The organism is Glutamicibacter uratoxydans, assembly GCF_050753455.1.
In the GTDB taxonomy this organism is placed as follows: Bacteria; Actinomycetota; Actinomycetes; order Actinomycetales; family Micrococcaceae; genus Glutamicibacter; species Glutamicibacter uratoxydans_A.
On the sequence record NZ_CP192736.1, the window covers coordinates 3,150,367 to 3,265,709 of the forward strand.

The window sequence follows — 115,343 nt, forward strand, 5'->3', positions numbered from 1 at the left end:
ATACTAGGAGCCCCATCCGTAACGGTTCATGCGCGGATGTCTATGCCCTAAATTCCGTAGCTTCTGGGTGCTCGTACCTAAGGAGGAGAAAGCTGAGTGAACACTACATGCAGCTTGCCCACGTCCAAGGCAGCTGTCACGATGGCCACGAAACCACAACGATAGGAGCATTGTTATGACCGATCTATCGAACAAGAAGGTTCTCGTTCTGGTCTCGAATCGGGGAGTGGAACAAGATGAGCTCAAAAGCCCCGTGGATGAGTTGCGACAGGCTGGCGCACAGGTCACCGTTGCCGCACCAGATTCCGGGGAAGTTGAATCCTTGGTCGGCGACTGGGATCTTGGTGAGAAGTTTCCGGTCGATGAGGTTCTGGCGAACGTCTCGGCGGACGAGTACGACCTCTTATTGTTACCGGGCGGGACGTTGAACGCCGACAATTTACGCCTAGATGTCGCTGCCCTAAGCGTGACGAAGAATTTTGCATCCGGAGGTAAACCTATTGCCTCGATCTGTCATGGACCGTGGATGCTGGTGGAATCGGGCCTGACCCAGGGAAAAACCTTGACCAGCTACCAGTCCATCAAAACCGACGTCATCAATGCCGGTGGAACGTGGAAGGATACTGCGGTATCTCGATGTGATGCTCAGGGGTGGGTGCTGATCACCTCGCGTAATCCGGGTGATCTCAATGAGTTCAATCAGGCTATTATCGACGAGCTCTCCGCCTAATAGGCGGTAGCCCCTCGCGCGATGTGACGTGGGGTTCCACTCTCAAATAATCCGAGGCAGTGCATGATGAGCATGCCTGGGAAGGAATAGTCCCCGAAGCCGTTGCTTCCCGGACCGAAAATATCAATGGTCGCATTGGGCCAGTGGAATTCTCCGCGCCGGCCCAATGCGACCCATTTCAGCGAGCTGTTAAAGCTCCACGATTTCAAATTCCATTAGGTCAGCGTCGGTGGCTACCGGCTTCTTCGCGTCCGACCCCGCATGCGCCGCATCCGAACGTTGCGCACGCCAGTTTTCAAAGTCTTCCCGGGACGCCCACTGGGTGAAGACGAAATAACGCTCCTCGCCGGCGACCGGACGCAAAAGTTTGAATCCTTCGAAACCTGGCGAGCTATCCACCGAGTGTTTGCGGGCCGCGAAACGCTTTTCCAATTCCGGGCCAGCCTGTGCCGGAACCTTCAGCGCGTTGATGACAACAATAGACATGTCGTTCCTTTCCATCCCCGGCATCATCCGAGACACCGATCACTTTGTCTTCAGCCTACAACGGCACAGCGCGCTTCACCGTGACGCCGTCATGACCGACCAACGTTTTTAGAAGTGTTCTTTCTGACCTACCCTGCCGTTTTCCTAAAAGTTTTGACTACCCCTAGCCGTATGGAAGATTCAATGTTGAACTGTTCCCATGGCTACATACAACATTGGTTATTTTGTTGGGTCCCTGTCCAGTACGTCCATTAACCGCACGCTTTCCCGTGCGCTGATCAAGCTGGCGCCAGACACCCTGAGCTTCAATGAGATCCCCATCAAGGATCTTCCGCTGTACAGTCAGGATTACGACGAGAGCTACCCTGCCGAAGGCACGGCCCTGAAGCAAAGCATCGAGGCCTCCGATGGACTACTGATCATTTCGCCGGAATACAACCGTTCCATTCCCGGCGCCCTGAAGAACGCCATTGACTGGGCCTCGCGTCCTTGGGGAACTAACTCCTTCGCGCGCAAACCCACCGGTTTGATCGGTGCCTCTCCCGGAGCAATTGGCACGGCAGTCATGCAATCCAATATGCGCAGTGTGCTCAGCTTCCTCGACGCACCACAGTTGAACTCTCCCGAGGCTTATTTAAGTTTCAACCCTGAAACCTTCAGCGACGACGGAACCATCAACGACGACTCCACGCGTGAATTCTTGCAGCACTACATGGATGAATACGTTGCTTTTGTGCAGCGTGTGCTGGACGCAAACGCTGCCGGCCACATTGGTGACCCCAACTCACCGGCCAAGTAAGCTCACGCATGCCACGAGGCTTCAAAGAGCACTGAGGAATCTTCCCAGCAGATCCGCAGTGCTCTTTTTTGCTTTGGTGGCCGCTCGCAGCGGTCGCCGGTATTTCACGCGGTCTTAGGCTTCACCGCGACGCAGCAGTTTGCCCTGTGGCGTGCGGAAATCCACCTCTGTCCCGCCGACGATCGCAGATCGCACCACGCCTTCCAGGCGTTTACCCTGGTAGGGCGAAATCGGGTTCTTGTGATGCAACGTGGTCACGTCCACCACGAAGGAGTCCTCCGGTGCGAAAACCGCGAAGTCGGCATCGTTTCCTAGCGCGATGGCTCCCTTGTTTGTTAAGCCAGCCAAACCGCCCGGCCGGGACGACATCCAGTCAATAACTTGTTCCAGGCCGATGCCGCGCTGCTTGGCCTCCGACCAGATCAACGGTAGACCTAGCTGAAGTGACGCAACTCCACCCCAGGCCACACCGAAGTCCCCATTGTCCACGTCCTTCAGGTCAATGGTGGAGGGTGAGTGGTCCGACACGATGCAGTCGATCACGCCTTCTTCCAATCCCTTCCACAGCAGTTCCCGATTCGATGCTTCACGGATGGGCGGGCAGCATTTAAAGGCGGTCGCTCCATTCGGGATTTCCTCGGCCAGAAGCGTCAAATAGTGCGGGCAGGTCTCGACGGTGATTTTCACCCCCTCGGCTTTCGCCGTTTTGATCATCGCCAGAGCATCCGAACTGGACAGGTGCAGGATGTGGGCGCGTGCCCCGGTCCACCGGGCCCGCTCGATCACCTGGGCAATGGCCACATTTTCTGCACCGCGGGGTCGTGACTTGAGGAACCGCTTGTATTGATCACCCTGCGCCGCCGGGGCACGTTCCACGGCCTGAGAATCTTCGGCATGCACAATCATCAACGAGTCGAACCGCTGAAGTTCGACCATGTCCTCTTCCATTTCCTCCACGCTCAGTGAAGGAAATTCGTCCACCCCCGAATGCAGCAGGAAGCATTTGAAACCAAAGACGCCGGCGTCATGCAGTGTGCGTAGATCCTTTTTATTTCCCGGGATCGCACCACCCCAGAAACCAATATTGACAAAGGCCTTGGTGCTGGCTGCGGCTCGTTTGATCTCAAGCGCGTCAAGGTTCACCGTGGGTGGGATGGAGTTCAAGGGCATATCGATGATGGTGGTCACTCCCCCGGCAGCCGCTGCCTTAGTCGCAGATTCGAACCCCTCCCACTCGGTTCGTCCCGGCTCGTTGACGTGTACGTGGGTGTCGACCAGGCCCGGGATCAGGACCTCGTCGGCGCCGATCTCAACGATGCGAGCGGCATCGAGATTGTTGCCTAAGGGTTCGATCGCCACAATTTTTCCATCCTTGACGCCGACCTCGCGCGCGGAAATTCCTGCGGTTGTCAGGACGCGCTGACCGCGCAGCACGAGGTCAAAGTGGGTGGTCGCGTTTTTACCGACTCTGCTCGCTGCTTCTGTGCTCATGGTTTGTACGATCCCTTGGTAGTGCGTTGAGTATTATTCGGTCGGTGCCGCTCAGTGGTGGTGCGCGGTATTCGCCGTGTGTTCTGCGAGGATGAAGTCTGCCAGGTGTTCCGCGGCCGCGGCGACCAGCTGGTGTGAGCGGGTCATGGCTTCGGCCGGATCCTTGACCAAATCCACCAGGGCGATGGTGTGCCTGATTCCCGCACCGCGTAGTTCATGCTCGTTCAAGGTGGTGCGCCCACAGACCGCATAGACCGGCACACCATGGGCGAAGGCCATTTCAGATACGCCGATCGGGGTTTTACCCTCAAGAGATTGCTGATCGAGGCTGCCTTCACCGGTAATCACGGCATCGGCCCCCTCCAGGGCCCGGGCAAGCCCGGTCAATTCCAACACCACGTCAATACCGCGGCGCCGTTCGGCACCAAGCAGTGCGATCGCGGCAAACCCCATCCCGCCGGCCGCACCGGCCCCCGGGGTATTACGGCTTCTGGTACCGAGCTGCTGTTCCAACAGATCCGCAAAGTGTTCCAGTGCGGCATCAAGACGCTGCACGTCCTGCGGGCTGGCACCCTTTTGGGGACCGAAAATTTTCGCGGCGCCCCGTGCACCGGTCAGCGGGTTATCTACGTCTGCGGCCAACACCATGGATGCCTGACGCAATGCCGGGTTAATATTTCTTAGATCAATGTGCTCCAGCTCGGCCAATGCTGCGCCACCACCTGGTAGCTCCATACCGTGCCGGTCAGTAAGGCTCACCCCCAAGGCCTGGAGCATTCCTGCCCCGGCATCGGTGGTGGCCGAACCTCCCACACCAAGGATGATCTGGCGGGCACCGGTGGCTAACGCGTGGGTGATCAGTTCACCGGTACCGTAACTGGTGGCGGTCAACGGTTCCATCCGTTGTTCGGGCAACTGTTCCAATCCGGAGGCCGCCGCCATTTCGATCACGGCTTGTTCCCCGTGCAGCGCGTAACTAGCTTCAATGCGTTGTCCGGTCGGTCCGGTCACTTCTACTTGCTGGGCGGAATATCCGCTGGCCAGGGCCGCCTGTACCGTGCCTTCCCCACCGTCGGCTACCGGTATCGTCAGAATCTGCCCATCAGGGATGACTCGTTGCAGCCCGCGAGTCAAGGCCGCGGCAACCTCGGCACCGGTGAGGGTGCCCTTGAACTTATCGGAGGCGATTACGATCTTCATTCCGCCACCACCTTTCACTCGGTCCGGCACGGCCATCATTTCTGATTTCAGTATGTTTGGAGCCGAAGCCGGATGGTGCCTGCGGTCACATTCTTTATGTGACCATTGTGCACACATCCGGCCTGGCGATGTAGCGCCATGGGTGTGATGACGGGCCTAGCGGATGTTCAGTGCTGCGGCACCCAGCGGCACCAGCGCGGTCGGGGCATCGGCGGCATCCAGTGCAAGATCCTCGAATTCATTCACGGCATTCAGTTGCCCACCCATGGCGACATTGGTGACCTTTTCTAGGATCACTTCCACCACCACCGGAACCCGGTGCTCCTGGGCCAAGCGGTTGGCTTGAGCGAAACCATGGGCCAGCTCTTCGGGGTCTTCAATGCGCACGGCCTTGCGTCCCAATCCCTCGGCGACCTTCACATGGTCCACCCCGTAGCCTTTGGTTTCCGGAGAGTTGATGTTATCGAAGCCCAAGGAGACGTGATAATCCATGTCAAAGGGTAGCTGTGACTGACGAATCAAACCCAGGTACGAGTTATTGACCACCACATGGATGTACGGGAGGTTGAACTGTGCCCCCACGGCCAGCTCTTCGAGCATGAATTGGAAGTCGTAATCCCCCGAGAGCGCCACCACATTTTCGCCCGGCTTACCGCGCACCACGCCCAAGGCGGCCGGACCGGTCCAGCCCAACGGCCCGGCCTGCCCGGCATTAATCCAGCGGCGTGGCCCGTACACGTGCAGCAGTTGTGCCCCGGCGATCTGGCTCAGTCCAATGGTGGAAACGTAGGTGGTGTCGCGGCCGAAGGCGGCATTCATTTCCTGATAGACCCGCTGTGGCTTGATCGGCATATCGTCAAAGTTGGTTTTGCGGTGCCCGGTTGATTTCCGGGCCGTGGCCGAATCCGCCCAGTGCGAGTAGTCGGGCAGGGTGCCGGCTGCCTTGCGTTCGCGCGCAACCTCTAAGATTGCGTCAATGGCGGCGCCGGCGTCCGAAACAATCCCCAGGTCCGGACTAAATACCCGGCCGATTTGGGTGGGCTCGACGTCAACGTGAATAAATCTGCGGTTCCCGCGGTAGGTTTCCAACCCACCGGTGTGGCGGTTGGCCCAACGATTCCCGAGGCCAAGAACCACGTCGGCTTCTAAGAAGGTGGCGTTACCGTACTTCGTGTGGGTCTGGATGCCCACCATGCCCGATTGCAGCCGGTGATCATCGGGGATCGCACCCCACCCCATCAAGGTCGGGGATCGCTCCCCACCCCATCAAGGTCGGGGACACCGGAATGTTTAATTCCTCGGCGAGTTCGACGAGCTTTTCGCTGGCGTTGGCGTTAATGACCCCGCCTCCGGCGATGATGATCGGCTTGCTCCCGGAGCTGATCAGATCCAGCGCTTTTTCGGCTTGGATCCGGCTGGCCCGCGGGTTCTGTACCGGCAGCGGCTCGTAGGTATCAATGTCAAAGTCGATTTCTGCCAATTGGACGTTGATGGGCAGATCGATCAGTGCCGGGCCGGGACGGTTTGAACGCATCACCTGGAAAGCCTTGGCGAAGGTGCCCGGGACCAAGCCCGGTTCCAGCACCGTCACCGCATATTTGGTCACCGGCTTGGCAATGGACTCAATATCTACCGCCTGAAAGTCCTCCTTGTGCAGCACATTCGTGGGGGCTTGGCCGGTAATGCACAGGATTGGGATGGAATCGGCGATCGCGGCATAGAGGCCGGTGATCATGTCGGTGCCGGCCGGGCCGGAGGTTCCCGGGCATAAACCAATCTTGCCGGTGGCTCGTGAATATCCGTCCGCGGCGTGGGAGGCAGCTTCCACATGACGGTGCAGCGTGTGTCTGATCCCGCCGTCTGCCTTCATGGCGGAGTACAACGGGTAATGGCCGCCCCGGGCAGCCCGAAGGCCTCAACAGCGCCCTCCTTGTGCAGGATTTGAACGATGGCGTCGACGGCGCGCATTTTAGGCATGGGAATCACACATCCTCTGATGGGGTATTCGGCCGTGCAACGGCATTACGAATACTGTTCTGGAAAAAGGAACCTGCGGCGGGTCCGTGCACGAGGGATACGAGGCAATCACGGGGCCCGTGGAGTTTACGGCTCATCACACCTTTTCCGGGCCATGCCAGAGCACGTGGGTTCCGACAAGGTGGCAGCTAGCCCGTGGGCCAGGATCCAGGAGAAATTCAGCGAATCACTGGCCTCGCGTACTTTGCGGTACCCCTAGCATGTATCGGCTTGTCCACTGGGCCGCCGGCGTTCCGCTGCTGCGGCCCACCGCAGGAGTTTTGTGTCGGTGGCGTTACTGGCCTTTACCGCTGAGGCGTTCTACACCGCGGAAGAGTCCTGAATGATCGAGGTCGCCGTCACCACTGGCGACGGTGGACCCAACAAGTTGGGCAACGAGGGCACCCAGCGGCAAGTTTACGTTTGCTTCATGAGCTGCACTGGTGACGATACCCATGTCTTTGTGGTGAAGGGACAACCGGAATCCGGGCGCAAATTCTCGGTCAAGGATCTTTTGACCCTTTTGCTCCAGAACCTTGGAACCGGCCAGTCCGCCACCGAGTACCGTCAGCGCCGCATCGGTATCCACCCCGTAGGCTTCGAGAAATACTACAGCCTCGGAAAGAGCTTGGATATTAGCGGCCACAATCAGCTGGTTGGCAGCCTTGACGGTTTGTCCGGAGCCCGCGGGGCCGACCAAAACGATGGTTTGACCTACCGCTTCGAGCACCGGGCGGGCGGCCTCAAAATCGGTGGGTTCGCCCCCGACCATAATTGAGAGCGTCGCATTGATGGCACCTTGTTCGCCTCCCGAAACGGGGGCATCCAACGGGCGGATTCCCGCCTCACGTGCCAGCCGGGCCAGACGAACCGAGACATCTGGGCGAATTGATGAATTATCGATCCAGATGGCCCCGGGCTTGGCATGGGCAAAAACTCCGCCGTCCCCGTTCACGATGGCTTCGACGTCCGGGGAGTCGGGCACCATGGTAATGATGATGTCAGCGTCCTGGACGGCTTCGGCCACGGTGTTGGCGCTGTTGCCTCCCGCGGCGACCAGCCGTTCACCCTTATCGGGGCTGCGGTTATAGCCGGTGAATTGAAAACCGGCGTTGAGAAGATTCTTGGCCATGGGAAGACCCATAATGCCCAATCCTATGAAGGCGACGTTCTGCGACATGATGGTTACTCCAACGTTGAGGTGTGATTTGTAGCGGGAGTGAAGCTCTAGACGTGAGTCGGCGAAGTGTTCAGCCAGTTGAAAGCGGTGGTGATGTCCTGCCTATATTCCAGGGATACCTTTCCGCGGTAACCTAGTTCCCGGCTGCGATCGATCCATTGCAGCAGCGGAAGCTGCCCGGTACCCGGTGCCCCACGGCCCGGATTATCAGCGATTTGGATATGCCCAAAATCTTTCGCGTGGGCTTCGATGAGCGCCGGCACATCATCATTGTTGACCGCCAAGTGGTAAAAGTCGGCGAGCAGGGCGATATTGTTTCCGCCCGCCGCCTTGACCCGGTCAACCACCGCTAACGCATCAGCGGCGGTTTTCAGCGGGTAGGCATTCGCACCCGAGACCGACTCGATGAGGACGGTGCCATTGACACGGGCCACTGCCGCGGTGGCCGCTAAGAGGTTCTGCAGCGCTAGTTCATCTTGTTCGGCGGCGGTGTAGCCCGCCATACGGTTGCCATAGAGGGCATTGAACGATTGGCATCCGGTGGCCTCAGCGATGGCGGCAACTACGTTTGCATTGTCGGTGAACTCCGAGCAGCGTCCCTTCCAGGAGACGATGCCGCGGTCCCCCGCGGGCATGTCGCCGGCGAAGAAGTTCAGTCCGTCAAGTTGCACCCCCGCATCATGCAGCGAAGTAACGAAGGAATCCACCTGCCTATCCGCGGGAACAGCGTCGACAAAGGGCCACCAGAATTCCACACTGTCAAAACCGGCAGCCTTGGCGGCCGCGGCCCGTTCAAGGATGGGTAGTTCGGTGAAAAGGATTGAGCAGTTCACGGTGTAAGTCATGGTGGATCTACCTTCACAAGCTAGGCATAAATTCCGTTTCGTGGAATTTATATTTTGCTTTATGAAAACTTTAGGAGGAGAGGTGCGTCACTGTCAAGGGCAAAATAGTGAAACTACCGGACCCCATCCCGCAATTGCCGGACGGCATACACCGACAGCTCGCCGATTGGGCCACATAGCTAAAATTCCGACACCGGTAAGCCGCACATGGAAAGTGCGAAATTAAAGCCCGACCCCGCTGCGATTATTGCCAGACTTTCGACTCGCACGGCATCGCCAGATTCGTCAGAACGCACCGAATCTAGTGCGACCAAAATGGCGCAGTGGCGCCCCGAGTCCGTAATGCTGATCAACGGCTCCCGATCGTTCGGGCTGCGAAGCGCCCCCACTCCACTGGAGGGCAACCACCCAAAGCCCTTTCCAGTTTTCCAATATGGTGTTGTTCGGCACGATCTAAGGAACATTGGCCATCTATCCGATTCTCCCGCTGTTGCAGATGGAAACCCTCCGGGAATTCGGCATGGCAATGACGATGCCGGCGCCCTATGCTAGGCCATCACGCCTGGCCCTACCCCGCTTTCACTGCCGAGCTACCCCCACCCGAATGAGGCATACGGCCACATCATTGACCTTCCAAAAGCTCTTCGAGCTTTGACGCGGGGCCGCTCCGCTCATCACCGCACTCATGACGCGCAGGGCCAATCGCAAACTGTGGCTGAGCGAAGCATGCCGGGCCGTGATGCTGGGCGCTGCGGCAACCACCATCGGGGCGACTCGTGAAGGCCGAAGCCTGGAGCTCAACGACATCGACTGACGCTTTTCGGCAGCCAACCGCCTAGCAATATCGTGAACCCGGTATCCTCTGCAGCAGTCGGTGAGTTGAACCCGAACTAGACAGAGGTAGGATTCACACCTCTGCGCATCGGGCAAGCTCATGCGTGTGGGAGCACAAAGGGGTTCGGGCATGATCTGGGTGACCGGTCAATCCGCAGCCAAGCTGCTCCGCAACAAGCAATGAGCGCAATGACCCCGCTCGGCCCTCCCGCGTCATCCAACACCGGACAGTGGTTATGGGCGGGAGCCATAGGTTCTTTGAGGTCCAGGAGGGAATAGCCTTCAGTACCGTCACTACCCGCGAAATTGGAAACATGGCATGCTCAACATCCTCATCGGGGAAGTCCAGAACACGGTAAATGAGCATGAATAAATCTAGCGACACGGCCCTGCTGTGAATCCGCCATGGCCTGTTTCAGATCTTCGTGCGAGGCGCTGGAATCACAGGTTGACAGCCACATCGAATACACTGATGAGCCAACCGAATACGCTCAAGTAGAACCGTGTGGAGCAGGCGAGGTCCAGAACCAAGGGTTCCGGCGCGGAGATGGCGAGATTTTTCGGATACAGTTCACCGAAGATCATTTGGGCAATTATGCCGAAGACGGCACCATCACCAACGAATCCACCCGCGGATTCCTACAGTATTACATGGACGAGTACGCAGGCTTCGTTCAGCGCGTATTGGATGCTCACGCCGCCGGCCATAGCGGCAACCAAGCCCAGCGTTAGGTTTCAGCACTCTTAGCTGTTGACCTTCGAGCGATAGAGCGCGGCGAACAGTTCGCTGACCTTTACCTCAGGGGAGACCGAACGCAACAGCTCCAGCGCAGCGCGGGCGCTGTCGGCCCCCAATGGTGCGGCGGTCACCAAGAACTTCTCATTAACCTCAGCGATGCTCAGCGGACGGGAGAAAGAGCCTTTGGCATCATCCACTCGTGCCTGCACCCGCTTCCCGGCGTCGGTGACTACCTCTATCCACGCGTAGCGTCCCTCCATCCCGGAAGACAGATCTCCATTGGATACGTCTTCTTCCACGTCGATCAACCCCATCAGCTCTCGGGTGAATGGATCGTGCACCGCCTTATCTTGGAAGTGCGCTGGTCGCGGGATTCCGTGAGCTAGGGCCGACGCAATGACATAGGGCAAACTAAACTTCGCCTCGAGTCCCGAAGTGGGGTCGTCATAAATCAGCGCGGTGCGCGTACCCAGCGGCACAACCACGTTAATTTTCTGGATTTTCTCACTAGAATCCAGCGCGTCGTAGACTTCGAGGGCCGCATCCACCGCATAGTGCGAGCCACGGCAGCAGGGGTAGAGCTTCAAACCCAATGAGTCGAGGCCATCTTGTGCTGCCTGAACGGCAACGTGGAGTGGTTCGCTGTAACTGTCCGGCCAGCTTCCATCTCCATAAACCTTCACGGCACCCAATTTTCCTTCCAGCGCAACTGGCGAGGCGAGGATACCGACTTCGGCCATAAATGCCGCTTCGATCCCGGCTCGCGCAGCTAAGCCAGCATGAATGGGCTTCAGTGGGGTACCAAAGTTAGCACGAATGCCTACCGACATGGAGGCGGCAGCGGAGATCGCAGTCGCAATTTGGTCAGCCTTCAGCCCCAGAGTAGCCGCGGCGGCCGCGGCAGCACCAATGACCCCACAGGTTGACGTCGAGTGCCAGCCCACCGAGTAATGTTGTGGGCCAAAGATTTTACTGGCGGCGTTCATGACACCCACGCCAACCACATATCCGTTGAGGACCGAGGAGAACTGCAGCTCTCGCTCTTGGGCGATAGCGATAATCACCGGAACGATCACGGTACTGGCATGCCCATGGATGTCATAGTGCACATCATCAAAATCCATCAAGTGTCCGGCGGTGGCGTTGGCCAGCGCCGCCTTGGTGACCGAGGCATTCTCGTCGGTCCCCCAAATCTTGGCCTGACCGGCCTCTTGCGGATACGCGGCAGATATATAGGCCTGAATTTCAGCGAACTCCGGTGCACGGGAACCGGAAATTGCGACACCGATGGTGTCGATCAGTGAGTTCAGGACGCGCGTGCGCTGATCCTCAGTGAGATCTTCCCACCGAACCCCCGCACTCCACTGCCCCAATAGCTTGGCCAACCCACTCATTCGGACTCCCTTGAATTAACTTGCGCCCATCGGTATACAGATGCATGGAAGTCATGCTAGCGTTCATATCCAAGACAGGCAAGTGCGCTAAATCACGATTTTCTACTGAAGATTTCGATCCGTATTTGTATCAGCTTGTAATAGGAGTACCGAGTTTCGGCAGTGTTTGTCGATCACTTCGGCTACATGAGAGGGAACATCTTGAAGGTCAAGAATCTAATGCTGGTCGGCATTGCCAGCTTGTCACTCGCACTGGCGGGATGTGGGTCGGGCAATGAGTCGCCGACAACATCTGGCACGTCAAGCGGAGAGTTGGCCGAGGGGGTCTATATCACCGACTCCGGGGCTCAGGCACTAGCCTTGGGTGACCCGGTCAGGGGTGGCGCATTGACTGTGGGGCACTTTGCTCCCGTCGAATCCTTGGACCCGACGACTTCAGTGGGTAGCGGGGCCGCGGTGATGCGCGCCATTTTCGATGTTCTCTTCGTGTACGATGCCAATGGCGATGTTGTTCCGGAGCTGGCCGAGTCGATCGAAACCACCGATGGTGGCAAGACCTGGATCATGAAGCTACCAGCAGCCGTTAAGTTCACCGATGGCACCGACTTCAACGCACAGGCTATTGTCGCCCACCTCGAGAATCTGGCTGCGGAGGGTTCAATGTCCCGCGCTGCTGGTGACGTGCGTCAGATTGAATCCATGAACACCCCGGATGATCTTACGCTGGAGATGGTGCTCAAGGAACCAAACATGACCTTCCCGAAGGTCTTTGTCTGGGGCATTCCCGGCGGGCCGTCAATGATCCCTTCTCCGACGGCAGTGAAGGAACTCGGCGACTCCTTTGGCGCCAAACCTGTAGGTGCTGGCCCGTTCAAGGTGAAGTCCTTCCAATCCGGCGGAGATGTGGTTCTGGAACGCAATCCGGATTACTACATGGATGAATATCCATACTTGGATGAATTGACGTTCAAGAACACCACGGACTCCCAAGCACGTCTTGCGGCGGCTCAGGCCGGGGACATTGACATGGGATCCTCCAAAGCCGCCACGGATATGGTGCAGGCAGAAGCGGCTGGTCTAACAGCTCTCTACCAGCCAGATGGCAGCTACTACAATCTGCTGTACAACCTGGCTGAAGAGCCATTCGATGATGTCCGCTTTCGTACCGCGGTCATTCATGCACTCGATCTGAACGCCTTGAATGAGGCGGTCTTTGACGGCCTCCATACCCCGATGCAGGGCATGGTTCCAACATCAAACCCCCACTTCGTGGAAACGGACTGGCCAACCTTTGATGTGGAAGCGGCAAAGAAGCTAGTCACGGAGTACGAGGCTGACGGAGGCAAGGCCGAGTTCACCGTGACTACCACCAGTCCGCCGGAGTTCCAGAAGCAGGCTGCAGTCATGCAGCAGATGCTCCAGGACGCTGGCATCACCATGAATATCAATGTTGCTGATCAGCCAACCATGGTGACCGAAGCCTTGGCCGGAAAATTCCAGGCCCAGCACCGCTACGTGGACGTTCGTGAAGAATTCGACCAGTTGTTGCGCACCGGTTACCACAGCAACTCCACCGGTAACTTCAGCCAGGTGGGCAACCCTGACTTAGATGTCCTATTGGACGAGTTAAAGACTCAGGAAGGTCAGGACCGCAAGTCTGAGATCTACGCTGACATTCAGGAAGTATTGGCCGAATGGGTGCCAATCACTCCGCTGGTTGCCCACAGCGACGGTTGGTACGTCGGTGACGAGGTTGGCGGGTTTCCAGGTGTTCGCGTCGGCGTTTCCGAACCAGATTGGCGTCAAATCTGGAAGAAAGAGTCCTAGGGGGAGCACGGTCGGGTAGCGCCCGGCGAGATATCTGAAGTTGTGCAGTGGCCGGGTGATCCGTTTGGATCACCCGGCCACTTTTGTTTGTCTTCAAATTCGATTCCATCCCTTGGATCGAGATCTGGGCGAAGTCGGCACTGGAAAGAGGTGTCTACCGGCCGGGGCGTGGCCGCAGAGACACCATCCGCTGCAGAACGCCGGGAGGTCTGATCTGCGCCCTAAAAAGTTCACCACGATGTCCCGCAGTCATGAAACCGGGAGTTTGGACCCGGGAATGCACTACCGCCTATTCTGGCGCTCCCCCAGATCGCATTCCACCGCTTGGTTGCTCTGGCCAGCTCTCACGGCATTGTCACCACCAGTGACGCGGCTCGTGATTCAATTGTCGAATCGAACTGCGACGTCAGCGTGTACTGCATTCCGCGAAGCTCCTCGGCCTCTGGACAGTACTGAACGCTCGCGGCGGCCACCACCGGCATATCCTCGAATCATTAAATCCCTAGCACAGAGAACTGCCGTCAGGACCTGTAGACGATCTTGACGGCAGTTCTCGAAATGTTCCCTTCACCGAAGGGTTATATAATTTTTAGCGGCGCGCCTTAGTCCTCGATCGGGTGGTGGCAAGCAACCTGATGGTCATCACCGATGATCTTCAGCTCCGGCATCTCGTCCTTGCAGATTTGAGTTGCGGCCGGGCATCGTGATGCGAACGGACACCCGGTGCCGTCATACTTCACCTGTCCAGAGTCGCTTTGAACCGGCTTTAGCTTTCGTTGCTCACCGGGCTTCGGCACCGAGTCCAGCAGCAGGTTCGTGTAATGATGTCGCGGACGGCTGTACAGCTCGGTGGATGGCGCCACCTCACACATCCGGCCCAGATACATCACTGCAACACGGTCACTAATATTGGCTACTACCGCTAGGTCATGGGAGATAAAGACCATGGACAGGCTGTACTCTTCCTTCATCTCTTCGAGTAGGTTGAGTACCTGTGCCTGCACCGAAACGTCCAGTGCGGACACGGGCTCGTCACAGATCATAACTTCGGGCTCTTGAGCGATCGAGCGTGCGATCGAGATCCGCTGGCACTGACCACCGGAGAGCTGGTGTGGGCGCCGGCTGGCCATCTGACGGTCCACACCCACCGACTGCAGAATCTCCAGAGCACGTTCCTTAGGATTCTTATGCCCTATCAACGTCAGCGAATCCATAACGATTTCTTGCGCGGTGCGGCGCGGATTCAGCGAAGCGATCGGATCCTGGAAGATCATCTGCAGGCGGTTACGTACCCCGCGAAGCTCCTTCTGGCTCAGCTTGCTCAGATCCAAATCACCTAGCATCACCTCACCTTGAGTTGGCCTCGGAAGCTGAATCAGCGACTTTCCGGTGGTCGATTTTCCACACCCCGATTCACCAACCAACCCCAACGTCTCGCCGCGGCGCACGAAAAGATCCACTCCGTGCACCGCACGGAATGGCTTCTTGCCTCGCACCGGGTAGTCAACAATGATCCCCTTGGCATCCAACACGATGTCGTCGGCTGCCTGAACCCCTTCTTTAACAGAGACATTCACCGAACTATTCGTACTCATTAGCGAACTCCTGTCGAATCTGAAGAATTAGCCGGATGGGACCCAGCAGAAAGATCCACGGCATCCGCTGCGTAGAGGTCGTGGTGACACGCGACCACGCGCTTGTCGCCACGCGCAAGCAGCAAGGGGCGCTCATGTCGGCAGATCTCGGTGGCCAGCGGGCAACGGTTGGCAAAGGAACAGCCTGGCGGCAGATCCACCAGCTGCGGCGGGCTACCGGGAATGGTCTGCAGCACCGTATGCGGTGGCGTGTCCATGCTCGGGCGAGCTTCTTCCAACAGCTTGGTGTACGGATGCTCGGGGTGATTAAAGATCTCCTCGGCAGGACCGGATTCGACGATACGTCCGGCGTACATCACCGACACATGATCACAACGCTCGGCGATCAATGACAGGTCGTGAGAGACCAGCAAAATCGCCAGATTGCGTTCTTTGCGTAACCGGTCGAACAAGTCCAAAATCTGTGCCTGAACGGTCACGTCAAGTGCTGTGGTTGGTTCATCGGCAATTAACAGTTCTGGGTCACATGCCAGCGCGATCGCGATCATGACACGTTGTCGCTGACCACCGGACATCTCGTGAGGGAAGGAACGCAGACGCTCGGCCGGATGCGGGATACCGACCTGTCCGAGCAATTCTTCGGCCCGGACCAGGGCAGCCTTCTTTGAAATACCAAAATGACGAATCATCGGCAGCGCCAACTGCATCCCGATTCGCATCACGGGGTTCAGGGCAGTCATCGGATCCTGGAACACCATGGACACGTGTTTGCCACGGATACTTTCGCGCATTTGGTCTTCATTCAGGTCCATGATTTCGCGGCCCTTGAATTTGATTGAACCGGTGCGGGTAACCATCCGCTGGCGTGGCAATAGATCCATGACCGCTCGGGAAGTCACCGACTTGCCTGAGCCTGATTCACCGACTAGTCCGTGAACCTTGCCGGCTTCGAGTTTCAACCCCACACCGTTGATGACCTCGGCGATCCCATTGCCGGTATCAAAGTGGATGTTGAGGTCTTCAATTTCAAGTAGCGGGGATGAATCTGCGGTGTTTTCCCGAACCTCTGGTGAAGTGCTCATTACAGCGCGGCCTCCTTAATGTCGAAGCGCTTGCTAAAGAATTCGGCCAGGAAGTTCAATGCGAGCAAAGTGATGAACATTGTTGCTGCCGGCAACAGGACGATATGTGGCAAGGTCGAGAGTTCGGCTCGGCCGGTACCCATCATCGATCCCCAGCTCGCGGCCGGAGGTGGAACACCCAGACCGAGGAAGCTCAGGGAAGCCTCAGCCACGATAGCCACCGCAATCATGACGGTTGCGTAGGCAATGATCGGAACGATCACGTTAGGCAGAATTTCACGGAACAGAATCCGCAAGCTGCTAGCCCCCATACTGCGAGCAGCCACCACAAAGTCACGGTTGACGAAGGTCAGAGTTGCCGAACGCGCCACACGCGCAAGAGCAGGTGAGGCCACAATGCCGATACCGATAATGATGGTCCACAGGCCCGGGCCCATAAAAACACTCAAGGCAATCAGCGCGACGATGGAGGGGAAGGCCAGCATGATGTCCAGCGCGCCGCTAATCACACGGTTAACCCAGCCACCAAAGAAGCCAGCGCAAATACCCAAGGTCGAGCCGATGATTACGGCAACGAGGATGGCGCCGATACCGGCGGTCAACGAGACCTGCGCACCAACAATCAATCGCGAGAGCATGTCACGCCCGATTTCATCGGTACCCAGAATATGTCCCGGGCTAAAGGGTAGTGCACCGATCGCAGCGTAATCACTTCGAGCAGGATCAGGTAGTGGCAACAGTGGGAAGAGGATGATCGATCCGAAGAGGATGACCAACCAAGCAACGGATAATGTTAGTGCCAGTGGGCGGCGTTTGGCCTTGCGCTTGCGGCTTGCCTTGGTGACTGCGAGTTGTGCCGGCTGCGAGGCGGGTGGGAGATTTTTTATATCGGTGCTCATGCTTCAACCCTCGGGTCAAGAATTGTGTAGAAAATATCCACGAGAAAGTTCGCCACAACGTAGGCCGCTGCCACAAACAAGATCACACCTTGGACCAATACGTAGTCGCGGTTGTTAATCGCAGCGTAGAGCAAGGTTCCAATGCCTGGAAGACCACTGATCAGTTCGATAATGATCGTTCCGCCGATCAATGTACCGATATTGATACCAACCACGGTGACCAAGGTCGGCAGCGATGGCTTCAACGCGTAGCGGAAGAGCACGGTGCGTGACTTCAGCCCCTGTGAGCGGGCTACAAGAATAAAGTCTTCCTGAAGAACACGAATCATTTCGTTTCGGAGCACACGCATATACAGCGGGATCAGACCAGCCGATAACGCGAGTGTCGGGATTATCAGCGACTTGATATTTTCCCAAAGCCCCTCGTTCATCGGCACGAAACCAATCGCCGGCAACCAGCCGAGCATAACGGAAAAAATCACAATACTTACCAGCGCAACCACAAAGTTCGGGATCGATTGCAGGCCGAAGGCAAAAACTGCGGTGACTTTGTCAAACATGGCGTCACGGCGCTTAGCAGCGGCGATGGCCAGGGGGATGGCAATGGCTAACGAAACGACTTCGGCCATGAGTAGCAACTGCAAGGTGACCGGCAGTCGCTCGGCGATCGCTTCGGTCACAGCCTGGCCGGTACGGAAGGACATCCCCAGATCCCCCTGCAATGCATTTCCAAACCAGCCAAAAAATCGCACTAGTAGCGGTTGATCTAACCCCAGTTGTTTTCGAATCTCCTCGACGGCATCCTCTGTCGGGTTAGCGCTCGAGGCGACAATTACTTCGGCGGTATCGCCAGGCAGCAGGTCAAGGAGCAAATATACTAGAAAGCTCACCCCAAATAGCACGGCTATTAAATGAGCAAACCGTATGCCTGCGAGACGTAATCTGGACACTAAATTCTCCATGGTGACTTGTTTGATTGAAGTACCCGCTACTTGCCACGTAACAACAGGCACCGTCCGCATAACCATATGTGCTGTCAGTCACATGCGCAGTAGGCATGTTCCAGAACTTGGAACGATCACTACAAATATTTTTACTTTCGACCTTTACCCCCACCACTGACCCAACTCAAGAATCCGCAGTGGGTGTCCGTTGACGAGGTCAACACGTCGCCGAGGCGCAGCGACGTTTGGACTATCCGAGCACATATAGATTGAACTCGGCTCCGCTATTCCATCTGGCGCGAGAATCAGGGGAAACTACCCGCCTAACGGGCGCCGGAATAGCTTTTGGCGTCAATTGCGGCGCGGCTCGACCGAGATGGAGCCCACCCCGAGTGAGGCTCACCACCCGGAGGTAGCGTTCCACGCATTGGTCCGTTCTGAAAATCCTGTAACAGTTGTTCCAGCTTTCGGAACAGCAATATTTGTTTCTGCGCAGAAAAATTGAATACTGTGATCAGCCTTACATCGAAGGGTGGTCCCTCCAGCAGGGATTTAGTCCAGCTCTGCGTGGCAGTAAATATCCATGTGGAACCTCGACTCAAAATTTATTCACAGGCAAACTCACAGGCAAGAGGAGCAGCTCCATGAGCGTTACCGAACTAGAGCATTCGACATCTTTGGAATCAGCAGCAGGAATCACCGCCCGCCCAAAGGTGCGCAGCTTGGGCTACGTCGTCGTTGAAGCAACGAATCTGGACGCTTGGGTTGCCTTCGCTTCTGACCTTCTGGGGCTGCAGCTGTCGGTACGCACCGATGACCGCCTAGAGTTCCGCATGGATGAGAAGGAATACCGCCTGATCATCAACAAGGGTGAAACCGACGGCGCTCGCGTCATCGGTTGGGAAGTTAGCGGTCCAAAGGATCTGGCGCAGCTCTCCCAGATTTTGACCGAGGCCGGCTACGAGGTCACCCAAATGAATGCGGAAGAAGTGCGCGAACGTCGCGTCACTGCCGGCGCCCGTTTCGATGACCCGGACAAGCTCCTCACACTGGAACTGCACTACGGACTACGCGAAGCCACTGACCGTCTCGTCACGCCTCATGGCAACCGGTTCATCACAGGACGTGGCGGTCTGGGTCACGTATTCCAGGCTGTGAAAAACTGGGACGCCTACAACACCCTGTACTTCGACTTGCTGGGCTTCTCTCTGAGCGACCACATTGAAGGTGGCCCAAATGGGGAAATTGACCTGACCTTCCTGCACTGCAACGAGCGCCACCACTCCTACGCCTTCGCCGAACTGCCAAATGTTGGCTCAGCCGTGGGACACCTGATGTTCGAAGTCGACGAACTCGATGTCGTGGGACGTGCTTGGGAAAAGGTGCTGGAAGAAGACGCCGCACCAATCCTGTCGACTCTCGGTAAGCACACCAACGACAAGATGATCAGCTTCTACGTTCGTAGCCCATCGAACTTCGGTATCGAATACGGTACCGGCGGAATCGTCATTGACGAGAAGACCTGGACACCAACTCGCTACTCAGCAGCCCACTACTGGGGGCACAACCGCAAGACCCCTGTCGATCCAACCGACGCAGCGGACAACTCGTAACTCTTTGCCACAATGGAGAATGACATGACTGAAGTACTGCCGCAGACTGAAGCTTCCGCCGCAGATAATGTGCTGGAACGCGTCGAGGCCCTCGCCGAGTACTTTGCCGAAAATGGTCGAGCGAATGAAAACTTGGGAAAGCTCACCGCCGATGTTGCTTCGACCCTGAAGGACACCGGCATTGTCCGGATGCTACAGCCGAAGAAGTACGGGGGCATGGAAACGCACCCGGTTGATTTCATGAAGGCTGTTTTAACCGCTGGAAGCGCCGATTCGGCCACTGGTTGGGTTGCTGGAGTGGTGGGTGTGCATCCACACGAACTGGCGCAGGCCGACGATCGACTACAGCAAGAACTGTGGAAGGAAGATCCAGATACCTGGGTCGCCTCACCTTATGCCCCAATGGGTGTCGGCACCCCGGTTGACGGTGGATTCCGTTTCACCGGTCACTGGAAGTTCTCCTCGGGCACCGACCACTGCCAGTGGGTCATGATTGGCGGTTTTGTCGCGAATCCGGACGGCACACCAAACCGCAATGACGTTCGTCATTTCTGTCTGCCACGCAAGGACTACGAAATCGTCCATGATTCGTGGGACGTGCTGGGCTTGCGCGGAACGGGCTCGAAGGATCTGCTGGTCAAGGATGTTTTCGTACCTGATTACCGGGTAATCAGCACCGAGGAAATCACCGCCGGTACTGCTGGCCGTGCTTTGGGTCTAGAAAATCCGTTGTACAGCATCCCACGTGGTGTGATGTTCGCTGGCGCCATCACCACCGCAACCTTAGCCATCGCCGAGGGCGCACTGGCGGCTTCGATCGCGTTTACCCGTGAACGCACCGGCATCACCGGGGCCGCAACAAAGTCCGATCCATACCAGCTCGGTTCTTTGGGTGCGGCCGCAGCCGACATTCAGGCATCGGTCAATCACGTTTTGGATGATTTCTCCCGGGTGTACGACATTGCCGCCGCTGGCAAGGTTGTTTCGACCGAAACCAAGATCGAAGTCCGCCGCAATCAGGTGCGCGCTACCCACCGCGCACTAGCGGCAGTTGATGAGCTATTCCTGCACTCCGGCGGCGCATCCTTGCACTTAGACCAGCCACTGCAGCGCTTCTGGCGGGATATGCACGCCGCGATGAACCACATCGTTAACGTGGCCGAGCCTTGGTACAACACCTGGTCTCGCTCGGCGTTCGGCATGGAAATTCCGCCGAACATCAAGCTCTAATTCGTTCAACTTTTTCTCGAGAAAGAAAGCAGGAGTAGTGACTTCACAAACTAACGAAAAATCCCTGCAGGTAACCCCACAAAGCCAGTACATCGAGCTGGCCGACGGATCCAAGGCTCATTACATGGTGGCCGGACCGGAAGGTGGTGATCCTGTAGTTCTTCTGCATGGTGGCCTTCCAGGCTCCTCCGGCACCGCCGGCTGGCGTTTCATGATGCCGGCACTGGCCAAGGAAGGGTTCCGCGTCTACGCTCCAGACCGCCCAGGTTTCGGCAAATCAGACACCGGCGCCCAATACCGTCCGGTGCGTGGTCATATGAGCTGGGTAGACTTCCTTAAGCAGTTTGCCGATGCGCTGAAACTAGAAAAATTCAACCTCGGCGGCAACTCACAGGGCGCGCAGAGCGCAGCTTACTTTGCGATTACCTACCCAGAGCGCGTCACCAACTTGGCCATGATCGCTACCTCGGGTTTCAACAGCGCCCTAGGCATCCCAGCCGACGCATTGGCCCCCGGTATTCCGTTCCCGCGCTGGGAAGGCACTGCCGAGTCGATGCGCGAAATGATGGGCAGCATCATCCACCGCGGTGAGGCCGTAACCGATGATGTCATCGAATTGCGCACCGCGGCCGCCGAGATTCAGCGTGATTCTTTCACAGCTGCCTCTAAGTGGAACCGTGCCGCCGCTACTGATCCAAATCTTGCTCAACTGTTGGATCTGCGCGGACGCTTGGACGCACTGACCATCCCAATGATTTACCTGTACGGTCGTCAGGATGTGCTTGGACCTGTGGAAAACGCATACCTGCAGGAAGAGAAACTTCCCAACGTACAGTTCTTCTACCCCGACGACTGCGGTCACCAGGGTCAGACCGACCAGCCGGAAATGTTCAATCAGGTCTTCACCGAATTCTTCACCAACGGGAAGGTTTCGGAAAAGACCGCTCAATGGGCCGGGGTGTCTGACCGCCGCCCAGTGAACACCGATATCATCTCGGACTAGTTTAGAGCAAAGAATTGGGGAGAATGTCTATGGGCATTCTCCCCACTTTTTTGTTTCCCTTTGTACTTCACTTTGCCCGGTTACCACCCCTGAGCAGGAAGAATGGTGATATTTCGACAAAGTTTCAGTGGATCTCAGATCCCGGGCTGGTCCAGTGGCTACCCCCCTAACGGCCGAGACCTTTGGTGAGGTTCCAGCGCTCGTTCCTCGTGACTCTAAAATGTATGCACGGATATTTCATCCGGTTGAACGAGATCGTCCAAGAGCAACAAAGTCTTGGCAGGACCTGGATGAAGAAACATATTTCAATGACATCAGTGATATTGAAGCCGCTCTTGTAACCGACTGGACTAGCTGGGCCAACGTCGCGGCAGCATGCGGCACCACCATGCATGCCGAGGCACAGTATCCGCGGCTAGTCCGCCGGGACTAAGGGGACACCAACGGGATGATGGCCGCTGATGAGTGGCGTTACGGCACGCCCTAAGAGGACGGCTTCGACTCCAGCGCCTTGGCCGTAGCCGCCAGAGTTTTGGCTCAGCACACCACCACTCCATCCGCAGGCGTCACGGCCATCTGGTTTGGCTGGGGTGGTATGCTCAGCTCGGCAGGAGCCACACAGCTGATGATGGAACCTGTCCTGGGTATGCTAGTACGCTACACCGATACTCCAGTTCAAGGAACTACCATGCGGTCATTTCTTCGGCGGCTTGACGCGGCCATCGGGTGGAAGTTATCCGGAATCCGTTGGGGTTCCGCCGCCTTCCTCGCAACAGCAATCGATAACGCCGTACTTGGATCGGGGCTGCGGCCCCCACAAGGTGGCCCGCGGAAAGCACTTCGGGCTCTCTTGAGGACGAACTCAACGGTGTCGGCGGATGAGGCGGCCATCGCTTCAATCTAGCGCACATCGGCGGCCGAACGAGAGACCGAGCCTCCCTTGCCCAGGTTCTTCAGGTGAATGACGACTGCCTCTGCATTAAAGTCGGTCGCGTCGGTGAACTTCACCCCGGTAGGTAGCTTCATCACCCAGGTTTTGCCATCATCCCTGCTCTCGAGGGACTTGGCCAGCCCCGGCACGACCTCACGCTTTTCACTGTAGACGAAGAGCGTGCCATAGATAGCACGCATCACGACACTGCCACTGGTTGCCGAGGAGCTCGGGTCCAAAGATTCGATCGGGGCCATCAAACCCACCGACAGTGATCCACCGGAAACCGAGGTGCCGCGCGAAAAGGTTTGCGCTCCAACCTCGGTGACATCAACGCCTGGCCGAAGCGACACACTTCCGACGGAGGTTCCACCGTAACCGGTCCGCCTTCTGCGGGAGTACTCGCGCAGGAGGCTAGGAGCAACGAGGAAACTGCAAGGAAAGATAGAGCGCTTTTATGTGGCGCATACTTGGCCTTACATAAGGCGAACAAGAGAACCTTCGGATATTGCTTAGATCACACTTTCGCGAAACCTGGCGCGCAAGTGCAGCATTTTGTTTCGTTCCAAGAACCAACTAGACATCTACCGTGATTTTGCACCCTACTCGACCACTGAAATTTTCCGCTTTAAAGCAGAAAAACCACTGACCTTCCGAATTCCGGAAGATCAGTGGCTTATCCATGCCCCACTTAAGGGCTTACAGCCTCAACCCTAGGTGGTTACGATCTACGACAGGTACGCTGAACGAGGCTTACTTGCCACCATCAACGGCCCAGACCAGACGCCAGTCTGGGTCAAAGGTGCCCACGCGAGCGCCTGGGAAGCCGCCAACCTTTTCGCCGGCGTACCAGCCGTTCTTGTGGGCCAACAGTGGTGCGATTGGCATCCAGCTATTGAGTTCCTTCTGCAGGTCGCTGAACAGCTGTTCGCGGTTGGATTGACCAGCCTCGGTCTTCAGCTCATCGAAGATGCTGTCAATCTGTGGCAGACCAGCCTTGCCGTTATTACCGGTGGACTTGGAATGATATAGGTTGCGCAAGCCCTGGTCGACTTCTTCACGGACTTCGGTGTAACGGTGCTGTGCCTGGTAATTACCGGATAGCGCTTCGGTTACCATGGTTGGCTGGTCCGAGACATTGATGGTCATCTCGATACCGGCATCACTGAGCATCTGCTGAATCACTGCGGCCTGCTTCTGGAATTCTGGCGGGCTGGTGGTGGTCAGGCTGAATGCAGCGGTGCCGCCGTCGGCCTTGTACTCCTCAACCAGCTTCTTGGCGGCCTCGGGGTCAAAGCCTGGCCAGCCGGTTTCCTCGAAGAACGGGTTGGCCTCCGGGAAAAGACCGGTCATGGTGCTATGCGTTCCACCGAAGGTTGCCTGGTTCAGGCCATCTAGGTCAATAGCCTGAATGACAGCCTGGCGGAAACGAATGTCGTCAAACGGTTCCTTGGTCAAATTGAACAGCAGGTTATAGTAGGTCGAATCTGGCTGGTAGAGCGAGACCAGCCCGCCATTGGAGGCTTCAGCCAAGTCAGTACCGGACTGGGTGCGCCCTAGGTCGATATCCTTGGCGATAGCCGCTGACAGACGCGACTGGGAGTCGGTAGCACTCACGAAGACGATTTCGTCAAGCAGTGGCTGCCCGTCAATATGGTAGTCAGGGTTACGCTCCAGAGTGATGTTGCCACCGGACTGGAAGGACTTCACCTTGAATGGACCAACACCAACCGGAGCGGTAGCAAACTTATCGCCCAGCTTCTCCACCGCGGTGGGTGAAGGAATCATCGAAGGACCACCAGGGAAGCCCCAGACGAAAATCTTTGGGAAGGTCATATTTGGGCTGCTCAGCACGAACTCAACAGTGTCAGCGGAAGGTGCGCTCATGGTTTCGATCTGGCGCACATCGGCGGCAGCACGGGAAACCGAGCCCTCCTTGGCTAGGTTCGTCAGGTGCGTCACCACGGCATCGGCATTGAAGTCAGTACCGTCGGTGAACTTCACACCGGTAGGCAGCTTCATAACCCAGGTCTTACCACCGTCGGCGGTCTCTAGGGATTCGGCAAGGTCTGGGATAACTTCGCCCTTTTCGTTGTAGACGAAGAGGGAGTCGAAGATTGCACGCATGACCGTGCCACCACTGGCCACGGAGGTGGTTGGATCCAGCGACTCGATCGGAGCGATTAACCCCACCGAGAGCGAACCGCCAGCAACAGGGGTACCACGGCTCAACGTCTGCGCGCCAACTGCGGTGACTTCAACACCGGGCGGAAGGGCTTCGCTGGCTCCGACTCCGCCCGAGGCGGTGGTGTCTCCCCCAGTCGAGACGCCGCCACAGGATGCTAGGAGCAATGAGGAGACAGCCAGAAGCGACAGAACTCTCTTTCGATAGCGCATATCAAGCCTTTCAAAACATAGATACGGGGATCATCTTAAGGTTGTGTAGAACACACTCTGGCGAAAATCGCCTAAGAAAGATAGACCGATGTTCCGTCTTGCAGAACATGAAATCGCTCTCACAGAATTTGCTATTTTCCCATTCTTCGTACTCACGCTGTGCAAGCCCATTAAAGTCGGCTAGTCGCCGATTCCTGGATATCAGGAATCGGCGACTAGCCGACCTATTGATTGATTCGCTTTCTCAGCGCAAAGCCGCCTGGACGATTCGCTGATTTCGCTCTATTGACTCTTACTTGCCACCGTCAACCGCCCAAAGCAAACGCCAGTCTGGATCTGCAATACCAATGCGTGCACCCGGGAAACCACCCACGTCTTCGCCAACATACCAACCATTCTTATGGGCCAATAGTGGGGCGATTGGCATCCACTCGGTCAATTCCTTCTGCAAATCGCTGTATAGCTGCTCGCGGTTAACCTGGCCCTCAGCGGTCTTCAGCTCATCAAAGATGGCGTCGATCTCCGGGGTGCCAGCCTTACCGTTATTGCCCGTGGACTTTGAGTGGTAGAGGTTGCGCAGCGACTGATCAACCTCTTCGCGTACTTCGGTGAATCGATGCTGTGCTTGGTAGTTTCCGGATAGCGCCTCGGTAACCATGGTCGGCTGATCCGAAACGTTGATGGTCACATCAATTCCCACATCTCCAAGCATCTGTTGCATGACCGCAGCCTGCTTCTGGAATTCCGGAGGGCTGGTGGTGGTCAGACTAAAGGACGGGGTACCGCCGCCAGCCTTGTATTCTTCAACCAGCGCCTTGGCTGCTTCCGGATCGAAGGCCGGCCAGTTCGTATCCTCATAGAACGGGTTGGACTTCGGGAACATTCCATCCATGGTGGCGTGCGTTCCATTGAAGACCGCGTCGTTCAGACCATCGAGGTCAATAGCTTGGATAACCGCTTGACGGAACCCTGGATCGTCAAACGGCTCCTTGGTCAGGTTGAACAGCAGGTTATAGTAGGTCGCATCCGGTTGGCCCAAAGCCACCAATCCGCCGTTGGCGGCCTCTCTTAGGTCGGTGCCGGACTGAGTTAACCCCATATCTATGTCTCCGGCAATTGCCGCCGACAAGCGCGACTGTGAGTCAGTGGCGCTGACAAAAACCAATTCGTCCAGCAACGGCTGGCCTCCGATACGGTAATCGGGGTTGCGTTCCAGAACGATGTTGCCACCAGATTGGAAAGACTTCACCTTGAATGGACCAACACCTACCGGCGCGGTCGCGAATTTGTCGCCCAGCTCCTTCACTGCAGTAGGGGAAGGAATCAACGATGGACCACCTGGCACGCCCCAGACAAAAATCTTTGGGAAGATCATATTCGGGCTCTGGAGCACCAGCTCGATAGTGGTCTCATCCACGGCGGTCATCTTTTCAATCTGACGCACATCGGCAGCCGCGCGGGAAATCGAGCCCTCCTTAGCGAGATTATTCAGGTGAATCACCACAGCTTCGGCATTGAAGTCGGTACCATCAGTGAATTTCACACCGGACGGGAGCTTCATGATCCAAGTTTTACCCTCATCAGTGGTCTCGAGGGACTCAGCCAACTCGGGAACAACTTCGCCCTTGTCGTCATAGACAAAAAGAGAATCAAAAATGGCGCGCATTACCGAGCCGCCGCTGGCTACCGAGGTCGTTGGATCCAACGACTCAATCGGAGCGATCAACCCCACCGAGAGCGAACCACCGGCCACCGGGGTTCCACGCGAAAGCGACTGAGCCCCTAGCGCGCTTTGTTCGACGCCAGGCTGCAATGATGCGCTGGCCTCGGAATCAGTGCTGGTCGTAGTTCCTTCCTCAGGGGCGGCTCCGCCGCAGGAGGCTAGGAGCAAGGAGGAGACTGCCAGAAGCGACAGCAAACTCTTTCGATAGCGCATATTTGCCCTTTCATATAACGAATGCGAGAACTCCGTCGTGTTGCGTAAATCACACTTTGACGAAATGTCTGCCCAGAAAACAGCGAATCGTTCCGGCTGTTAGAACACGAGAGCGCTTTCAACGATTCTTTATCGCTTTGTGATTTTTGCCCACCAACCTAAGAAGCAGAGCCGCCGATTTTCGGTGGCTCTGCTTCGTTAACTAGCTAGCACTCACGGGGAATCCCGCAAAACATTTGTGCGGGGCACACAAAATCGCTTACGGTTCGGATCACTCAACGGTCAAGCATCAATTATCAAGGCAAGGGTGTCCGGCCGGCTGTTATTTGCCACCATCTACGGCCCAGATAAGGCGCCAGTCCGGATCATAGGTACCCACGCGAGCACCCGGGAACCCACCAATCTTCTCACCGACATACCAGCCATTCTTATGAGCCAGCAGCGGAGCGATAGGCATCCATTCGGTCAATGCTTGCTGCAGGTCGGTGTACAGCTGCTCGCGGTTAGTTTGGTCCTCGGCAGTTTGGATTTCATCGAGAATCCGGTCTACCTCCGGATCACCGGCCTTGCCGTTATTGCCGGTGGATGTCGAGTGGTAAAGGTTGCGCAGGTTCTGGTCGATTTCCTCGCGTACTTCGGTGAAGCGGTGTTGTGCCTGATAGTTCCCCGACAGTGCCTCGGTCACCATGGTCGGCTGATCCGAAACGTTGATGGTCATGTCGATGCCCACGTCACTGAGCATCTGCTGCATCACTGCAGCTTGCTTCTGGAACTCCGGAGGGCTGGTAGTGGTCAGACTGAAGGAAGCGGTGCCACCGTCTGCCACATATTCAGCAACCAGAGCCTTAGCTTCCTCTGGATCGAAGGCCGGCCACCCAGTGTCCACAAAGAATGGGTTAGTGTTCGGAAAGAGACCGTTCATGGTGGGGTGAGTACCGTCGAATGTCGCCTGATTCAAGCCTTCAAGATCGATCGCCTGAATCACAGCCTGACGGAACCTGACATCATCAAATGGCTCCTTGGTGAGATTGAACAGCAGGTCATAGTAGGTCGAATCCGGCTGATGCAGCGAGATCAAGCCCTTGTTTTCAGCCTCAATCAGGTCGGTACCCGATTGGGTTGGTGCCATATCAAGATCTCCGGCAATAGCCGCCGCCAAGCGGGACTGCGAGTCGGTGGCGCTGACAAAGATCAGCTCATCTAGCATCGGTTGATCGTCAATGCGGTAATCGGGATTCCGCTTCAGCGTAATATTGCCGCCGGGTTGGAAGCCGGTCACCATAAACGGTCCCACACCTACTGGCGCGGAACCGAACTTGTCCCCCAGTTCTTTCACCGCGGTGGGCGACGGGATATTGGACGGACCAGAGGAAACTCCCACAGCGAAAATCTTGGGGAAAACCATGTTCGGGCTCTTCAACACGAATTCTATGGTTGCTTCATCAACAGCGGTCATCGTTTCGATCTGGCGTACATCGGCAGCTGAACGAGAGACTGAACCCTCCGCAGCAATATTCTCAAGGTGGATCACCACGGCCTCGGCATTGAAGTCGGTGCCGTCGGTGAATTTCACACCGGTAGGTAGCTTCATAACCCAGGTCTTTCCCGCATCGCTGGTCTCTAGGGACTCAGCCAACTCGGGAACAACTTCACCCTGGTTGTTGTAGACGAAAAGTGAGTCATAGACCGCGCGCATGACCAGACCACCACTGGCGACGGAAATAGTTGGATCAAGTGATTCAATGGGGGCGATCAGACCAACGGTAATGGAACCGCCAGCTACAGGGGTACCACGCGAGAGCGACTGCGCTCCCAGTTCGTCCTGCTGCACACCTGGCGCCAACGAGGTTGTAGCTTCGGTGCTAGTGCCACCATTGGGATTACCGCCCTCTTCCGGAGTGGCACCACTACAAGATGCCAAGAGTAGTGAGGAGACTGCCAAGAGGGACAGTACCCGCTTTTTGTAGCTCATTGTCGGCCTTTCATTACGCAGATACGAGGTTTGGTATTAAGTTGCGTAGCTCACATCCTGACCTAATATTCTATAGAGTATCTAGCTCCGTGTTTCGTCATATAGAACGCGGACATTTTGCCCAGTTATTTGGGCCTTGGACTTATCTCTCACCGAGCTCAGGAACACTTTGGCACCGACACCCGTAAAAACTGATGATCCAAGGCAACCAAATCAGATTTCTGCCGTTGCACTGCCGGAGCGGAGATGACTCGGCAAAAGGTGTTGCACAAACTAGCACCGCACCAACTCCTCGACGCTGTTTCAGCCGACGGAACTAAAAGGTGTGAATTGCCCCTCTTTTGAGACATTGTTATTACACAGTGTCGAGCCGCGTGCAGTAGTTGCCCAGTGCCTACGAAGCTATCGAAGCACGACTGAAAATCCTTACAGTCAAACTATTTAGGCGGGAGAATCCACAGTGTCAGTAAATGTGACTCAAGAATCGGTAGAAGAACTCACGGACGAAAACACCAGCAAGTTCGTCCAAACCAAGGATTGGAACATCCACTACAACGAAGCCGGTAGCGGTCCAGTTCTGCTGATGTTGCACGGTTCGGGCCCAGGTGCCACCGGTTGGAGCAACTTCGGTCCCAACATGAAGGAACTGTCCAAGAAGTACCGCTGCATCGCGGTAGATATGCCAGGTTGGGGCCGCTCAGACGCTTGCCCTCCAGAGAAGCGCGATCACGTTGAGGCCGCGCTGCAGATTTTGGACGCACTAGGCATCGAAAAGGCGGCCTTCCTTGGTAACTCTATGGGCGGTATCACTTCGGCTCGCTTTGCCATGGCCCACCCAGAGCGCATGTCGCACCTGATCACCATGGGTGCCGGCGCACGTTCAACCCTGTTCGCGCCTGCCGGACGCAGCGAAGGTATCAAGGTACTGCAGGACGCTTACCGCGACCCATCCCCGGAGGGTATGCGCCGTCTGGTTGACATCATGACCTTCGATTCAGCCTTCGCCACCGAAGAATTGGTGCAGCAGCGTTCGAATTCAGCCACCTCACGCCCAGAGCATCTGCAGAATTTCCTAGACGGGCTACGCGGCCCGCGTCCAGTTCTGGATTTCTCGCCACTAGCCACCTCGGAAATCCCAGCCCTGATTATCCATGGTCGTGATGACCGCGTGGTTCACTTCGAGAACTCCCTGAACCTCGTCTCGATCATTCCGAACTCCCGCCTTGTTCTGCTGAACCAATGTGGTCACTGGGCACAGGTTGAGCACCCGAAGGAATTCAACCAGCTGGTTGATGGTTTCGTAGCCGGCAACTAGTCCTACGGCTCCGAGAGATCTCTAGGTAATGAGACTCCCTAACCCGTCCTTTCGACGTGTTAGGGAGTCTCACGTTTAAAGCTTGTCTCCTTGCCGCACCCGTGCTTGTTGGCTCGCGGTAACCCGGAACCCGCAATAGCTCTCTTGTACATAAGTAGGTAGGTGCCTGTCCCGGTACTTTCGCCGGATCAGGCACCCATCTAGGTGAATCTTCAGTTAGCTCGGGATAAACACCGTTTAGCGTTTTACTCGCTGTGTAGTGCTTTACTCGAAGTACGCAGTGACTGTTCCCAAGTTCTGGTATTCGGCCTGCAAGGTATCGCCGGAGTGCACGAAGACCGGGCGGGTGAAGGAACCGGAGAGGATCGGCAAACCGGCCTCAAGCTTTTCTCCATACGGGGCTAGGCTATTAGCTAACCAAGCCACGCTCGCGGCGGGATGATTCATCACCGCACCGGAAACACCGGACTCCTCAATAGTCCCATTGACATAGAGCATCGCCGATTCCCAGCGCAGATCGACCTTGGAGATTTTCTGCGGGTTACCGCCCAGGATCATGCCACCGTTGGCCGCATTGTCACCAATCGCATCAACGATTTTGCGTGCCTGGCCGGATTTCGGGTCACGCATCTCCAAACGGGCATCAAGAATTTCCAGTCCAGGCTGGACCCAAGCGGTCGCATCCAGCACATCTGTAAGGGTCACGTTCGGACCGGACAGATCCCTCTTGAGAATGAAAACGATCTCCACTTCAACACGGGGCTTAATGAATTTCGAATGATCAATGACGGCCGAATCGGCGTACATCATGTCATCAAGGAAGAACCCGCGATCTGGCTCATCTACCTCCTGCGCCTTCTGCATAGTGCGCGAGGTCAACCCGATCTTCCGACCGCTAAGTTTTCTACCCTTGGCCAGCTTGAGCTCACGCCATGCCGTTTGGATCGCATAGGCCTCATCAATGCTCATCCCCGGGTACTGAACCGACAGTTGAGTCATCGGCACCTTGGTCAGCTCAGCCTGCTCCAGCCGCTCTGCGATGCTTTGAATAGTTTGCTGACTAAGCATTTAGTTTTCTTTCAGGAAGGGTACAGCTGCGGTCACGAAGGTTTGTGGATCTTCAAAAGCGGCCCAGTGCGCAACGTGTTCCATCGGCAAGGACTGCGCGTTGGGCATCATTTCCATGATGCGACGCGCAGTGGTTTCGTAGTCCTTATGGTCTTTGCCCGAAAGCACCACTAAGGCCGGAGCCTGAATGGAGCGCCAATCATCCTCGGAGAGCAAGTTGGCCTGTCGTACCCCATCCTGCTGCAGGGTCAGCATCCGGTGCACGGTGTCGCGGGTGTCTTGGCGACGGTAGATGGCCAGACGCAGTGCGATCAGATCCGAAACCCGATTATCTTCGGTGGCAATCAGATGATTGAACATCGCCGCGATCGAATCCCAGGTGGCTTCGTTCACCGCTCGCGAGCGCTCGCGGATAATACGAGCCATGTTCTCCGGATTGGCAATCAGTCCGGCAGGGGAAATTAGAATTAGACGGTTGGTGCGCGCAGGGTGCTCCAACGCAAATCGCACTGCAACCCAGGAGCCGAGCGACGAGCCCATCACGTGAGCTTTTTCGATACCTAGCGCGTCGAGCACCCCGGTGAGGTGTTCTGCGTAGGCAAAGGTGTCATAGGGGCGGTCTGGCTTCTGGGAGAAACCGTTACCTACCATGTCGTAGGCCACGCAGTAAAAGTGCTCCGATAGTGGTCCAATGACTCGGGAGAAGGCTTCCCAGTGTCCACCGGTTCCATGCAACATCACCAATGCTGGATTGGCTGGATCTCCGGCTGTGGCCACGCGGGTCCGGACTCCGGCGACATCTATAAACTTCTGGCTAAATTCAACTTCGCGCAGCGAGGTCCAGATGCTCTGAAATTCGGTTTCAACGGCAGATGAGGTCATCATGCTCTCCAATCGGTAATTTCTGTTGCTAATGCTCTAAATGTTGTGCCCAACATGGCACTGTCGGTCCCCGCGCCGACGAAGGAATATCCCTCGGCTAAGGCCGCTGAGGCCGTGGCGGCCGACTTGGTCAACGACCCCACTGGTTTATCGGCTTCCAGTGCTTGAGACAACACCCGGGCCACGACTTGTTGCACGTCGGGATGCGCGGGATTTCCCAAGTGCCCCATACTCGCGGCCAGATCGGCGGCGCCTATAAATACGGCATCCACTCCGGGGGTTGCGATAATCGCCTCGGCGTTATCGGCCCCGACTTTGGATTCGATCTGCAGGATCAGGCAAATCTCCTCACGTGCGTCTCGTAAGAAGTTTTTGTCTTGCCCCCAGCTTCCGGCCCGTGTCTGCGAGGACACTCCGCGAGTGCCCTGCGGAGCGAATTGGCAGGCTTTGGCAATCGATTCGGCCTGTTCGGCGTTTTCCACCATGGGCACCAGCAATGACTGAGCCCCGAGATCTAGTAGCTGACCGATTTCTTGTGGGGAGTGAGAGCCGACGCGTACTATGCTGCTGGTGCCGAGCCGATCGGCAATCCCCAGAGCCAAAGACAGCTCCTCCAGCGACCGTGGGCTGTGTTCTTGGTCTAAGAGAATCCAGTCGAATCCACTTGCGCAGATAATTTCAGTAGCGGCCACTCCGCGCAGGTTATGCCACAGGCCAACCTGCGCTTGCTTGCCGCGCAAGCCCTTCAGAAACTGGTTCGGACTCACTATTTCACCACCGACACATCACGTGCATAGTTCCCGGCCAGCTCTTGGAGAGCTCGGGTGCACTGAGCGAGATCTTCATAGATTCCGTAGATGTATCGGTCGGGCCTGATCAAGATCGCGGTGGCGTTGTTTTCGGCCAGCCAGTCATCCAGTGACACATCGGCCGGCACCAGCTGCACATTGGCCGACTCTAAATGTTGCTTGTCCGTCTCAAGTAGCTGGCTGGCTCCCTGCTGCCCCATGACCAGACCGAATTCGTAGCCGAGTAACTCATCCATTAGGACGCCATCAACCGTGCGTGGCTGGGAGGAGAGCACTCCCCCACCATGTTGCGGATCGAAGATTCCCGGCCCTAGACGGGGCGGGGTCCCACGTCCTTCGCGGCCAACCCGCGAGTTTAGCAAGTCAATGGAGTCTTTGGTCGGTTTGGTTAGTTTGGTGCCTAGCTCCGTGGCGGTTTTTATGAAATGCTCGGCGTGCGCCGAACGTTCGGTACCGTAACTATCAAGTAGCGAATCTGGAGCATCCCGGAGGATCACATCGCGCAGTCGCCAGACCAGATTGGTAGCGTCTCGTACGCCGGTGCACAGCCCCTGTCCGAGAAATGGTGGTGTCTGATGTGCCGCATCGCCAGCCAACAGAACCCGTCCCTTGCGCCACCGGTCAGCGACCAGTGAGCGGTGGGTGTATACCGCGGCGCGCAGCAAGGTGGCCTGGTCCTCGGTGATCCATCGTGAAACTCGCTGCCAGATATTCTGTGGATCGATTGCCCTGCTCAGATCTTCATCGGGCAACGCACGGAATTCAAAACGTCGAATATTGCGCACCACGTGGATGTAGATGGCCGGGGATTGTGGGTGCGCATAATGGGTGTTAATATCAGGAATATCCGCTTTGTCAGTGACTGCGAAGTCCGCAACAATCCAAGGCTGATTCAACCCGTAATCCGTGTAATTGGAATCGATTAACCGGCGGATGGTGCTTTTTCCACCATCGGATCCGACCGTGTATTTTGCCCGGATTTGCAGCGCTTCTTCGCTGAGCGTGTTGCGTGCTGTGAGGGTAACTCCTTGGTCATCCTGGCTTAGCGCTTCAACGGTCGTATTTGTCAGTTCCGTGACTACGTGACGGTCACGCAAAGACTTGCGCAACACGGCTTCGAGTTCAGGCTGGTGTACATTGTATCGATCCGGCCAGCCCTGAGTACCGGCAGTATTTGCTGGTGGCCGAGTGGCTACCACTTGCCCCTCGGCATCGAGGTACTGGGCTCCGCGAAAGACCTTGAGAAATGGTTCAAGTTCCTCGGCGAGACCTAGGGTCTGCATGGCACGCATGATTTCACCGTCAATCCCCACCCCGCGTGGGAGCTGCATGATATCGGGTTCGCTGTCCACCGCTACGACTTTCAAACCGGTTGCAGCCAACAGGTTGGCCACCAACCCTCCGACCGGTCCGAGACCCACAACGGCCACATCACAGGTCAATGGCTCAACGGGTACCGCTTGGTGAGTCATGGTTTGGAACTCCTATCCCGGGTCAGAGCGATCCCTAGACCGGTTAACCAGTCGCGGACTGGCTCATAACAAACGGTTTCTAGGCCGCGACCACCGGCGGCATATGCGGCATACCAAGTACGTAGTTCATGAGCGCCGATGCCGCCATACTGCAGTTCGTCGTTGGTGATCTCATCTACCCACGAGGTGTCATCCGCTCCAAGGTTTTCCAGCATCTGCTGATCCCATTCGGGACGGATATCATCCATGGCAGCCTGACGGTACTTGGCGCTCAACTCGCGGCGTTCCGCTTCACCCAAGCCTTCGGTTGTCATCGCCAGGGTCGGTGGGTTATGCGACATCCCGCCGGAGCCGACAAAGAGCACTCGTTCGTTTGTGCCGGCAAAGAACTTCGCCACTTCCCGCCCCAACGCGGCGGCGCGACCCGGACGTCCCAGGGGTAGCGTGGCGCTGTTGATAAAGATCGGGATGACCGGCTTGGCGTCCAAGCCACCGAGAATGTCGGCGGTGGTCTGGCCGAAACCATGATCTAGTGCGATCTGCTTGGTGATAGCAATATCAAAGTCGGCCTGCAGCAAGTGGGCAGCTAGGGCGCTAGCTAGTTCCTTGGGCACGTTATAGGGTCCGGTAGGTGATTCCGAATCACCCAGCCCTTCGGCTTGAAGGACCACTGACGCTGCCGGAATAATCTGCCCGAATGCGCGGCGGTGATCCGAGCCGAAGAATACCACTAGGGTGGGATCCCAGTCGGCTACTGCATCTCGTGCCGCGCCAACTCCAGCCCGGAAGATATGCCCCTGTTCCTCGGCATGATCCCGCGCAAACCCTGGGCTGTGGGACATGCATAGAGTCATTGACTCATAACTCATTCTTGGTCTCCCTTGCTGATTCGTATACCTACGCATACAGTAGCATGGTAGCGAATTTTTCTGAATAGCTGCTAGTGTTTCGGTTTTCCGGAACGGGCTACACACACCCGAGGCCAACCATGCGAGAGACAGGCAAAAAATGCAGATTAGTGGATTCACCTCCGGAAGCTGGGACTCCTCGGCCGACACATCTTTCACGCTCACTAATAAATTCAGTGGCCAAGCGGTCGCTGAGGTCGCGAACACACCGCACTCCGGGCTTCGCGAAGCAATCAGGGTTCTTGCCGAAGCCCAACAAACCATCAAGTTCAACGCACGTGACCGAGCAATGGCATTATCACGTGCCGCCGAGCTAATCCGCGCCAAGCGCGAGCAGCTGATCTCACTGGTACAGCTCGACACCGGTTTCGCGCTGGCTGATGCGACCAAGGAGGTTGACCGTTCGGCAGAGACCCTTCTACTCTGCGCTGAGGAAGCGAAGCGGCTGACCGGACACATGATTCCTATTGAAGCCAGCGCCGGTGGAGCAGGGCGCCTAAGCTTTACCAAGCAGATTCCGCGCGGAGTTGTATGCGCGCTAACGCCTTTTAATTCGCCACTGAATACTGTGGTGCACAAGATCGGGCCTGCTCTCGCTGCGGGAAACTCGATAATCCTCAAACCCGCATCGTTAACCCCGCTGTCCGCCCATGCACTGATCGAAATTCTTCTTGAAGCCGGAATCCCGCCGCAGATGCTAGCGCTGGTTTTTGGTAGTGGTTCACAGTTAGGTTCGTGGCTGGCCGAGGAACAGGCCATCGACTACTACGCCTTTACCGGAAGCACAGAGGTAGGTCAGACCCTGCACAGGGCGGTGGGAATGCGACCGACCCAGCTGGAGATGGGAAGCCTGTCCTCGACGATCGTCTGCGACGACGCCGACCTAGATGCGGCGGCAGCAGCGATCGTGGCCGGCGCACTACGCAAGTCCGGTCAGGTCTGCACCTCCGTGCAACGCGTGTACGTGCAAAAAGATGTAGCCACCGAACTCACCGAGCGGGTCGCATCACTGATGCACCAGGAACGGGCCGGTGATCCAGCAGACCCGGCAACAACTCTGGGTCCACTAATCAGCCCAGCAGAGGCTGAACGTGTAGCGAACTGGTTCACTGAAGCCATGGCCGGTGGGGCGCAAGCGGTAATCGGCGGGTCCAAGGACGGCAATGTGGTAGAGCCGACCCTGCTGACCGACGTCGCAGACTCCGCTCGCATTATGACCTCCGAACTGTTTGGTCCGGGCGTGATTATGTGCGAATTCACCGAGCTTGACCACGCGTTTCAGCAAGCAAATTCCACGCCTTTCGGACTGGCCGCAGGGATCTTTACCAGCAATATTTCACGTTCATTCCAGGCCATCGATGATTTGAATGTCGGTGCCTTGTACGTCAATCAAACCTCCAGCTCGCGCATCGATGCCATGCCTTTTTCGGGCCACAAGCTTAGTGGCTTTGGTGGCCCGGAGGGCCCAGCCTATGCAATTCGGGAGATGTCTAAGGAAAAGACCATCACCATCTCCCGGTAACTGGAACCCCCCCAAATTACGGGGTGTTAGCGTAATCTTTATAAAGATCGAGTTTAGTGAGGCAAGAAGGTATTTATGAGTCCCGCTGAGTCAACTAAGAAGACTCTGCCCACAGCGCAAGGCCGTATTGCGGCATATACGAAGATCCGTGATGCGATCATTTCCGGCGAGTTCGCTCCAGGGCAACCACTGAGTGAATCAGCGCTAGCCACCTGGTGCGGGGTCAGCCGCACCCCGATCCGTGAAGCCATCGGCCGTCTTGAACAAGACACCTTGGTTGCATGGAACGAAAATGGTTTAGTGGTCCGCGCGCTCGGCGCCGAAGAAATCCTCGATGTCTACGAAGTACGCGCCTACCTTGAGGCTGCTTCGGCTCGTACGGCCGCGGATCGACGCACAGATCGTGACTTGCAGATGCTCCGTGCCACCCTCGACAAGGGCCAAAAGGTCGACTCTTCAGTGATCTCCGAGATGGTGGACTACTCCCGGACTTTCATGGATCATATCCTGCGGATCGCACGCAATCAGTCTCTGAACGATGTACTCAATCGCGTAAAGCTGCAATTGGCCCGAACCACCCAAGCCAACCCAACCGTGTCGGTTCCCGGGCGTTGGGAACAGTCCCGCGAGTACCAGCACGCGGTCACCGAACGAATCGCTGCACGGGACCTTGATGGGGCCTATGCCCTGACGCAGAAACATTTCTTTGACGCGCGCGATATCCGCCTAGCGATGTTCCACGAAGAGTCGGAATCACTTTAGCCCTGAACTCATCGTCTTTGGTGCCACGACATTCTGAGCTGTTGTGGCACCATACAATAGGAAAACCAGCCGGAGCGCTTAGGCAACACCAGATTCGATGTGCACGGCATTTGTCAGCACATAGATGATTTCGGGAGCCAACAGATGGAGCTTGCCTTGGTTTTCTCCTAATTGGCTCCCGACAAAGAGCCCGTCGGATACCACCATGGTCAGCCGCGCAAGATCCTTAACCAGCGTGGGGTCTGTGACCCCGGCCGGGCATTGCACAGTGATAGCTTGAGAAAGCACAGCGGCCGATTCCGCGCGGATTTTGCTGTACTCACTGCGCCCCTCAGCGCCTGTCTGCCCGTCCTGCAGCGCTAGGAGAATCCCAATTCTTGTCGAACCAGGGTTCATTTCCAAATGGTAAAAATGGTCGGCCAGCGCGTGGGTCATATCCTCGACTGACAAAGACGGACCGCGCTGCGCGGTTAATTCTCTAAATTTCGCGTAATCATCATTGCCAGCTTCGACCACTGAGGCGAGCAAGGCGTCCTTATCCTTGAATTTCCAATACAACGAGCTGGGTGGAAGCTTTGCCTCTTTACAGATACGAGAAATGGTTGAGGCGTGAAATCCGTGCCGTGCCATAACGGTGGTAGCCGCGTGCAGGAGAACTTCCCTGCTACTCGTTGGCGCGTTTGGATTGCTAACCTCGAATTTAGTTACGTCCCATCCCAGAGCTGGAATCTCACCTGCTTCCGCTAAGGCATCTAACCCGTTGGCAAACATCGCTGTGACACGTTCGGTGATTTGCGTTCCGATCGCGGAGGAAATGTACCGTCCATCAAGCAAGGCCATGGTTAGATCGGTCAGCAGCTTCACCCGCTGCTCGCGCTGCTGCCCCTGCAGAGGCGAAAGCAGCAGTTCATCTGCCCACCAGGCGTAGAGCCGTTGATAACTGTGGTTGCGCATTTCTTGAAAACGTTCGCGCAGAGAGACCACCTCGGGGCTAGCCTCGACCGCGACGGTCACACCCATCCGCCAAAAGGCGGTGCGGATATCGGTGTTTCCACCGCGCGCCAGGTTGGCACGCAGTCGTTCAACACGCGGCCCCTGACCACGATTTAGTTTCCAAGACGGGACAAAAGTGCGCCGTTCCCGGTAACTGTGTTCCATGGCAGCTGCGACAAGCGCTTGCTTGTCTTTGAAATACCAATAGATGGAGCTGGGTGAAACTCCCGTTTCCTGGGTAATTCGCGCTACGGTTGCGGCTCGATGGCCTTCCGTCGAGGCAATACGAATTGTCGCATCGAGGATCTTCTGTTTGGTTCTCTCGCCCTGCTTTGTGGAGCGTTGCGTTTTTTTATTACTTTCTAGATCCATTTTTTCCTCATTAGAACCGTACCGTTTCGTTGTTCACGCTACAAAACGTGCGCAACCCCTTTACGACCGGGCTGCTGCTCCAGTTCAATTCAATTTTCAACATCGTAGCCTGCGCAACAGGTGCAACCCAACGGGAGGTCCTGCTACTTTGCGGACTACGTCATATCCTCTGGATGAATATCAAGACTTGCGAAACTCACGGAGCGAAGCATGAGAATTCCAAAGACACTGATCACCATCAGCACGCCCGCGACGAACAGGGATACCTGCACATTCCACATATCCGCCATCCACGCCTGGAACATCGCTCCTACAGGAAAAGACAGTGTGTAGAGCATATGACGCAAGGCAATTACCCTGCCGCGCATGGGATCGGCAACCATCAGCTGCAACGAGGTATTCAGACCCGAGATGACGGAGAGAAAACAGGCGCCAATGATCACCAACATGATGATGCCTACCCAGTAGGCCGTGGTGAGGCTGAACAAGGCTAGTGCCACACCATAGACAATCATGCCCCACTTCACCACCTTCGAAGACGGAAGGAACTTACTCCACCCACTAACAATCGGAGCAGCTATCAGGGCACCTAATCCAAGGGCTGCGTTCATCATGCCTAGAGCTACTTCATCGACTTTGTAGATGTCTTCGGCATACACCACAGTCAAAGTGAACAGCGGGTTGCCTAAAATACCCACGATTACCGAAAGCAAGATCGAACTGAGCAGCCCTTTGGTTCGACGCGTGTATTTCACCGCGTCGGTGAACTGCCGCAAGACCGGGCTCTTGGCCGAATGCTGAATAATTCGTTTGGGAAGGGTAATGACCAATAGCGAAATGATCACAAAGCTGAAGGAAATACCGTTGAGCAAGAACGCAAGTGCAGGACCCGAGGCAGCGAGTAAAATTCCCGCGATGGCAGGCCCAATGGAGCGAGCAGCATTGAATTGCAGGGAATTGAGTGTCACAGCCGACATCAAATCGCCTCGTGGTACCAGATCGGAGACAAAGGACTGCCACGTCGGCATGTTTAGTCCGCCAAAGCTGCCGATCAGCATGACCAGAAGCAAAAGTACATAGGCATCATGGAAACCCTGCACCCACACGAACCACATAGCCATGGCTGAAAGCGTCATGCCTAGTTGGGTCAGTATCAGTACCTTGCGTCGGTCAAAACGGTCGGCTAGTGAGCCGCCTAAGGGGCCAAGGATGATTCCGGGCACAAACTGTGCCACACTGGCCAGCCCAACCCAAGTGGCTTCGCCGGTAATGTCATAAAGGACAAATGGCACAGCAAGGTTGCTGAGCCAACCGCCGATATTGGACAGCAACGCCCCAACCCAAAATATCGAGAAGTTCTTGTGTTTGAAGGCCCGGAAGGAATATATAATCCCATGCTCACGTGGCGGTGGCGTCGGTTCATGAGAATCGAGCCCCATACTAGTTTCCTGCGGAAATACTAGTGCTTGCCTCGGCTGCGGTCTTGCGCATTTCGTTCACCCAACGCCGCAAAACTGCTTCATCGAGATTCGCCGGTAGCTGCGCCAAGCGAAGGACGAGTTGCACACGGCCCTGAGCATCCTTGACCGGAACGACCACCGAGGTCAGTGAATCTGCGTCGGCTAGGTCGTCGAGGTCAACTTCTTGATACCTGCTGATTGCTGCGGAAATCTTCTTGGCGATGGCGCGTTCTCCGGCCGGGGTGAGTTCGGCGTCGTTGTAGTCACTGATGGCGGCAATCAATTCCTGATCATTATCCGCTGACAGCGAGTAAGACCAGCCACGTTCCCTAATCACTTCCAGTCGACCGACAAAGAAATCACGCGCCTCATCATCTATGTCCACTGCCTTAGCGATCCACTTGGCCTGCTCTTCTTCGTTTTCCCACGCGATGAACAGTTCACCCATGGGTAGCATCAGCGGGAAACGACTACCAAGGGTCGCGGTATGGTTCATCCCTTCCGATACCACGGTGGCTACGGTGGCGATATCATCGCCAACGCGGGCATAGGCTGTTACCTCAGCGCCGGTAATGGCACACAGATTTTCCATGGAAGAACGCACTTTTTGCGCCAGGGTCACCGCGTTAGCTAGCTCCTTGTCGTAGGAAACCATCAGCGAGCGCGGAACAAATCCGCCATAACCGCCCTGGAAGAACAACAGCGGGGTTACCGGACGCCGCACCTGAAGATTCTGGACTGCGCCGAGCACAATGTCATGGTCGCCGGCATCGGTGATGCTATGGAAGGAACAGTCAATGGTGGCTACCACGCCCTCCAGCACCGGAGAACCATTTATCGATGGCGTCCACGCAATATCAGCAAGCTTATTCGCCGCCGGGCGGGCCAACTGTCGACACAGCCCTTCTTGGTCGTTGGCCAGAATATTGACCGTGAATCCCTCGGAGGTGCGCAATTTACCGTAAGTAAAGGAACCCTTGGTGGGCATGAAAGCCGCCAAGGGTGGGTCCAATGACACCGAACTAAAGGTACCGACCACCATGGCGATCGCTTCGCCGTCATCCGCGATACCTGTCACCACTGCTACACCGGTGGGGTAATGCCCCATCACCTCACGGAACTTCAGCGGATCAATCTCAGCTACATCGTCAGCTGTCGGCACGACGCCTCCTTAGGAGATAACAAAATCAGTACATGAGATATCTATTACACCGATAAAAATCGCGTTGGTCGAAGAGATTGTTCCGAGTGCTGGAACTCTCGCTCCAGAAACATAGATAATATTTCACGATTTACACCCAAAAACATTGCAACAAGTGCCAAATGACACTATTCTCCTAATAAGGATCTGGAATGAACGCTACAGCTTTACACCTGTAGCTCACCACCATTTGCGGAAAGGTCGGGGTTGTTATGACAGCTGTCTCTGTGCGTCCGTTCGAAGCTCAATTGAGTTATAATGCGTCGGAATCTCCAACAGTTACCCAGGTTGAAACCACTGACAGCTCCATGACTTCAACCTCAGTGCTCAAAGCACTGCAGCTTCTTGACGCTTTTCGTGGAGTTTCCGACTTGGTGGGCGTCAGCGAAATTGCTCGTCTTTCCGGAATTCACAAATCCACCGCATTCCGTCTATTGGCCACGTTAGAGCATGGCGAATTTGTTGAACGAGTTGGCACCAAATACCGGCTGACTCTTCGGGTGTTCGAGCTGGGCAACCGTGTCGGTGTATGCGCACCCAAGGGCTTGCGCGAAGTGGCGCTGCCGCATCTGACGGATCTATACGCTTCAACGGGACGGGCCGTACACATGGGTCTACTCGCCGAAGGAGACGTGGTCTATCTGGAGAAGATTCACGGCTCAAAGACCGCGTTGCTTCCCTCGGCGGTCGGTGGACGCCTACCCGCCAACTGCTCGGCACTAGGCAAGATCCTGATGGCCTTCTCTTCGAAAGAAACCGTAGAGCAAATCTTGAGCGCTCCACTAAACCGGCTAACCAGCTATTCCATCGTCGAACCCGCCAGACTAATTCGCCAACTACACCAAGCACAGGAGGAAGGGTTCTCCTCCGATCTAGAAGAATCAGCTCAGGGCTTAGCTTGCGTAGCCGCACCTATCATTGTTGCGGGCAAACTGGTCGCCGCCATTTCCGTTTCCGGCCCCACCCACGGTTTCCACGCGCGGAACTTGAGCCTGACACTTCGCAAGACAGCACAGCAAATTAGTCTCGCAATGAGCACCATCGACTAATCTAAGTCTTCACGACTAGCGCCCTGCCGAGTGGGTCTAGGGCAGCTGCCAGTAGCAAGTCACAGACGTACAAAAGTGATGTCTTGACGATTCACGCGCCTATTCGCATTGTTCACATCGCCAGCTGAGTTCCAACAGGCAATGCAATATGCGCGGAGAATAAAAGGTTCCTGCAGGTCCCAACAGGGTTCCGCTCCGGAATCCAGTGGTGGTGGTTGGGTCCCTTTAAGCAGTCCAGCAGCTATGCGATAGCTAACTGATTCTCTCTAACCCACTCATCCCAAAACCGGGACAGCGTCAACCCATCCAAGGAACCATGGGGACGCTCATGATTATAAATGTCTTTCCATTCATCAGCCAAATACTTCGCCTCCACCATGGTGTCCATGATTTCCCCGGAGAGCTGTTCACGCCGGAACTGGGCGTTAAACGACTCAATAAAACCGTTTTGCCAAGGCGAACCAGGATCGATAAACGCAGTGGACACCCCAGCCTCATTACACCATTCCACCAGCGCGCCAGCAGTGAATTCAGGCCGGTTATCACACCGCACGAACGCCGGCTGGGCCCCAGTTTCAGCAATGATCCCCTCTAAAACTGCCACCACGTCCTGAGCCTTGAAAGACCGGCGAGGAATGATCGCCAAAGCGGTCCGCGTGTACTCATCAATGACATTGAAGAACCGGATATGACGGCCGCAAGAGGTCACATCCGACTGAAAATCGAAGCTGAGCACGTGCATCGGATACTCGGCGGTCAACCGCTTCTGCTCCCCAGCGTCTGGGCCGGTGCGCCGCTTCTTTCGACGCTTGGGCTTACAGACCAAGCCTTCTTCTCGCCATAATCGTCGGATGCGCTTGCTGTTCAAGACAGTGTCTTTCCATCGTTCGGTGGCCAGCAAGTGCCAGCGGGCTTTGCGCCATCCCCACGCTGGATGCTTAGACGCGACAGCCCTCAAGTCGGCTCGTAGCTGCGCTTCGTCAAAGCTCATCGGTGATTTCTTCTTACGGAGTGCAGAGCGGTTCTGGCCCAGAACTTGGCAAGCGAAGCGTTCGGACGCCCCGAATTTTTCCATCGCCATCCGTACAGCACGGCGGCGTGGTTCGGGGCTTAGAATTTTCCCTTGGCAACCTCAGTAAGGATGTCGTTGGCGAGCATCTGATCAGCAAGCAGCTTCTTGAGGCGCGCGTTTTCCTTCTCTAGCTCCTTGGTACGTTTGCTGGCTTCAGCGTTTTTCTCGGACCCGTACTGGTTGATCCAGCGGTACCAAGTAGCTTCAGTGATCTGAAGTTCCTTGATGACCTCGATCATCGGGTGTCCGTCGTTGAGCATCTTTTGTCCTTGCCGGACTTTAGCGATGACCTGGTCTGGTGTGTGTCTGCGTGCCATTGTTTCTGTGATTCCTCCTGTGTCCATTGTCGGACACGAGTACTCACATAGTCACTGGACTACTTTCCGGGGACCCAACCAGCTGCACTATATAAAAACCCTAGTGAGATTGACTGTAAAGCGTCAAGAGGGACCGTTCCGACATCCGGTACTCATGCGCCAGCTCGCCGGTATTCAAGGTTAAACGTCATAGGCGACCCCAGAAATTATCGGCGGTCGCCTATAGCTTAGTTTTGTTCCTTTAACGGAACGCCAAGAACTGTTTGGTTCGTTCGTGCTGCGGGTTATCAATGATGTGCTTCGGGTCGCCGTGTTCGACCACAACACCGTCGCTCATAAAGATCATTGAGTCAGCGACTTCGCGGGCAAAAGTAATTTCGTGGGTCACCACGATCATTGTCATGCCTTCACTCGCCAACCCGCGCATCACATCTAAAACTTCGCCAACCAGCTCCGGATCAAGCGCCGAAGTCGGTTCATCAAAGAGCATTAGCTTCGGTTCCATGGCCAGCGCTCGAGCGATAGCAACACGTTGCTGCTGGCCACCGGAAAGCTGAGCAGGGTAATGATTCGCATGGCTTCCCAGTCCAACCTGATCCAGTGCCGCGAGGGCCTTCTTGCGGACCTCATCCGGTTTTTGACGCCTAACCCGGATCGGCGCTTCCATGATGTTCTCTAACGCTGTCATGTGAGAGAACAAGTTGAAGCGCTGGAATACCATGCCGATCGACTGACGTTGCCGTGCCAGCTCCGAAGGCTTCATCTCGTGGAGTTTCCCGCGACGCTCATGGAAGCCGATCAACTCCCCATCCACCCGGATCTCTCCGGCATCGATGGTTTCCAGACGGTTGATGCAGCGTAGCAAGGTGGACTTGCCCGACCCTGACGGGCCTAGCAGACACGCGACTTCTCCCTCGTTGACCGTCAGGTCGATTCCCTTGAGGATGTGCATGTTGCTAAAGGACTTGTGAATCCCTTTTAGAGTAACTAGTGGAGCCTTCATCAGATTCTCATTCCTTCCTCTGATGTCCCTACTTGCGCCGGACGCTACGGCTGAGCCGCTTTTCGAGCTTGCTCTGCAAGATATTCAACACGGTGACCACGATCAGGTACCACAGCGAGGCGACCAACAACATTTCAATGGTCCGGTAGCTCTGTGCCGAAATATTCTGCACGGTACTCATCAAATCATGGCCGGAAATAATGGCGATCAAGGAACTTGCTTTGAGCAAGGAAATGAACTGATTTCCCGTCGGCGGAATTATGATGCGCATAGCCTGTGGCAGGATAATACGGCCCATAGCCAGCGTTCCGGTCATGCCTAAGGCAATCGCAGCTTCTTCCTGTCCCTGATCCACACCCAAAATACCACCGCGAACGATCTCTGCCATATAGGCACCCTCGTGCAAACCCAGCGCCAGTGCACCAGCCACGAAGGTTGTGATCACAATGTTGGTATCAACGCTGAAGAACATGATATCTGTGAAGGGGATTCCAACTCCCAGCTTGGGGAAAAGCAATGCAAAGTTACCCAAGATCAAAATCTGCACCAATAGTGGAACACCGCGGAAGATCCAGATATAGAGCTCGGCAAGAGTTTTGAGCACCTTGTTTTCGGACATCTTGGCAACGGCGACCAGAACACCAACGACTAGGCCGATTAGCATACCAATGGCGGTGAGTTGGAAGGTGGTGACCAAGCCCTTCAGGACCGCCTCAGCGGCGAAGAACTCGGCAATAGTCGCGTAGTGAATGTTCTCGTTCTGGGCCAGCGCCAACGCAAGTGAGGCACTGAAGATCAGCAGCACGACGGCCGTAGCCCACTGCCCATAGCGTTTCCGCGGGACGATTTCTAGCAAATGAACTTGCGGGTTAGGCTTCGTGCCCGTCACTGACTTCGAGGTCGCTACGGTTTTGGTCATTTCAGTTCACCCGAACCGACACCGTTAATAAGGATTTCATCGGCAGTCAGAGCACCACTGGCCGCATGGTACTTGGTCAGTACCTCTTCGTAGGATCCGTCGTTCACCAGCTCACGCAATGCATCGCGCAGTGCGGTCTGCAGTTCGGTGTCGCCCTTTTCAAAAGCCATCGCATAAATGGTAGGCAGAACTTCTAGGGACTCAACGCGGTACAGGCCACCGTCCTCGGCGGTTGCGGCGATGTAATCCTGGATGGCACCCATACCAATCATGGTCTCAACCTTGCCGGCCTGCAGCTGCGCCATGGCGGCCGAAGAGGCTTCGTAGAGGTTTAGCTCCATCGGGGTACCGGATTCTTCACATTTTGTCTTGACAGTTTCCAAGTAGCGGTGAATGTCCCCACCTTGTACCGCGCCGACTTTCACACCACAGAGGTCCTCTTCCGTGGAGATGCTCAGGTCGGTGTCCTTCAGCATGAGTGGCTTCATTGGAGAGCGCAGGTAGGAAACGAAGTCCAAAACCTTTTCACGTTCGACACTATCAGCCGAAGCACCCCAGATCATATCGATCTTGCCGGCCTGCAAAGAAGGGATCTGCGCCGGGAACGCGGTGGAAATGATTTCCATTTCAACACCCAACAGCTTTTCGGCGGCATCGCTCAACTCGGGAAGCATGCCCTCGAACTCTTCGCCTGGCTTCATCGAGAAGGGAGTACCGGTCGGGGACATACCCACGCGGATTTTGCCTGCGTCCTTGATCTCCTGTGGCAATTGATCGTAGTACGGAGCGCTCGCGCCCGCTCCACCCTGCGGCGCGCTCGATTCCTCGGGTGCTGCGGTGCCCGAACCACAAGCTGTGAGCGAGAGTGCCAACACACCGGTCAAGGCCAGAGCTTTGGCGAAACGTGGGCTTTTGATTAGGGTCTGCTTCTTCATGGTCAGTCCTTTGTAACTACGAGTTGTGTGGTGAAGGTCGCTCGGACCGGATAAGTCTGGTGAGCTTTAGAAGGCGTTGAGAGCGGGAGCCGATTCAACAATGTGCGAAAGTGGTGGACGGCGGGTAGACATACCGGCGCGGGCTGCCGATTCCGCAGACACCTTGCCTTGACCGACAAATTCCGCGATGACATTGTTGACAATCTCCGGCTGGTCGGTCTGTGCCTGGTGGCCGCAATCCTCAATGTAGAAGTACTGAACATTGTTCAGCGCATCTTCCTGCAACTGCACGCCTTCAAGCGGCAAGAGGCGATCGTTGATGCCGTGCAGATAGATGATCGGCATCTCCAGTCGGTTCAGTCGGGTCGACAGATCCATCCATTGTTTGAAACTCGCGTTCTGTGCTGCGTGGCGAGAGGCTACGCCCTTTGCGTAGGACTCTTTCTGGACCTGCGCCGCGTGGTAACGCTGAGATACAAGTTCATCGGTGATGCTGGCCTGAGAACGAACCACGTGCTGCAGAACCAAGCGCATCGACTCTTCAGTGCCCTCATACCGTGGTGGCCAGTCACCACGTTCGCGGAATGGCCAATTGATCCCGATGCATTCGGAAATTCCTGCGGTAGAAATCAGGAACAAACCCTTGATTTTTTCGAAGTGGTTAGCCGCTACCAGGGCCGAAATCTGGGCTCCCTGGGAGTTGCCGCCGAGGTAGAACTCTTCCAGCCCCAGTGCACTGGTGAACTCGATAACAAAGTCGGCCCAACTCTTCAGTCCGTTTACCGGGTGGAACTTCTCGCGAATATCGGCTTGTCCAAAACCTGGAAGATCCGGAGCAAAGACACGGATGCCTCGGCTTGCCAGCTCGGGGACAAGCTTGGACCAACCGGCCGAGCCCGAGGAACCGGGCAATCCGCCGTGAAGCACAACCAATGCCGGACCGGTTTCCCCTGCGGTCGTAAAGTGGGCGAGCTCGCCGGATGCGAGACGAATGTACTCGTTGCGGACAGTGGGTGTCGACATTAGTTAACCCTTCTAAGTGGTTTGCTAGCGGTGTCTCGTAATTACGGCGCCACTTGAAGAAACGGCGCAGTTCCTGCAGGAACCCTATGGCAAAAATGCAAGATTTCCCCGGCCGACAACGGAGGTCGGTGTAACTTTCGTTAACCAGTGTGCCTTACCCCACATTGATCCGGAAAGGCGCGCGTTCCAGAATGTGGGACGCGTCCCACAAATGACTATTCAAGGCCTCGAGCGATGTGCAGACTGGCTCGCTTGAGCATCCCGCGCTGGCTGGCCACATCAATACGGCTCGGCGGGCCAGCAACAGAGAGCGCAGCCACCGCTTCACCTTGTCGCAAGACCGGCACTGCCAAGCAGGCTAAACGTGGACTGGACTCTTGGCATTCGACCGCATAGCCATCGCGCCGCACCGCCTCGAGCGTTGCATCCAATTCCTCGGCAGAGGTAACAGAACGGCGCGTTAGAGCCGGCAAAACCTCGGGCTGAAATTGACTCCACTTCTCGCGCGGCACAAAGGCCAGCAATGCCTTGCCCAACGCCGAGCAATTTGCTGGCAATTGGGCCCCATTGGAGGCGGGCGTGATCGGTGATTCGCGAGTCCGCAGGGTGGCTAGGTAGACCACCTGAAACCCCTGCAGCCAAGCAAGGTTTACGATCAAGCCGGTGGACTGCTGCAGCTCAGTCATCAGGGGAAGACTGGCATCCAGCAATCGCGCCGGGCGCCCACCAAGGGCGCTTTGTCCCAGTGAATGCATTCGTCGTCCCAGCTGATAGCCATCCCGGTGTCGCTCAATGATCTGCTCGTCGATCAAGGAGGCGAGCAAGCGGAACACCGTGGACTTGGGCATACCAACCCGCCTGGTCAACTCCATCAGAGACAATGAGCCCCCTCCTTCGAAAGCGCTGAGGATGGCCACTGCCTTTAATACCGTCGCTGGCCCCTTAGACCGCGCCGAGGACTCCGCTTCGCTCCCACTCAGGGACTTAGGATTATCGACCAATTGAGTCATTCAAATCATCCACTTCCGTCTCACGGCGCCCGTACCCACTTGCCAGATTTGCACCTCTACTTGTGATTTATAGCACGAATAAACTATTTTTGGAATGAGTTCCATAGTGTGGGACAAAAGATAGTGTCGTCACATTATCAACTGTTAGACATGTAGTTAGTTCACTCAGCGGGCTGTAGCCCACGACACGAAGCAGGAATCATGGATATCTCGCACCCTTCGCTTGACCCACAGGTTTTCCGCCAAGTCATGGGCACCTACCCCACAGGCGTGGTTCTTGTGACGGCAATGAATAACAATGAGCCGATCGCTATGGTGGTCGGAACCTTCAATTCGGTCTCCATTGATCCCCCACTGATCGGGTTCCTGCCGATGCGCTCTTCAAAACGCTTCGCGCTAATCGACGATGCCGAACACTTTGCCGTAAATATCTTGGGCAGCGACCAGATTGAACTGTGTAACGCAGTGTCACGTAACGACGATCCATTCGGACGTTTTTCCTGGACCCCGGACGAAAACGGCGCACCAGTCTTTGACGGTGTCATCGGATCAATCTCCTGCGCCAAGTACCAAACCGTAGATGCAGGAGATCATTTCTTCTGCATGGGCGCCGTTACCGCGCTGTCCTCGCGCCGAACCGCACCTCCACTAGTTTTCTTCCAAGGAGAATTCGGTAGCTACGGGCGTCTGCGCCAGATGAGTGAGGCCGAAGTCATCAGTGCCGTTCAGACCATCCAGCCATTACAGCCCGGGCTCCGGGAACTGAGCACCCGCCTGAATTCCGAGGTCTCCATCATTTCTCGGACCGATCAGGAAATGGTCACCGTGACCGCAATCGCCAGCAATGGCAAGGACAACCCCTCGTTGCTGGGCCAGCGTCTGCCACTGATCGCCCCACTGGGCGAACTCTTCGTGGCCGCGGACAAGGAACTGAAGACCCGGTGGTTGCAAAATGCCAAGCCCGAGGTGCGGGAGATGCTTGAACAGCGCTTGGCGCAGGTCGCAGAAACCGGTTGGTCGGTCTCGATGACCTCCGAGTACCGCACTGAAGAGGTCAGCCCCGCACTACAGAATTTCCAGCTCAATCCCTACACGCCACAACGGTACCGTGAGCTGTCGGAAATCATCGGCCGCGCTCAAGACTATTACACCCCTGCCGACCTTAATTCCGCCGGAACCCATTCGGTAGCCGGTATTACCGTGCCAATTATGGGCAACGGAGTGATCCACTGCGTACTACGTACCTCCGGTTTCGCTTCGGATCTAACCGGACAGCAAATTCAAGATATCGCAGCGCAGATGCTGGAATTTGCGCAAAGTTCTTCTTTTCTTCTGAACCTCTAATCCACATTTTCCACACCACCCTTTACGAGGAGCAATCATGCAGACAACGACGAGCCTTTCAATCTCCGATCTGGCCAAATACGTCGCCGAGCATTCTCTGGAAGCCGACCAAGCCGGCCAGCTACCACTTGAAATGGCCAACAAGATACGTGAAGCCGGTGTCATCAAGATGCTGCAGCCCAAGGATTACGGTGGCGCTGAAGTTCACCCACTGGAATTCTTTGACGCCGTCATGGAGATTGGCGCAGCCTACCCTTCGGCCGGTTGGGTTGCCGGTGTGGTGGGCGTGCACTCCTTCGAAATTGCTCAGGTCGATCTGCGGGTACAGGAAGAAATTTGGGGTCAAGATGTCGATACCTGGGTGGCCTCGCCATACGCACCCATGGGTCGTGCCACTAAGGTTGACGGCGGATATATGTTCTCCGGGCGCTGGCCATTCTCCTCGGGTACCGATAACTGCGAATGGGTAGTAATCGGCGGCGTGATCGAGCCAGATAGCTTGGCTGAAGGCGAGAACCCACGTCGCCATTTCATTCTCAAGCGCGACCAGTACACCATCGATCAGGACAGCTGGAACGTTATCGGACTGAAGGGTACCGGAAGTAAGGACCTGATAGTTGATAACGTCTTCGTGCCAGACTACCGCGTAGTCAACCCACTGGATCTGACCAGTGGTGCCGCTGCCAAGGCAGTGAACCGCGACAATGCGCTGTACCGCACCAACTGGTACATGATGTTCTCCGGCGCCATCACCGCGGCCACCCTAGCCATGGCCGAAGGATCGGTAAACCACTTTATCGAGGCGCTCGGCACCTCTAAGCGTGATGCCACCGCTAAGTCGTTGCGAGACCCACACGTAGTTTCTGCTCTGGGTAAGGTCACCGCCGAGCTGACCCGCTGCCGCACCCAGTTCCGTCACGACATTGCCGAAATGTACGCTCAGGCTGAGCGAGGGGATCGCATGAGCGAGGACCAACGTCTGCTGGTGCGTCGTAATCAGGTGGCTATATCGCAGCAGGCCGTCTCGTCGGTCGAGCAGCTCTTCCTGCTCGGTGGCGGACATACCATGCGCGAAGGCACCGCCCTACAGCGTTACTGGCGTGATATCCACAGCGCAGCCAACCACTCCGCTAACTTCGCTCAGCCAGTCTTCACCGCCTACGGCTCGCAGACCCTGCACGGTTTCATCCCTGAAGGTGTGCGTTTCTAGCATGCTAGTGACTCCACGGGTGCGTCCAAATGCTGGCATGCGCGAGCATGCTAGCACGAAAGGCCGCCCTAAGGACACCGCCATCGACAAGGCGCTGATGATCTTGGAGACCCTCAACGGCCGTGATCGCGACAAGTCACTGTCCTCGATCTGCTCCGAAACCGGGCTCCCCAAGACCACAGTGCACCGGGTCCTGACGATCTTAGAGGCTCGCGGCTTCGTGGATAGAACCCAATCCAATGGTTTTATTGTGGGCCGTAAGGTCATTTCGCTTGGTGTGGCTGCTGCGGAGCGTGACTCGTTAGTCAATGCTGCTCGCCCGATCCTTCGAGAGCTGGTCTCGCTAACCAACGAAACCGTACAGCTAGGGGTCCTACAAGAGATGCAGGTACTTTACGTGGATCGGATGGAGCCGGTGGACTCCTCCGTGCGATTGGCCAGAATGCCCTCCCTACTGGCGGAACTACACACTTCGGCTATGGGTAAGGCATTGCTGGCTTTCGCCGAACCCGCAGCACTCAACGCGTTCTTAGACCGTCCGTTAACTCAATACACGGACTCAACCGTTATTGATCGCCAGCAACTCATCGTAGAACTTGAGCAGATCCGTATCGGAAGAGTGGCGGTGGCCTCACAGGAACGGTATCACGGTGTGACCGCCGTTGGTTCTCCTATCCTGGACAACCAAGGATATGCTCACGCAGCCATCAGCGTAGCTGGCCCAGCACACCGAATGACCAAGGAAAAGCAGGAACAGATCGCTCAGATATTACCGGCGGCCGCCGAAGAATTAAGCGTCCTGGCTAGCCACCTGCGCTAAGTAACAGAAAGATTCCCCCAAGGAACGGGGCTGGAAGATTCCCCCATCTTCCAGCCCCAATTTTCTTTAGCAAATTTCTCCAGAAGGCCTTCAGCTCAACCGTCACTGTTGATGCCACAAGTGCTGGAGCACTCTCATCACCAAGCGCCGGTCGACCATGTAGTTCTGTCCACCCGCGCAGTTTTCAACCCGGTGCGCTTCGGTAGGGAATGAGACGTGCCAGAGAGCAAAATAGACTTCGGCTGCCAAAACGCATGAAGCGTCTGGCAGCCGAAGTCTATTTGATGCGCTATTAGAGCTTCCGCACTAGGAGCTCAACAGGCTTCCGCGCTTGTGACCCCAGTAGTGCGCTGCCTCCCAGCGACCTGGAACCCAGGTCTCCTGATCAATGGTCTTCCCGCCATAACCAAACTCCATTTCCCAACCTGAAGGAGTCTTGACGTAGTAGGAGATCATTTCATCGTTGGTGTGCTTGCCCAAGGTCGCGCCCAGCGGAGCTGCGCCCTCAAGGATCTGGTCGTAGGCACGACCAACGGTGTCAATATCTTCAACCTGTACCATTAAATGGCCAAAGCGTGCGCCAATATTTGGGCGGCTCGCGAAGGCGATTGAGTGGTGGCGCGGGTTGCAGTGCAGGAATGTTCCTGGATCCGGTCCCACATCAATGTAGTCGCTCAGACCCAGATCCAAGATGTCCATGTATAGCTCGCGGTAAGGAGCGGACTGGCTAACCGAAAGCATCACGTGACCCAGTCCCATATCCTTGGTGACAAAACGTGCGCCGGTAGGCGAGACAAACGGGGTGGCATCTAGCTTCTGACCGTAGTAAAGCTCCACACCGTGGCCATCTGGATCTGTGAAAGAGACATAGTCGGTCACGCCGCGTTCCTTGGCCTCTTCAGAGGTGGCCCGGTGGGTTATATACCCGCGATCGCAAAGGCGCTTGTCCAACATTTCCAAATCTTCTGGGGTAGTAACTTCCCAACCCACAGCGTCAATGCTCTCGGCATCTCCCAGACGCAAGTCAATTCGCCAGGCACGCTCATCAACACGCAGCAGTAGGCGTTCGGGGGTATGTTCAACAACCTGCATTCCATGCAGATCACTCGCGAAGCGTTTCCACCCGTCAATATCTTTGACGGTGGCAACGAGGTACCCGAAGGCTCGGACGACTCCCATTGTTTCCTCCTTCTGGATGGATATTAGTCCCCTGTTTCGCGCTGCAGCGGATGAGGGGAGACTCTATGTCTCCACTAAATCACGATTTTCGTGATATTTGTCCTACATGATGGTTCGCGATCCCACGATACGGAACTATGGTGTATTTATTCACTACCTTCCGTGCCATCATCGGTTGTATGAGCGACGAAACCATTGAAATGCAGCCTTGGGACGAGCGACCAAAATTTGCCGCACTAAATACTGCCGCAAATATCCTCTACAACTCCCAGCTCGCTGGACGACCAAGCCCCTCCATTCACGAACAGATCGCTCGTTATTCGAGTGAAGGTGCCACAGAAGTCCTGCTGGAGAATTACCGGCGCGGCGTAGCCGAAGAGCGCCGTCTTGCGGCCCGCGTCAGTAGAATTCACGCGTCGGGTCGAAACGTCTTTGGTTACCTCTACTCTGATTCAATTCACGGTTCGGGTCAGTCAATCCCGGCAAATCACATGGTCAACCCGTTGCTTTCTCCGGTTCTTGCGCTCGCGGTACAACAAAAGTTGGAACACCCGGACGTTAATCCGGCCAAGATCCTCGCCTCCTGTAACTCGGTGTTCTTCGGCCTACTCATTTCCAGTCAGCGAAGTGAAAAATATGAGAAGATCTCGTACTTGGAGTGCCTAGCCGATAACGCGCAGGCTACTCATCTAGTTATCGCTCCACAGCATCAGCCCTTGGCCGGATTCGATTTCGATTCTCACGTGGCTACCCTGACGCAGCAGGATGCAGAGCTCGCGGGCCATCCAGCGCAGTACAACCTTGCGCCTAATGCGTTGGCGCACCTCACCGAGAGCGTTCGCGAGAGCATTCTTCACCTCGGCCCGGTGGAACCCGGAGAACTGCTGATCCTGCCTGGCACCGCCAAGCCCATGCCGTTCCCACTGGATGCGACGGCCAGCGCACGGGCAATTGAATTCGGCACCAGCAGAGCGACACATGCCAGCGCGGAGTTTGAAGAGGGATTCATCCCCCTAGAAAGCGTCTAATTCACGCCATTACCCCGTGGAGAATTCTTAGAACTTCGATTCGCAGCCATTGCCACCAACCATCTCCCATTTAACGGGCGATGGGTCGGTGCCGCTCTGAGGGCTAAACACAAGGCCGCTTTCCAGAATTTGTTCCATATTATGGAACATGAGAAGAGTTTTTCGCGCTAAGATGAGATTCGCAAAGATCGGTTTTAGTTACCCGATATTCGGGATAAGCGAGGTATAACTTGGCTACGGCAGTAGATAAGGCGCTCCGCGTCTTAGATCTCCTCGACGGCGCACCTGAGGGTAAGCCTCTCATCGCGATCTCTAGCGCGGCCGATCTTCCAAAGTCCACCGCACACCGGCTCTTACAAACACTGGTGATGCAGGGATTTGCGGCCAAGACTCCGGGTGGCAATTACCGCATCGGCCCCAAGCTCATTGCTTTGGGTGCCTCTGCCTCGCAGAATGACTACTTCCTAGTTTCCGTGCGACCAATCTTGCGGGATCTGATGAACCGTTGCCAAGAGACAGTACAGTTGGGTGTACTGCTCAACGAGCAACTGCTTTTTTTAGAACGGATGTCCCCGGTTAATCTCGCGGTGCAGGTGGGTAATCTGCCTTCTCCGCTCTCAGAATTGCACACCAGCGCCATGGGAAAGTCGATTCTTGCCGCCAAGTCCCCCGAATACGTTCAAAGCTACGTCCAAGGGGGGCTCAAGCAATATACCGTACACACGATCACGGATCCACCGGCTCTGCTTGCTGAACTAGAGAAGATTCGGCGGCGGGGGTATGCGGTGTCTAATGAGGAACGCCACGACGGTGTACTGGCCGTGGGAGCAGCCATCACCAACGCATTAGGTGACCCGGTTGCCGCATTGAGTGTGGCCGCGCCGACCATGCGGGTCACTGATCAGACCGTAGAATTGCTGGCCGAGTCAACACTGGCCTCCGCCGCACAAATCTCGCATCTAAACATGCTTTCCGCCGGCGCTTAGCTCTCAGGCAACTAAACCGCCGCAACCCAAAAGAAGGATCCTCCACCCGAATGTTGGAGGATCCTTCTTTTTCGCTAAGCTAACGCGAACTGACCTTACCGAAGAGCGAGGCAATCGGTGCCAGAATGAATGGACGGGCGGCCAGGGCCGCACCGACAATCACCGCAAGTGAGACGACAAACATCCAGAAGCCGAACCAGTTGTTTGCGTACTCAGTAGGATCTACGGACCCCTGAGCCGCGTACATATGATTCAAGTTCCGAAGCGCACCGGTGGACAACACCAGTGCCACGTGGACCAAGATGAATGCCACGAAGTACAGCATGACCGGGAAATGGATCTTGCGTGCTAGCTCCATCGGGTAGATGGCGCTAAGCTTCGTGGCGCGCTTTGGCCACATGCCCGACATCCGGAAACCGGTCGCAGCGGCCAACGGGGCGGCAATGAAGATCGTGGTGAAATAAGCCAACTGCTGTAGCGAGTTGTAGTTCACCCAACCATTGTCTGTCGGCCAGTCCAAGGACATATACTGCAGGCCCGCAGAAATAGCATTCGGGAAAACCTCCCAAGAGGTTGGAATAACGCGCATCCATTGTCCGGTGGCAAACAGCAACACCATAAATACCACACCATTGATCAGCCAAAGCAAGTCAACTGATTGATGGAACCAGATCGTCAGGCTAACCTTTCCACCCGATTTCCCATTTGGCGTCCAGAACGCCTTGGGACGGGTTTCCCCGCGGATCTGAATACCCGAACGAATAATCAGAACCATCAAAAAGACGTTCAAGAAGTGCTGCCAACCCAACCATGCAGGGAAGCCTACTGGAGCAGTCTCGGGCAGATGATATTCGCCGGGATACTTGCTCAGGAAGCTTTGTCCGCCATCCGAACTGAGGAACATCCGAGTAGCCAGGACGGCAATTGCGGCAACTACAATCAGGCCAATGCCCACCAACGCGACCTTGGCCCACTTATTTGCTAGCAACGGCGGGCCAGGCTGGACGGGCTTGGAACCTGTGAGTTTAGAATCCGCAAGCTTTGCCACGGTCGGCCGGGACTGCACAGGCTGTGCGGTAGCCGAAGCGACGGTTGCGGACGGGGGTGTTGCCGCGATCTGCTCGACGGCCGATGCCTCGGCAACCGGGGCGTGTTCCGCTTCTGCGGTCGGCACAAACTGCTGTACCAAAGCCGTGGCACTCAGTGGCCAATGTTCTTCACCAACCACACGTGGCAAACCCTGACGAAGGCTCTGCTCTACGGTTACAGTCTGTCCACTGGCCTGAGGTGCTGCCACAGACTGGGAGGTTACTACCGGCTCCTGCAAAGCTACAGGAGTGGCAGCTTGCGCGGTGACAGCCGCAACGGGTTGTTCAGCGGCGACTGCCAGGGCCGCCGGCCCTGTGCCCAGCACCGAGGTGCTGTTCACCAGTGGCCAGTGTGTTTCACCAGGCGTTCGAGGGAGGCCGCGACGCAACGTTACCTGCTCCGTTACGCATACGTTGGTAACGGCAGGAGCCACAGGCGCAGGCGGTGCTGGAACGTCGGTGCTGGTAGCCGCTGCTACAACCGGCCGGGGGGACTCGACGACCGCGTCTGCAGCTGCGGGAGAAATTCGAGCGAGCGCGTTGCCGGCACTGACCTCAATGGGTTGATCGATAATCGGCCACGCCTCGGAACCCGGACTACGCGGAAGTCCGCGTCGCAGGGTTACTAGTGTGGCGGTATTGCTCAACTTTCTGCCTTCTTCGCCTGGAGCGCCTCAATGGTCTGTGGAATCACGGAAAAGAGGTCACCCACCACGGCGAAATCGGCCACGTCGAAGATTGGCGCATCCGCATCTTGGTTCACCGCGACAATCGTCTTAGCAGTCTGCATTCCGGCCTTGTGCTGGATTGCCCCGGAGATCCCCAAAGCGATGTACAACTGTGGCGATACCGAAACACCGGTCTGACCAACCTGGTAAGAGTAAGGTACATAGCCAGCGTCAACAGCGGCACGCGAGGCACCTACCGCGGCCCCCAGCTCATCGGCCAGCTGCCCAACCAGCTCAAATTTTTCGGCCGAACCCAGTCCGCGACCGCCGGAAACAACCCTGGCGGCCCCACGCAGTTCTGGACGCGAGGTGTTCACCTCCGCAGCTTCGAAGGAAATCACATCTGCCGCGCGGTTTTCCGAAGCGCTCAAATCTAGGTCCTTGCGCTGCAGTGGTTTCGCTTCGGCCCGTGCCTCGATGGCGCCGTGGCGCACGGTGATCACGGGCATGCCATAAGTCAAGGCCGATTCCACCAAGAACTCGCCACCGAACACCGAATGTTTGGCAATGATGCCCTGATCATCGCGGGCGACGTCCACTGCGTCAACCAAGATGCCGGTGCTGGCGCGTACCGCAAAGCGGCCGGCAACATCGCGGCCCTCAACAGAGTTGGAGATCAGCACGGCCTGGGGGTTTACCAGCCGGCTGGCGGCTTCCAAGGCATCGACCGTGGTTACGCTCAACTTACTTGCGGCAGCGGTATCGGCCAGCAAGACGTGGACGGCACCAAGATCCGCGGCGTTCTGTACCGCGGCTACAAGTTCGGTGGGGTTGCCGGCGAGCAACGCTACCGGGGTACCCAACGCGGTGGCACCGCCCAATAGTCCGGCGGAGCTCTTAGCGAGCGCTCCGTCTGGCAGGGTGTCCAGAAGAACCAGAATGGAATTATCTGCAAATTCAGTCATGTTAGTGCTCCCTATACCAGCTTGTTCTCGATGAGGAATTCGGCCAATTTGCGTCCGGCATCACCGTCATCAACGATCTTCACACCCGCGCTACGTGGTGGCTTGGCGGCCGCGGTGGTCATAATTACGCGCGGGATATCCAATCGCTCCACGTCAACTCCCAGGTCGGCGGTGCTTAGGGTCTCAAATGGCTTCTTTTTGGCGGCCATAATGCCCTTGAAGTTGGGAAAACGTCCATCGGGTAGCGCCTCGGTCACCGAGATTATCGCCGGTAGTTCAGCACTGACCGTGGCGTTGCCGGCATCGGTTGCACGGTTACCCGACACCTTGTCCGCTGTGATTTCCACGCTGGAGAGGAAGGTCAGCTGCGGTAGGTTCATGCGCTCCGCGAGCATCGATGGCAATACACCGCCGGAACCGTCTGTGGACTGGTTTCCAGCGATAATCAGATCCGCTTCAAGGCGAGATAGAGCTGCGGCAAGCACCTCGGAGGTGAGCAACAGATCTGCCCCGAGCAATTTCTCATCGGCAACCTGTACTGCGCGGGTGGCACCCATTGCCAGTCCCTTACGAATCGTGGCCTGCGCGCTCTCCGGCCCCATGGACAGGAGGATAACTTCCGTGTCTGCATTCGCATCGGCGTACGACAGTGCGACTTCTATGGCCCGTTCGCCGATCTCGTCCATCACCACGTCTCCGGCGGCACGGTCAGCTAGGCCCGTTTCCAAAGACAGTTTACGTTCCCCGTAGGTATCGGGGACTTCCTTGATCAGGACAACAATTTTCACGATCGGCTCCTTGTTAAGGACATTCAGTGGCGGACGCCGGGCACCAAAGTCACACTGCGGGTTATTAATTCCTACCTTAAGAGCCGGTCAAGCACCGAGCAAAGGCTATCTCTCACTGATTGAGAGAGGAAGCAATCGGTTGTTGACCTACTACCCTTCAAGCACATATTCTGTAACAACGAAATTAATTCCGCTATACAGAATTAGACTCTGCCTGACGCCGATCATGGCGAGCATCGATTCACAAAGGAGAATGACATGGCGCAGCAGCCCACGAAAGTAGAGACTCTGATCGTCGGTGGCGGCATTGGCGGCTTGGCTACCGCAGCAGGTCTGGCCAAGGCTGGTAAAAACGTTCACGTACTTGAGCGCGCCCCACAATTCGGAGAAGTTGGTGCGGGTATTCAGCTGGCTCCCAACGCACTTTCGGCGCTGGATCGACTCGGCGTGCTGGACAAGGTCATGAAGGATGCGGTTTTCCCAGAACGCAAGATCTACATTGATGCCGTCACCGGCGAGACCATCGCCACCATCGACCTGGGCGATGAGTTCAAGGCTCACTACGGTTACCCCTACATCGTGACCCACCGCGCGGACCTGCACTCCGCTCTGCTGGAGGCCTGTCAGGAAAGCGGCAAGGTTAGCTTAGAAACCGATCGCGAAGTCCTTAGCGCCGAGAATCAGGCCGACGGCACCGTGCTGGTCAAGACACTGGGTGGAGCCGAATATCTGGCCGATGCTGTGATCGGCGCCGATGGCATCCGCTCCAACCTGCGCGATCAGATCGTCAAGGACGATTTGGTGGCCTCGCAATACGTCGCCTACCGCGGAACCGTGCCAATCGAAGCTGTCGGAGAGGATGTCACGTCCTCCCCAGCCGTACTATGCTGGCTTGGCCCAAACATGCACCTGATTCAGTACCCACTGCGCGGCGGCAAGCTCTACAACAATGTGGCAGTGTTCAAGTCCGATTCCTACTCGCCAGATCACGACAACTGGGGAACCCCGGAGGAATTAGACGCACGCTTCTCGGTTTGCTGCGATGCCGTGCAGAATGCCAGCCGTTACCTCAGCCGCGATATCCGCTGGCCAATGTACGACCGCAACCCGGCCGATGTTTGGGTTGATGGCAATGTCGCCCTACTCGGTGATGCCGCACACGCCATGGTTCAGTATCTGGCTCAGGGTGGCGCACAGTCTATCGACGACGCTATCGTCATGGCCGAAGAACTCGGTGCCACCGAGGATGTAGCTCAGGCTTTCACCAACTATGAGGACCGCCGTCTGGAGCACGCCGGCAACATTCAGCGTTTGGCTCGTGTGGCCGGTGAACTCTTCCACATCGAAGGTATTGGCCGAAACATTCGCAACCACACCTTCAAGGATCACCGCCCAACCGAATATTCGAACTTGGACTGGATGTTCATGCCGATCGATCGTGCTCCGAAGGTACGTAACTACCCGGTGTAAGGATACGTTAGGGAAAACGCTTGGAACCGCGGAATCACACGGGTCCAAGCGTTTCTCCATTCTTGTTTCTGGCTACACTTGTCCTGTCCAGAAGCGTTCCAGATGCCCGAGGGTCTTCTCACGGTTTGGTTGACACTTCGATCGCATAGCCTTTGTATGGTTGTGCCCAAAAGAAGGAATCAATCTTGGCCAAGAATGTCTACACTGCTGAGTTCAAAAACGACGCCGTGGCACTGGAAGAATCGGGGATTCCTCCGAAGCAGGTCACTCAGGACCTCGGTGTTCCTAAGACTGCACTGCAGTCTTAGGTTGGGCGTTACCCGGTTCCACATGTAGGGGATGACCCCCTTCGCTGACCCGGACGAACGCAAAGACATGTCCCAGGCGCTCAAGCGCAGTCGGGAACTCGGGATGGAGAACGAGGTACTGCGCAAGGCCGCAGCCTACCTAGCGCAGCCACCTATCTACTCCCCAAAATAATAGCGTCGCTTCAATCGTGAATTGGCCGCCAGAACAGGCAGGAAACGTATTCGAAGTGGTGATGACGTGCTTAGCTTCTGGGGTTTAGCACTCAGGCATACTACAAATGGTTGAAGCACCCTATCTCGGCAAGGGATCTGGAAGCCTAAGAGCTCACTGCGAAGCTGCACGAACCGCATCAGAACGACCCCGAGGGCGGGTACCGGGTGTTGGCCGACGATCTGGAAGATCTGGGTTATCAGGTCTTGGAACGGCGGGTGTGGCGACCGTGTAACAAGGCCGGAATCCGTTCGGTGACCATCAAACGCCAGTTTGAAGCTGCGATAATCGAGTCAGTCGCTCTGGCGGCATAAACCACGGTGTCAACTAAACCGTCAGCAGACCCAACTATTCAGCTTCCGAGTTCATCGCTCAGCCGCTGGGCTGCAGCGGTCATTTCTTGGACTAGGTTCGGCAGATTTTTCTCCTCTATTCGACCGGTCGGATAGGTTACGCCGATCGCGTACGGCGCCTTACCGGCGGGACCCGGCACCGGGACAGCTACGGTGCTGACCCCGGCTTCAATTTCACCGTGTTGCACCAAGTAGCCTTGTTGCTGCAACGCATCGATACTCTGTGCAAATCGGGTCTCATCGGCTCCGTCGGCTTCCAATGCGGTATCGATTGTCTCCTTGGTACTGCCGGAGAGCAACACCCTGCCCATCCCACTGCGGGCAGCCGGTTGGGCGTGTCCCTCACGATTACCCACCCGCAACATATGCGGGCTTTCTACCGAGAGAATTGTTAACGCTTGGGTACCTTCTAAGGTACTGAGATGGATGGTTTCGCTGAACTTGCCCACCAAAGATTCCAAAAACGGCCGGGCGATCTGGCGCGTACGCTCCCGCTGATCCGAGAGCCGATCCAGGGTTTCACCGGGGTGGTACATTTTCGTTTCGGCATCCTGCCTGGCAAACCCACGATGAACTAGCATCTGCAGGAGGCGATGCGCCGTGGAAGCAGCCACATCCAACATGCTGGCAGCATCGCCGATACGAATTCCAGCTGGGTTCTCAGCGACCATCACCACGAGACGCAAGGCTTTATCCACGGATCCGATGGGATAGGCCGGCTGGTCTTTTTCACGTTTGGCAGTCAATTATTATTTCCTCGGTAAGCATACAACCGCGTTGAGGGTTGCACAGGTGTCCTCAGATCACGATTCGGAGCTAGACGACGGTAAATCACGAGCATGACGCGCCAGGTCGTTACTGATTGCGCGCGCCGTACCTAACACTTGGGGAAGAATGGTGCGCGGTTCGGGGATGCGGGTTTCCGGAAAGGAAACCGTCAGACTGGCCACCACAGCCCCGTCTTCTCCGTAAACCGGAGCGGCCACGGAAGTCCGTCCGCGCAACCCGTCATTGCGAATTACCGCATACCCGTTGGAGCGGATGGAGACCAGCTCCCTACCCAAGGCGGCAAGATCAGCCGGCGGCCGTGCCCCCTGATCACTCTCGGCGGCCGTGATGCCGCGTGCGGCAATGTCTTCAGCTTCCTGCAGAACCTGCGCATCCCGTTGCAGATTCTGCCACGCTTCCTGGTTGTATGCCAGAAGCACCCGTCCACAGGCAGTACTCTGCAAGGGCATTCGTCGAGTAACGTAGGACGACAACACTGTTGGCTTGACCCGGGTAATCCGATCGCCGAATACCGCATCCTGGCCATCTCGCACACCCAAATACACTGTTCCGCGGGTAGCCATATGCAGGTTCACTAGATATGGCTGCGAAAGTTCACGCAGCCGGCGGATCTGTGGAGCGCTAACCCCAAGTCGCCAGATCCGCGCTCCGAGCCGGTACCGGCCGCGCGAGGTGCGCTCCACGCCCTCCCATTCCACGAGGGCCGCGAGCATCCGGTGGACGGTGGCCGGTGGCAAACCGGTCTGTTCGCAAATACCGGCGACAGTCATTTCCTGGCCGCCAACAAAACAATCGAGGATCTCGAAGGCGCGCCCAAGAACCGAACGTCTTGATTCCTCACCTTGCTCGGTGGAAACCTTGCCAACCAAAATGACCTCCGTAAATAAACCGCAGAACGCGACACCGAAATATTGCGCCCATAGGAGGTAATTCTAACGCGATTCGGTCGATTCCCCCGCAGGGATGACATAGCGCTCAATGCTTCCCTGCACGGTAACCCATTGCGTTTCGGTAAAGGCTTCAAAATTTGCCTCCGGCCCGCCGAAGCGCGCCCCGTTACCCGAGGACCCTATACCGCCGAAGGGTGCCATGGTTTCATCGCCCACAGTCTGCTCATTAATGTGCACCACGCCGCTGTGGATCCGCTCGGATACCTCCATGGCCACCCCGACATCACCCAGTAGTGCAACCGAAAGACCGAAGTTGCTGGCGTTAACCAGCTCAACAGCTTCATCGATCGTGGAGTAGCTGAGCACCGGAGCAACCGGCCCAAAGATCTCCTCAGCCCAGACGGGCATCTCCGACTCGAGATTCGACAGCACGGTAGGCTGATAGCAGTTACCCGCGCGGACCCCGCCGGCATGAACCTGCGCCCCGTTGGCCACGGCACCCTGTACCAGCGAATCGATCCCGCGCAGTTGACCTTCGTCAATCACCGGCCCAATTTGAATGCCGGTTTCTCGGTATGGGTCACCCACCCGCAATTCCTTGGCAATCCGCGTCAGCTCTTCCAGGTAGTCCTGAACCTGTGACTCATGTACCAGATGCCGACCGGTAGCTTGGCAAATCTGTCCCTGATGCAAGAAGGAGCCGTAGGCACCAGCAGCGGCCGCCTGCTTGATATCAGCGCCTGGCAACACCACCAGGGCATTATTTCCGCCTAGTTCCAGGTGCGCTCGTTTCATCTGCGCGGCGGCGGCCTGACCGATTTTCTGCCCGGCCGCGGTGGATCCGGTGAAGGAAATGATTCGCACTTGTGGCGCGTTGACCACCGCGACACCAATATCCGCGCCACCTGGCAAAAGCTGAAGGACACCGGGCGGCAGCCCGGCCTCTTCAAAGATCCGTTGAATCACCACACCACCGGTCACCGAAGTGCGTGGATCCGGCTTCAGCAGTACCGCATTACCCAGGGCCAGGGCCGGGGCCACAGAACGGATCCCGAGTGTCAGCGGGAAATTGAACGGTGAAATGACCGTCACGACCCCTGCTGGAACCCGTTTGGAGAAGGACCAACGCTTCTTGTTGGTGGCTAGCACGTCCCCCTGCGGGTGCGTGGGCAGTCCGGCCGCCTCATGACATTCAATCACGGCCGAACGGATCTCTACCTGCGCCTTGGCCCAGGTTCCGCCGGTTTCACGCACTGCCCATGGGGCAATCTCATCGGCGTACTGGGCGAACAGGTCACCGGCACGGCGCATCACTGCCCCGCGTTCGGAAGGGGCCAGTGCCGCCCAACGGCGCTGTGCCTCGCGGGCATCGCTGGCTGCCTGAGCGACCTGCTCCACGCTGACCGTGCCCAGTTGCGCTAACGTGTGCCCGGTGGCTGCTTCACGAACGGTGAGTGATTCTCCGTTCCCGGCAACCCACCCCTCAACCAAGGCAACCTTGTTCTCCCAACGGGTAATATCCAGCAGGTTCATAACTTTTACCGGTTCTTCCAGACTGGCGCACGCTTTTCGAGGAAAGCGGCCACGCCCTCAGCGCGATCTTCACTGGTGTAAGGGTTGGGCCCAACGTTTAGACGCAAGGCCGAACTGACTGGAAGCCCCCAGCTCTTAGTGGCCATTTCCTTGTACCGGCGGGTAGAGACCGGCGAGTTAGCCACAATGCTGGCCACGTAGTTGGTGACTTCGGTTTCGAAGTCTTCACGGGCAACAACCTTGTTCACCAAGCCCATTTCCGCGGCTTCCTCCACCGGAACCATCCGTCCGGTGTACAACATGTCCATGGCTTGGGCGCGTGGAATCAGTCGCGGTAGCACCACCGAACCGAAGTTGGCGCCCATCCCACGGCGAGCCTCGGTCAAACCGATAGTGGCTCCTGCCACAGCAATACGGATATCACTGGCTAGGGTGATTTCGCACCCGCCGGCCAACGCATGGCCGTTAATGGCCGCAATCACTGGCTTGTACGTTTCGAGCATGACTTCTAACAAGGCACGATATTCACCGGTCATTGGCGTGTGCACCTGGCGACCAGCCTTAGCGATGGAGTTCATTTCCTTCATATCACCACCGGCGCAGAAGGCCTTATCCCCGGTGCCGGTGATGACTACTGCCCAAACATCACGGTCTTCTTCGGCTTCCACGAAGGCCTTGACCAATAGCTGTACGGTGTGCCGGCTCATCGCATTGCGGCGCTCCGGACGGTTAATCGTAATCCAGGCGACCTTATCGCGTACCTCGTAGAGCACTTCGTCGGTGGTTCCGCTAATCAGTCCATCATCACTCATTACGCGTTTCCTTCGTTCTTTGGCTGCGGTTCACCGGTCTCAATAATCCCGGCACTCAACAAATCACTAATCCGTTCATCCGACAGACCCAGTCCACCGAGTACCGCGGCGGTATCCGACCCCAGCAATGGTGGGGCTTGGGTGTGGGCTAAGTATTCGCCGTTAACAGTCAACGGGGTGTTCACCGCGGTGTAGCGTCCCAGCTGCGGGTGCTCCAGCTCTTCAAGTTGACCAAGGGCCTGCACTTGCGGATCGGTGATGACCTTATCCAGGGTGTTAACCGCCGAATGCGGTACCTTGGCCGCATCAAGCCGCTGCAAGAGTTCATCCATGGTGAACTTCACGGTAGCTTCACCCAAGGCCTCGTTGACCCTATTTCGGTTCTGCACGCGAGCCAGATTATCTTCGAAACCTTCGGCATCTTTCAGGTGCTCGGCTTCGATAGCTTCGAGCAACCGGTAGAAGCTGTCGTTATTACCCACCGAGAGGAACACATACCCATCCGAGGCCGGGAAAGCCCCATTGGGTACGTTGCCGCGGAAACCGGACCCCAAACGCTTGGGAACCGGTGAACCGGCGGCCACACTCATCAGCGGAGTGTTGACCCACCCCAACGCGGTTTGCAGCAACGAGACCTCAACATGTGAACCCTTGCCTTCAACCTCGCGGCGACGCAATCCGTCAAAAACAGCCATGGTGATCCACATACCGGTGCCCATGTCCATCATGGACAGTGGCACACGCGCCGGACCAGAGTCTTCGGAACCAGTAATGGAGACCACGCCGGAGTAGGCTTGCAGCATCGCATCGTAGGCCGGCTGCAGGTGACGTGGCCCGGTACGACCGTATCCGGTCATTTCCACGTAGATCAGATTCGGGTTAATTTCCTGCAGGCGTTCCCAGGAGAAACCGGCCTTGGCCAGCGCGCCGGGGCGCAGGTTCTGCACCAGCACGTCGGCTGTTTGCAGTAATTCTTCGAGGAGCTTGGCGCCTTCTTCGTCCTTGTAGTTCAGCACGACGGACTTCTTGTTGCGGTTCAGCGACAGGAAAGTAATCGACACGTCATCAACGATTGGCGCCCACGTGCGGGCGTCATCCCCACCGTTGAGACGTTCAATTTTAATGACTTCAGCACCAAAGTCGGCCAAAATCTGGCAGCCATAAGGCACAGCGACACTCGTACCGATCTCAACGATACGAATACCGTTTAATGATCCCGGTATACTCACGGTTAGTTCTCCTTCTCTGCGGCGATCCGGGCATCATACGCGTCACGGACCGGGGAGGTGACCGGTTCACGCCAAGGCGAGAGTGCACCTTGGTAAACCTTCGGTCCCTGCCGGAAATGTTGTGCCTGTTCAAAAGTTTCGACAAATGGCATGTCCATCGCGTAGACGCGATCCCCGGTGGGACGTGGTCCGGCCGCGGTCACCTTCGACCACAGTTCGTGGCCCACCACTTCTTCGGCGATGGTGCCCGCTTCAACGAGCTTGTCGATGTCCAGGCCGGTCTCAATCCCCTCGGACTCCAGGAAATGGGCGAAGTCCTCGGTGGGGATCATGCGGGTGGCTCGGCCATTGCCGCAGTATGGGCAACCGCCCATTCCGCCGATGGCGGTGTCGATCAGCAGGCTATGGCGTTCGTCCAGTTCCTCGATGGCAGCGTAGGCCGAGAGCATGGCCATTCCGCGTGCGTCGTGTAGATGGAGGTGGTAGTCGCGCACCTCGGGGAAGGTTTTCAGAATCCGGCGCAGCGTTGAGCGAACTGCCGAGGGCGTGTTCCAGCTCATCGGGTCGCCCAAATGGATACGGGTGACCGGGATGCCCGCGGCAGTCCAGGCGTCGTATTGTAGCTGCAGTAGGCGCAGTCGTTCGTCCTCGTCGAAGCCGCCGAGCCAGTTCGAACCCCAAGCGGCGTTGATCGAAATCTCTGCGTGGGTAATACCGTTGGCGGCCGCGTTAGCTACCGACTGTTCCAGCTGCTCAATTTCCGAGGCTTGGCTGCGGTTGATGTTACGGCGCACGAACACGTCGCACAGATGAATCTTGCTACGTCCTAGAGTTGGGTCCGGAAGCGTGAGCTTATGCCCATAAGCGGCTCGGCGTTCGGCACCCTTCGGGTTGAGCACAATGGCGGTATAGTCCACGCCTTCAACGGGTGTAAAGCCATCAATAACCGCTTCAACTTCGGCCATTTGCGGGGTCCATTTGGGACTGACGAAGGCACCAACAATAATTCGCTTTAGCCCAGTCTGGGATAATGCATCGAGCAAGCGAATCTTTTCCGAAGCCGGAATATCAGCGCTTTCGATCTGCATGCCCTCGCGCATCCCTTCTTCCTGGATGTGCACCTGCGGCTTACCTTGACTCATGAATCCCTCCTCGGGATGACTGCAGTAAATCCTGGCCCCGGCGCACCGGTAACCGCTTGAATGATCTGATCGGCGAGCTGTTCTTGGTAGCCGCCGGCTGTGACACAGTCAGCGACTTTCTCACGCAATTCCGCGCGAGTCAGTGGATCCGCGTATTGGCCGTGAGTGATCTCCACACGTTCGGCGAGCACTGTACCGTCGGCGAAGGTGGCTTCCACGACGGTAAAGCCAGTGGAAAATTCCTCCGGGCCGATCGGTGGCACATCAGATTCACCGACACTGATTTTGGGCATCAGCTCATGCACGTGTTGATCGGCAAAGGCTTCGGCGGTGAAGTCATCAAGAAGCACCCGTCCTCGGAGGTAGGCCACGGCCAAGGTGTATTCGAGGCTGAATTTAGCTTCGGTTCCAGTGGTGGGCCGCGCCTTGCGCAACGGGCGGGTACCGCGCGTGTGTAGGGTAGCGACAATTTTCACCGGAGTGTCATTCGGCCGCTGTTCACGAATCCGCAACATCGCGTCGATTCCGCGGTGAGTTCCGTAGCAGCTGGCGTAGCGCTTCAAACCCCAGTCACTGACCCAGGATTCGCTCCAGTAGTCCAATCGTTCTTCTAGAACTTGGGCGGCCGAGCCGGCCGGCGCCAACGACGGGTCCCCATAGCGTTCGAGGAAGCCACCGGGCTCTTCCAGTTCGGAGGGATTCGCGGTGAATCCGGCACGCGCCAATTCCACTGCCATGACAGCATCCCGTGCCGCGGCTCCGGCGTGCAAGGGCTTGGTCATGGTGCCAAAATTTGGTCGGGAACCGGCCGTCAACGAGGCGACCAGACCCAATGCGTGGCGGGTAGTTGCCACATCAAAACCACCGAGGGTGGCCAAGGAGGCGACACAAGCCAGCCGACCAATGGTCGAGGTGCTGTGCCAGCCACGGGCATAGTGCACATGCTGTGGCAGCACATCTGCTAATGCACGGAAAGCTGCGGCTCCCACAATGTAGGCGGAAGCAAAACGTTCGGAATTGGCCGCGTTGCCGCCCCAAGATTCGGCGGCCGCAACCAGTGCTGGGAACAAAACTGCGCTGGGGTGCAGCGGCATCGACGGGGAAATATCGTCAAAGTCCAGCAAGTGCGCCACTGTTCCATTTACTAGGGCCGCTGTGGATGCCGAAGTCTTTTCCCCGCTAGTCCACAGCGTGGACGGGCCATCAGTGGACTCAGTCCGGGACCAGGAGCGCAGAATCTCTTCGCCCGGTGCACCGGCACCACCCAAGGTGACCGCAACAGTATCAATGAGTGCGCGGGCCACCTCTGCTAAGTGGCGGGGTGCCGCCTTGGTGCCAGCGGTGGCAAACGCCGCTAGCACCTCGGTGGCTCCCACTTCCGCTGAATAGTCGGCCACGTCTAGAAGGACTTCGGCAGACCCAGGGTGCCGTGGGCGATACCAGCGAGCACAAGGTTATTACTGATTGGGGCAGTACGTGGCAGGCGAGCCTCGCGCCACTTGCGTTCGATTCCGTATTCTTCGGCTGCGGCGTAGCCACCGAAAGTATCGAAAGCCGCGTCGGCGGCAGCCCACAGCGCCTCCGAACCCATCAGCTTGGCGCCGTTGACCTCGAAGCGTGGGTTATCTCCGGCGGCGAACATTTCGGCGGCACGCCAACGCATCAGCGATGCGGCCTGTAGCTGAGCGTAGGCACGAGCCAGTGGGACCTGGATTGCCTGGTTCTGACCGATCTTACGGCCGAAAACTTCACGTTCATTGGCGTACTGAATGGCACGATCTAGCAGGTAGAATCCTGCACCGATGTATTCACTGGTCACAATGACGCGCTCGGAGTTCATGCCGGAGAGGATAACCTTGAAACCCTTGCCCTCTTCGCCAATACGGTTCGCGACCGGAACACGCAGGTTCCGGATTGCCAGTTCGTTGGTTTCGTGGTTGACCATAGTCTTGATCGGAGTTGCCTCGATCTGACCGTTTTCGATGGCGGTGCGTAGATCTACCAGTAGCACGGTGAAACCGTCGCTTGGTTTGGAAGCGTCTTCGCGCTTGGTGGTACGGGTCAGCAACAGCAGCAGGTCCGAGTGCTGGACACGGGAGATGAAAATTTTGTTGCCGTTGACCACGTACTCATCGCCCTCACGCACAGCGAAGGTTTTGATGCGGGTGGTGTCCGAGCCAGCATCTGGCTCGGTCACGCCGAAGGACTGCAAGCGCAACTCGCCCGAAGCGATCTTTGGGAGGAACTCGGCCTTCTGCTCATCCGAGCCATGGCGCAGGATCGCACCCATGGTGTACATGCCGGCACGTGCAGCACCAGCGGAGCAACCATTGCGCTCGAGCTGCTCCAGCACCACCGCAGCGTCACGGATGTCCGCGCCGCCGCCACCGTATTCTTCGGGAATCAGCATGCTCATCCAGCCGGCGTCGTAGAGTGCGTCAACGAACTCTTCCGGGTAGGTATGGTTGGTGTCGTGCTTGCGCCAATATTCGTTATCGAAAGGCTGGCACAAATCATCGATTGCCTCGCGGATGACGATCTGCTCTTCGGTCAGGCTAAATGCGGATGACTCAATTTTGTAGGCCATGTATATCTCCTTCGTGAGTTTGTTTAGCTCTAGTCAAACGAATCGGCTTGAACTGAGAAACCGGATGTATCACCGGATGGAATTCAAATCACAAAAGGGCTTTTCCCCGGCGAATTCTAGGGCTCTCGACGCTCAGGAGAGGAATTCAATTCAAAGCGACCACGCATTTTCTTTGATGCGATCAACACCATCGAAGTGATCAGCAAGATAACACCCAGCACGAAAGTGGCCCATTGGACACCCCAAATATCGCTGAGATAGCCCGAGATAAATCCGCCCAAACCGATAGATGAGGAGAAGACCATATGCCGAGCTGCTAAGATTTTTCCGCGCAAAGTATCCGGGGCGGTCAGCTGGATCAGCGAGTTCAAAATGGAGGTAACGGCCAAGAAAGCCGCGCCGATCATCAACCCCGCCACGATTCCCATGGCAAAGGTTCCGATCCAGGCATAAAGTGCGTGCCCTATGGCCAGAACGACCAACCCAATCACGAGTTGTCGAGCGAGATTGACCGACTTCATTTTGGTGAACAGTCCACCAACAACGAACAGGACTGCGCCAACACCCAATGCCGCGGCCAGCACACCGAAACCTAAGGGATCAGTTTGATACACGGTTTCAGCGAACACTACGGTGAGGTTAAAGATCGGGTTGGCTGCGAAACCCACTACGCAAGAGAGCAGGATACAAGCGATCAGGATGTCGCTTCGACTTAAGTAGCCCAGCGTTTGTTTCCATTGGACCGCGAAACCCAGCGACTTCGCGGGCTTTTTTATGCTTCGGTAGGCCCGCACAAACAGCAAAGCCACCAGAACTCCCGCGAAGGAAAGCGCATTGAAGAAGAATGCCCAGGTCGCCCCAAGACTGGCCAACAGGACACCGGCAACCGCCGGCCCAATGGCCCGCCCCAAATTGAACTGCAAGGAGTTCAAGGTGACCGCCGAATACACCTCGGTGCGTGGTACTAGATCGTTGACCAACGACTGCCAGGTGGGGTTGTTGACGCCGTTGGCGGCACCCGCCAAGGTAAGTAAAAGAACTAGCAGCCACGGTTCGTGTAATCCGCTAAGCCATTGCAACCACATCAGCGCAGCCACGATAAAAAGGGTCAGCTGCGTCCATAACAATAATTTGCGTCGATCCACCGAGTCGGCGAGCAAACCGCCCACCGGGGAGAGTATCATCACGGGTCCAAACTGGGCCACAGCAGCGATACCCACCCAAGTGGCGCTACCGGTGGCCTGAAACAACACGTAGGGCACGGTGAGGTTTCCCAGCCACGTTCCGGTATTCGAGATCAGCGCACCAACCCAGAAAATCGCGTAATTGCGGTGCCGTAACGCCGCAAAGAGGCCGCTTTGCGGAGCGGAGCCTGCCGCGGAAGCAGCTTTCGTCATGTGATTCTCCTTGCAGAGGATTGTTATACGCATGTCACACTGAACGGCAGGTTCCCGCAAAAATATGCGGGAACCTGCCGTCACTCGTACCTAACCTACGCAGGGTACGTCAATGGATATTCATATTTATTAGCGTCCGAAAGCGTCACGCCAGATTTCGGCGTCTGCACTGGCGTATTCCAGTTCGGATGTGGCTGGCATGACCCATACTTGGTCCGAATCTAGTGGTGGCAAGGCGCGACCGACGGCTTCTGGTGGGGCCACATCGCTACGTACCGAGTAGTCACCGACCTGACGGATAACATCCTGGCCACGCTTGGAAAGGGTGTAGTTCAGGTAAACTTCAGCGGCTTCAGGGTTCGTGGCGGTCGATGCCTTTCCGGCAAAGAAGCTAAAAAGCACGATGCCCTCATCGGGAACCACATATTCGATCGGCGCACCGTCCTTGGTGACGGCCACATTCACGGCAGCGGTACCGGCGGTTGCCACCATCAGTTCACCGCGGGCCAGAGCTTCCTGACGCTGTCCTCCGCTGTCATACACGGTTGGGTCAAGTTCGGCGAGCTTTGTCCAGAAATCGGGGTCGACTTCCTCCTGAATAAAGCGGTTCAACGCAATCGATGACCCACCGGCAGTACCCTGAACGATACCGATCTTGCCCTTGTACTCCGGGTTGAGCAAATCTTTCCACGACGTTGGCGCATCTTCAGCGGCAATGTTGTTGGTGTTGTACGCGAAGGTCACCGGCACGTTGGCAAAGGTCACGAACTTACCGTCATTGTGCTGCAGATCTTTCATCTCAGCGATGCTGCTGGGCACGAAGGAATCCCATATTCCGGCCTCGTCGTAGCCGTTGGCGACCTTGTAATCCGACGTGATAATCACGTCGGCGCCCAACTTATTGGCACCGTGTTCGGAGAGGATTCGCTCGGAGAGCTTATTAGTCACGTCACGGATGTATTCGACCTTGATCCCGGTGTCTGCGGTGAACGCATCATTGACCACGGTCTGGTTGGCTTCCTGATAACCGGTGTAGATGGTCAGCGTCTGGTCCTTGGCTGCCTCGTACAGTTCCTGGTCGGCGATAACTTCACCGTTGATTACCAGCCCTTCTTGGGTATCCACCGTAGCCTCGTCGGTGACGACGCCACCACCGGTGTCCGAGCCGCCACAGGCGCTAAGCGCCAGTACTAGGGCCGCAAGGCCTGCGACACTGCGAGTGCGAATCTTCATGGGAGTGCCTTTCATTTGGGAGGGTACAGGGCGGACAGCTCTGTCCGCCCTGACGGAGGAATTAGTTGGTCTTGGCCTGAGCCTTCTTCTCACGAATGCCGATAACCTGCGTGGCCACAGCGACAATCGCGATCAGCAGTACGAAAATCAGGCTGATGGCTGCCGAGTAGCTGATGCTGCCATTTTCAAAACTATGGAAGACCAGGATCGACAGGACCCGGGTGTCCGAAGTGTAAACAAACAGCACCGCACTCATCTCACGCAATCCGAGCATGAGCAACAATAGAAGGGTCGATACCAGACCTGTGCGCATCAGCGGGACCGTCACGTCCTTCAGCGCGCGCAACCGATTCGCGCCGAGCATCACCGCGCTATGTTCCAGATCGCTGTCCATTTGGAGCATTGAGGAGGAGACACTGCGGTACCCCTGTGGCATATTCACCGCAATGGTGGCGATCACCAACAACAGCAAGGTGCCAAAGACCGGGAATGGCAGTACGAGCCAACCCCAGAGAATACCCATGCCAAGCACCACCTGCGGGATAGCCAGAGGTAGCATCGATACCTGCTCCAGAAGCTGGCCAGCCTTCGACGTGGTACGGAAGCGCACATACGAAGCCATGAAGGCAACGATCGTACCGATGCCGGCGGCCAGCAGCGCCATGATGATCGAGTTCGTAGTGGACTGCTGGAAATCCGCTTGCGAGAGCGCCTCAACTATGCGATCCAACGAGAAGCCGGAGAACAAATCCGCAAAGGTGTTCACGTACACCTTCTTGCTCATCGCGGTGAAAATCAACGCACCGATCGGAAGCACAACCGAGAACAGGAAGTACAGCATCGCAAATCCGGTGGCAACCCAACGCAGCCAGCGCAGGGGTACCGGACGTGGGCGGTTACCCTTGCCAGTCAGGGTGGTGAAACGCTTACGGTTCACCACACGCTGTTGGAACCAGGTCACCACAATCACGGCCAGGGTTAGGGCCACAGCGATTCCCGCAGCCTGATTAGGCTGCGAGTCCCCGGTCATCAACCGGTAGATGTATGTCGGCAGGGTTTCGATACCCGCTGGGTTACCCAGAATCGCATTGACCGGGAAGTTTTCCATGGCCAGGGTGAAGCACAGGATCGCTGCACCGGCCAACGCCGGAATGGACAGCGGGAGGGTAACCGTGCGGAACAATCGGCCCAAGCTCGCACCGTGTACCGAGGCTGCTTCCTCCAGATCTGCGTTCATCATTGAGAACGAGCTGTAGGTGAGCATGAACGCGTACGGAGCGTAGTACAAACCTAGGACGAAGATGATCCCGGCATAGGAATAAATATTCAGCGCTGAGCCGATGCCAATAGCCTCAAGAAATAGGTTCAGGTGGCCAGCGGTGGGGCTGGCTAAGATTGACCATGCCAAGGCACCAACTAGGGCGGGCAAGAACATCGGAGCGATACCGGTGATGTAAATGAATCGCTTCCATGGGGCGTCGGTACGTGCGGCAATGAACGCCAGCACGGCACCGATCAGCAGCGAGAGAATACCGGCCCCGGCCCCGATAATCAGTGAGTTGATAATGCTTTGGATACCCTCGGGTGTTCCCAGCACTGCGAAGTTTGCCCAGGTGAAACTGCCTACTTCGGCGTTTCCTGGACGGGGCACCGCGGTGGAGAAAGCAGCGATGACAATGAAGATGATCGGGAGAATCACCAGGAAAAAGAGCAATACTCCCAGAATGGTGCTGGGGATTTCATAGCGCAGATTCTTCAGCCGCGCCTTGACACTGATCTTCGGTGGCTGCTCAATTTGGCGTAGAGCGCGATGTTCCTTCGGTTCGGCCGGTGGAGCTGTCATGGTCATACCCCCACCGCCACCGAGTGCTTGGTGCCTACCGCGTCCTGCGGAAGTACCTGGACGGCATTGGCATCGATGCTTACCCAGACTTCATCTCCCGGCTCAAACCGGTCGGTCGAAGCCAGTGGCATCACAACATCGAGTTCTGGCAGCTGTGGATGTACTGCCACCGCGTAGCGCATGCTGCTGCCTTGGAAGCTAGAAACCTTCACGGTTCCCTTCCAGCTATTCACCCCGGCACTGCCGTTGCGTGAGAGTGTCAGATCTTCGCTACGGAAGCAGGCGCGCGGTTCAATGGTGTTCGCTTCGGCGGCTACGGCTGGAGAGATCGCCAATTCGGAACCGCTAAGCACGTACCCGTCATTGACGGCCGTGACAGGGTGGACGTTTGAGACACCCAGGAAGTGCGCAATGCTCGAGCTAGCCGGCTGCAAGTACATGGCAGTGGGATCCTGCATCTGCACGATCCGCCCATCTTGCATCAGCGCAATCCGGTCGGCTAAAGCGAAAGCTTCTTGCTGGTCGTGGGTCACGTACACGGTGGTCAACCCGAGTTGTAGCTGAATCTCACGCAATTCGATACGCAAGCGGTCACGAAGTCGAGCATCGAGGTTCGACAGCGGCTCATCCAATAGCAATACGTCCGGTCGCATCACCAAGCTGCGTGCCAGAGCCACACGTTGCATCTGTCCACCGGAGAGCAGGCTGGCTCCGCGATTGGCAAAAGCCTCCAAACCAACCAGTTCCAGCGCCTCGTGGACCCGCTGTTTAATTTCTCTTTTGGCCACGCGTTGGATCTTCAGTGAGTACGCTACGTTCTCAAAGACGGTCATATGTGGCCAGACGGCATAGGACTGAAACACCATACCGACATTGCGCTTATTCGGGGGCAGGTTAATGCCGGCGGAGGCATCAAAAACGACTGTGTCACCGATGGTGATCCGACCGGAGGTAGGTTGTTCTAAACCTGCAATGCAGCGCATGGTACTGGTCTTGCCGCAACCCGATTTACCCAATAGCACAACCGATTCTTGATCGCCGATCTCGACGTTCATATTGTCGATGGCCGTGAATTTGTCGTATCGCAGCTGAAGGTTTTCGATGGTAATTTTCATTCTTTACCCTTAGTCAAAGTAGGTGACGGCCTCGATCAGCACTGGCTCGTTGCCGGCGAATGCCCGGCTCAGCGCGTCACGAAGATCGGATTCATTGGTTGCCAATTCGGCGCGCACGCCGTATCCCTTGGCAAGTGACACGAAGTCGATGCCGCTGAGGTTGAAGGACGGTAGTCCTTCGGTACCCATGCGGCGTCCAAAGTTGACCAGTGCCCCATAGCTTTCATTGCGTAAGATCACAAAGACTACGGGCACCTGATGGCGGGCCGCCGTCCAAAGTCCAGTGATACCAAAATTTGCCGAGCCATCACCGATCTCGGCGACCACGCGGCGCTCGGGCTGAGCCAGCTGGATGCCCACGGCGGCGGGCAGTCCGAAGCCCAGCCCACCGGCAGCGGCCGTGTACAGCGAGCCTTGTTCGCTCATGCTGATATTGCCCCAGAAGGATTCTGCAGTGGAAGTAGATTCGACCACATGGATCAGGTCCTTGGGACCTAGTTCCTGAATGGAGCGGAAAACGGTGTCCGGGTGCATCCGGCCCTCGCGGTCCACACCGGGCGCACGTTTTGCCTTAGGCATCTGCTTGTTCTCTCGAACCGTTACCGATTGTGCCAACCGTTCTAGAGTGTCGGCTACTGGGGCAAAGTAGGCGTCCCCGAAGGCGGCGCGTGCAATTTCGTCCGGATCTTGGGAGATGTGCAGCAATCGTACGCCCGCGGCCAAGTAGTTTCCGGGCTTGTCGTGGTGGTAACGGAAGACCGGGGCACCTACTACCAACACCACGTCATGCTCGGAGAGCAGATCCGAGATGTCGGCGATATTTGCCGGAAGCAGACCGGCAAAATTTGAGTGATTGGTCGGAAATGGGCAGCGTGCCGGTGATGGGGCGATCCACGCCTTGGCACCCAGACGCTCGGCCAAGTGCACCGCAGCAGTATTCGCGTGGGTCGCATCGACTTCCGGACCGAGAACCAACGCCGGGTTCTTCGCACCGTCTAAGGCCGCGGTGAGCTCTGCCAGGTTTGCCTCGGCGAGCGCGGAAGCGTCGGTAACCTTGCGTGAAATAGTCAACGCAACGTTTTCATCGATTTCTTGGTCCCAATCATCATGGGGAACCGAAATATGGGTTGGACCCTTCGGATGCATATTAGCCAGATGAATGGCCTGCGATAGCGTGCGAACGACGTCCTTGGCGGAGATCGGTTCGGCCGAAAATTTGCTCAGTGGCTTAGGTAACTGTGCCGCATCGTGGCTGGCCACCATAATGTCTTGACCCACCAGCTCTCGTAGCTGTTGCCCGGAGAGCACGACTACCGGGGATTTGGAGACCGCGGTGTTGGCCAGCACCCCCATGGAGGTTCCGGTACCCGCCGCTGAATGCAGGCTGACTAGTGGAATTTCACCCGAAGCCTGCGCGTAGCCATCAGCCATAGCCATCACAGCGCCCTCGTGCAATCCTAAGACGTACTCAAAATCCTCCGGGAAATCCCGCAAGAACGTCAGTTCATTGGACCCGGGATTGCCAAACATTTTAGTAATCCCCTGCTGACGCAGCAGCTCGTAGGTGGCCTCGCGGATAGTCGTCACGTGCTCTCCTCAGAAAATTGTTGATACCACTCCGCTACGGAAGTGACTGCGCTATAGATCACAATAGGTGAGAGTTAGATAAAGCCAAACAACGAATCCTTGATGGGCCCATAGATACTATCTATAGTTTGAGGGTGAGCACTTATGACCTCGGCATGCTGCGCGTCTTTATTTTGGTATATGAAACCGGCAGCGTCACCTCGGCCTCCGAGCAACTATTTATCAGCCAGCCCTCAGTTAGCTATACCCTGCGGAAGTTACGCCAGCATTTTGCCGATCCGCTCTTCCAGCGGCGCGGCAATCAACTGAAACCCACCGCCGTAGCACAGAGCCTTTACCCGAAACTACGACGCCTAGTAGGTTCACTGGATGATGTTATGAGCGGCCCTTCCAACTTTGACCCGAGCACCTCTACGCTCCGCTTTCGACTGCGGATGACCGATGTGGGAGTTAGCGGCCTGCTGCCTCCAATCCTGCACGCTACGCGCACCCGCGCCCCACACGTCACCTTGGATGTCGAAATTCTGGATGTTAATGCGGTGACCAGCGAACTGCGGTCAGGAAGTGCCCACGCAGCCATCTGCACCACGCCGCTGATCGAAGATGATATTGACCGCCAGGTTCTGTTTTACGAGCACTATGTGGGGCTTTGCGCCACCGGCCACCCAAGAATCTCCGAAGCTCCAACTCTGGAGCAGTATGAGAACGAGGAGCACGTGGCAGTAGCACCCTCGACTGGCCATACGCGCCTGGATATTCGACTGCGGGAAATGCAGGTGAACCGCAAAGTCATAGCGTCTATTCCCACCTTTTCCGCGCTGCCGCATATTCTGGAAGGCAGTGACCTCATCTCCTACTCCCCCTCTAGTGTTGCCAAGCGTTTAACTGGACGCTACGCAATACGCTCGTTCCAATTGCCGGTAGAGCACATGCGCACAGAAGTTGCTCTTCACACCCTCAAACGCGAGATCCCCTCGGCCCCCATGACCTGGTTTAACAATTTGCTGCACGAATGCATGCAGTCCCGCAATGACGAGGCCCTAAAGCTAGCTGAAGCCGATCAGCGACTGGCCTAAAAACTTCGATACCAACCCCGGCAGAAGTCCCACTTAGCGAAACAGATCCCGACGAAGCTCTCACTGAGCGGTAAAGAGTATTGACGGGAGCGCATTCCTGCTTCATTCTTGTACATAGAATTACAATCCGTCTTGCAGAATGGAGCTGAGATGACAGAGACAGTTGGCACCAACGAAGCGTTCTACACAGAACTGGCCGAGAATCACTACTCACCGCTGTGGCAGCTGATGGGTGGCCTGGACTCCGAAGCCAAGACCAATCTGGTGCCGCATATCTGGCGCTATGAGCAGGCTCGCGAGCTGATGATGAAGGCCGGAGAGGTCGTTCCGCTGGAAGATGCGCTGCGCCGCGTACTGGGTTTCCGTAACCCGGGCTCACTCCCACACCAGCGTACCGGCGCCACCGACTCGCTCTGGGCAGCACTCCAGCTGGTCAAGCCCGGTGAGATCGCCCCGTCGCACCGCCACACCCCGTCGGCGCTGCGATTCATCGTTGAAGGCAACGGTGCCTACACCGTGGTCAACGGTCAGCGCGTACCAATGGAGGTCGGCGACTTCCTGCTAACCCCCTCGTTACACTGGCATGAGCACGGACACGAGGGTGAGGGTCCGATGATTTGGCTCGACGGCTTGGATTCGCCATTGATGAGCCGCCTGAACCAATACATCATTGATGAGGCTGGCGGAACCCGCGAGGTCGAGAAGCCAATGCCTGGCGCATACCTGCAGGGCATGCTGGGAAAGAACTACGGTGAACCGCATCAGCTGCAGCAGCCACTGGTGTACAAGTTGGCAGACGCGCTCGAAGCCCTGGAATACCTGCGTGATGACGAGCCGGATCCATACGACGACATCATCGTCGAGTACAAGAACCCGACCAACGGTGGCCCTGTTATGACCACGATCTCCGCATACCTGCAGCTGATCCGCCCGGGCGTAGACACCAAGAGCCACCGCCATACCCACAGCACCGTGTACCACGTGGTCAGCGGCAGTGGTTACTCGATTGTGGACGGCAAGAAGATTGAATGGGTCAAGGGTGACACCTTGGCCATCCCATTGTGGTACGAGCACTCGCATCACAACCACTCGGGAGAAGACGCAGTGCTCTTCTCCTATACCGACCGCCCGGCGATCACCGCCTTGGGCCTCTGGCGCGAACAGGGAGAATAACGAATGCGCGTATGTGTTTTTGACGATCAGCTGGTAGGAGCACTGGCTCAGGACGGAACTATCGTTGATCTGAGCGATCTGGTTCCTGAGCATACCCCGGCCGATGACCGGATGACCGCACTGATCGGCCTGTGGCAGGAAGTCAAGTCAGTTGTGGCCGAGCGCGTAGCCACCGGCGGAGGTAAGCCCGAAGCCGAGGTTGTGCTGCGAGCACCACAGCCTAAGCCACGCAATCTCTTTGCCGCTCCGGTGAACTACCACAAGCACCAGCAAGAAATGGGTGGTGAAAACGGGGTCTACACCGACCGTAAGATCCTGACTGCAGAGGTCCGCAAGGGCTTCTTGAAGGCTACCACCTCGATCGTTGGTCCGGACGGCGCCATTGAACTACCGTGGGAAGATCGCCGCTTCGACCACGAAGCCGAGATCGGTGTCATCATTGGCCGTACCACCAGCCGGGTGTCAGCTGATGAGGCCCTAGATTACGTGTTTGGCTACACCCCGCTATTGGACATCACCCTGCGCGGTGAAGAGGACCGCTCGTTCCGTAAGTCCTTTGACACCTTCACCCCGATTGGCCCATACATCGTCACCGCCGATGAGGTACCAAACCCAGAGGCACTGGACTTCTGGCTGACGGTGGACGGAGAAGAGCGCCAGCGCTCGAATACCTCCTACCTGATCTATGGCATTGCCAAGCTGATCGAGGTGTACTCCGAGGTTATGACCCTGCAGCCCGGCGATATCATCGCCACCGGCACCCCGGAGGGTGTCGGGCAGATCCTGCCGGGCGAAACCGTGGTGCTGAGCATCCCCGAGGTGGGGGAACTGACCATGCCGGTGGTTGGCCGCAAGTAACAACCTTGCGTACGAATCACAGACAGGCTTGAAGCCGCCCCCGGGCGGTGTCAAGCCTGTCTGGTTTTAATGGATGAAATGCGGGCGCGAGAAATGACGCAACCGGCATTCATGGGTGGCTTGATAGGCAGGCTACGGGCGGGTCCAGCTTTGTAAGGCTTTGAGGTGCGCACCGTCGAGCACCAGCCGCATGTGCATCGCGGTCTGGCGCAGGGCCGAGACTAGATAGTGACGGTCCAGCGCCTGCCAGCCGCGACCCCAGCTGAGCTGGGAGGCCACCCGCCACACGCTGGCCGTGGGATCGGTCTCCAGCACGCTGGCCACTTCCGCGGTGCGCTGCAAATGCCGTGCCGCGATGGCCGCGGCGCGATGAGCGGCCCCCTCAAAACGGTATTCATGTCCCGGCAGACACTGGCGAACACTCAAATCGGTGAGCTTTTCCAAGCTGTTGAGGTACTGCTCCAAGGGGTTGACCGACGGGTCGATCCCGGCACCGATCCCGGGAGTCACCTTCGGCAGTAACTGATCGCCGCTGAAAAGTAACTTCTGATCTTCCTCATAGAGGGAAATATGCCCGGGCGTATGCCCCGGGGTGTGCAGCACCCGCAGCCTTCGTCCGACAACCGGCAGGTAATAGCTCTCCTCCAGCAACTGATCTGCGGGGACCACCACGCGCGGGGTTCCGATCGCGAAGTTCAGGACCTGCCCGAATCGCTCTTCCGGAACGCCCCACGCCTGAAGGTCGGGACGCACCAGGCTCGCATCCTGATTCCAGCGTGCGTAGACGAGCTGTGCCTCATCCTCGATGCGGTGCATGGACACCGGTGTGCCATAGCGGGCGCGCAGGTTGCGCGCCAATCCCAGATGATCGGGATGCAAATGTGTGATGGTGATGCTGGCCGGTCCATCACTGGCCCCGAGGAACTTCAGGCGTTCATCGACCAGCTCCATATTCGGCTCTAAGTCCCAGCCCGAATCGAGCAGGTGAACATCGCCGCCCGCATCACGGATCAGATAGCTGAAGGTGAAGGGCATATGCCCCGGCTTATTGGCCAGTGGCAGGCTCCAGATCCCCTCGGTGATTTCCTCTGCCTCGGGTACCTGGCGGTTTGCGTGCGCAGCGAACTCCCGGGCGCTAACTGGTGTGATCATCGAGGTCATCCTTTCACCGGCCCGGGCCGGAGCATGTCTTTTAGTCCCGCAGGGTGGCGCGGAGGGCGAAGGGCAACATCCCGCCGTGGCGGATGTATTGGGCCTCCGCGGGGGTATCGATCCGGATGTGCGCCTCGAAGTCCACGCGCGTTCCATCCTCACGAGTGGCACTAACCCGTGCGAAGTCCGGGTGTCCACCGGCGCCGAATTCCTTCAGACCGCTGACATCATATTCTTCGGTACCATTCAGACCCAGGCTGTGGGCGGAATCGCCGTCTTTGAACTGCAAGGGGAAAATCCCCATGCCCACCAGGTTGGAGCGGTGAATGCGTTCGAAGGATTGCGCCAGTACAACCCGCACACCCAGCAAGTAGGTACCCTTCGCCGCATAGTCACGGGCCGAGCCGGAGCCGTATTCGCGTCCGGCCAGCACCAGCAACCCGGTCCCCCGCGCGCGATAGCGGCGGGAAGCCTCATAGATACTCATCGGTTCCCGCGAGGGCAACAGTTGGGTCACCGCGCCCACTTGACCCTCGGCTAGTTCGTTGCGTAGCCGGACGTTGGCGAAGGTGCCGCGCACCATCACCTCATGGTTTCCGCGCCGCGACCCGTAGGTGTTGAAATCCTTGCGATCCACCCCTTGTTCCAGCAGGTATTCACCGGCCGGGCTATCGGCACGAATTGAACCGACCGGGCTGATGTGATCGGTGGTGACCGAGTCACCGAGTTTGACCAGGACCCGAGCCGCGTGCAGATCGTCGATTCCCGCCGGGGTCGGCGCCGCCTGTTCCAGGAAAGGGGAGGCGAGCATGTAGGTGGATTCCCCGAACTCGTAGGTGCTAGCCTGCGGTACCACCAATGCCTCCCACTGCGCGGTGCCGGTGAAGGTTTGAGAATAGCTTTGCTTGTACATTTCTCGGTTCACCACCTCGGCCAACTGCGCTTCCACCTCGGCGGCGCTCGGCCATAGGTCCCGCAACATGACCTCGGTGCCGTCCGTCGCGGTGCCCAGGCTATCGCGGTAGACGTCAATATCCATGGTTCCGGCCAGTGCGTGGGCGATCACCAATGGCGGCGAGGCCAGATAGTTCATCTTCACATCCGGGCTGATCCGCCCCTCGAAGTTGCGGTTACCGGACAGGATGGAGGTTAAGACCAGGTCCTCCTCCCGTGCCGCCTGCGCCACCGGCTCGGGCAGCGAGCCGGAATTACCCATGCAGGTGGTGCAACCGTAGCCCACCACGTGGAAGCCCAGGGTCTCCAGGGCGGGCAATAGTCCCGCCTTTTCCAGGTAGGCGGTCACCACCTGGGAGCCGGGGGCCAGTGAGGTCTTCACCCAGGGTGGAACCCGCAACCCGCGTTCCACGGCATTGCGTGCCAGCAGGGCGGCGGTCATCATAATCTGCGGGTTTGAGGTATTGGTGCAGCTGGTAATCGCCGCGATCGCCAGGGTTCCATCACGCAGAACCTCCGCGTGTTCGGCGAGCCGGACCGGGACCTGCAGCTCACCGTTGGTACGCGCCGGATGCGTCGTATCCACGAGATTGTCGAGGTCGGCCCGAAATTGTTGTTGCGCCGCGTCCAGCGCGATGCGGTCCTGTGGCCGGTAGGGTCCGGCCAGACTTGGTACCACGGTGGATAGGTCCAGTTCGAGGGTTTCGGTGTACGTGGCCCGGCTGGCCGATCCGTCGGCCCACAGCCCCTGCGCCCGCGCATAGGCTTCGATGAGTTCGATCTGTGCCTCGTCCCGTCCGGTGAGACGGTAATAGTCCACGGTCTGCTGATCCACCGGGAACAACGCCGCGGTGGAACCGAATTCCGGAGACATATTCGCGATCGTGGCGCGATCCGCCACGGGTAGACCGGCCAGGCCGGGACCGTGGAACTCCACAATTTTGCCCACCACCTGATGGGTGCGCAGCAATTCGGTGATGGTCAGTACCAGATCGGTTGCGGTGCTCCCCGATGGCAGCGTTCCGCTCAGCTCTACTCCCACGACCGGTGGTACCAGCAGGGAGAGCGGCTGCCCCAGAAGCGCGGAAGTCGCCTCGATGCCGCCCACACCCCAACCCAAAATTCCCAGCCCGTTGACCATGGTGGTGTGGCTATCGGTCCCGATGCAGGTATCCGGGTACACCAGGGACGGTTCGTCTTCTGTCCCGGGGGCCTGCAGAATCCCGCGGGTCAGATGCTCGATATTGACCTGGTGAATAATCCCGCGTCCCGGTGGGACCACCCGAAAACCGTCAAAGGCGGATTGTGCCCAACGCAGGAAACGGAATCGTTCCTCATTGCGCTCAAATTCCAGTTCCGTATTGCGCGCAAAGGCCCGGTCACTGCCGTATTCGTCCACGATCACCGAGTGGTCAATCACCAGTTCGGCTGGGATCCCCGGGTTGATCCGGGAAGGGTCTCCCCCGTGGCGGAGCACTGCCTCCCGCAGGGTCACCAGATCGTGAATCACCGGTGCACCGGCCATATCCTGCATGACCACGCGTCCGGGATAGAAGGACACTTCCGCGCCCGTCGGTGTCCCGTTGCCGGAATCGAGCAAGGCCTGAACGGCGCTGCTCGGTCCGCCGTGACGCAGCACATTTTCCAGCAGAATTTTCAGGCTCAGAGGTAGCTGCTGCGCGGAAGGAAGCTTCCGCAGATCCACATACCTGACATTTCCATCGGACAGCTTCAGGGTGCTGATGAGTGCGGGATCGATGTGTGCATCGGTAGTCATCTGGCGCAACTTCCTCATGTGCGTGGACCGGCTGATGGAAAACAAGGCAAATGCCAGCGCCGCGGGTCCAAGGAGGCAACGCCGGCAAGCCGCTAGGCTTTACTTTAGGGAACGTCGCGGGGTTCGGCACCAATGTAGTCGGGCAGAATACTGCGATGCTCGGGACCCTTATTGCGCATCCCGGAGCCGGATTCTTCCCACGCGTGAGCCAGTGCCCCCACCGAACGTGAGAGCACGAAAAGTCCGCGACCCAGTACCGGAGCGAATCCAAGTTCCGCATAAATGATTGCGGTGGCGCCATCGATATTCATGGGGATGGGGCGTTCGCGGCCCTCATTGAGCTGACGTTCGATTTCCAGTGCAACGGTCAAGACCTGCCCCTGCACTATCCCCTGCTCGCGCGCCTCTTCAATGGCGGCTAACAGCGGTGCACGGCGCGGATCCACGGGGTGGAAACGGTGTCCGAAACCCGGAATGTATCGCTTCTGATCGCGCAGCTCCTGCAATTTTTCGGCAACCGTTACGCTCAGCTCGCGGTCATCTTGCAGGATCTGTTCAAAGATCTCCATCAGTTCCTGACCGGCGCCGCCGTGGACGTCGCCCAGGACGTTGGTAGCCGAGGCCATAGCACTTTGAATACCCACGCCACAAGACATCGCCATCCGGGCGATGCCGATTGACGGTGCCTGCGGGCCATGGTCCACTCCCGCAACCAGTGCACGCTCCAACAGCTGGGCTTGTCCCACCGTTGGCAGCTCACCACGGGTCATCAACCAAATCATGGAGGCCATGCCGACCTCATTCGAGGAGATCAGCTGTTCCACGGGGTAACCCGAAAAACGGATAACTCCCGGAGAAATATCGGAGATCGAGGTCTTCCACCAAGTTGAACGATCCATTTATACGGTCCTCTCGCTACGCAGACGGGCAATTTCTTCGGGTCCATAACCCAGATCGGTCAGCACTTGGTCGGTGTGCTCGCCCAGGGTTGGCGGTGGTGCATCCGGGCCCACCGTTTGGCCGTTGACGTGAACCGGGGAACCGAGTAACCGCATATCGCCTTCGGCGCTCACGGATGTTCCCGCAAGATTCGCGGCGTCAGGCAGGCGCAGGGTGTTAACTAATCCGCGGGCGGTGATCTGTTCGGAGGCCAGGGCCGCGGCGACGTCCATCACCGGGGCACCGGGGATTCCGGCGGCGCCAAGCTTTTCATCCCAGTAGGCACTGGTTTGGGTGGTGAGTACCGTTTCGATCTCGGTCTTCAGCTCCAGGCGGTTGGTCTTACGCGTTTCACGTTCGGCGAAGCGCGCATCGCTGGCCAGCTCCGGGCGACCAATCAGTTCGCACAGGGCCTCAAACTGCTCCTGCTTGTTCGCGGCAATATTGAAGTCACCGTCACTGGTGGCAAAGGTTCCCGACGGTGCTGCCGTACGGTTTTCGTTGCCCATGGGGATAGGGGTGCTTCCGCCGACCAGATAATCGGAGGCTACCCAGCCCATGGCGGTCAACGTTGCTTCAAGCATTGAGACGTCTAAGAAACTACCTTCGCCGCTACGGGAGCGCCGAACCAAGGCCGAAGAGATCGCAAAGGCGGCAGCAAACCCGCCAATGGTATCCGCGATGGGAGCACCGACACGAAGCGGGGCGGTTTCCTCATCTCCGGTCACGGACATGAGACCGGACATCCCCTGAATTATCTGATCGTAGGCCGGACGGTCGCGTAGTGGTCCGTTCTGTCCGAAGCCCGAAATCGCACAGTAGACGATCCCCGGATTGATTTCCTTGAGCTGATCCCAGCCGAATCCCAAACGATCCATTACGCCGGGACGGAAATTTTCAAGTACTACATCGTAGTCCGCGACCAGCTTTCGGAATATCTCCTTGCCGTCCTCGGATTTTAGGTTCAGTGTCATGGAACGCTTTGAACTGTTCTGGGCGAGGAAGGAGATACCGAGGTGACGGTCGCTTAGCTCCGGGCTGGCTCCCAACTTTCGAGCGAGATCGCCACCGGCTTGGGCTTCGACCTTGAGCACCTCGGCTCCCATCAAGGCCAGCTGGTAGCCGGCGAATGGGCCGGAAAGCACATTAGTCAGGTCCAATACCCTGACACCATCGAGCAGATTTGTTCTCATCCCTAGTCCTCCTCTGAAACGCTCCATCAAAAGCTCGCATAACGCGAGGCACGCGACGATTCTGCGAAGACCTCAAGCGCAACCTTCAAGCTCCGTCGGGAAAACCCTTTCGTTTCTCCGACGAAGGGCATAATGAGCCGACAATCCGGCTCAGCAAAGCCAGTCTAGGGATCCGGCCGGTTCAGAAGTAGCGTTTCGATCACCTAACGGAATCAGCCCCGAGATCGTCGGAACCACCGCTGGGGATCGAAAATCACGCAAGTCAAGCAATATCTTCGTGGGGTCTTTAGGGGTGGGTTCCTCCCCGAATACCCACGAAGCTAGGCCACGGGTAGCTCGGTCAGCAGGATCGAGCAGTTCAGGGTATAGGTCATTGCCAGCCATCATCGAGATCGGGGAGCGTAGGGCACAGGGAAACCCTTCGCTCATTTGTTCCAAACCTAAAAGCCGTGGGAACCACCGTCAAGAGCAGCGGTCATGACTGCTCCCCTACCAAGCCCGCTCGGTGCCGTGTCACCCTTGTTTGCCGGGCACTGTAACAGCAAAGTCGGCGTCGAAGCCAGTAAATCTAGAACTTAATATTTTGCCACGATAATTTAGTTAACATTCTTGGTTCGAATTAGCCCAGCCATACCTGCCCTCGTTCGAAAAGGGCCCAGATAACCGGCAATTTTGACGCTAAAGACCTGAAATGTAACTTGAATCACAGGCTTCTGGCAATGTCTTTCAAAACCAACTTAGGTTAGGCTAAGACTAGATCAAGCTCGCTGATGGCTACTTATGGCCTCCCAGAACGACAAGGAAATCATGGCTTCTCTCAAACTGCGTGCCGCTGCGCTCCTCAGCATTGCAGCACTGTCCCTCACCGCCTGCGGTTCCACCGCTAGCGGAGCTGCCGATTCTTCGGCCCCAGCCACCGAGGGTGGCACCGTGACCGTCACGGATAGCGTTGGGGAGGTTACTGTCACCACCAACCCGCAGTCCGTGGTTGCCACCGACAACAATAGCTTTGAAACCTTGGATTCCTGGGGTGTGGAACTTACCGCCGGTGCGGTGGCGCTGATGCCGACCACCGTGAGTTACAAGGACAATGCCCAGATTGTAGACCTGGGTAACCACCGCGAACCGAATCTGGAAGCAGTCGTCGCCGCGGAACCAGATCTGATCATCACCGGTAGCCGTTTCACCCAGTACACCGAAGATTTCAAGAAGCTGGCTCCCGAGGCGGCCGTGGTTCAGGTCGACCGTATCGAGGGTAAGCCCTTGGCGGACGAACTCAAGCGCACCACCAGCGTTCTGGGCGAGGTCTTCGGCAAGCAGGACGAGGCCACTAAGTTGAACGCGGATCTGGATGCCGCCATTGAGCGCGCCAAGTCCGCCTACGACTCCGATCAGAAGGTCATGGCCGTGATCACCTCCGGCGGCACCGTGAACTACGCCGCTCCGGGTGAAGGACGCACACTCGGCCCACTATTCGGACTGCTGGGCCTGACCCCAGCACTGGATATCAGCGATGCATCGAGTAACCATGAAGGTGACGATATCTCGGTGGAGGCCATCGCCAGCTCGAACCCGGACTGGATCCTCGTCATGGACCGCGATGCCGGCACCACCGCCTCGGCCGAAGAAGGCTACACGCCGGCCAACGAACTGCTGGCCAACTCTGCGGCTCTGCAGAACGTTACCGCCGTGAAGGAAGGCAATATCGTTTACATGCCAGCCGACACCTACACCAACGAGGGCATTCAGACCTACACCGAATACCTCAACACCTTGGCTGACGCTTTCGAAGCCAAGTAGGCAGGTAATCAGCAATACGCTCAGTGGTAGATCCAAGGTTCTTGGCTCTACCACTGTTCGTGCGTTTAGCACCGATTGAAATTGTGACCACACCATGCACACCGTAGTAACCAAAGTCGCCAGTAAAGGTAAGCTCTTCGACCCCAAGCTCCTGTTTGGGGTTCTCGTCGTGCTGATCCTGCTGGTCATTTCGCTTTTCACCGGGGTCTACGACATTTTTGGCGCCGAAGACGGCGCGGAAATGTTCGTGATCACCCGTATTCCGCGCACCATTGCGCTGGTGCTAGCCGGAGCCGCCATGAGCATGTGTGGTCTGGTGATGCAGCTGTTGACGCAAAACCGTTTCGTGGAACCGACCACCACCGGCACCACCGAATGGGCCGGCCTCGGCCTGCTCACGGTGATGATCATCGCCCCGCAGTCGGGGCTGCTGACGAAGATGGGTGTGGCTATCATCTTCGCCTTTATCGGCACCATGATCTTCTTCCTCTTCCTGCAGCGGGTCTCACTGAAGGCGTCGCTGACGGTGCCGATCGTGGGCATTATGCTCGGTGCGGTGGTAGGTGCGGTCTCCACCTTCATTGCCCTGCAAACCGATATGCTGCAGTCCCTGGGTATCTGGTTTGCCGGTTCCTTCACCTCGGTACTGCGCGGCCAGTACGAAATTCTGTGGGTGGTCGCCCTGGTGGGTATCGCAATCTTCATCGTCGCGGACCGTTTCACCGTGGCCGGGCTGGGCGAAGAAATTGCTACCAACGTCGGTTTGAACTACCGCCAGGTCATGCTGCTGGGAACCGGGTTGATCGCCATCGCCACCGGTGTAGTCACCGTGGTAGTTGGCAACCTACCCTTCCTCGGGTTGATTGTGCCAAATATTGTCTCCATGTTCCGCGGCGATGACCTGCGCGGTAACCTACCCTGGGTGGTGCTGCTGGGTGTTGGCGTGGTGACGGTCTGCGACCTGATCGGACGCACCATCATCATGCCGTTTGAGATCCCGGTATCACTGGTGCTGGGCATCCTAGGTGCGGCGATCTTTATAGTCCTGCTACTGAGGCAGCGTAAGATTGGCTGAGCTCATGACCAAGAACCAGATCTCCCTACCTTCGCCGTTGCGTCGCTCCGGAGCGCTACCCACGAAGAAGGTTGCCACCCGTTATTGGGTGACCCTCGGCGCGCTGATCCTCGCCTCCCTGGCCTTCGCCTACGGTTTCTTGGCGCTGGATAATCCCATGCCTCCGGGTTCGGCCGGTTTCTGGCGGATCGCCGAATTGCGTGGCACCGCGGTGATCACCATGGCGGTGGTGGCCGTCGCCCAGACCGTGGCGACCGTGTCCTTCCAAACGGTGACAAATAACCGCATCATCACCCCGTCAATTATGGGCTTCGATTCCCTGTTCGTGGCGGTACAGACGGCTTCCGTGTACCTATTGGGCGCGGTCGGCGTGGTGGCGATGCAGGGCGTGCCACAGTTTATTTTTCAGGTTGCCGTCATGGTGGCTCTGTCCGTGGCACTCTACGGCTGGCTACTGTCGGGCAAGCTGGGCAATATTCAGATTATGTTGCTGGTGGGCATCATCATCGGCGCCGGGCTCGGCTCGGTGTCCGCCTTCATGCAGCGCATGCTCACCCCCAGCGAGTTCGACATTCTTACCGCCCGGCTCTTCGGTTCGGTCTCCAACGCGGATGCCAGCTACTTCCCGATCGCCATCCCGTTAGTCATTATCGCCTCGGCCTTCTTGATTGGTTCCTCCAAGCGGCTCAACGTGGTGGCGCTGGGCCGTGACACCACCATGAATCTGGGAATCAACCACCGCCGCGAAGTCATGAAGACGCTGTTCTTCGTCTCGATTCTGATCGCGGTGTCCACCGCACTGATCGGCCCGCTGACCTTCTTTGGTTTCCTGGCCGCGATGCTCTCCTACCAGCTGGCCGACACCTACGATCACCGGTACGTCTTCCCGATGTCGATCCTGACCGGGTTCGTGGTGCTCAGTGGCGCCTACTTCGTGATGAAACATGTCTTCTACGCTCAGGGTGTGGTTGGCATCATCATCGAACTGGTGGGCGGCACCGCCTTCCTCATCTTCGTTCTTAGAAAGGGTCGACTGTGATTACGCTCAAGGATGTGCGCAAGCAATACTCATCCGAGGTGGGCATTGGCCCCGTCACCCTTCAGATTCCGGCCGGCGGGATCACCGCCCTGGTGGGACCCAACGGCGCCGGCAAGTCCACCATGCTCACCATGGTGGGACGTCTGCTCGGATTAGACGAGGGCACCATCGAGGTGGCCGGTTACGATGTCGCCTCCACCGCGTCCAAGGATCTGGCCAAGATCGTCTCGATCCTGCGCCAGGAGAACCACTTCGTCACCCGTCTGACCGTGCGCCAGCTGGTGGGTTTCGGACGTTTCCCCTATTCCAAGGGCCGCTTGACCGCAGAGGATGAAACCATCATTTCCCGGTCCATCGATTTTCTGAATATGAACGATCTGGAACACCGGTATTTGGATCAGCTCTCCGGTGGGCAGCGGCAGCGCGCCTATGTGGCCATGGTGTTGGCTCAGGACACCGAGTACGTGCTGCTCGATGAGCCGCTGAACAACCTCGATATGAAGCATTCGGTACAGATGATGAAGCATCTTTCCGAAGCCGCCCGCGAACTGGGACGAACCATCGTTGTGGTGTTGCACGACATTAACTTTGCCGGACACTACGCGGATTACATCTGCGCCATGAAGGAGGGTAAGGTCGTGGAGTTCGGGACCCCGGAACACATCATGCGCGACGATGTGCTCTCGGCCGTGTTCGATACCCCGATCAACGTGATTGCCGGCCCCAACGGCCCGCTGGCGGTCTACTACTAACCCCAGCGGTCGACTCGGCTTTGATGGGGCGCGGACGCGCCTCGCTGGTACAGCACAACACTCCCGAGCCCCTGCTCCCCCAAGACGCAGGGGATAGGGAGCGCTGCAGGGAATACCACGGACTCTGACGGCTCAACACCGGGAAGATCCACCATTATTCCTCGGCTTATTTTGAAGCCCCAATGGCCCAGACTCGTGGCAGCTCGGTTCCGTTGACGGCCAGATCCCCAATGAGCCGGGCCTTGAACACCCAAGGGTTGTGATTTCCTGCCGTGCGCGCATTCCGCCAGTGCCGATCCAGGTTCTTGGTATTGCTGGTGGCCGAGGCGGCCAGCGCATCAAAGGCGTGAGTGATCGCATTCAGCACCAATGGGGTCAGCGCGACTTGCGCCTGCGCCGACGCGAGTTCCGCCGCATCATTGGCCGCCTCGTCTTGGTCCGCGGTGAATTCTCCGCCATGTCGTCCCACGGCCGTCTCATAGGCCCGTTCCAAGGCTCCCGAGACCCGCTGCACCGCGGCACTGGCAACGAAGGCGGCCGAGGCCACCTCACCAATCACTTGTAAGAGCTGCGGATCTTCGCTGGCCACGTTGGCCGCGGCATGGCTGAAGGTGCGCTTGCGTGCCTTCAGTTCGGCGGCGAAGTCTCTTTCCGCGGCCTTGGCACTGCCGGCGAGTACTGCGAGCAATACCTGCTGGTAGAACGCGGTCTGATATTTGAAGCGTGTGTCGAAGTCGATCAGATGCTCGGCGTGCACCACGGCGTTGGTGAAGGTCGACGTGCCGGTGCCGGTGGTGCGCTGGCCGAATCCATCCCAGTCATCGGCCAACTCCACGCCGGGCTGGTGACGGCTGACCGCGGCGATGACCCGCTGGCCGGTATCGGTGCGTTCGGCATAGGTATCCAGCCAGTCGGCAAAGATCGAGCCCGTGGAATAGTATTTGGTGCCATTAATGCGAAATCCGCCCGAGCCGTCCGGGCTCACCTTGGTGATTACGTCCCCCACCGTCACGGCACCGATCTCGGTCCAGGAGTTACCCACCAACTCACCGCGGGCAAAGCGTTCGAGCCAGAGATCCCGGTTCGCACCGGGTGTGGCCACCAAACGGTCTTCGACGAAGGCGAAGTGGGCGCGTAGCGCCTGGGCAATGCTGCTGTCGGCGGCGGCGAGTTCGGTCAGCAGCTCGAAAAGCTCGGTGAGATTGAGTCCGGCTCCACCGTGAGAGACCGGCACTCGCAGTGCGCCAAAGCCGGCCTCGGCCAGTTGTCGAATTTCATTGTAGGGAAGTTCCCCGCTGCGGTCGCGGTCGGCGGAACTGGCGGCAATGCTTTCAAAGATCGGGGCGAAACGGGCGCGGGTGGCGTTCAGGCGGTCGGTGGAAAGTGTTTGGGTACTCATCGGATGTCCTCGTGGGTCTAGCTGGAGGGTGCCGGCCGCACCAGGAAGGATGCGGCGGGCACTCGCGTCTGGTGGTTTAGGTGTAGAGCGAGATCGGTTGCGGTTCGCCATGCAGGTAGTACTGGCCAACTTCGATCTTTTTGTAATCCACCGGGTCATGCAGGGTATGGGTGCGGATATTGCGCCAGTACAGGTCCAGTCCCACCGCGTTATGGGTCGAGGAGGAACCGGTCACTTCAAAGATCCGGTGCGCAGTTTCCAATCCCACTTCCGTGGAGACAATCTTCAACTCCGCGATCCGCACCGCCAGTTCGGCTCGTTGGTCGTGAGTGACATCCCCGGCCAGGGCCATCACGGCGTCATAGTTTCGGGCCAACTTTTCGGCTAAGGCCTCCGCCGCGGCAACACGGGCCTTGAGTTCCCCAATACTGCGCTGAAAAATCACATCGCGTGCGTAGGTATCGGCGCCGGAAAGAAACCACGCGTTCTGGCGCTGCAATAGGATCTGGCGGCCCTTGGCCAGCGCACCCTGAGCGATCCCCACATACAGGTGCGCGAAGGCCAGCTGGAGTCCCGGGATCAGCAGGGTGGCGATGGGCTCGTCGGTGACCTCACCGAGAACATCCGCGGCATTCACCCGAACCTGCTGGTAACGCACCGAACCCGAGGCGGTGAGCCGCTGTCCCAGATGATCCCAATCATCAACCAGTTCGATCCCTTCACGGTTGGTCTCCAATGCAAAGGCCACCACCTTTCCGGCCCGCTCACCATCCGCCACGAGGGCGTTAACAATAATGACTTCGCCAACTCCGGAACCGGTGGAGAAACGTTTGTAGCCGTTGAGCCGGTAGCCCCCATCCGCATCCGCGGTCAACGTGAGGGTGGGATCGACCGGATTCACCGAGTCACCCCACAACCAACCGCCCGCTACGGTGCGGCGCCACCACTCATCCTGCTGCTGAGCCGGGGCATAGAAGGCAATACCGGTCTGGTTGAAGTAGTGATAGGCCAGCAGTTGAGCGATTGACCCGTCCACGGTGGCCAGAATTCGGATCACGGCAAAGGCGGTTTCGAAATGTCCCCCGGCTCCCCCACATTCCCTTGGAACAAGTAGGTTCAGCAGTCCCGAGGAACGCAATAATTCGGCCTCGGTATAGGGCTGCTGGTTAGCGCGGTCGCGTTGCAGGACATCGATGCTGAGGGTGTCGGCCACTTGCTGGGCCACGGTCGACCAATGGTGAAGTTCACTGGTGTCGGCCAGCCCTCGAAACGGGGTACGCGGCGCGGTCTGAATGGTGGTCATGATTTCCTTCCCGAAATTCTTCGCAGATTTCGAAGGACACTGCGCGGCCGCCGGGGCCTGAAGTTTCCATCGATCCTGGCGGAAGCATTCGTCCGCGGATGCGGGATTGCTGCGGCGTCATTGAGCCAGGTCTCTTGGCCGCTCTGGATGGTGTGCTTCGATTCAAGCAGTGCGATTCTGCGGAGGAAAGCAGACCCAGTAAGTGACGACTTAATGGGTCATGTGACAAGTTTCGGGAGGATTTTTCGGCACTTTCCACGCCGCGGATGACCTTGTGTGGCGTTTTTGACGGCGCATGACCGTCAAACCGGCCAACTCTTGACTTTGGCGGCGCAATGATTGTGGGGACTCGTTGACGCGGCACCCCTGATGCGTCTTAGCTAGGCGGTTGTACGCACCAGTGCATCCAGCGCCAAAACCCCCTGCCCCTGACCGTAAACGAGCAGTGGGTTAGCCTCCGCCTCGGCCACCTCCGGGTTCGTTTGCGCTAACCGCGACAGGGCAACGATGGCGTTACTCAGCGCGTCGAGGTCGCCCAGGGGGGCGTTACGGTAACCGCGCACACTGGCCAGGCCGCGCACCTCGGCAATCATTTCCAGGGCTATCTCCTTAGTGACCGGTGCTAGACGAACCGATGAATCATCGAAAAGTTCTGCCAGTACCCCACCGGTAGATAGCACCACCAACGCTCCGACATCCGGGCTAACCCGGTACCCCAGGAGCGCCTCACCCAAGGCGGGTGCGGCCATGGGTTGTACCAGGACACGTTCCACAGGAACTTCGGGCAGCGTTTGGTGCACGTTACTCACGATCCGGCGCACCGCGTCCACCAGCTCTTCGGCCGAGCCCACATTGAGCAGCACCCCACCGGCATCACTCTTATGTGGCACCAGATCGGAGAGTACCTTCACGACCACCGGGTAGGCGAAGGGCAGCTCGGTGCCCGCGTTGATCTCGGCCACCGTCAAGGCCACCGAAGTGGCCAGGGGAACCCCGGCTTGACGCAATACCTCGGTACTGGCCTGTTCGTCGAGCACCCGGGAAGTAGTTCCCTGAGCCACCTGGAAGTGTTCGCCAATGCTTGCCGGCCGCCGCGCGAATGCCGCGGCAATGGCGTCGGCGCAAGCTTCGGGGGTGCGGAAGGCCGGGACCCCGGCGGCATGCAAGAGTTCGGCGGCTTGCGGTGCCTCCGGCACCGCAAAGGCGATGAGCGGTACCCTCTGCTGACCGGCGTCGGCAATGGCTCGCACCGCCAGTTCCGGGTAGAGCCGTGCCGAGGAACCAATGGTGAAGACCACCAGATCGTACTCGCCACTGTCTTCCAGCAGTTTCAGCGCCATCGAGACAACCTCGTGCCGTGCACCGTCCAGACCCAAGTCAAGAATGAGACTGTGCGGTACGTCCACACCGGCTGCGGCTAGCCTGGCGAAAAGCTCGTCACTGGGTCGGATCACGTTCAAGCCATGACCGGCCAGCTGATCAACCATGATCGCTGCCCCACCACCGGTCGTTGTCACCACGCAGATACGCGGATCGCGTTGCTGTGTGGCGGCCGGGATGCGGCGCAGTACCGCGGGGGTTTCTAAGAGCCCCTCGAAATTCTCTACCCGGGCAAAGCCGCAGGCTTTAAAGAAGGCCTCGGCCTCGGAGTCGGAACCGGCCAGGGCGCCGGTGTGGGATACGGAAAGTTCCGCGGCGGCTTCGGAGCGGCCTAACTTATAGACGGTCACCGGTTTGCCCGCGGCATCGGCCGCACGCGCAAAGGCGGCCAGTTCGGCCGAGTGGCTCAAGGTTTCCATGAAGAGCGCAAAACTGGTGATTTCAGGATCGTCGAGTACGGCCTGGCAAATCTCGCCCACCGACAGGTCGGCTTCGCCACCCACGGAGACCAATCCAGCAAAGCCGATTCCGCGTCCGCGCGCCCGACTGACCAGTGCACCGATGACGCTGCCCGATTGGGAGGCCACGAAGATCCCACCGGTGGGAATGTCCGGCTCATCGAATGCGGCGTTGCCGGTGAGTAGCAACCCGTTGCGCGGGTTGACCAGCCCCAAGGAGCTCGGGCCTATCAGGCGCACGCCGCCGCGGCGGGCGGTTTCACGCAAGCGCGCCTCGCGTTCGCGTCCCCGCTCGCCTTCTTCACCGAAGCCCGAGGCCAAAACCACCGCCACCGGGACTCCCACTTCGCCGCATTCTTTGACCGCTTCAATGGCCCGCTCGGCACCGGTCATGATGAAGACCAGATCCGGTGTCTCGGGTAAGGCACCTAAGCTTGGCCAGGCTTTGGCTCCCTGCACGGTCTCGCGGCGCGGGTTGATGAAGTATGTGGCCCCTTCGAAGCCGGCATGCTTCAGGAACTGTTGCGGCCGCGCGGTGGTCTTGGTGGGATCATCCGAAGCACCCACCACCGCAATGGCGCGTGGCTGTAGTAGCTGTTGGGCCAGGGATGGGCTCAAGGTCTTCATCATAATTCTTCTCCTCATAGCTGCGGCGGCTCACTTCCGTGAACCATCCACCGGCCATATGCTGCGGTCGATAGTGTTTTAGTTAGCGGTGAACGGTGATCTTTTCTGGCCCACCACCCACCGTTGCGTGGACTAGCTGATTAACAGTTCTAAATCACCGGGTGTGAAGCCATAGCCGGTGGTCTCGGCCAGCTCGGTCATTTCTCGTTCCAACTGCTCACGGGACTGGTTCGCGGCCCAGAAGGAGATCCCGCCACGGTAGGCGGGGAATCCGTAACCGAGCACCAGCATTACGTCGATATCGCTGGCGCGCTCGGCAACCCCCTCGGCCAGCACCAAGCTGGCCTCGTTAGCCATGGCGAGCAGAACCCGCCGTACGATCTGTCCATCCGTGAAGCTGCGACGCTCAATGCCTTTGAGGGCACTGGTGTTGATGATGAGTTCCTCCACCCCGGTATGGCGTTCACCGCGACGGCTTCCTGGCGCATAGCCGTACCAGCCCGAACCGGTTTTCTGACCGAAGTTCCCCGCCTCACACAACTGATCGGCAACGCTGGGATAGCGTTCCCGGGGATCCCGGCTGCCATCCTTACTGCGGCGCATCCGCCAGGCGATATCGAGCCCGGACATGTCGGCCACGGCAAAGGGGCCCATGGCAAACCCAAAATCGGTCAGCGCGCGGTCAACCTGGTACGGGAGCACGCCCTCTTCCAACATGAGTTCGCACTGGCGCCGGTAGGCGTTAAAGATTCTGTTACCGATAAAACCATCACCGACCTTGGCCGGTACGGCCACCTTGCCCAGGAGCTTTGCGGCCGCGAACACGAGGTCGCGGGCGGATTGACCGGTGGCATCCGCGCAGATAATCTCAACGACCGAGGTGCGGAAGGCCGGACTAAAAAAGTGCATTCCCACGAGGTTTTCCGGCCGCTGAAGCGCTTGCCCCAGCCGGTTGATGTCTAGATACGAGGTGTTGGTGGCCAGCACCGCACTGCCGGCAATGCTCTCCATGTGAGCAAGCACTTCGGCCTTGACCGCCGGATCCTCGAAGACCGCTTCAATAAAGAGCTGGCTTCCGGCGAGCTGGTCACAATCCGAGACCACCAGAAGATTCTCTCGAATCATCGCGGCTTGCGCGGCGGATAACCGTCCCTTGGTTATTTCGCGTTGTAAGTCCCCCTGCACCCGCTCCAGAGCACTTCGTGCCGCCCGCTCATTGGTGTCGAAGACGGTAACTTGCACACCCGCGGCGGCAAAAGCCCGCGCAATTCCCATTCCCATCGTGCCGGCGCCAACGATCGATACCCGCTGAAGCTCGATATCGGCTGCTGGCCGGTGCGCCTTTGCTAGGGTCTTCTGCGCGAAGAACTGGTGCCGTAACGCCGCCGCTTCGGGGCCATGACGCAACCGGGTGAACTCTGCGCGTTCATGGGCCAGGGCCGCCGGTGCGTTCAGGACGGTTCCGGCGATGATGGCCCCCACCGCGCTGATGATCTGCCCGCGCCCCTGACCCGCGGAAATTGCCGTGGCCGCGGCCTGTTCAACCGCACCCGGTTCCCAGCTGGGCACCGGGTGCTTGATCAGTACCCGCTTGGTCGTCACTGTTTGGGCGAATCGAACCGCCTCGGCCAGGAGATCTTTGGCTACCACCCGGTCCACCAGTTTGTGACCTTGGTCGAGGGTTAGCTGATGGCGCTTGGCCTCGCATACGAAACTCATGGTTGCCGCTGGACCGAGCAGACGCAGTATGCGCTGCGTTCCACCGGCTCCGGGGATCATTCCTAGGGAGGTTTCGGGTAAACCAATCACACTGCCGGCGAGCGCGATCCGGTAGTCGCAGCCCAGCGCGAGTTCCAGACCACCGCCCAGGGTGGCTCCGGATAGGGCGGCCACTACCGGGCGGTCCAATTCTTCTAGGGCACGGATGACCATGGGAAGTTCCGGTTCCGGTAGCTGCGGGATGGAGAATTCGTTGAGATCCGACCCGGAGATGAAGTTCTTGGTGCCGATGAGCACGAGGGCTGTGATCCGTGGGTCCGCGGCAACCTTCTGGATTCCGTGCATCAGGCCGGTGCGCACCGCCATGGAGCTGGCGTTCACCGGAGGGTTATCAATGCGCAGGACGGCGACCCGATCCTGCACCGTGTACCGAACCACGTCGGTCGGTGCTGCGGGTTCTTGTTGTTGCATGGGTTTAGCCTCGCTGGCTGAAGCGACGGCCGAAAACTTCTTCGGCGATCTTATTTTTCAGCACTTCGATGGAGCCACCGGCGATCATCCAGCCTCGGGTGCGTTTGAAACAGTACTCCACCAGTGTTTCGGTGCTGTATCCCATGCCGCCCATGGCTTGCATGGCGCGGTCGGCGGCCAGGAACCCGGCCTGGTTGGCGGCCAGTTTGGCGGCCGAGGTTTCGTAGGCCGAGGGTAGCCCATTGGCGGCGTTCGTCACGGCGCGGTTCAGTAGTAGCTCGGCGGCGTCCAGTGCCACGGCGACTTCGGCAAACTCCCACTGTAGGCCCTGGAATTCGTTCAGGGTGCGGCCGAACTGTTGACGCTGCGACACGTGGTCACGGGCGATATTAAAGGCCAGACGTCCCAAGGCCAGGGCGCGCGAGGCATTGCCGATCCGTTCAACGTTGAAGCCGCTCATCTGTTTCTTAAACCCGCCCGGGCCCAGCAGTAGGTTTGCCTTGGGAACGCGGGCATTGTCAAAATGCAGTTCCGCCCACTGCTCGCCGCTCATATATTCGGAAGGGTTACCCACGGTAAATCCGGGCGTATCGCGTTCCACGAGGATTGAGCCGATATTTCCGGTGCCTTCCCCGAAGCGGACGTAGATGAGGTAGATGGTGGCGTCCACGGAGTGGGTGGACCAGATTTTGGTGCCGTTGATGAGGTAGTCATCTCCGTCTTCGACGGCGCTGGTGACCAGTTCGGTGGCGGCCGAGCCCGCTTCGGGCTCGCTCATGCCCAGTGCCATCAGTCCCTTGCCGGACAGCAAATCCGGTAGGTATTTGGTCCGCTGCTCATCGCTGGCGAACTGCGCGAAGGTGCGGATTGCCCCGAAATTTCCAGCCTGTAGAATATCCGCACTCTTGGGACAATGCATGGCCACTTCCTGAATGACCGCTACCGCGTCACCGAGTTCCGCTCCCTGGCCGCCTAGTTCTTCCGGGATGGTCAGTCCAAGTAGGCCGAGTTCACCAAACTGCTGCGCAATGTCCCAGGCGTAGCCGGGGTGATGGGCGCGCTGCAACGCGCCGGGGGAAAGTTCCTGCTCCGCGAAGGAGCGGACCATGCTGAGCAGCCCCTCGCGTTCTTCCGAAATAACTGCGGTCATCTTTGTCTTCTTTCCTAGCACCACCGTTGAGCGGCAGTGAACCATGGGTTTATGTTCTTGAGGCTTTACCGGTGCGGGTTAGGCGACCGGTTGCCGGTGGCGAACCTGCTCGTCAATTTTTTTGAGAAAGTCCAGATTCTGAAAATTCCAACAGGATTCAATCAGGGTGTCGGTGGCCGCGACACCGATGATGTCTGTGGTCAGTGACCGAACTTTGAGTTCCAAGTCCGCGTTGCTGATCGGCGCATCCGGTTCGCCTTCGGGGAACTGCACCCGGTGCGTGAGGCGCCGCCCATCGCTAAGGGTGAGTGTCACCTCGGCCGGTCGGCCATGATTCGGGTAGTCTCGCTCCGCTTGCTCATCAAGTTCCACCACAACTTTTTGCATCAGTTCATGTAGCGGGGGTGACTGACGGGCTTCTTCGGTGAAGTCGCGCAGGGTGACCTCCCCGCGGTCCAGTGCTACCGCGAGGGTGAAGGGAATGCTGAGCTGGGAGGCCATCATCGTGGAGACATCGCGGGAGGCGTGGCCGACCGCGATGGAGAATGTCCCCACGTGCACCGCCGTGATATCGGCGAGCGCGAAGTTGTGTTCAGCGCGTAGCGCCCGAGCCGCGTCGATGGCCCCATGCAGGTGGCGGCAGCACGGGTAAGGCTTGATGTAGGTGCGAAGCAGAACCCACTGCTCACCGAGACCCCCGGTCACCTTTTCGGCGAACCAGTCCGTGCCTTCGTCTCCGGCGTAGCTAGCAAAGTATCCCTCGGCCCCTTCCAAGATGCTGGTCGGTCCCGTCAGGCCTTCGAAGGCAAGTTCCGCGCTAGCAATCCCATCGCGGGCCGCCTTCCCCGGGTGGAACCTTTTGATTTCTGCCGACTGACCGAGGAATTCAAAGAGGCCCCCGACATGTGATCCGGCGATACCCAAGGCGTTGGCGGTTTGTTCTTCGTTCAGCCCGAGTAAGACGCTGACCGCCGCGGTGGCTCCGAAGATGCCGGCGACCGGGGTGTTATGAAAATGGTTGCGGCGGGTGGCCGGGTGACCGGCCGCGGCGATGCGGCAACCGATTTCCATGCCAATGGCGGCGGATTTGAGGATCCGCTCCGCGTCCAGGCCGTGCTCCTCTCCCACCGCGAAGACCGCGGGTAGGACCACACAGGTTGGGTGGAAACTGCCGGGAGTATAACCGTCATCGGTTTCGATGCCGTGTCCGTTGGTGCCGTTGAGTAATGCGGCTCCCAGTGCGGTGACCGGCCCGTGTCCGATCGCGGTCGCCGGGCCCGGGCCATAACTTCGCGCGACGTGGCGCCCCACCACTTGAGATACTTCCCCCACGCTGCTGGCCACCACGCCACCTAAGTGATCCAGGATCATGCGGCGGACATGGTTCTGCACGGTGGCGGGCATATCTTGCTGGGATTGATGCACAATCCATCGTGCCACCTCACGCGTGAGTGAAGATTCCTGGGCCATATTTTCCTCCATGCTTCACCACATCCACCAAACCACCGACAACTCTTCTATAGATTACATAGTCTATAGAGTGTTGTCTACGGACAATCTCATATTTGGCCCTAGAATGATCACAACAGCCCCATCCCTGAAATGGAGTGACTAACGTGAGCGACAGCGCGACCTCAGCACCCCCGGTAAGCCGGACCGAGTATGTGACATCACGGATCAAAGAAGATGTCGCCAACGGGGTGATCGCCCCGGGTGAGCTGATCAAGCAGACCGTGTTGGCTAAGCGCTATGGAGTGAGCCCCACACCAGTTCGCGAAGCCCTGCGTATTCTCGAAGCCGATGGGGTGATTACCTACGCGCCCCACAAAGGTGCATCCGTACGCGAAATGTCACCCGAAGGGGCTCACGACCTCTATCGTCTGCGCGCGGCCGCGGAATATGAAGCCACCGAGATGGCCACCTCGCGGATGACCCCCGAGATCCTTGCCCGGGTGGAAGCCAAGTATCGAGAACTGAGCGATTTACTGGCCGATCGGCAGTCCACCGCGGCACAACTGTCGGTTCTGAACAAGGAGTTCCATTTCGCCATCTACGAGGCCAGCTCACCGGTGGTTGTTGAGTACCTAGAAATGCTGTGGACCCGGTTCACTCCACCCACCACGATCTTCCGGGACCGCAATGCGGCGTTAAAACTGCACCGGGAGCATGAGGCGATCCTCAACGCGATCAGGAGTGGCAACGCGAAGAAGGCCGCCGAGCTGACCTCGGCCCACACCTTGGGCGCCTCGAAGGTGCGCGAGGAGCAACCCGCGGTACGCCCCGCCGGGCATGACGATCAGATTTAGCAGGTAGCCGGCACCGCACACCCGCCACCGTCTCGCTAACTCCCGAGGATTGACGATTCAGCTGCCAGATTTTCAGTGCCGGATACGCTTTCCCGGGTGATCTTCTTGAGCAGATCCACCGCCACGCTCAGGGCAATCATGGCTGGCTCATTTCCCACGACGCTGGGATCCCCGATGGGACAGTGGATTCGGTCGATCTGCTGTGGCTCGTGCCCCGCGGCACTTAAATTCTTTCGAAAGCGCTGCCATTTGGCCTTCGAACCAATCACGCCAATTGAGCCAAGGCACGGGTGGCGCAGGGCAGCATCACAGAGGTGGAAGTCCTCGGCATGATCGTGGGTCATGATCAGTACATGCGTACCTGGCGGCAAACGACTGAGCACCGCTTCACCGATGACCGCGTGCCGGGTATGGATCTGGGCCACCGCCGGCTCCAGTCCCTCGGCCGCATTCAGGTGTTCGACTCTCGAATCGCTCAAGTACAGGTCCAGATCGTGACGCGAAAGGATCCTGACCAACTCCATACCCACATGACCCACCCCAAAGATCGCCACCACCGGGGGAACGGGCAATGGTTCGAGAAGAATTTTGACCTCTCCCCCACAGCATTGCCGCCCGAATTCGGCCACCGCCCGCTCATTGAGCCGTAGCTGCAGACTCCGCAGCTCGGTGGCACCGTCTTCGAGCATGTCCCGCGCGCGGCTGACCACCGTCATCTCTAGATTGCCGCCACCAATGGTGCCAAAGAGTGCCTCGCGGCCGACCAGCATTTTGGTCCCGGCCCCACGCGGAGCATGACCGCGTACTTCCAGCACGGTAGTCAGCACCGCGGGCAGGCGGTGTTCCCGGTGCCAGATCACGGCCTCAGCCCACCTCATGCCCGTTCGCCCCTGCCGCGGGCTTGCTCGATGGCCCAAAAGACCGCCTCAGGGGTCGCCGGGGAGCTCAGCTCGATGCTGGTACCGGGCTTGCCAAAGGCGGCCGCCGCTTGGCGCAGCGCCTCGCGCACCGAAAAGGCGAGCATCAAGGGTGGCTCACCGACCGCCTTCGACCCATAGACGGCACCTGCTTCGTGGGCGTGCTCGAGCAGTGACACGTTGAAGACTTCCGGCATCTCGGAGAAGCTGGGAATCTTATACGTGCTAGCCGCTTGCGTCGCCACTTTGCCCCTCGTGGCCCGCTCACTGGTATCCCACCGCAGATCCTCCAGTGTCAGCCAGCCGGCTCCCTGAACAAATCCACCCTCGATTTGCCCCAAATCGATCAGTGGGGAGAGCGAATCCCCCACGTCGTGGACGATATCCACGCGGCGCAGCGTGTAGGAGCCGTCGAATCGATTCACTTCCACCTCACTCGCGGCCGCCCCGTAGGCAAAGTATTTGAAGGGGGTCCCTGTCATTGTCGACAGATCCCAGTGCAGGCCCTCGGTCCGGTAGAACCCCACCGCAGAAAGCTGGACCCGCCGGAAGTAGGCGGCGCGTACCAGTTCGGGCCAGCGGATGCTGTGTGTCCCGCTCACATCGCTGACGATTCCGCGATGAAAACGTACCGCGCCGGCCGGGACTTCTAAGAGGTCGGCGGCAACCTGTGCCAGCCGGGCACGAATCTGCTCACAGGCGTCCTTCACCGCACCGCCATTGAGATCGCTACCCGAGCTGGCCGCGGTGGCCGAGGTATTGGGTACCTTATCGGTACGCGTGGGGGCGATGCGCACGTTGCGAAGTTCCACACCCAGCGCGGTCGCCGCCACTTGCACCATCTTGGTGTGTAACCCCTGGCCCATTTCGGTACCGCCGTGGTTCACCAGCACCGTGCCATCCTTGTAGACCAGCACCAGGGCCCCGGCCTGGTTGAAGGCGGTGAGGTTGAAGGAGATTCCGAACTTTACCGGGGTCAGGGCCAACGCCCGCTTGCGATTCTCTTCTTTGGCGTTGAAATCTTCAATCTCCGCCTCGCGGCGGGACACGTCGGCTTCGTCCAGCACCCGCTGCCAGACCGTCTCCAACCGCTCGGCATGCCGCACGGGCTGGTAGTACGGGGTGTCCTGACCTTGGGAGTAGAAGTTACGGCGGCGCAGTTCACGGGCGCTCATCCCCAGTTTGGGTGCAACCCTGCCAAGAATGTCTTCTATCACCAGCATGCCCTGCGGCCTACCAAAGCCACGGAAGGCCGTCTGTGAGGTCTTATGGCATTTGGCGATCCGGCCGCGCACTTTAATATTGGGGATCCAGTAGCCGTTATCGATATGACACAATGCCCGGGTCAATACCGGCTCGGATAAATCCAGGCTCCACCCACCGTCGGCGGTGAGGGTGGCCTCCAAAGCGAGGATTCGATCCTGCCGGTCAAATCCGATCCGCCAGCTGGAGTGGAACCCATGCCGCTTACCGGTCATGGTCATATCCAGGGTGCGATCCAGTCGCACCCGCACCGGTTGTCCGGTCAGCACCGCCCCCAATGCCGCCACGGCCGCATACCCGTGCGATTGCATTTCCTTGCCCCCGAAGGCGCCTCCCATGCGTACCACTTGGACGGTGATCCGGTGCGCCGGAATCCCCAGGATCTGCGAAACAATATCCTGGGTCTCACTCGGATGCTGTGTCGAAGAATGAATCAGCAGCTGTCCGCTCTCGTCCACGAACGCCAACGAATTCTGGGTCTCAAGATAAAAATGCTCCTGCCCGGCGAATTCAAACTCTCCGGCAAACACGTGTGCGGCATCCGCCAAGGCGCCGTGGGTCTCCCCTTTATCAATCACCGATTGAATGCCGTGAAAGCTCTGGGCGGCGATAGCTTCGCCCAAGGTAATCAGCGAATCTAAGCGCTCGTAATCCACCTCGATGGCGGCCGCTCCGGCCTTGGCCGCTTCGAGGCTCTCACCGAGCACCCAGGCAATCGGTTGGCCATAGAACATCACCTCGTCCGCGGGCAACATCGGTTCGTCCTGCTTCGTTCCCTGATCGTTGACTCCGGGAATATCCGCGGCGGTCAGCACCCGGATGCCCCCCGGAACCCGGTACGCGCCGGCAATCACAAGACGCAGAATGCGGGCATGGGCTTCGGTGGATTGCAGTGGATAGGCGTGTAGCACTCCCTGCATCCGTAAATACAGGTCATCGGTGTACTTTGCGCTGCCCGTGACATGCTCAATGGCGGACTCGTGGGGGTGAGCCTCCCCCACAATGGCGTTGCTCGGACGTTGCGACAGCATACTCATCTGTTCTGCGCCTCCAGCCATTCTTGGTGTGGATGTTGTTCGGCATAGAAGCGCTCCAACGAGGTTTCCAGCATCGCCCTGCGATATCGGGCACTGGCGCGGTGATCGTCCAGGGGGGGTTCCCTCCGTGGCCAGAACTTGGGCGGCTTCACGGATGGTGGCCAACGACCAGGGTGCCCCTTCCAACACCGCCTCGGTGTTCAGTGCGCGCAGCGGGGTGGCGGCGACACCACCGAGTCCGATCCGGGCCCGGAGAATCCTCCCCTGCGCTACCGTCATGCCGCAGCCGATGGCCACGCTGGAGATATCGTCAAAGCGGCGCTTGGCAATTTTGTGGAAGGAAGACAGTTCGGGCAGGGGAAGTGGGATGCGTATGGCCGAAATGAGCTCGCCCGGTTTCCGCACCGTCTGCCGGTAGCCGGTGAAGTAATCGGCTAGTGGAACCCGGCGCGATCCGGACAGGGAGGTGAGAACGAGCTCGGCCTCCAGCGCCAGGAGCGCCGGCGCCGAATCCCCGATGGGGGACCCGGTACCCAGGTTCCCGCCGATGGTGGCACTATTTCGAATGAGTCGGGAGGCGAATTGGCCAAAGACCTTATCCGGCTCTTCAGGATTGAGAGTGTAACGACCTAAGTTCAACATCCCGGTTCCCGGGCGTGTTGAAGGCGCAAAAAAGTCGAGGTCTTCCAGAAGAATGGAAGTTACCACACTAACCAATTTTGAAAGACCTCGACGTTGTCTCATTCTACCTTCACCACCCCCGATCTCACCACGTTCACCGGCCTTGACAGGTTGGGGCTCACCGCGACCGGGCAACGGGTCACCAGAGCGAAGACCGAAATCCTGTGCCAGGTCACCACCCCGAATCCGTGGTGCCGTACCTGCGGGGCCGCTGGTGTGCCCCGCGATACCGTCACCCGATCTCTGGCCCATGAACCGTTCGGGTGGAGGCCTACCGTTCTGCTGATCAGGCACCGACGCTACCGCTGCGCGCACTGTCAGCGGGTGTGGCGTGAAGACCTCAGCCAAGCAGTAGCAGCACGCCAGAAAATCAGCCGGACCGTGCTGCGATGGGCACTGGCCGGGTTAGTCTGCCAGCACCTGTCAGTCTCCCGGATTGCCGAAGGTCTGGGCGTCACTTGGAATACCGCCAACGAGGCCGTGCTGGCCGAGGGCCAGCGTCTGTTGATCAATGATCCTCAACGGTTTGACGGGGTCAAGGTGTTGGGCGTGGATGAGCACGTGTGGCGGCATACGCGCGCCGGGGATAAATACGTCACGGTCATTGTGGACCTCACCGCGGTACGCGATGGCACCGGGTCCTCACGGTTGCTGGACATGGTTCCCGGACGGTCCAAAGCAGTGTTCAAAACCTGGTTGGCAGAACGCGATGAGCAGTGGAAGAAAGGCATTGACGTCGTGGCGATGGACGGGTTTACCGGTTTCAAAACCGCTGCTGCTGAAGAACTGAAACAAGCAGTGGAAGTATTGGATCCGTTCCATGTGGTCAAGCTCGGTTCCGAAGCGTTGGATCAGACCCGGCAGAGGGTCCAGCGTGAAGTCCATGGACGGCGGGGGCGTAAAGATGACCCGCTCTACAAGTGCCGGCGCACGCTGAGCACTGGGTTGTCGCTGGCGACTGATAAGCAGAAGGCCAAGGTAGCGGACCTGTTCACAAACAAGAAGTATGAGTCGGTTGAATTGGTCTGGAGCGTGTATCAGCGGATGGTCGATGCCTACCGGCAAACGAAACCTGAGATCGGACGGTGGGCCATGGAGCAACTGATCGGTGAAATCGGCACGAAGGTTCCACAAGGGTTACCGGAGTTGAAGAAACTCGGTGGAACCCTCCAACGCAGGAAGGCGGACATCCTCGCGTACTTCGACCACGTGGGTAGCTCGAACGGGCCCACCGAAGCGATCAATGGGCGGTTGGAGCACCTGCGGGGTACTGCGTTGGGGTTCAAGAATCTGGCGCACTATATCGCACGGTCACTATTGGAGACTGGTGGTTTCAGGCCCCGTTTACACCCTAAATCCTGAAGAGCCCGTTATTGTCGCAGTCGAGATGAATCTGCTACGGCGAAAGGATCAAGCTGGCCGGAGAACTCAGCCCCCTGCCGATGGATTCGGTCCGCAGTAACGTCCTCTCCCGCCAAAGTTTTTCGGTTGTCGGCTAAGACGGTTAGGTCCCGCAATAGCGTCAATGTCTTTCTACTGTCCTGCGGCTAGAGTAGCCACCTCCGGCGCACTGCACAGCTCACCCAATCTATTCTCTCTCAGTGCACTAACAGACAGAGCAGCCGCATGGAAAAGTTCAGGAGACAAATGGGGACCACTTGCCCGATATGGCATCCCATGCCTTACGACGCTCGCGTGCCGCCGGTTTGACATCGTTTCAGGTCCCTGAATGGCGGCTTGCCATCCCACTTGGAACCTAGCAGACATTCAGAGGCGTACATGCTGAATGTCTCTGACCAAAAAGATTGGCTGGCCCTGAGAAGGAATAACACCGTTTCCAACGGGAGACTTCAAACCGTATCGGGGGCTCTCATAGAGCCACATGTCCGCGATGCCAGACGACTTCAGCCTCGACTAATTTCCTTACCGTCAAGCAGGGGGCGGGATGGGAGGCGTGTACAAAGTCGTGAGATTAGTTGTCCACGATATAGCGGGATTACACACTGTTTGGCCCCGCGGCAAAAACCAAAACGGTGGCCATCCAATAAAAGAAACTCGTAACAGCTTCGAGGTGCTCACGGTTGGTGTTGCGCTTCTACGCCATGCTCACATGCTGCCCCTGTCTTAGACACTGCACACCTTTGCTACTGCACGTGGTCGCTTCGAGGGAATAGTCGTTGTGGTCGCTCATGTTGCACCTGGTGGAAATCCTTACCGGAGATAAATCCTACGAGCATACGAGCAGTTCCGCACCGCGTCTCAAGCGGGACATTTCGGTCTCCAAAACGCCAAAGTCATCCGGATCTGCTGAATCACTATCGGCAGTACGGAATGCCCGGTAGCGCAACACCGAAGGCGAATTAACAGCCAGTTGCTGCGCGAGAATTTCTGGTTTAGATTTGTCGCCCGGCGCGTCAAAGACCTTGCGGGCGAATTGGTAGGGAACCCATCGCGCACCCAAATCGTCATCGCCACGTAAAGATGCAGCGTAAGCCTCCTCCCAACGCTCGGTAATTCGTTGCTGCGAAATTTCAAAAGGAACCCGAACTTCCACGATTTCCACGCTGTATCCTGCCGTATCAAGTTCCTCAATGATCTGGTTGGCACTCTGAGCAGAGTGCAACACCTTGTCAATCACAATATTCAACCCGGCAGCAATGCACTCGCGGCGAAGCTGGGCGGATAGTTGCGAAGACTCCTCATGTACTAAGGTCGCCAACTCCAAGGGGAAGAACTCTTCCCCTGCGGCTTCACGTTGTTTGACCTCATCCGGCTTGATCATGGTTTCGTAACTACCATCTAACTGGGCCTGACGTAGCAAGAGCTCCTTGAATTCATCGGCGTCCAGCACGAGATAGTCTGTAAGGTGATCACCTAGCAGTTCGGTGAGCAGGGTGCTTTTCCCGGCCCCTGGCGCCCCAGCCAAGATCATCGCGCGACGCTGCTTCTTTACCTTGGGACTCTGCTTCCGATACTGCTCTTTGAGTTGCTCATGAAGTTTTTGACGGTCCGGCTTTGGTTTCATGACACCGTTCTCGTCTGGATAGAACCAGTCGGGATTGCGCACGGTAATGTTCTCCGAATCCTGCGCTAACGCCTGCCCGGGATGAGATAAACGATCGACAGTACGTCGGTGATATTCGATCTTCTCATTCTTCGCCATATCCGCCCTTTCCGCTCTGCAGCCACGTTAATGCCTCACCGACCACGGTGCGAGAGATCTTTCCGGAATGCCAGCTGGTATACAGCAAAAGCCTCAAGAAAAATCCGTCGAACGGAAATTGCTTGAGGCTTTGTACTGCGAGATAGATCTAGGCTTCACCGCGGCGGATCAGTTTGCCCTGCGGCGTCTGAAAATCAACATCCGCACCTCCAACAATGGATGAGCGAACCACACCAGCCAGCGTCTTCCCCTGGTACGGGGAAATCGGGTTCTTATGGTGCAGTTTATGCACATCTACGACGAAAGCGTCTTCCGGAGCAAACACTGCGAAATCAGCGTCGTTGCCCAGGGAAATCGCCCCCTTGTTCTTTAATCCGGCCAGTTCCGCCGGCTTAGTCGACATCCAGCTGACGACCTGCTCAAGACTGATGCCACGCTGTTTTGCCTCGGACCAGATCAGCGATAGACCCAGCTGGAGTGAGGCCACCCCTCCCCAAGCCACACCAAAATCTCCATTCTCCACATCTTTCAAGTCAATGGTGGACGGTGAATGGTCAGAGACGATGCAATCGATAATTCCCTCTCCAAGACCTTTCCAAAGCAATTCGCGGTTGGACGCCTCACGGATCGGCGGGCAGCATTTAAAGGAGGTAGCTCCATTGGGGATTTCCTCGGCCAATAGAGTCAGGTAATGCGGGCAGGTTTCAACCGTGATTTTCACCCCGTCTGATTTCGCCGTTTTGATCATCGCCAAGGCATCCGAACTAGATAGGTGCAGTACGTGGGCCCGAGCCCCGGTCCACCGCGCACGCTCGATGACTTGGGCGATGGCCACGTTCTCCGCGCCGCGAGGACGTGACTTGAGGAATCGTTCGTACTGGTCCCCCTCGGCGTCGGGGGCGCGATCTACCGCCTGAGAGTCTTCAGCATGCACGATCATCAATGAGTCAAAGCTTTTCAACTCAATCATGTCTTCTTCCATTTCTTCGACACTCAGCGAAGGGAATTCATCCACACCCGAGTGCAGCAAGAAACATTTAAAACCAAAGACGCCAGCATCGTGCAGATCACGCAGGTCCTTTTTATTGCCAGGGATCGCTCCACCCCAAAACCCGATATTCACATAGGCTTTGCTGCTAGCCGCCTCGCGTTTGATTTGCAACGCTTCGAGGTTCACCGTCGGTGGGATGGAATTCAGCGGCATATCCACAATGGTGGTGACTCCACCAGCGGCGGCTGCTTTCGTGGCAGACTCGAACCCCTCCCATTCAGTGCGTCCCGGCTCATTAACGTGGACGTGGGTGTCGACCAACCCGGGAAGCAGTACCTCATCGGCAGCAAGCTCGATGACACGATCCGCGCTCAAATTATTACCCAAGGGTTCGATCGCTACGATCTTTCCATCCCTCACGCCTACCTCGCGGGCAGAGATACCCGCGGTAGTTAGGATCTGTTCGCCGCGCAACACCAAGTCGAAGTGGGTGGTGCTCTCTTTGCTGTTGATGCTCATCGCTTCGGTGCTCATACTTCTCTTGATTCCTTGGGTAGTACGTTGAGTAGATTCGGGTGAAACTGGTTCAGTGCGAACCGACGGATCCCGCCGCGTGCTCGGCATGCTCCGCGGTGATGATGGCACCCAGCCGCTCTGCGGCTTGGGTTACCAACTCCGCTGAACGAGTCATCGCCTCGGCGGGATCAGCTACCAGATCCACCAAGGCAACGGTGTGCCTGATTCCTGCGTTGCGCAATTGATCTTGGCCTAGAGTGGTGCGTCCGCAGATGGCGTACACTGGCACCCCCTGCGCGAAGGCCATTTCCGACACTCCGATGGGTGTCTTGCCTTCCAATGACTGAGTGTCCAGGCTACCTTCACCGGTGATGACGGCATCGGCACCCACGAGGGCCTCGGCTAGGCCGGTCAGCTCCAGAACCACGTCGATCCCGCGTCGGCGCTCGGCGGCGAGCAAAGCCATCGCGGCATATCCCATGCCGCCCGCAGCTCCAGCTCCAGGAATGTTTTGAAAACTGTTATCTAGCTGTTGTTCGAGCAGTTGAGCAAAGTGCCCAAGAGCCGCATCCAGTTGCTTCACCTGTTCGGGGTTGGCGCCCTTTTGCGGACCGAAAATCGCCGCCGCTCCGTTGGGCCCGGTCAGCGGGTTATCCACGTCTGCGGCAAGCACTATATTTACCTGCTTAAGTGCGGAGTTTAGGTTGCTCAGCTCGATCCGCGCCAGATCGGCGAGGGCAGCCCCGCCGCCGGGTAACTCATTTCCCTGCTGGTCTTGAAGACTGACACCCAAGGCTTGGAGCATGCCCGCACCGGCATCGGTGGTTGCCGAACCACCGACCCCTAACACGATCTGTCGAGCCCCCGCAGCCAGTGCGTGCGAAATCAGTTCACCGGTCCCGTAGCTTGTTGCGGTCAGTGGACTCTTGCGTCCCTGGGGCAAGACCTCTAGCCCGGAGGCAGCAGCCATTTCGATCACCGCACTGTCCTGGTGACGCGCATAGACTGCTACAACGGGCTGACCGGTGGGCCCGGTGACAGTCACCTGCTGTGCGGTGTACCCGGCAGCTAATGCCGCTTCTACGGTTCCTTCCCCACCGTCGGCCACTGGAACCGTCAAGGTGTGGACATCAGGCAAAACCTTCTGCAGCCCGAGAGTCATGGCATGGGCAACCTCGGCACCGGTCAGAGTGCCTTTGAACTTATCGGATGCCATCACAATTTTCATTTCGCTACCGTCTTCCCTTGGTGTGTTCTGCCGGAGATATCCCAACAAAGTTGCGGCTGGCGCAACGGCCGGATGGTGCTCCTAGTCACATTGCGCATGTGACTATTGTGCACACATCCGGCCCCACGTCATGTGGCTAGGTGAGTGTGACGACTGCCTAGCGGATGCTGAGTGCCTCAGCCCCCAGCGGCACCAATGCGGTCGGAGCGTCCGCAGCATTAAGTGCCAGATCTTCAAATTCATTCACGGCATCAAGTTGAGCGCCCATCGCGATGTTCGTGACCTTTTCCAAAATCACTTCGACAACTACCGGAACTTGGTGTTCCTCAGCCAACTGATTGGCTTCAGCAAAGCCGCGGGCCAGATCCGCCGGGTCCTCGATCCGCACGGCCTTGCAGCCGAGCCCTTCGGCTACCTTGACGTGGTCCACTCCGTAGCCCTTGGTTTCCGGGGAGTTGATGTTATCGAAGCCCAACGAGACGTGATAATCCATCTCAAATGGACGCTGCGACTGACGAATCAGGCCCAAGTAGGAGTTGTTGACCACCACGTGGATGTACGGCAGCTTGAACTGCGCACCCACTGCGAGCTCTTCGATCATGAACTGGAAGTCGTAGTCCCCAGACAGCGCCACAACTTTCGCGCCTGGTTTGCCACGCACCACGCCCAGTGCCGCTGGTCCGGTCCAGCCCAAGGGGCCAGCCTGCCCAGCGTTGATCCAATGACGTGGCTGGTACACGTGCAACATCTGAGCACCAGCTATTTGGCTCAACCCGATGGTGGAGACATACGTCGTATCCTGCCCGAAGGCGGCGTTCATTTCCTGATAGACGCGCTGCGGTTTGATCGGCACATTATCGAAGTTCGTCTTGCGATGCCCGGTGGACTTACGCGCAGTGGCCGAATCTGCCCAGGCCGAGTAGTCCGGCAAGGTACCAGCGGTCTTACGCTCACGCACCACCTCAAGAATTGCCTCAATGGCCTGCCCGGCATCCGAAACGATCCCCAAATCCGGGGTGAAGACCCGGCCGATCTGTGTTGGTTCAACATCCACGTGAATGAATTTACGGTTTCCGCGGTAGGTACCGAGTCCACCGGTATGCCGGTTGGCCCAACGGTTACCCAGTCCAAGAACCACATCGGATTCCAAGAACGTCGCGTTGCCATATTTGGTGTGAGTTTGAATGCCCACCATGCCCGACTGTAAACGGTGATCATCGGGAATCACACCCCAGCCCATCAGGGTTGGGGAGACCGGGATGTTCAACTCTTCGGCCAGTTCCACCAGCTTCTCACTGGCGTTGGCGTTGATAACACCACCGCCGGCAATGATGATTGGTTTAGAACCGGAAGTGATCAGATCAACGACTTTTTCTGCCTGTACTCGACTGGCTCGTGGATTCAGCACCGGCAGTGGCTCATAGGCATCGATATCGAATTCAATTTCCGCCAACTGAACGTTAATCGGCAGGTCGATCAATGCCGGTCCGGGCCGACCAGATCGCATGATTTGGAAAGCTTTGGCAAAGGTGCCAGGCACTAGCCCGGGTTCAAGCACCGTCGAGGCGTATTTGGTTACCGGCTTGGCAATGGACTCAATGTCTACCGCTTGGAAATCTTCCTTATGCAGCACATTGGTGGGAGCTTGCCCGGTGATGCATAGCATTGGGATGGAATCGGCAATGGCCGCGTATAGCCCAGTGATCATGTCGGTTCCAGCCGGGCCCGAGGTCCCTAGGCACAGCCCGATCTTACCGGTAGCACGTGAGTAGCCATCCGCGGCGTGCGATGCGCCTTCGACGTGACGGTGCAGCGTGTGCCGGATCCCGCCATGTGTTTTCATTGCCGAGTACAGCGGATTAATGGCAGCTCCGGGCAGACCGAACGCCTCGGTAGCGCCCTCCTTCTCCAGGATCAGAACGATGGCATCAACAGCGCGCATCTTTGGCATGGGAATCACACATCCTCTTATGGGGTGTTGGGCCGAACATCGGCCGGATATAAAGCTGAATTTGAGTTAGGACCTGCGGTGGAACCGTGTTCTGGAGGTACGGAGCAATCACGTAGACCCGTGACTTTCCTGGCTCATCACACCTCAACCGACCGTTACCATGAGCACGTGGGACCTTTGACTGCTGGCGCTTGGCCCAACGAGTGAATCAGGGAATCACTGTTCTCGTTTGCCGCCGGCCCCCTGGCACGGTTCGACGTTTTGGTCACGGGCCACTGCGTACTTTCAGATACGGCCCACCGCAGGAGTTTGTGGGGGCGCTACTCGCTCTTACCGCTCAGGCGCTGTACGCCGCGGAAGAGACCGGAGTGGTCTAATGCCCCGTCACCGCTGGCTACGGTGGAGCCAACGAGTTGGGCGACCAAGGAGCCAAGCGGGAGGATCACGCCGGCTTCGCGGGCCGCTGAGGTAACGATGCCCATGTCCTTGTTGTGCAGGGCGAGGCGGAAGCCTGGACCGAATTCGCGGTCGAGGATCTTTTGTCCCTTTTGATCCAACACCTTGGAGCCGGCTAGCCCGCCGCTGAGAACCTGCAGCGCGGAATCGGTGTCCACACCATAGGCTTCAAGGAACACCACGGCTTCGGAGAGCGCCTGGATGTTGGAAGCCACAATTAGCTGGTTGGCGGCCTTAACGGTCTGTCCGGAACCGGCCGGACCCACCAAAACGATGGTCTTACCGACGGCTTCTAGGACGGGTTTCGCCGCGGCGAAGTCTGCCGCTTCACCGCCGACCATGATCGACAGCACCCCGTCGATCGCACCCTGTTCACCACCGGAGACCGGCGCGTCGAGGGGACGCAGCCCTGCCTGGCGGGCGACTTCGGCCAGACGGACCGAAACATCCGGACGGATGGAGGAGTTATCGATCCAAATCGCGCCCGATTTGGCGTTGGCGAAAACGCCTTCCTCGCCACTAACAACGGCCTCAACATCTGGCGAATCCGGGACCATGGTGATAATGACATCCGCGCCCTTGACTGCCTCGGCCACGGTCTTGGCCGCGTGTCCGCCGGACGCTTCTAGCGCTGCACCCTTTTCCGGGCTGCGGTTATATCCGGTGACATTGAAACCGGCGTTGACGAGATTCTTGGCCATGGGAAGACCCATGATGCCCAAACCGATG

General features: G+C 57.7%; 89 protein-coding genes, 3 pseudogenes and 1 riboswitch (1 of these 93 running past the window's edge). Of the genes and pseudogenes, 28 read left to right on the plus strand and 64 right to left on the minus strand.

Features of this window, described 5'->3' with window-relative positions; all coding sequences use genetic code 11:
* The first annotated feature begins 175 nt into the window (after window positions 1–175).
* Window positions 176–730 carry a type 1 glutamine amidotransferase domain-containing protein gene (locus tag ACQQZ8_RS14450; RefSeq protein ID WP_431710499.1) on the plus strand — a complete coding sequence of 185 codons (555 nt, stop codon included), beginning with the start codon at window positions 176–178 and terminating at the stop codon, window positions 728–730.
* A gap of 189 nt (window positions 731–919) precedes the next feature.
* On the opposite strand, the gene ACQQZ8_RS14455 is transcribed toward ACQQZ8_RS14450, so the two are convergent.
* Window positions 920–1,216, minus strand: a complete 297-nt coding sequence (locus ACQQZ8_RS14455) for an antibiotic biosynthesis monooxygenase family protein (RefSeq protein WP_431710500.1) — start codon at window positions 1,214–1,216, stop codon at window positions 920–922.
* A gap of 199 nt (window positions 1,217–1,415) precedes the next feature.
* Here ACQQZ8_RS14455 and ACQQZ8_RS14460 point away from each other — a divergent pair, with 199 nt between their 5' ends.
* Window positions 1,416–2,015 (plus strand): NADPH-dependent FMN reductase, encoded by a 600-nt coding sequence (locus ACQQZ8_RS14460; RefSeq protein ID WP_431710501.1) that lies wholly within the window; start codon window positions 1,416–1,418, stop codon window positions 2,013–2,015.
* A gap of 114 nt (window positions 2,016–2,129) precedes the next feature.
* Here the strand turns inward: ACQQZ8_RS14460 and allB (ACQQZ8_RS14465) are convergent, their stop codons facing one another.
* The 5 genes and pseudogenes from allB (ACQQZ8_RS14465) to ACQQZ8_RS14485 form a co-directional block, all read right to left on the minus strand.
* A complete protein-coding gene (gene allB, locus ACQQZ8_RS14465; protein WP_431710502.1) occupies window positions 2,130–3,506 on the minus strand; it encodes an allantoinase AllB in 1,377 nt (458 codons plus the stop codon).
* 51 nt (window positions 3,507–3,557) lie between these two features.
* A complete protein-coding gene (locus ACQQZ8_RS14470) occupies window positions 3,558–4,706 on the minus strand; it encodes a glycerate kinase (RefSeq protein ID WP_431710503.1) in 1,149 nt (382 codons plus the stop codon).
* Window positions 4,707–4,862: 156 nt separating this feature from the next.
* Window positions 4,863–6,683 (minus strand): annotated as a pseudogene (gcl, locus tag ACQQZ8_RS14475) (glyoxylate carboligase).
* A gap of 334 nt (window positions 6,684–7,017) precedes the next feature.
* Complete coding sequence (locus ACQQZ8_RS14480; RefSeq protein WP_431710504.1) at window positions 7,018–7,902, minus strand: 2-hydroxy-3-oxopropionate reductase; 885 nt, start codon at window positions 7,900–7,902, stop codon at window positions 7,018–7,020.
* 47 nt (window positions 7,903–7,949) lie between these two features.
* Complete coding sequence (locus ACQQZ8_RS14485; protein ID WP_431710505.1) at window positions 7,950–8,747, minus strand: hydroxypyruvate isomerase family protein; 798 nt, start codon at window positions 8,745–8,747, stop codon at window positions 7,950–7,952.
* A 685-nt stretch (window positions 8,748–9,432) separates the two neighbouring features.
* Between ACQQZ8_RS14485 and ACQQZ8_RS14490 the strand changes: the two genes are divergently transcribed.
* Both ACQQZ8_RS14490 and ACQQZ8_RS14495 read left to right on the plus strand, forming a co-directional pair.
* Entirely contained in the window at window positions 9,433–9,561 is a 129-nt protein-coding gene (locus ACQQZ8_RS14490; RefSeq protein ID WP_431710506.1) for a hypothetical protein, read from the plus strand.
* Between the two features lie 425 nt (window positions 9,562–9,986).
* Entirely contained in the window at window positions 9,987–10,313 is a 327-nt protein-coding gene (locus tag ACQQZ8_RS14495) for a hypothetical protein (RefSeq protein WP_431710507.1), read from the plus strand.
* A 12-nt stretch (window positions 10,314–10,325) separates the two neighbouring features.
* Here ACQQZ8_RS14495 and ACQQZ8_RS14500 read toward each other — a convergent pair whose 3' ends face one another.
* Complete coding sequence (locus ACQQZ8_RS14500) at window positions 10,326–11,714, minus strand: MmgE/PrpD family protein (RefSeq protein ID WP_431710508.1); 1,389 nt, start codon at window positions 11,712–11,714, stop codon at window positions 10,326–10,328.
* Between the two features lie 201 nt (window positions 11,715–11,915).
* Between ACQQZ8_RS14500 and ACQQZ8_RS14505 the strand changes: the two genes are divergently transcribed.
* Window positions 11,916–13,541 (plus strand): ABC transporter substrate-binding protein, encoded by a 1,626-nt coding sequence (locus tag ACQQZ8_RS14505; protein WP_431710509.1) that lies wholly within the window; start codon window positions 11,916–11,918, stop codon window positions 13,539–13,541.
* A gap of 602 nt (window positions 13,542–14,143) precedes the next feature.
* On the opposite strand, the gene ACQQZ8_RS14510 is transcribed toward ACQQZ8_RS14505, so the two are convergent.
* Genes ACQQZ8_RS14510 through ACQQZ8_RS14525 form a run of 4 tightly spaced genes read right to left on the minus strand, consistent with a single transcriptional unit; the run spans window position 14,144 to window position 18,079 of the window.
* On the minus strand, window positions 14,144–15,136 hold the full coding sequence (locus tag ACQQZ8_RS14510; protein ID WP_431710510.1) for an oligopeptide/dipeptide ABC transporter ATP-binding protein: 993 nt from the start codon (window positions 15,134–15,136) through the stop codon (window positions 14,144–14,146).
* Complete coding sequence (locus ACQQZ8_RS14515; protein ID WP_431710511.1) at window positions 15,136–16,218, minus strand: ABC transporter ATP-binding protein; 1,083 nt, start codon at window positions 16,216–16,218, stop codon at window positions 15,136–15,138. Before ACQQZ8_RS14515 ends, ACQQZ8_RS14510 begins: the two co-directional genes overlap by 1 nt.
* Window positions 16,218–17,117 carry an ABC transporter permease gene (locus ACQQZ8_RS14520; RefSeq protein ID WP_431710512.1) on the minus strand — a complete coding sequence of 300 codons (900 nt, stop codon included), beginning with the start codon at window positions 17,115–17,117 and terminating at the stop codon, window positions 16,218–16,220. Before ACQQZ8_RS14520 ends, ACQQZ8_RS14515 begins: the two co-directional genes overlap by 1 nt.
* Window positions 17,114–18,079: an ABC transporter permease gene (locus ACQQZ8_RS14525; RefSeq protein WP_431710513.1), complete on the minus strand. Its 966-nt coding sequence runs from the start codon at window positions 18,077–18,079 to the stop codon at window positions 17,114–17,116. The genes ACQQZ8_RS14520 and ACQQZ8_RS14525 overlap by 4 nt, the downstream gene beginning before the upstream one ends.
* Before the next feature lie 626 nt (window positions 18,080–18,705).
* Between ACQQZ8_RS14525 and ACQQZ8_RS14530 the strand changes: the two genes are divergently transcribed.
* Genes ACQQZ8_RS14530 through ACQQZ8_RS14540 form a run of 3 tightly spaced genes read left to right on the plus strand, consistent with a single transcriptional unit; the run spans window position 18,706 to window position 21,907 of the window.
* Entirely contained in the window at window positions 18,706–19,674 is a 969-nt protein-coding gene (locus ACQQZ8_RS14530; protein WP_431710514.1) for a VOC family protein, read from the plus strand.
* Between the two features lie 24 nt (window positions 19,675–19,698).
* A complete protein-coding gene (locus tag ACQQZ8_RS14535) occupies window positions 19,699–20,904 on the plus strand; it encodes a hypothetical protein (protein WP_431710515.1) in 1,206 nt (401 codons plus the stop codon).
* Window positions 20,905–20,941: 37 nt separating this feature from the next.
* Window positions 20,942–21,907, plus strand: coding sequence for an alpha/beta fold hydrolase (locus ACQQZ8_RS14540; protein WP_431710516.1), 966 nt, complete (start codon window positions 20,942–20,944; stop codon window positions 21,905–21,907).
* A gap of 900 nt (window positions 21,908–22,807) precedes the next feature.
* On the opposite strand, the gene ACQQZ8_RS14545 is transcribed toward ACQQZ8_RS14540, so the two are convergent.
* From ACQQZ8_RS14545 to ACQQZ8_RS14560, 4 genes are all read right to left on the minus strand, one after another.
* Window positions 22,808–23,191 carry an ABC transporter substrate-binding protein gene (locus tag ACQQZ8_RS14545; protein ID WP_431710517.1) on the minus strand — a complete coding sequence of 128 codons (384 nt, stop codon included), beginning with the start codon at window positions 23,189–23,191 and terminating at the stop codon, window positions 22,808–22,810.
* A gap of 400 nt (window positions 23,192–23,591) precedes the next feature.
* On the minus strand, window positions 23,592–25,235 hold the full coding sequence (locus tag ACQQZ8_RS14550; protein ID WP_431710518.1) for an ABC transporter substrate-binding protein: 1,644 nt from the start codon (window positions 25,233–25,235) through the stop codon (window positions 23,592–23,594).
* A gap of 292 nt (window positions 25,236–25,527) precedes the next feature.
* Window positions 25,528–27,171: an ABC transporter substrate-binding protein gene (locus tag ACQQZ8_RS14555; protein WP_431710519.1), complete on the minus strand. Its 1,644-nt coding sequence runs from the start codon at window positions 27,169–27,171 to the stop codon at window positions 25,528–25,530.
* Between the two features lie 322 nt (window positions 27,172–27,493).
* The gene (locus ACQQZ8_RS14560) at window positions 27,494–29,143 is read right to left on the minus strand and encodes an ABC transporter substrate-binding protein (RefSeq protein WP_431710520.1); all 1,650 of its coding nucleotides are present in this window, start codon (window positions 29,141–29,143) and stop codon (window positions 27,494–27,496) included.
* Window positions 29,144–29,615: 472 nt separating this feature from the next.
* On the opposite strand from ACQQZ8_RS14560, the gene ACQQZ8_RS14565 reads away from it, so the two are divergent.
* Window positions 29,616–30,458: an alpha/beta fold hydrolase gene (locus ACQQZ8_RS14565; RefSeq protein WP_431710521.1), complete on the plus strand. Its 843-nt coding sequence runs from the start codon at window positions 29,616–29,618 to the stop codon at window positions 30,456–30,458.
* Window positions 30,459–30,722: 264 nt separating this feature from the next.
* On the opposite strand, the gene hpaH is transcribed toward ACQQZ8_RS14565, so the two are convergent.
* Genes hpaH through ACQQZ8_RS14590 form a run of 5 tightly spaced genes read right to left on the minus strand, consistent with a single transcriptional unit; the run spans window position 30,723 to window position 35,531 of the window.
* Entirely contained in the window at window positions 30,723–31,526 is an 804-nt protein-coding gene (hpaH, locus tag ACQQZ8_RS14570) for a 2-oxo-hept-4-ene-1,7-dioate hydratase (protein ID WP_431710522.1), read from the minus strand.
* Complete coding sequence (locus tag ACQQZ8_RS14575; RefSeq protein ID WP_431710523.1) at window positions 31,527–32,411, minus strand: alpha/beta fold hydrolase; 885 nt, start codon at window positions 32,409–32,411, stop codon at window positions 31,527–31,529. It lies immediately after the preceding gene.
* Window positions 32,408–33,175 carry an HpcH/HpaI aldolase family protein gene (locus tag ACQQZ8_RS14580; protein WP_431710524.1) on the minus strand — a complete coding sequence of 256 codons (768 nt, stop codon included), beginning with the start codon at window positions 33,173–33,175 and terminating at the stop codon, window positions 32,408–32,410. The genes ACQQZ8_RS14575 and ACQQZ8_RS14580 overlap by 4 nt, the downstream gene beginning before the upstream one ends.
* Window positions 33,175–34,689, minus strand: a complete 1,515-nt coding sequence (locus ACQQZ8_RS14585) for a bifunctional 3-(3-hydroxy-phenyl)propionate/3-hydroxycinnamic acid hydroxylase (protein WP_431710525.1) — start codon at window positions 34,687–34,689, stop codon at window positions 33,175–33,177. Before ACQQZ8_RS14585 ends, ACQQZ8_RS14580 begins: the two co-directional genes overlap by 1 nt.
* Complete coding sequence (locus tag ACQQZ8_RS14590) at window positions 34,686–35,531, minus strand: hypothetical protein (RefSeq protein ID WP_431710526.1); 846 nt, start codon at window positions 35,529–35,531, stop codon at window positions 34,686–34,688. Before ACQQZ8_RS14590 ends, ACQQZ8_RS14585 begins: the two co-directional genes overlap by 4 nt.
* Before the next feature lie 166 nt (window positions 35,532–35,697).
* Between ACQQZ8_RS14590 and ACQQZ8_RS14595 the strand changes: the two genes are divergently transcribed.
* A complete protein-coding gene (locus ACQQZ8_RS14595) occupies window positions 35,698–37,119 on the plus strand; it encodes an aldehyde dehydrogenase family protein (protein ID WP_431710527.1) in 1,422 nt (473 codons plus the stop codon).
* A gap of 75 nt (window positions 37,120–37,194) precedes the next feature.
* The gene (locus ACQQZ8_RS14600; protein ID WP_431710528.1) at window positions 37,195–37,881 is read left to right on the plus strand and encodes a GntR family transcriptional regulator; all 687 of its coding nucleotides are present in this window, start codon (window positions 37,195–37,197) and stop codon (window positions 37,879–37,881) included.
* A gap of 78 nt (window positions 37,882–37,959) precedes the next feature.
* On the opposite strand, the gene ACQQZ8_RS14605 is transcribed toward ACQQZ8_RS14600, so the two are convergent.
* The 3 genes from ACQQZ8_RS14605 to ACQQZ8_RS14615 form a co-directional block, all read right to left on the minus strand.
* Window positions 37,960–39,246, minus strand: a complete 1,287-nt coding sequence (locus tag ACQQZ8_RS14605; protein WP_431710529.1) for a TetR/AcrR family transcriptional regulator — start codon at window positions 39,244–39,246, stop codon at window positions 37,960–37,962.
* A gap of 155 nt (window positions 39,247–39,401) precedes the next feature.
* Complete coding sequence (locus tag ACQQZ8_RS14610) at window positions 39,402–40,685, minus strand: MFS transporter (RefSeq protein ID WP_431710530.1); 1,284 nt, start codon at window positions 40,683–40,685, stop codon at window positions 39,402–39,404.
* A gap of 1 nt (window position 40,686) precedes the next feature.
* Window positions 40,687–41,868 (minus strand): flavin reductase, encoded by a 1,182-nt coding sequence (locus ACQQZ8_RS14615; RefSeq protein ID WP_431710531.1) that lies wholly within the window; start codon window positions 41,866–41,868, stop codon window positions 40,687–40,689.
* Window positions 41,869–42,215: 347 nt separating this feature from the next.
* Here ACQQZ8_RS14615 and ACQQZ8_RS14620 point away from each other — a divergent pair, with 347 nt between their 5' ends.
* Window positions 42,216–42,956, plus strand: a complete 741-nt coding sequence (locus ACQQZ8_RS14620) for an IclR family transcriptional regulator (RefSeq protein ID WP_431710532.1) — start codon at window positions 42,216–42,218, stop codon at window positions 42,954–42,956.
* A 241-nt stretch (window positions 42,957–43,197) separates the two neighbouring features.
* On the opposite strand, the gene ACQQZ8_RS14625 is transcribed toward ACQQZ8_RS14620, so the two are convergent.
* The 6 genes from ACQQZ8_RS14625 to ACQQZ8_RS14650 form a co-directional block, all read right to left on the minus strand.
* A protein-coding gene (locus tag ACQQZ8_RS14625; RefSeq protein ID WP_431710533.1) for an IS3 family transposase occupies window positions 43,198–44,345 on the minus strand; the annotation gives its coding sequence in 2 pieces (ribosomal slippage) (window positions 43,198–44,072 and window positions 44,072–44,345; 1,149 coding nt in all).
* Between the two features lie 241 nt (window positions 44,346–44,586).
* Complete coding sequence (locus ACQQZ8_RS14630) at window positions 44,587–45,348, minus strand: amino acid ABC transporter ATP-binding protein (protein WP_431710534.1); 762 nt, start codon at window positions 45,346–45,348, stop codon at window positions 44,587–44,589.
* A 28-nt stretch (window positions 45,349–45,376) separates the two neighbouring features.
* Entirely contained in the window at window positions 45,377–46,267 is an 891-nt protein-coding gene (locus ACQQZ8_RS14635) for an amino acid ABC transporter permease (protein ID WP_431710535.1), read from the minus strand.
* Window positions 46,264–47,202 carry a transporter substrate-binding domain-containing protein gene (locus tag ACQQZ8_RS14640; RefSeq protein ID WP_431710536.1) on the minus strand — a complete coding sequence of 313 codons (939 nt, stop codon included), beginning with the start codon at window positions 47,200–47,202 and terminating at the stop codon, window positions 46,264–46,266. The genes ACQQZ8_RS14635 and ACQQZ8_RS14640 overlap by 4 nt, the downstream gene beginning before the upstream one ends.
* A 66-nt stretch (window positions 47,203–47,268) precedes the next feature.
* Window positions 47,269–48,225: an alpha/beta fold hydrolase gene (locus tag ACQQZ8_RS14645; protein WP_431710537.1), complete on the minus strand. Its 957-nt coding sequence runs from the start codon at window positions 48,223–48,225 to the stop codon at window positions 47,269–47,271.
* A gap of 215 nt (window positions 48,226–48,440) precedes the next feature.
* Window positions 48,441–49,097 (minus strand): IclR family transcriptional regulator, encoded by a 657-nt coding sequence (locus ACQQZ8_RS14650; RefSeq protein ID WP_431712205.1) that lies wholly within the window; start codon window positions 49,095–49,097, stop codon window positions 48,441–48,443.
* A gap of 339 nt (window positions 49,098–49,436) precedes the next feature.
* Here ACQQZ8_RS14650 and ACQQZ8_RS14655 point away from each other — a divergent pair, with 339 nt between their 5' ends.
* From ACQQZ8_RS14655 to ACQQZ8_RS14665, 3 genes are read left to right on the plus strand one after another with little or no spacing between them, the layout of a single operon-like run.
* Window positions 49,437–50,579 (plus strand): flavin reductase family protein, encoded by a 1,143-nt coding sequence (locus tag ACQQZ8_RS14655; protein ID WP_431710538.1) that lies wholly within the window; start codon window positions 49,437–49,439, stop codon window positions 50,577–50,579.
* Window positions 50,580–50,616: 37 nt separating this feature from the next.
* The gene (locus tag ACQQZ8_RS14660) at window positions 50,617–51,789 is read left to right on the plus strand and encodes an acyl-CoA dehydrogenase family protein (protein WP_431710539.1); all 1,173 of its coding nucleotides are present in this window, start codon (window positions 50,617–50,619) and stop codon (window positions 51,787–51,789) included.
* 37 nt (window positions 51,790–51,826) lie between these two features.
* Window positions 51,827–52,609: an IclR family transcriptional regulator gene (locus ACQQZ8_RS14665; protein WP_431710540.1), complete on the plus strand. Its 783-nt coding sequence runs from the start codon at window positions 51,827–51,829 to the stop codon at window positions 52,607–52,609.
* Between the two features lie 306 nt (window positions 52,610–52,915).
* On the opposite strand, the gene ACQQZ8_RS14670 is transcribed toward ACQQZ8_RS14665, so the two are convergent.
* A complete protein-coding gene (locus ACQQZ8_RS14670) occupies window positions 52,916–53,788 on the minus strand; it encodes a VOC family protein (protein WP_431710541.1) in 873 nt (290 codons plus the stop codon).
* A gap of 179 nt (window positions 53,789–53,967) precedes the next feature.
* Between ACQQZ8_RS14670 and ACQQZ8_RS14675 the strand changes: the two genes are divergently transcribed.
* Window positions 53,968–54,816, plus strand: a complete 849-nt coding sequence (locus ACQQZ8_RS14675; RefSeq protein WP_431710542.1) for a hypothetical protein — start codon at window positions 53,968–53,970, stop codon at window positions 54,814–54,816.
* 230 nt (window positions 54,817–55,046) lie between these two features.
* Complete coding sequence (locus ACQQZ8_RS14680) at window positions 55,047–55,802, plus strand: IclR family transcriptional regulator (protein WP_431710543.1); 756 nt, start codon at window positions 55,047–55,049, stop codon at window positions 55,800–55,802.
* Window positions 55,803–55,881: 79 nt separating this feature from the next.
* Here ACQQZ8_RS14680 and ACQQZ8_RS14685 read toward each other — a convergent pair whose 3' ends face one another.
* The 3 genes from ACQQZ8_RS14685 to ACQQZ8_RS14695 form a co-directional block, all read right to left on the minus strand.
* Window positions 55,882–57,231 carry a cytochrome b/b6 domain-containing protein gene (locus ACQQZ8_RS14685; RefSeq protein ID WP_431710544.1) on the minus strand — a complete coding sequence of 450 codons (1,350 nt, stop codon included), beginning with the start codon at window positions 57,229–57,231 and terminating at the stop codon, window positions 55,882–55,884.
* A gap of 302 nt (window positions 57,232–57,533) precedes the next feature.
* Entirely contained in the window at window positions 57,534–58,523 is a 990-nt protein-coding gene (locus ACQQZ8_RS14690; RefSeq protein ID WP_431710545.1) for an electron transfer flavoprotein subunit alpha/FixB family protein, read from the minus strand.
* 11 nt (window positions 58,524–58,534) lie between these two features.
* Window positions 58,535–59,311, minus strand: a complete 777-nt coding sequence (locus ACQQZ8_RS14695) for an electron transfer flavoprotein subunit beta/FixA family protein (protein ID WP_431710546.1) — start codon at window positions 59,309–59,311, stop codon at window positions 58,535–58,537.
* Between the two features lie 258 nt (window positions 59,312–59,569).
* Between ACQQZ8_RS14695 and ACQQZ8_RS14700 the strand changes: the two genes are divergently transcribed.
* Together ACQQZ8_RS14700 and ACQQZ8_RS14705 are read left to right on the plus strand one after the other, a co-directional pair.
* Window positions 59,570–60,781 carry an FAD-dependent monooxygenase gene (locus ACQQZ8_RS14700; RefSeq protein ID WP_431710547.1) on the plus strand — a complete coding sequence of 404 codons (1,212 nt, stop codon included), beginning with the start codon at window positions 59,570–59,572 and terminating at the stop codon, window positions 60,779–60,781.
* Between the two features lie 185 nt (window positions 60,782–60,966).
* Window positions 60,967–61,572: pseudogene (locus tag ACQQZ8_RS14705) on the plus strand (transposase); the annotation flags it as partial.
* An 80-nt stretch (window positions 61,573–61,652) separates the two neighbouring features.
* On the opposite strand, the gene ACQQZ8_RS14710 reads toward ACQQZ8_RS14705, so the two are convergent.
* The 13 genes from ACQQZ8_RS14710 to mdlC form a co-directional block, all read right to left on the minus strand.
* Window positions 61,653–62,399, minus strand: coding sequence for an IclR family transcriptional regulator (locus ACQQZ8_RS14710; RefSeq protein ID WP_431710548.1), 747 nt, complete (start codon window positions 62,397–62,399; stop codon window positions 61,653–61,655).
* A 57-nt stretch (window positions 62,400–62,456) separates the two neighbouring features.
* Window positions 62,457–63,311: an IclR family transcriptional regulator gene (locus ACQQZ8_RS14715; protein WP_431710549.1), complete on the minus strand. Its 855-nt coding sequence runs from the start codon at window positions 63,309–63,311 to the stop codon at window positions 62,457–62,459.
* Window positions 63,312–63,374: 63 nt separating this feature from the next.
* Complete coding sequence (locus ACQQZ8_RS14720; protein ID WP_431710550.1) at window positions 63,375–64,865, minus strand: aldehyde dehydrogenase family protein; 1,491 nt, start codon at window positions 64,863–64,865, stop codon at window positions 63,375–63,377.
* Window positions 64,866–64,870: 5 nt separating this feature from the next.
* Window positions 64,871–65,677 (minus strand): enoyl-CoA hydratase/isomerase family protein, encoded by an 807-nt coding sequence (locus ACQQZ8_RS14725; RefSeq protein WP_431710551.1) that lies wholly within the window; start codon window positions 65,675–65,677, stop codon window positions 64,871–64,873.
* Window positions 65,677–66,906, minus strand: a complete 1,230-nt coding sequence (locus ACQQZ8_RS14730) for a CaiB/BaiF CoA transferase family protein (RefSeq protein ID WP_431710552.1) — start codon at window positions 66,904–66,906, stop codon at window positions 65,677–65,679. Before ACQQZ8_RS14730 ends, ACQQZ8_RS14725 begins: the two co-directional genes overlap by 1 nt.
* Window positions 66,907–66,908: 2 nt before the next feature.
* Window positions 66,909–68,048 carry a citramalate synthase gene (locus tag ACQQZ8_RS14735; RefSeq protein WP_431710553.1) on the minus strand — a complete coding sequence of 380 codons (1,140 nt, stop codon included), beginning with the start codon at window positions 68,046–68,048 and terminating at the stop codon, window positions 66,909–66,911.
* Window positions 68,045–69,445 carry an MmgE/PrpD family protein gene (locus tag ACQQZ8_RS14740; RefSeq protein ID WP_431710554.1) on the minus strand — a complete coding sequence of 467 codons (1,401 nt, stop codon included), beginning with the start codon at window positions 69,443–69,445 and terminating at the stop codon, window positions 68,045–68,047. Before ACQQZ8_RS14740 ends, ACQQZ8_RS14735 begins: the two co-directional genes overlap by 4 nt.
* Before the next feature lie 2 nt (window positions 69,446–69,447).
* A complete protein-coding gene (locus ACQQZ8_RS14745) occupies window positions 69,448–70,635 on the minus strand; it encodes an acyl-CoA dehydrogenase family protein (RefSeq protein ID WP_431710555.1) in 1,188 nt (395 codons plus the stop codon).
* 116 nt (window positions 70,636–70,751) lie between these two features.
* Window positions 70,752–72,032 (minus strand): MFS transporter, encoded by a 1,281-nt coding sequence (locus tag ACQQZ8_RS14750; protein WP_431710556.1) that lies wholly within the window; start codon window positions 72,030–72,032, stop codon window positions 70,752–70,754.
* A 129-nt stretch (window positions 72,033–72,161) separates the two neighbouring features.
* Window positions 72,162–73,265, minus strand: a complete 1,104-nt coding sequence (locus ACQQZ8_RS14755; RefSeq protein ID WP_431710557.1) for an ABC transporter substrate-binding protein — start codon at window positions 73,263–73,265, stop codon at window positions 72,162–72,164.
* A gap of 61 nt (window positions 73,266–73,326) precedes the next feature.
* A complete protein-coding gene (locus tag ACQQZ8_RS14760) occupies window positions 73,327–75,108 on the minus strand; it encodes an ABC transporter permease (RefSeq protein WP_431710558.1) in 1,782 nt (593 codons plus the stop codon).
* Window positions 75,109–75,110: 2 nt separating this feature from the next.
* On the minus strand, window positions 75,111–76,223 hold the full coding sequence (locus ACQQZ8_RS14765; protein WP_431710559.1) for an ABC transporter ATP-binding protein: 1,113 nt from the start codon (window positions 76,221–76,223) through the stop codon (window positions 75,111–75,113).
* Window positions 76,224–76,232: 9 nt separating this feature from the next.
* Window positions 76,233–77,810, minus strand: a complete 1,578-nt coding sequence (gene mdlC / locus ACQQZ8_RS14770) for a benzoylformate decarboxylase (RefSeq protein WP_431710560.1) — start codon at window positions 77,808–77,810, stop codon at window positions 76,233–76,235.
* A 134-nt stretch (window positions 77,811–77,944) separates the two neighbouring features.
* Between mdlC and ACQQZ8_RS14775 the strand changes: the two genes are divergently transcribed.
* The 3 genes from ACQQZ8_RS14775 to ACQQZ8_RS14785 all read left to right on the plus strand — a co-directional run bounded on the left by ACQQZ8_RS14775 (window position 77,945) and on the right by ACQQZ8_RS14785 (window position 80,917).
* Window positions 77,945–78,886, plus strand: coding sequence for a LysR family transcriptional regulator (locus ACQQZ8_RS14775; protein ID WP_431710561.1), 942 nt, complete (start codon window positions 77,945–77,947; stop codon window positions 78,884–78,886).
* A gap of 150 nt (window positions 78,887–79,036) precedes the next feature.
* Window positions 79,037–80,059, plus strand: a complete 1,023-nt coding sequence (locus ACQQZ8_RS14780; protein WP_431710562.1) for a cupin domain-containing protein — start codon at window positions 79,037–79,039, stop codon at window positions 80,057–80,059.
* Window positions 80,060–80,062: 3 nt separating this feature from the next.
* On the plus strand, window positions 80,063–80,917 hold the full coding sequence (locus ACQQZ8_RS14785; RefSeq protein WP_431710563.1) for a fumarylacetoacetate hydrolase family protein: 855 nt from the start codon (window positions 80,063–80,065) through the stop codon (window positions 80,915–80,917).
* Between the two features lie 132 nt (window positions 80,918–81,049).
* Here ACQQZ8_RS14785 and ACQQZ8_RS14790 read toward each other — a convergent pair whose 3' ends face one another.
* The 4 genes from ACQQZ8_RS14790 to ACQQZ8_RS14805 form a co-directional block, all read right to left on the minus strand.
* On the minus strand, window positions 81,050–82,069 hold the full coding sequence (locus ACQQZ8_RS14790) for an MBL fold metallo-hydrolase (RefSeq protein WP_431710564.1): 1,020 nt from the start codon (window positions 82,067–82,069) through the stop codon (window positions 81,050–81,052).
* A gap of 40 nt (window positions 82,070–82,109) precedes the next feature.
* Complete coding sequence (gene acnA, locus ACQQZ8_RS14795; protein WP_431710565.1) at window positions 82,110–84,800, minus strand: aconitate hydratase AcnA; 2,691 nt, start codon at window positions 84,798–84,800, stop codon at window positions 82,110–82,112.
* A gap of 104 nt (window positions 84,801–84,904) precedes the next feature.
* Window positions 84,905–85,699 (minus strand): citryl-CoA lyase, encoded by a 795-nt coding sequence (locus tag ACQQZ8_RS14800; protein WP_431710566.1) that lies wholly within the window; start codon window positions 85,697–85,699, stop codon window positions 84,905–84,907.
* Window positions 85,700–86,932 carry a CaiB/BaiF CoA transferase family protein gene (locus ACQQZ8_RS14805; protein ID WP_431710567.1) on the minus strand — a complete coding sequence of 411 codons (1,233 nt, stop codon included), beginning with the start codon at window positions 86,930–86,932 and terminating at the stop codon, window positions 85,700–85,702.
* An 807-nt stretch (window positions 86,933–87,739) separates the two neighbouring features.
* Between ACQQZ8_RS14805 and ACQQZ8_RS14810 the strand changes: the two genes are divergently transcribed.
* From ACQQZ8_RS14810 to ACQQZ8_RS14825, 4 genes are all read left to right on the plus strand, one after another.
* Entirely contained in the window at window positions 87,740–88,732 is a 993-nt protein-coding gene (locus ACQQZ8_RS14810) for a siderophore ABC transporter substrate-binding protein (protein WP_431710568.1), read from the plus strand.
* 94 nt (window positions 88,733–88,826) lie between these two features.
* The gene (locus tag ACQQZ8_RS14815) at window positions 88,827–89,807 is read left to right on the plus strand and encodes an ABC transporter permease (protein WP_431710569.1); all 981 of its coding nucleotides are present in this window, start codon (window positions 88,827–88,829) and stop codon (window positions 89,805–89,807) included.
* A gap of 4 nt (window positions 89,808–89,811) precedes the next feature.
* Window positions 89,812–90,846 carry an iron chelate uptake ABC transporter family permease subunit gene (locus ACQQZ8_RS14820; protein ID WP_431710570.1) on the plus strand — a complete coding sequence of 345 codons (1,035 nt, stop codon included), beginning with the start codon at window positions 89,812–89,814 and terminating at the stop codon, window positions 90,844–90,846.
* On the plus strand, window positions 90,843–91,598 hold the full coding sequence (locus ACQQZ8_RS14825) for an iron ABC transporter ATP-binding protein (protein WP_431710571.1): 756 nt from the start codon (window positions 90,843–90,845) through the stop codon (window positions 91,596–91,598). The genes ACQQZ8_RS14820 and ACQQZ8_RS14825 overlap by 4 nt, the downstream gene beginning before the upstream one ends.
* A gap of 166 nt (window positions 91,599–91,764) precedes the next feature.
* Here the strand turns inward: ACQQZ8_RS14825 and ACQQZ8_RS14830 are convergent, their stop codons facing one another.
* From ACQQZ8_RS14830 to ACQQZ8_RS14855, 6 genes are all read right to left on the minus strand, one after another.
* Window positions 91,765–92,997, minus strand: coding sequence for an acyl-CoA dehydrogenase family protein (locus ACQQZ8_RS14830; protein WP_431710572.1), 1,233 nt, complete (start codon window positions 92,995–92,997; stop codon window positions 91,765–91,767).
* A 76-nt stretch (window positions 92,998–93,073) separates the two neighbouring features.
* Window positions 93,074–94,300 carry an acyl-CoA dehydrogenase family protein gene (locus ACQQZ8_RS14835; RefSeq protein WP_431710573.1) on the minus strand — a complete coding sequence of 409 codons (1,227 nt, stop codon included), beginning with the start codon at window positions 94,298–94,300 and terminating at the stop codon, window positions 93,074–93,076.
* Window positions 94,301–94,363: 63 nt separating this feature from the next.
* Window positions 94,364–94,454: riboswitch (SAM riboswitch) on the minus strand.
* Window positions 94,455–94,680: 226 nt separating this feature from the next.
* A complete protein-coding gene (locus ACQQZ8_RS14840; protein ID WP_431710574.1) occupies window positions 94,681–96,768 on the minus strand; it encodes an acetate--CoA ligase family protein in 2,088 nt (695 codons plus the stop codon).
* Window positions 96,769–96,897: 129 nt separating this feature from the next.
* The gene (locus tag ACQQZ8_RS14845) at window positions 96,898–98,955 is read right to left on the minus strand and encodes a 3-hydroxyacyl-CoA dehydrogenase NAD-binding domain-containing protein (RefSeq protein WP_431710575.1); all 2,058 of its coding nucleotides are present in this window, start codon (window positions 98,953–98,955) and stop codon (window positions 96,898–96,900) included.
* Window positions 98,956–98,959: 4 nt separating this feature from the next.
* Entirely contained in the window at window positions 98,960–100,105 is a 1,146-nt protein-coding gene (locus tag ACQQZ8_RS14850) for an acyl-CoA dehydrogenase family protein (RefSeq protein WP_431710576.1), read from the minus strand.
* 78 nt (window positions 100,106–100,183) lie between these two features.
* Entirely contained in the window at window positions 100,184–101,575 is a 1,392-nt protein-coding gene (locus ACQQZ8_RS14855) for an MmgE/PrpD family protein (RefSeq protein WP_431710577.1), read from the minus strand.
* A gap of 146 nt (window positions 101,576–101,721) precedes the next feature.
* On the opposite strand from ACQQZ8_RS14855, the gene ACQQZ8_RS14860 reads away from it, so the two are divergent.
* Window positions 101,722–102,411 carry a GntR family transcriptional regulator gene (locus ACQQZ8_RS14860; protein ID WP_431710578.1) on the plus strand — a complete coding sequence of 230 codons (690 nt, stop codon included), beginning with the start codon at window positions 101,722–101,724 and terminating at the stop codon, window positions 102,409–102,411.
* Between the two features lie 35 nt (window positions 102,412–102,446).
* On the opposite strand, the gene xdhC is transcribed toward ACQQZ8_RS14860, so the two are convergent.
* The 3 genes and pseudogenes from xdhC to ACQQZ8_RS14875 all read right to left on the minus strand — a co-directional run.
* Window positions 102,447–103,289 carry a xanthine dehydrogenase accessory protein XdhC gene (xdhC, locus tag ACQQZ8_RS14865; protein WP_431710579.1) on the minus strand — a complete coding sequence of 281 codons (843 nt, stop codon included), beginning with the start codon at window positions 103,287–103,289 and terminating at the stop codon, window positions 102,447–102,449.
* Complete coding sequence (xdhB, locus tag ACQQZ8_RS14870; protein WP_431710580.1) at window positions 103,286–105,628, minus strand: xanthine dehydrogenase molybdopterin binding subunit; 2,343 nt, start codon at window positions 105,626–105,628, stop codon at window positions 103,286–103,288. The genes xdhC and xdhB overlap by 4 nt, the downstream gene beginning before the upstream one ends.
* Window positions 105,625–106,225, minus strand: a pseudogene (locus ACQQZ8_RS14875) (FAD binding domain-containing protein); the annotation flags it as partial. The pseudogene ACQQZ8_RS14875 and the gene xdhB, both read right to left, overlap by 4 nt.
* Before the next feature lie 138 nt (window positions 106,226–106,363).
* On the opposite strand from ACQQZ8_RS14875, the gene ACQQZ8_RS14880 reads away from it, so the two are divergent.
* Entirely contained in the window at window positions 106,364–107,671 is a 1,308-nt protein-coding gene (locus ACQQZ8_RS14880; RefSeq protein WP_431710581.1) for an ISL3 family transposase, read from the plus strand.
* Window positions 107,672–108,536: 865 nt separating this feature from the next.
* Here ACQQZ8_RS14880 and ACQQZ8_RS14885 read toward each other — a convergent pair.
* From ACQQZ8_RS14885 to ACQQZ8_RS14905, 5 genes are all read right to left on the minus strand, one after another.
* On the minus strand, window positions 108,537–109,472 hold the full coding sequence (locus ACQQZ8_RS14885) for a zeta toxin family protein (RefSeq protein ID WP_431710582.1): 936 nt from the start codon (window positions 109,470–109,472) through the stop codon (window positions 108,537–108,539).
* 148 nt (window positions 109,473–109,620) lie between these two features.
* Window positions 109,621–110,997 (minus strand): allantoinase AllB, encoded by a 1,377-nt coding sequence (allB, locus tag ACQQZ8_RS14890; RefSeq protein ID WP_431710583.1) that lies wholly within the window; start codon window positions 110,995–110,997, stop codon window positions 109,621–109,623.
* 52 nt (window positions 110,998–111,049) lie between these two features.
* On the minus strand, window positions 111,050–112,207 hold the full coding sequence (locus ACQQZ8_RS14895; protein WP_431710584.1) for a glycerate kinase: 1,158 nt from the start codon (window positions 112,205–112,207) through the stop codon (window positions 111,050–111,052).
* Window positions 112,208–112,364: 157 nt separating this feature from the next.
* Window positions 112,365–114,158 (minus strand): glyoxylate carboligase, encoded by a 1,794-nt coding sequence (gene gcl, locus ACQQZ8_RS14900; RefSeq protein ID WP_431710585.1) that lies wholly within the window; start codon window positions 114,156–114,158, stop codon window positions 112,365–112,367.
* 320 nt (window positions 114,159–114,478) lie between these two features.
* Window positions 114,479–115,343: the 3' portion of a 2-hydroxy-3-oxopropionate reductase gene (locus tag ACQQZ8_RS14905; RefSeq protein ID WP_431710586.1), read on the minus strand. 20 nt of this gene lie beyond the right edge of the window; only the last 865 of its 885 coding nucleotides appear in the window; its start codon lies beyond the right edge, outside the window; its stop codon occupies window positions 114,479–114,481.

Bases quoted from the DNA above. Each gene is read 5' to 3' on its own strand.
- ACQQZ8_RS14665 (WP_431710540.1), top strand. From the start codon at position 51,827: ATGCGCGAGCATGCTAGCACGAAAGGCCGCCCTAAGGACACCGCCATC.
- ACQQZ8_RS14785 (WP_431710563.1), top strand. From the start codon at position 80,063: ATGCGCGTATGTGTTTTTGACGATCAGCTGGTAGGAGCACTGGCTCAG.
- ACQQZ8_RS14830 (WP_431710572.1), bottom strand. From the start codon at position 92,997: ATGAGTACCCAAACACTTTCCACCGACCGCCTGAACGCCACCCGCGCC.
- ACQQZ8_RS14660 (WP_431710539.1), top strand. From the start codon at position 50,617: ATGCAGACAACGACGAGCCTTTCAATCTCCGATCTGGCCAAATACGTC.
- ACQQZ8_RS14470 (WP_431710503.1), bottom strand. From the start codon at position 4,706: ATGAAGATCGTAATCGCCTCCGATAAGTTCAAGGGCACCCTCACCGGT.
- ACQQZ8_RS14895 (WP_431710584.1), bottom strand. From the start codon at position 112,207: ATGAAAATTGTGATGGCATCCGATAAGTTCAAAGGCACTCTGACCGGT.
- ACQQZ8_RS14620 (WP_431710532.1), top strand. From the start codon at position 42,216: ATGACTTCAACCTCAGTGCTCAAAGCACTGCAGCTTCTTGACGCTTTT.
- ACQQZ8_RS14600 (WP_431710528.1), top strand. From the start codon at position 37,195: ATGAGTCCCGCTGAGTCAACTAAGAAGACTCTGCCCACAGCGCAAGGC.
- ACQQZ8_RS14510 (WP_431710510.1), bottom strand. From the start codon at position 15,136: ATGAGTACGAATAGTTCGGTGAATGTCTCTGTTAAAGAAGGGGTTCAG.
- ACQQZ8_RS14630 (WP_431710534.1), bottom strand. From the start codon at position 45,348: ATGAAGGCTCCACTAGTTACTCTAAAAGGGATTCACAAGTCCTTTAGC.
- allB (WP_431710583.1), bottom strand. From the start codon at position 110,997: ATGAGCACCGAAGCGATGAGCATCAACAGCAAAGAGAGCACCACCCAC.
- acnA (WP_431710565.1), bottom strand. From the start codon at position 84,800: ATGACTACCGATGCACACATCGATCCCGCACTCATCAGCACCCTGAAG.
- ACQQZ8_RS14675 (WP_431710542.1), top strand. From the start codon at position 53,968: ATGAGCGACGAAACCATTGAAATGCAGCCTTGGGACGAGCGACCAAAA.
- ACQQZ8_RS14520 (WP_431710512.1), bottom strand. From the start codon at position 17,117: ATGAGCACCGATATAAAAAATCTCCCACCCGCCTCGCAGCCGGCACAA.
- ACQQZ8_RS14515 (WP_431710511.1), bottom strand. From the start codon at position 16,218: ATGAGCACTTCACCAGAGGTTCGGGAAAACACCGCAGATTCATCCCCG.
- allB (WP_431710502.1), bottom strand. From the start codon at position 3,506: ATGAGCACAGAAGCAGCGAGCAGAGTCGGTAAAAACGCGACCACCCAC.
- ACQQZ8_RS14535 (WP_431710515.1), top strand. From the start codon at position 19,699: ATGACTGAAGTACTGCCGCAGACTGAAGCTTCCGCCGCAGATAATGTG.
- ACQQZ8_RS14485 (WP_431710505.1), bottom strand. From the start codon at position 8,747: ATGACTTACACCGTGAACTGCTCAATCCTTTTCACCGAACTACCCATC.
- ACQQZ8_RS14845 (WP_431710575.1), bottom strand. From the start codon at position 98,955: ATGCAACAACAAGAACCCGCAGCACCGACCGACGTGGTTCGGTACACG.
- ACQQZ8_RS14595 (WP_431710527.1), top strand. From the start codon at position 35,698: ATGCAGATTAGTGGATTCACCTCCGGAAGCTGGGACTCCTCGGCCGAC.
- ACQQZ8_RS14790 (WP_431710564.1), bottom strand. From the start codon at position 82,069: ATGATCACACCAGTTAGCGCCCGGGAGTTCGCTGCGCACGCAAACCGC.
- ACQQZ8_RS14815 (WP_431710569.1), top strand. From the start codon at position 88,827: ATGCACACCGTAGTAACCAAAGTCGCCAGTAAAGGTAAGCTCTTCGAC.
- ACQQZ8_RS14450 (WP_431710499.1), top strand. From the start codon at position 176: ATGACCGATCTATCGAACAAGAAGGTTCTCGTTCTGGTCTCGAATCGG.
- ACQQZ8_RS14750 (WP_431710556.1), bottom strand. From the start codon at position 72,032: ATGACGAAAGCTGCTTCCGCGGCAGGCTCCGCTCCGCAAAGCGGCCTC.
- ACQQZ8_RS14700 (WP_431710547.1), top strand. From the start codon at position 59,570: ATGGCGCAGCAGCCCACGAAAGTAGAGACTCTGATCGTCGGTGGCGGC.
- ACQQZ8_RS14525 (WP_431710513.1), bottom strand. From the start codon at position 18,079: ATGGAGAATTTAGTGTCCAGATTACGTCTCGCAGGCATACGGTTTGCT.
- ACQQZ8_RS14725 (WP_431710551.1), bottom strand. From the start codon at position 65,677: ATGAGTGATGATGGACTGATTAGCGGAACCACCGACGAAGTGCTCTAC.
- ACQQZ8_RS14745 (WP_431710555.1), bottom strand. From the start codon at position 70,635: ATGGCCTACAAAATTGAGTCATCCGCATTTAGCCTGACCGAAGAGCAG.
- ACQQZ8_RS14755 (WP_431710557.1), bottom strand. From the start codon at position 73,265: ATGAAGATTCGCACTCGCAGTGTCGCAGGCCTTGCGGCCCTAGTACTG.
- ACQQZ8_RS14560 (WP_431710520.1), bottom strand. From the start codon at position 29,143: ATGAGCTACAAAAAGCGGGTACTGTCCCTCTTGGCAGTCTCCTCACTA.
- ACQQZ8_RS14500 (WP_431710508.1), bottom strand. From the start codon at position 11,714: ATGAGTGGGTTGGCCAAGCTATTGGGGCAGTGGAGTGCGGGGGTTCGG.
- ACQQZ8_RS14720 (WP_431710550.1), bottom strand. From the start codon at position 64,865: ATGAACCTGCTGGATATTACCCGTTGGGAGAACAAGGTTGCCTTGGTT.
- ACQQZ8_RS14640 (WP_431710536.1), bottom strand. From the start codon at position 47,202: ATGAAGAAGCAGACCCTAATCAAAAGCCCACGTTTCGCCAAAGCTCTG.
- ACQQZ8_RS14650 (WP_431712205.1), bottom strand. From the start codon at position 49,097: ATGGAGTTGACCAGGCGGGTTGGTATGCCCAAGTCCACGGTGTTCCGC.
- ACQQZ8_RS14690 (WP_431710545.1), bottom strand. From the start codon at position 58,523: ATGACTGAATTTGCAGATAATTCCATTCTGGTTCTTCTGGACACCCTG.
- ACQQZ8_RS14885 (WP_431710582.1), bottom strand. From the start codon at position 109,472: ATGGCGAAGAATGAGAAGATCGAATATCACCGACGTACTGTCGATCGT.
- ACQQZ8_RS14480 (WP_431710504.1), bottom strand. From the start codon at position 7,902: ATGTCGCAGAACGTCGCCTTCATAGGATTGGGCATTATGGGTCTTCCC.
- ACQQZ8_RS14855 (WP_431710577.1), bottom strand. From the start codon at position 101,575: ATGGCCCAGGAATCTTCACTCACGCGTGAGGTGGCACGATGGATTGTG.
- ACQQZ8_RS14495 (WP_431710507.1), top strand. From the start codon at position 9,987: ATGGCCTGTTTCAGATCTTCGTGCGAGGCGCTGGAATCACAGGTTGAC.
- gcl (WP_431710585.1), bottom strand. From the start codon at position 114,158: ATGCCAAAGATGCGCGCTGTTGATGCCATCGTTCTGATCCTGGAGAAG.
- ACQQZ8_RS14605 (WP_431710529.1), bottom strand. From the start codon at position 39,246: ATGGATCTAGAAAGTAATAAAAAAACGCAACGCTCCACAAAGCAGGGC.
- ACQQZ8_RS14800 (WP_431710566.1), bottom strand. From the start codon at position 85,699: ATGGATCGTTCAACTTGGTGGAAGACCTCGATCTCCGATATTTCTCCG.
- ACQQZ8_RS14765 (WP_431710559.1), bottom strand. From the start codon at position 76,223: ATGAAAATTACCATCGAAAACCTTCAGCTGCGATACGACAAATTCACG.
- ACQQZ8_RS14635 (WP_431710535.1), bottom strand. From the start codon at position 46,267: ATGACCAAAACCGTAGCGACCTCGAAGTCAGTGACGGGCACGAAGCCT.
- ACQQZ8_RS14645 (WP_431710537.1), bottom strand. From the start codon at position 48,225: ATGTCGACACCCACTGTCCGCAACGAGTACATTCGTCTCGCATCCGGC.
- ACQQZ8_RS14460 (WP_431710501.1), top strand. From the start codon at position 1,416: ATGGCTACATACAACATTGGTTATTTTGTTGGGTCCCTGTCCAGTACG.
- ACQQZ8_RS14550 (WP_431710518.1), bottom strand. From the start codon at position 25,235: ATGCGCTATCGAAAGAGAGTTCTGTCGCTTCTGGCTGTCTCCTCATTG.
- ACQQZ8_RS14585 (WP_431710525.1), bottom strand. From the start codon at position 34,689: ATGACTCACCAAGCGGTACCCGTTGAGCCATTGACCTGTGATGTGGCC.
- ACQQZ8_RS14670 (WP_431710541.1), bottom strand. From the start codon at position 53,788: ATGGGAGTCGTCCGAGCCTTCGGGTACCTCGTTGCCACCGTCAAAGAT.
- xdhB (WP_431710580.1), bottom strand. From the start codon at position 105,628: ATGAGTATGCTGTCGCAACGTCCGAGCAACGCCATTGTGGGGGAGGCT.
- ACQQZ8_RS14810 (WP_431710568.1), top strand. From the start codon at position 87,740: ATGGCTTCTCTCAAACTGCGTGCCGCTGCGCTCCTCAGCATTGCAGCA.
- ACQQZ8_RS14850 (WP_431710576.1), bottom strand. From the start codon at position 100,105: ATGACCGCAGTTATTTCGGAAGAACGCGAGGGGCTGCTCAGCATGGTC.
- ACQQZ8_RS14805 (WP_431710567.1), bottom strand. From the start codon at position 86,932: ATGAGAACAAATCTGCTCGATGGTGTCAGGGTATTGGACCTGACTAAT.
- ACQQZ8_RS14455 (WP_431710500.1), bottom strand. From the start codon at position 1,216: ATGTCTATTGTTGTCATCAACGCGCTGAAGGTTCCGGCACAGGCTGGC.
- ACQQZ8_RS14735 (WP_431710553.1), bottom strand. From the start codon at position 68,048: ATGAGTCAAGGTAAGCCGCAGGTGCACATCCAGGAAGAAGGGATGCGC.
- ACQQZ8_RS14575 (WP_431710523.1), bottom strand. From the start codon at position 32,411: ATGATGACCTCATCTGCCGTTGAAACCGAATTTCAGAGCATCTGGACC.
- ACQQZ8_RS14490 (WP_431710506.1), top strand. From the start codon at position 9,433: ATGACGCGCAGGGCCAATCGCAAACTGTGGCTGAGCGAAGCATGCCGG.
- ACQQZ8_RS14610 (WP_431710530.1), bottom strand. From the start codon at position 40,685: ATGGGGCTCGATTCTCATGAACCGACGCCACCGCCACGTGAGCATGGG.
- ACQQZ8_RS14780 (WP_431710562.1), top strand. From the start codon at position 79,037: ATGACAGAGACAGTTGGCACCAACGAAGCGTTCTACACAGAACTGGCC.
- ACQQZ8_RS14655 (WP_431710538.1), top strand. From the start codon at position 49,437: ATGGATATCTCGCACCCTTCGCTTGACCCACAGGTTTTCCGCCAAGTC.
- ACQQZ8_RS14760 (WP_431710558.1), bottom strand. From the start codon at position 75,108: ATGACAGCTCCACCGGCCGAACCGAAGGAACATCGCGCTCTACGCCAA.
- ACQQZ8_RS14590 (WP_431710526.1), bottom strand. From the start codon at position 35,531: ATGTCCCACAGCCCAGGGTTTGCGCGGGATCATGCCGAGGAACAGGGG.
- ACQQZ8_RS14820 (WP_431710570.1), top strand. From the start codon at position 89,812: ATGACCAAGAACCAGATCTCCCTACCTTCGCCGTTGCGTCGCTCCGGA.
- xdhC (WP_431710579.1), bottom strand. From the start codon at position 103,289: ATGAGGTGGGCTGAGGCCGTGATCTGGCACCGGGAACACCGCCTGCCC.
- ACQQZ8_RS14555 (WP_431710519.1), bottom strand. From the start codon at position 27,171: ATGCGCTATCGAAAGAGTTTGCTGTCGCTTCTGGCAGTCTCCTCCTTG.
- ACQQZ8_RS14530 (WP_431710514.1), top strand. From the start codon at position 18,706: ATGAGCGTTACCGAACTAGAGCATTCGACATCTTTGGAATCAGCAGCA.
- ACQQZ8_RS14835 (WP_431710573.1), bottom strand. From the start codon at position 94,300: ATGACCACCATTCAGACCGCGCCGCGTACCCCGTTTCGAGGGCTGGCC.
- ACQQZ8_RS14840 (WP_431710574.1), bottom strand. From the start codon at position 96,768: ATGATGAAGACCTTGAGCCCATCCCTGGCCCAACAGCTACTACAGCCA.
- hpaH (WP_431710522.1), bottom strand. From the start codon at position 31,526: ATGCTTAGTCAGCAAACTATTCAAAGCATCGCAGAGCGGCTGGAGCAG.